This window comes from Pseudomonas sp. KCJK9000 (assembly GCF_046230725.1).
GTDB lineage: Bacteria > Pseudomonadota > Gammaproteobacteria > Pseudomonadales > Pseudomonadaceae > Aquipseudomonas > Aquipseudomonas promysalinigenes.
The window spans coordinates 1-94300 of record NZ_JBJJLN010000013.1; the positions used below are offsets into that span (position 1 = coordinate 1).

Annotated in this window: 90 protein-coding genes; 37 read left to right on the forward strand and 53 right to left on the reverse strand. The window is 62.2% G+C overall.

The annotated features are described in order from the left end of the window. Window positions 1-635: 635 nt before the first annotated feature. The 9 genes from ACK59H_RS08290 to ACK59H_RS08330 form a co-directional block, all read right to left on the reverse strand. Window positions 636-2585 carry a response regulator gene (locus ACK59H_RS08290; protein WP_060479432.1) on the reverse strand — a complete coding sequence of 650 codons (1950 nt, stop codon included), beginning with the start codon at window positions 2583-2585 and terminating at the stop codon, window positions 636-638. Next, window positions 2575-3438, reverse strand: a complete 864-nt coding sequence (locus ACK59H_RS08295) for a sensor histidine kinase KdpD (protein WP_060479433.1) — start codon at window positions 3436-3438, stop codon at window positions 2575-2577. Before ACK59H_RS08295 ends, ACK59H_RS08290 begins: the two co-directional genes overlap by 11 nt. Beyond that, window positions 3431-4447, reverse strand: coding sequence for an ATP-binding protein (locus ACK59H_RS08300; RefSeq protein ID WP_371326781.1), 1017 nt, complete (start codon window positions 4445-4447; stop codon window positions 3431-3433). Before ACK59H_RS08300 ends, ACK59H_RS08295 begins: the two co-directional genes overlap by 8 nt. Then, window positions 4438-4842 carry an anti-sigma regulatory factor gene (locus tag ACK59H_RS08305; RefSeq protein ID WP_060479434.1) on the reverse strand — a complete coding sequence of 135 codons (405 nt, stop codon included), beginning with the start codon at window positions 4840-4842 and terminating at the stop codon, window positions 4438-4440. Before ACK59H_RS08305 ends, ACK59H_RS08300 begins: the two co-directional genes overlap by 10 nt. Further along, window positions 4839-5201: an STAS domain-containing protein gene (locus tag ACK59H_RS08310; RefSeq protein ID WP_060479435.1), complete on the reverse strand. Its 363-nt coding sequence runs from the start codon at window positions 5199-5201 to the stop codon at window positions 4839-4841. Before ACK59H_RS08310 ends, ACK59H_RS08305 begins: the two co-directional genes overlap by 4 nt. A gap of 3 nt (window positions 5202-5204) precedes the next feature. Further along, a complete protein-coding gene (locus ACK59H_RS08315; protein WP_409264395.1) occupies window positions 5205-6056 on the reverse strand; it encodes an STAS domain-containing protein in 852 nt (283 codons plus the stop codon). Window positions 6057-6330: 274 nt separating this feature from the next. Beyond that, window positions 6331-7722, reverse strand: coding sequence for a GABA permease (gabP, locus tag ACK59H_RS08320; RefSeq protein ID WP_060479437.1), 1392 nt, complete (start codon window positions 7720-7722; stop codon window positions 6331-6333). 365 nt (window positions 7723-8087) lie between these two features. Then, complete coding sequence (locus tag ACK59H_RS08325) at window positions 8088-9431, reverse strand: MFS transporter (RefSeq protein WP_060479438.1); 1344 nt, start codon at window positions 9429-9431, stop codon at window positions 8088-8090. A 173-nt stretch (window positions 9432-9604) separates the two neighbouring features. Further along, the gene (locus tag ACK59H_RS08330; RefSeq protein WP_060479439.1) at window positions 9605-10555 is read right to left on the reverse strand and encodes a 2-hydroxyacid dehydrogenase; all 951 of its coding nucleotides are present in this window, start codon (window positions 10553-10555) and stop codon (window positions 9605-9607) included. Window positions 10556-10654: 99 nt separating this feature from the next. Here ACK59H_RS08330 and ACK59H_RS08335 point away from each other — a divergent pair, with 99 nt between their 5' ends. Continuing rightward, on the forward strand, window positions 10655-11542 hold the full coding sequence (locus ACK59H_RS08335; protein ID WP_060479440.1) for a LysR substrate-binding domain-containing protein: 888 nt from the start codon (window positions 10655-10657) through the stop codon (window positions 11540-11542). A 95-nt stretch (window positions 11543-11637) separates the two neighbouring features. Here ACK59H_RS08335 and gudD read toward each other — a convergent pair whose 3' ends face one another. Together gudD and ACK59H_RS08345 are read right to left on the reverse strand one after the other, a co-directional pair. Then, the gene (gene gudD / locus ACK59H_RS08340; RefSeq protein ID WP_261745584.1) at window positions 11638-12993 is read right to left on the reverse strand and encodes a glucarate dehydratase; all 1356 of its coding nucleotides are present in this window, start codon (window positions 12991-12993) and stop codon (window positions 11638-11640) included. A 19-nt stretch (window positions 12994-13012) separates the two neighbouring features. Next, on the reverse strand, window positions 13013-14365 hold the full coding sequence (locus ACK59H_RS08345) for an MFS transporter (RefSeq protein WP_060479442.1): 1353 nt from the start codon (window positions 14363-14365) through the stop codon (window positions 13013-13015). A 260-nt stretch (window positions 14366-14625) separates the two neighbouring features. Here ACK59H_RS08345 and ACK59H_RS08350 point away from each other — a divergent pair, with 260 nt between their 5' ends. Continuing rightward, window positions 14626-15318, forward strand: coding sequence for a FadR/GntR family transcriptional regulator (locus ACK59H_RS08350; protein ID WP_060479443.1), 693 nt, complete (start codon window positions 14626-14628; stop codon window positions 15316-15318). Between the two features lie 13 nt (window positions 15319-15331). On the opposite strand, the gene ACK59H_RS08355 is transcribed toward ACK59H_RS08350, so the two are convergent. From ACK59H_RS08355 to ACK59H_RS08385, 7 genes are all read right to left on the reverse strand, one after another. Next, window positions 15332-16093 (reverse strand): ABC transporter ATP-binding protein, encoded by a 762-nt coding sequence (locus tag ACK59H_RS08355; protein ID WP_060479444.1) that lies wholly within the window; start codon window positions 16091-16093, stop codon window positions 15332-15334. After that, the gene (locus tag ACK59H_RS08360) at window positions 16090-17151 is read right to left on the reverse strand and encodes an iron ABC transporter permease (protein WP_060479445.1); all 1062 of its coding nucleotides are present in this window, start codon (window positions 17149-17151) and stop codon (window positions 16090-16092) included. Before ACK59H_RS08360 ends, ACK59H_RS08355 begins: the two co-directional genes overlap by 4 nt. Then, window positions 17148-18263, reverse strand: coding sequence for an ABC transporter substrate-binding protein (locus tag ACK59H_RS08365; protein ID WP_060479446.1), 1116 nt, complete (start codon window positions 18261-18263; stop codon window positions 17148-17150). Before ACK59H_RS08365 ends, ACK59H_RS08360 begins: the two co-directional genes overlap by 4 nt. Before the next feature lie 114 nt (window positions 18264-18377). Then, window positions 18378-19388: an NAD(P)-dependent alcohol dehydrogenase gene (locus ACK59H_RS08370; protein WP_060479447.1), complete on the reverse strand. Its 1011-nt coding sequence runs from the start codon at window positions 19386-19388 to the stop codon at window positions 18378-18380. A gap of 140 nt (window positions 19389-19528) precedes the next feature. Next, window positions 19529-20119: an HAD family hydrolase gene (locus ACK59H_RS08375; protein WP_060479448.1), complete on the reverse strand. Its 591-nt coding sequence runs from the start codon at window positions 20117-20119 to the stop codon at window positions 19529-19531. Further along, window positions 20116-20985 (reverse strand): acyl-CoA thioesterase II, encoded by an 870-nt coding sequence (gene tesB, locus ACK59H_RS08380; protein ID WP_060479449.1) that lies wholly within the window; start codon window positions 20983-20985, stop codon window positions 20116-20118. Before tesB ends, ACK59H_RS08375 begins: the two co-directional genes overlap by 4 nt. A 129-nt stretch (window positions 20986-21114) precedes the next feature. Beyond that, window positions 21115-21687 (reverse strand): GNAT family N-acetyltransferase, encoded by a 573-nt coding sequence (locus ACK59H_RS08385; RefSeq protein WP_060479450.1) that lies wholly within the window; start codon window positions 21685-21687, stop codon window positions 21115-21117. Between the two features lie 179 nt (window positions 21688-21866). On the opposite strand from ACK59H_RS08385, the gene ACK59H_RS08390 reads away from it, so the two are divergent. Beyond that, on the forward strand, window positions 21867-22553 hold the full coding sequence (locus ACK59H_RS08390; RefSeq protein WP_060479451.1) for a histidine phosphatase family protein: 687 nt from the start codon (window positions 21867-21869) through the stop codon (window positions 22551-22553). Window positions 22554-22655: 102 nt separating this feature from the next. Here the strand turns inward: ACK59H_RS08390 and ACK59H_RS08395 are convergent, their stop codons facing one another. Continuing rightward, entirely contained in the window at window positions 22656-25589 is a 2934-nt protein-coding gene (locus ACK59H_RS08395) for a M66 family metalloprotease (protein WP_060479452.1), read from the reverse strand. A 306-nt stretch (window positions 25590-25895) separates the two neighbouring features. Between ACK59H_RS08395 and ACK59H_RS08400 the strand changes: the two genes are divergently transcribed. Next, a complete protein-coding gene (locus ACK59H_RS08400) occupies window positions 25896-26810 on the forward strand; it encodes a histone deacetylase (RefSeq protein WP_060479453.1) in 915 nt (304 codons plus the stop codon). 149 nt (window positions 26811-26959) lie between these two features. After that, complete coding sequence (locus tag ACK59H_RS08405) at window positions 26960-28201, forward strand: TIGR03862 family flavoprotein (RefSeq protein ID WP_060479454.1); 1242 nt, start codon at window positions 26960-26962, stop codon at window positions 28199-28201. Window positions 28202-28305: 104 nt separating this feature from the next. Here ACK59H_RS08405 and ACK59H_RS08410 read toward each other — a convergent pair whose 3' ends face one another. From ACK59H_RS08410 to ACK59H_RS08430, 5 genes are all read right to left on the reverse strand, one after another. Further along, window positions 28306-29637, reverse strand: coding sequence for a DEAD/DEAH box helicase (locus tag ACK59H_RS08410; protein ID WP_409264396.1), 1332 nt, complete (start codon window positions 29635-29637; stop codon window positions 28306-28308). A gap of 57 nt (window positions 29638-29694) precedes the next feature. Then, window positions 29695-30609 (reverse strand): drug/metabolite exporter YedA, encoded by a 915-nt coding sequence (yedA, locus tag ACK59H_RS08415; RefSeq protein WP_060479456.1) that lies wholly within the window; start codon window positions 30607-30609, stop codon window positions 29695-29697. Between the two features lie 109 nt (window positions 30610-30718). Continuing rightward, complete coding sequence (locus tag ACK59H_RS08420) at window positions 30719-31324, reverse strand: 3'-5' exonuclease (RefSeq protein WP_060479457.1); 606 nt, start codon at window positions 31322-31324, stop codon at window positions 30719-30721. 9 nt (window positions 31325-31333) lie between these two features. Further along, entirely contained in the window at window positions 31334-31813 is a 480-nt protein-coding gene (locus ACK59H_RS08425) for an NYN domain-containing protein (RefSeq protein WP_027917740.1), read from the reverse strand. 66 nt (window positions 31814-31879) lie between these two features. Beyond that, a complete protein-coding gene (locus tag ACK59H_RS08430; protein WP_060479458.1) occupies window positions 31880-32638 on the reverse strand; it encodes a DUF2076 domain-containing protein in 759 nt (252 codons plus the stop codon). A gap of 156 nt (window positions 32639-32794) precedes the next feature. Between ACK59H_RS08430 and ACK59H_RS08435 the strand changes: the two genes are divergently transcribed. Continuing rightward, window positions 32795-33451: a YciC family protein gene (locus tag ACK59H_RS08435; RefSeq protein ID WP_060479459.1), complete on the forward strand. Its 657-nt coding sequence runs from the start codon at window positions 32795-32797 to the stop codon at window positions 33449-33451. Between the two features lie 95 nt (window positions 33452-33546). Then, window positions 33547-34041 carry a hypothetical protein gene (locus ACK59H_RS08440; RefSeq protein WP_060479460.1) on the forward strand — a complete coding sequence of 165 codons (495 nt, stop codon included), beginning with the start codon at window positions 33547-33549 and terminating at the stop codon, window positions 34039-34041. 11 nt (window positions 34042-34052) lie between these two features. On the opposite strand, the gene hrpB is transcribed toward ACK59H_RS08440, so the two are convergent. Further along, a complete protein-coding gene (gene hrpB / locus ACK59H_RS08445; protein ID WP_060479461.1) occupies window positions 34053-36581 on the reverse strand; it encodes an ATP-dependent helicase HrpB in 2529 nt (842 codons plus the stop codon). 116 nt (window positions 36582-36697) lie between these two features. On the opposite strand from hrpB, the gene ACK59H_RS08450 reads away from it, so the two are divergent. Further along, the gene (locus ACK59H_RS08450; protein ID WP_060479469.1) at window positions 36698-37117 is read left to right on the forward strand and encodes a hypothetical protein; all 420 of its coding nucleotides are present in this window, start codon (window positions 36698-36700) and stop codon (window positions 37115-37117) included. A 24-nt stretch (window positions 37118-37141) separates the two neighbouring features. Further along, complete coding sequence (locus tag ACK59H_RS08455) at window positions 37142-38011, forward strand: cation diffusion facilitator family transporter (RefSeq protein ID WP_060479462.1); 870 nt, start codon at window positions 37142-37144, stop codon at window positions 38009-38011. 1 nt (window position 38012) lies between these two features. Here the strand turns inward: ACK59H_RS08455 and ACK59H_RS08460 are convergent, their stop codons facing one another. Further along, window positions 38013-38831 (reverse strand): DUF6515 family protein, encoded by an 819-nt coding sequence (locus ACK59H_RS08460; protein ID WP_060479463.1) that lies wholly within the window; start codon window positions 38829-38831, stop codon window positions 38013-38015. A gap of 391 nt (window positions 38832-39222) precedes the next feature. Here ACK59H_RS08460 and ACK59H_RS08465 point away from each other — a divergent pair, with 391 nt between their 5' ends. After that, a complete protein-coding gene (locus ACK59H_RS08465) occupies window positions 39223-39699 on the forward strand; it encodes an Lrp/AsnC family transcriptional regulator (protein ID WP_016712159.1) in 477 nt (158 codons plus the stop codon). A gap of 41 nt (window positions 39700-39740) precedes the next feature. Then, on the forward strand, window positions 39741-39944 hold the full coding sequence (locus tag ACK59H_RS08470) for a DUF2788 domain-containing protein (protein ID WP_060479464.1): 204 nt from the start codon (window positions 39741-39743) through the stop codon (window positions 39942-39944). Here the strand turns inward: ACK59H_RS08470 and ACK59H_RS08475 are convergent. The 4 genes from ACK59H_RS08475 to ACK59H_RS08490 all read right to left on the reverse strand — a co-directional run bounded on the left by ACK59H_RS08475 (window position 39941) and on the right by ACK59H_RS08490 (window position 46172). Beyond that, on the reverse strand, window positions 39941-40576 hold the full coding sequence (locus tag ACK59H_RS08475) for a pseudouridine synthase (RefSeq protein WP_060479465.1): 636 nt from the start codon (window positions 40574-40576) through the stop codon (window positions 39941-39943). The two genes, ACK59H_RS08470 and ACK59H_RS08475, sit on opposite strands and share 4 nt — an antisense overlap. A gap of 6 nt (window positions 40577-40582) precedes the next feature. Continuing rightward, a complete protein-coding gene (amn, locus tag ACK59H_RS08480; protein WP_060479466.1) occupies window positions 40583-42046 on the reverse strand; it encodes an AMP nucleosidase in 1464 nt (487 codons plus the stop codon). A gap of 84 nt (window positions 42047-42130) precedes the next feature. Continuing rightward, window positions 42131-43783 carry an acyl-CoA dehydrogenase family protein gene (locus ACK59H_RS08485; RefSeq protein ID WP_060479467.1) on the reverse strand — a complete coding sequence of 551 codons (1653 nt, stop codon included), beginning with the start codon at window positions 43781-43783 and terminating at the stop codon, window positions 42131-42133. Between the two features lie 397 nt (window positions 43784-44180). Then, entirely contained in the window at window positions 44181-46172 is a 1992-nt protein-coding gene (locus ACK59H_RS08490) for a sensor histidine kinase (protein WP_409264397.1), read from the reverse strand. Between the two features lie 265 nt (window positions 46173-46437). Here ACK59H_RS08490 and ACK59H_RS08495 point away from each other — a divergent pair, with 265 nt between their 5' ends. The 4 genes from ACK59H_RS08495 to ACK59H_RS08510 all read left to right on the forward strand — a co-directional run bounded on the left by ACK59H_RS08495 (window position 46438) and on the right by ACK59H_RS08510 (window position 49954). Then, window positions 46438-47235 (forward strand): hydroxymethylpyrimidine/phosphomethylpyrimidine kinase, encoded by a 798-nt coding sequence (locus ACK59H_RS08495; protein WP_060479240.1) that lies wholly within the window; start codon window positions 46438-46440, stop codon window positions 47233-47235. A gap of 13 nt (window positions 47236-47248) precedes the next feature. Continuing rightward, window positions 47249-47872 (forward strand): thiamine phosphate synthase, encoded by a 624-nt coding sequence (gene thiE / locus ACK59H_RS08500; RefSeq protein ID WP_060479196.1) that lies wholly within the window; start codon window positions 47249-47251, stop codon window positions 47870-47872. 18 nt (window positions 47873-47890) lie between these two features. Further along, the gene (hemL, locus tag ACK59H_RS08505) at window positions 47891-49174 is read left to right on the forward strand and encodes a glutamate-1-semialdehyde 2,1-aminomutase (RefSeq protein WP_409264398.1); all 1284 of its coding nucleotides are present in this window, start codon (window positions 47891-47893) and stop codon (window positions 49172-49174) included. Window positions 49175-49408: 234 nt separating this feature from the next. After that, window positions 49409-49954, forward strand: a complete 546-nt coding sequence (locus ACK59H_RS08510) for a tetratricopeptide repeat protein (RefSeq protein ID WP_060479198.1) — start codon at window positions 49409-49411, stop codon at window positions 49952-49954. A gap of 3 nt (window positions 49955-49957) precedes the next feature. On the opposite strand, the gene ACK59H_RS08515 is transcribed toward ACK59H_RS08510, so the two are convergent. After that, a complete protein-coding gene (locus tag ACK59H_RS08515; protein WP_060479241.1) occupies window positions 49958-50284 on the reverse strand; it encodes a DUF1820 family protein in 327 nt (108 codons plus the stop codon). Between the two features lie 174 nt (window positions 50285-50458). On the opposite strand from ACK59H_RS08515, the gene ACK59H_RS08520 reads away from it, so the two are divergent. From ACK59H_RS08520 to lnt, 4 genes are read left to right on the forward strand one after another with little or no spacing between them, the layout of a single operon-like run. Beyond that, complete coding sequence (locus ACK59H_RS08520; RefSeq protein WP_060479199.1) at window positions 50459-51457, forward strand: PhoH family protein; 999 nt, start codon at window positions 50459-50461, stop codon at window positions 51455-51457. Next, on the forward strand, window positions 51450-51923 hold the full coding sequence (gene ybeY / locus ACK59H_RS08525) for an rRNA maturation RNase YbeY (protein WP_060479200.1): 474 nt from the start codon (window positions 51450-51452) through the stop codon (window positions 51921-51923). Before ACK59H_RS08520 ends, ybeY begins: the two co-directional genes overlap by 8 nt. A gap of 25 nt (window positions 51924-51948) precedes the next feature. Then, the gene (locus ACK59H_RS08530; protein WP_060479201.1) at window positions 51949-52788 is read left to right on the forward strand and encodes an HlyC/CorC family transporter; all 840 of its coding nucleotides are present in this window, start codon (window positions 51949-51951) and stop codon (window positions 52786-52788) included. 8 nt (window positions 52789-52796) lie between these two features. Beyond that, on the forward strand, window positions 52797-54314 hold the full coding sequence (gene lnt / locus ACK59H_RS08535; protein WP_060479202.1) for an apolipoprotein N-acyltransferase: 1518 nt from the start codon (window positions 52797-52799) through the stop codon (window positions 54312-54314). Between the two features lie 114 nt (window positions 54315-54428). On the opposite strand, the gene ACK59H_RS08540 is transcribed toward lnt, so the two are convergent. Both ACK59H_RS08540 and ACK59H_RS08545 read right to left on the reverse strand, forming a co-directional pair. Further along, the gene (locus ACK59H_RS08540; RefSeq protein ID WP_060479203.1) at window positions 54429-55190 is read right to left on the reverse strand and encodes a YdcF family protein; all 762 of its coding nucleotides are present in this window, start codon (window positions 55188-55190) and stop codon (window positions 54429-54431) included. 128 nt (window positions 55191-55318) lie between these two features. After that, entirely contained in the window at window positions 55319-55633 is a 315-nt protein-coding gene (locus ACK59H_RS08545; RefSeq protein ID WP_060479204.1) for a hypothetical protein, read from the reverse strand. 229 nt (window positions 55634-55862) lie between these two features. Here ACK59H_RS08545 and leuS point away from each other — a divergent pair, with 229 nt between their 5' ends. The 5 genes from leuS to ACK59H_RS08570 all read left to right on the forward strand — a co-directional run bounded on the left by leuS (window position 55863) and on the right by ACK59H_RS08570 (window position 61901). After that, window positions 55863-58469, forward strand: coding sequence for a leucine--tRNA ligase (gene leuS, locus ACK59H_RS08550; protein WP_060479205.1), 2607 nt, complete (start codon window positions 55863-55865; stop codon window positions 58467-58469). A gap of 61 nt (window positions 58470-58530) precedes the next feature. Further along, complete coding sequence (gene lptE / locus ACK59H_RS08555; RefSeq protein ID WP_060479206.1) at window positions 58531-59136, forward strand: LPS assembly lipoprotein LptE; 606 nt, start codon at window positions 58531-58533, stop codon at window positions 59134-59136. Between the two features lie 36 nt (window positions 59137-59172). Beyond that, window positions 59173-60210: a DNA polymerase III subunit delta gene (gene holA / locus ACK59H_RS08560; protein WP_409264399.1), complete on the forward strand. Its 1038-nt coding sequence runs from the start codon at window positions 59173-59175 to the stop codon at window positions 60208-60210. 149 nt (window positions 60211-60359) lie between these two features. Further along, window positions 60360-60524 (forward strand): alternative ribosome rescue factor ArfA, encoded by a 165-nt coding sequence (gene arfA, locus ACK59H_RS08565; protein ID WP_027917766.1) that lies wholly within the window; start codon window positions 60360-60362, stop codon window positions 60522-60524. 60 nt (window positions 60525-60584) lie between these two features. Then, window positions 60585-61901, forward strand: a complete 1317-nt coding sequence (locus tag ACK59H_RS08570; RefSeq protein WP_186478766.1) for a lytic murein transglycosylase — start codon at window positions 60585-60587, stop codon at window positions 61899-61901. A gap of 32 nt (window positions 61902-61933) precedes the next feature. Here the strand turns inward: ACK59H_RS08570 and ACK59H_RS08575 are convergent, their stop codons facing one another. The 13 genes from ACK59H_RS08575 to ACK59H_RS08635 all read right to left on the reverse strand — a co-directional run bounded on the left by ACK59H_RS08575 (window position 61934) and on the right by ACK59H_RS08635 (window position 74424). After that, entirely contained in the window at window positions 61934-62872 is a 939-nt protein-coding gene (locus tag ACK59H_RS08575) for an LD-carboxypeptidase (protein ID WP_397468804.1), read from the reverse strand. 76 nt (window positions 62873-62948) lie between these two features. After that, window positions 62949-63965: a lipoyl synthase gene (gene lipA / locus ACK59H_RS08580; RefSeq protein WP_060479209.1), complete on the reverse strand. Its 1017-nt coding sequence runs from the start codon at window positions 63963-63965 to the stop codon at window positions 62949-62951. A gap of 2 nt (window positions 63966-63967) precedes the next feature. Beyond that, entirely contained in the window at window positions 63968-64615 is a 648-nt protein-coding gene (lipB, locus tag ACK59H_RS08585; RefSeq protein WP_060479210.1) for a lipoyl(octanoyl) transferase LipB, read from the reverse strand. Then, on the reverse strand, window positions 64615-64890 hold the full coding sequence (locus tag ACK59H_RS08590) for a DUF493 domain-containing protein (RefSeq protein WP_060479211.1): 276 nt from the start codon (window positions 64888-64890) through the stop codon (window positions 64615-64617). Before ACK59H_RS08590 ends, lipB begins: the two co-directional genes overlap by 1 nt. A gap of 72 nt (window positions 64891-64962) precedes the next feature. Further along, on the reverse strand, window positions 64963-66123 hold the full coding sequence (locus ACK59H_RS08595; protein ID WP_060479212.1) for a D-alanyl-D-alanine carboxypeptidase family protein: 1161 nt from the start codon (window positions 66121-66123) through the stop codon (window positions 64963-64965). A gap of 350 nt (window positions 66124-66473) precedes the next feature. Then, complete coding sequence (locus ACK59H_RS08600) at window positions 66474-67472, reverse strand: septal ring lytic transglycosylase RlpA family protein (protein WP_060479213.1); 999 nt, start codon at window positions 67470-67472, stop codon at window positions 66474-66476. Beyond that, window positions 67472-68494 carry a lytic murein transglycosylase B gene (gene mltB / locus ACK59H_RS08605; RefSeq protein WP_409264400.1) on the reverse strand — a complete coding sequence of 341 codons (1023 nt, stop codon included), beginning with the start codon at window positions 68492-68494 and terminating at the stop codon, window positions 67472-67474. The genes ACK59H_RS08600 and mltB overlap by 1 nt, the downstream gene beginning before the upstream one ends. Before the next feature lie 5 nt (window positions 68495-68499). Next, window positions 68500-69603: a rod shape-determining protein RodA gene (gene rodA / locus ACK59H_RS08610; protein WP_050437190.1), complete on the reverse strand. Its 1104-nt coding sequence runs from the start codon at window positions 69601-69603 to the stop codon at window positions 68500-68502. Window positions 69604-69641: 38 nt separating this feature from the next. Then, on the reverse strand, window positions 69642-71531 hold the full coding sequence (gene mrdA, locus ACK59H_RS08615) for a penicillin-binding protein 2 (protein WP_060479214.1): 1890 nt from the start codon (window positions 71529-71531) through the stop codon (window positions 69642-69644). Between the two features lie 16 nt (window positions 71532-71547). Continuing rightward, window positions 71548-72015, reverse strand: a complete 468-nt coding sequence (rlmH, locus tag ACK59H_RS08620; protein ID WP_060479215.1) for a 23S rRNA (pseudouridine(1915)-N(3))-methyltransferase RlmH — start codon at window positions 72013-72015, stop codon at window positions 71548-71550. Between the two features lie 9 nt (window positions 72016-72024). Next, window positions 72025-72447, reverse strand: coding sequence for a ribosome silencing factor (rsfS, locus tag ACK59H_RS08625; RefSeq protein ID WP_060479216.1), 423 nt, complete (start codon window positions 72445-72447; stop codon window positions 72025-72027). Between the two features lie 44 nt (window positions 72448-72491). Further along, a complete protein-coding gene (gene nadD, locus ACK59H_RS08630) occupies window positions 72492-73151 on the reverse strand; it encodes a nicotinate-nucleotide adenylyltransferase (protein ID WP_060479217.1) in 660 nt (219 codons plus the stop codon). A 1-nt stretch (window position 73152) separates the two neighbouring features. Continuing rightward, window positions 73153-74424 (reverse strand): glutamate-5-semialdehyde dehydrogenase, encoded by a 1272-nt coding sequence (locus ACK59H_RS08635; protein ID WP_060479218.1) that lies wholly within the window; start codon window positions 74422-74424, stop codon window positions 73153-73155. Between the two features lie 204 nt (window positions 74425-74628). On the opposite strand from ACK59H_RS08635, the gene ACK59H_RS08640 reads away from it, so the two are divergent. Further along, a complete protein-coding gene (locus tag ACK59H_RS08640) occupies window positions 74629-75321 on the forward strand; it encodes a DNA-3-methyladenine glycosylase (RefSeq protein ID WP_060479219.1) in 693 nt (230 codons plus the stop codon). A 3-nt stretch (window positions 75322-75324) separates the two neighbouring features. Continuing rightward, entirely contained in the window at window positions 75325-76641 is a 1317-nt protein-coding gene (locus tag ACK59H_RS08645) for a bifunctional DedA family/phosphatase PAP2 family protein (RefSeq protein WP_060479220.1), read from the forward strand. Window positions 76642-76666: 25 nt separating this feature from the next. Here the strand turns inward: ACK59H_RS08645 and ACK59H_RS08650 are convergent, their stop codons facing one another. Genes ACK59H_RS08650 through ACK59H_RS08660 form a run of 3 tightly spaced genes read right to left on the reverse strand, consistent with a single transcriptional unit; the run spans window position 76667 to window position 78345 of the window. Further along, window positions 76667-77257 (reverse strand): LON peptidase substrate-binding domain-containing protein, encoded by a 591-nt coding sequence (locus ACK59H_RS08650; protein WP_060479221.1) that lies wholly within the window; start codon window positions 77255-77257, stop codon window positions 76667-76669. 9 nt (window positions 77258-77266) lie between these two features. Beyond that, window positions 77267-77983, reverse strand: a complete 717-nt coding sequence (locus ACK59H_RS08655; RefSeq protein ID WP_060479222.1) for an LrgB family protein — start codon at window positions 77981-77983, stop codon at window positions 77267-77269. After that, entirely contained in the window at window positions 77980-78345 is a 366-nt protein-coding gene (locus ACK59H_RS08660; protein ID WP_060479223.1) for a CidA/LrgA family protein, read from the reverse strand. Before ACK59H_RS08660 ends, ACK59H_RS08655 begins: the two co-directional genes overlap by 4 nt. A gap of 142 nt (window positions 78346-78487) precedes the next feature. On the opposite strand from ACK59H_RS08660, the gene ACK59H_RS08665 reads away from it, so the two are divergent. The 3 genes from ACK59H_RS08665 to ACK59H_RS08675 all read left to right on the forward strand — a co-directional run bounded on the left by ACK59H_RS08665 (window position 78488) and on the right by ACK59H_RS08675 (window position 81422). After that, the gene (locus ACK59H_RS08665) at window positions 78488-78943 is read left to right on the forward strand and encodes a MaoC family dehydratase (protein ID WP_060479224.1); all 456 of its coding nucleotides are present in this window, start codon (window positions 78488-78490) and stop codon (window positions 78941-78943) included. A 73-nt stretch (window positions 78944-79016) separates the two neighbouring features. Then, window positions 79017-80750 carry a C13 family peptidase gene (locus ACK59H_RS08670; protein WP_060479225.1) on the forward strand — a complete coding sequence of 578 codons (1734 nt, stop codon included), beginning with the start codon at window positions 79017-79019 and terminating at the stop codon, window positions 80748-80750. 27 nt (window positions 80751-80777) lie between these two features. Beyond that, complete coding sequence (locus ACK59H_RS08675) at window positions 80778-81422, forward strand: oxidoreductase (RefSeq protein WP_060479226.1); 645 nt, start codon at window positions 80778-80780, stop codon at window positions 81420-81422. 1 nt (window position 81423) lies between these two features. On the opposite strand, the gene ACK59H_RS08680 is transcribed toward ACK59H_RS08675, so the two are convergent. From ACK59H_RS08680 to ACK59H_RS08695, 4 genes are all read right to left on the reverse strand, one after another. After that, window positions 81424-81711 carry a YceK/YidQ family lipoprotein gene (locus ACK59H_RS08680; RefSeq protein WP_060479227.1) on the reverse strand — a complete coding sequence of 96 codons (288 nt, stop codon included), beginning with the start codon at window positions 81709-81711 and terminating at the stop codon, window positions 81424-81426. Further along, window positions 81708-82337 (reverse strand): flavin prenyltransferase UbiX, encoded by a 630-nt coding sequence (ubiX, locus tag ACK59H_RS08685; protein ID WP_060479228.1) that lies wholly within the window; start codon window positions 82335-82337, stop codon window positions 81708-81710. Before ubiX ends, ACK59H_RS08680 begins: the two co-directional genes overlap by 4 nt. Continuing rightward, complete coding sequence (gene mpl, locus ACK59H_RS08690) at window positions 82334-83683, reverse strand: UDP-N-acetylmuramate:L-alanyl-gamma-D-glutamyl-meso-diaminopimelate ligase (RefSeq protein WP_060479229.1); 1350 nt, start codon at window positions 83681-83683, stop codon at window positions 82334-82336. Before mpl ends, ubiX begins: the two co-directional genes overlap by 4 nt. A 66-nt stretch (window positions 83684-83749) precedes the next feature. Then, window positions 83750-85687 (reverse strand): sigma-54-dependent Fis family transcriptional regulator, encoded by a 1938-nt coding sequence (locus ACK59H_RS08695; protein WP_060479230.1) that lies wholly within the window; start codon window positions 85685-85687, stop codon window positions 83750-83752. 253 nt (window positions 85688-85940) lie between these two features. Between ACK59H_RS08695 and ACK59H_RS08700 the strand changes: the two genes are divergently transcribed. From ACK59H_RS08700 to ppa, 8 genes are all read left to right on the forward strand, one after another. Continuing rightward, complete coding sequence (locus ACK59H_RS08700; protein ID WP_186478754.1) at window positions 85941-87461, forward strand: aldehyde dehydrogenase family protein; 1521 nt, start codon at window positions 85941-85943, stop codon at window positions 87459-87461. Window positions 87462-87579: 118 nt separating this feature from the next. After that, entirely contained in the window at window positions 87580-89028 is a 1449-nt protein-coding gene (eat, locus tag ACK59H_RS08705) for an ethanolamine permease (protein WP_060479232.1), read from the forward strand. Window positions 89029-89074: 46 nt separating this feature from the next. Further along, a complete protein-coding gene (locus ACK59H_RS08710) occupies window positions 89075-90469 on the forward strand; it encodes an ethanolamine ammonia-lyase subunit EutB (RefSeq protein ID WP_060479233.1) in 1395 nt (464 codons plus the stop codon). Window positions 90470-90479: 10 nt separating this feature from the next. Next, a complete protein-coding gene (gene eutC / locus ACK59H_RS08715; protein WP_060479234.1) occupies window positions 90480-91304 on the forward strand; it encodes an ethanolamine ammonia-lyase subunit EutC in 825 nt (274 codons plus the stop codon). Between the two features lie 109 nt (window positions 91305-91413). After that, window positions 91414-91872 carry a GNAT family N-acetyltransferase gene (locus ACK59H_RS08720; RefSeq protein ID WP_060479235.1) on the forward strand — a complete coding sequence of 153 codons (459 nt, stop codon included), beginning with the start codon at window positions 91414-91416 and terminating at the stop codon, window positions 91870-91872. Between the two features lie 223 nt (window positions 91873-92095). Further along, window positions 92096-92743, forward strand: coding sequence for a DedA family protein (locus ACK59H_RS08725; protein WP_060479237.1), 648 nt, complete (start codon window positions 92096-92098; stop codon window positions 92741-92743). An 8-nt stretch (window positions 92744-92751) separates the two neighbouring features. Beyond that, window positions 92752-93567: a zinc-dependent peptidase gene (locus ACK59H_RS08730; protein WP_060479238.1), complete on the forward strand. Its 816-nt coding sequence runs from the start codon at window positions 92752-92754 to the stop codon at window positions 93565-93567. Between the two features lie 92 nt (window positions 93568-93659). Beyond that, entirely contained in the window at window positions 93660-94187 is a 528-nt protein-coding gene (ppa, locus tag ACK59H_RS08735) for an inorganic diphosphatase (protein WP_003255365.1), read from the forward strand. The last annotated feature ends 113 nt before the right edge of the window (window positions 94188-94300 follow it).

The following is a 94300-nucleotide window of genomic DNA, read 5'->3' on the forward strand; positions in this document are numbered from 1 at the left end:
AGGGCAAAGTCGACGATACGAACGTGCATGGTAATGCTCCTGGTGAAATGAGGAATGCTGAAAACCGCATGCCAGGTCTGCCAGTTCGGCTTTTGCCTGAACGTGCTGGGGGCCATGCCGAAGTCTCTGCGAAAGGCGTAGTGCTGTTTACATGGGCCTAGAGGCTTGGCGTGAGCTCTTCGGTGGAGCGCAGATCGAGCGCCGCCCGCGCGGCGCATCGCGAGCTGCGCTCGCTCCTACGTTTGTTTCGGGCCAATTAGTCCTGTGGGATTTGCGCGCGGACGCCTTTGTGCATGGCGCGGTATCGCGTCGTATGACCCAGGCGGTCGCGCGCACCTGCCACAGGCGTTACTGGCCCGAAACAAACGTAGGAGCGAGCAAAGCTCGCGATGCGCCGCGCGGGCGGCGCTCGATCTCACAGGCGCCAAAAGGCTCAAATTGAACCCCAAAAAAACCCGACACTAGATCACCGGTATCGGATTTTTTCGACCCCAAGCCTGGACTCAAATGCTTAAGTGAACAGCATTACTGCGAAAGGCGGGGCTGTCGAAGCCGGCGTCCAGGAAGGCGTCCAGTACGGTGCACCCCCCACCCCGGGGCGGGAAAGCCTAGCCGGGCTTGCCCAGTTCCGGGGATTACTGGCGCTCAGCCCCAATCGCTCGGCGCACCGTGCCCAGCAATTCGCTCAGGCGGAAGGGTTTTACCAGCATATCCATGCCCTCGCCCAAGAAAGCCTGGCGGTCACGCGCTTCGTCGGCGTAGCCGGTCATGAACACCACCGGCAGCGCGGGCCGGCAAGCGCGGGCCAAGTCCGCCAGTTCGCGGCCGCTCAGGGTGGGCAAGCCTACGTCGGTCAGCAGCAGGTCTGGGCCAGGCTCCTGGCGCAGGTGCTGCAGTGCCTCATCCACAGTCGATGCCAGGGTGCAGCGGTAACCGGCATCGGTCAGGGCCTCGGCCACCGATACGCGCACCGAGGCCATGTCCTCGACGATCAGCACATGCTCGCCATTGCCTTGCGCGTCTTCTGTGGCTTCGCGGTGTGGGGCCGTGGCGGCGGATTGGGTGGCGGGCAGCATCAGGGTGACTTCGGTGCCCTCGCCCGGCACGCTGCGCAGCGCCACATGCCCACCCGACTGGCGGGCGAAGCCGTAGATGGTCGACAGGCCAAGCCCGGTGCCCTGCCCCACCGGCTTGGTGGTGAAGAATGGGTCGAAAACCTTTTCCAGCAGCTCAGGCTCGATGCCGCAGCCGTCGTCACGGACGGTGACCGCAATATAGGCCCCGTCGCGCAGGTTCAGGTCGCCGTAGACCTGTGCCATGCAGGTCGACACCCAGATATGCCCGCCCTTGGGCAAGGCATCGCGGGCGTTGATCACCAGGTTGAGTACGGCGCTTTCCAGTTGCACCGGGTCCACCAGGGCGATGGTGGACGAGCCGGAAAGCTCGAGAATCAGGGTGATGCGTTCGCCAATGGTGCGGGTCAGCAAGTCTTCCAGGGAGTGCACGTGCTGGTTGACGTCCACCGGGCGGGTGTCCAGCGGCTGCTTGCGGGCGAAGGCCAGCAGGCGATGGGTCAGCGCGGCAGCGCTGCTGGCTGAGCTCAGCGCCGCTTCGATGTACTTGGGGACCTTTTCCGTGCGGCCCTCGGTAACCCGTTTGCGAATCAGCTCCAGGCTGGTGATCACACCGGTCAGCAGGTTGTTGAAGTCATGGGCGATGCCGCCGGTAAGGCTGCCCAAGGCATCCATCTTCTGCAGTTGCAGCAGCAAGGCTTCGGTGCGGGCGTGTTCCGCCACCTCTTTGGCCAGCTGGTTGGTGGCGTCGTCCAGGCGGGCCAGGTGAAAGCGCTCGCGGTGGCGGTGCTCGGTCACATCTTCGACGAACACCAGGCACAGGCCGGGGGTGCGGTAAGGTGACAGTTGCCACTCGGTGTCGCGAGGCTGGCCGTTCACCAGCATGCCCAGTTGGCCTTTCCAGCGCGCACCTGCGCCGATGTGCTCGCGCAGTTCGCACAGTGCGGCATCCTGCTGCGGGGCAAAGCACTCGCGCAGGTAATCGGGCTGGTGGTTGTCTTGCACCAGTTGGGAAAAGGCATGATTGCACTCATGCACCCTGAGCTCGGCATCGAGCACGGCGATCGGCGCCGACACGCTGCGGAAAATTTCCTGGAAGCGCGCTTCGCTTTCACGCAGTGCCCGTTCGCTGTCACGCACCCGCAGCAAGGTACGCAGAGTGGCCAGCAATACGTCCGGGTCCACTGGGTGGATCAGGTAGGCATCGGCGCCGGCGTTCAGGCCGGTGATGATGTCGCCGCTCTGGATCGACGCCGCCGACACGTGAATCACTGGCAGCAAGGCGGTGCGTTCGTTGTCGCGCAGCAGGCGCACCACATCGAAGCCGCTCATGTCGGGCAGGTTGACGTCGAGGATCAGCGCGTCCAGGTGCTGCTCACCGATCAACGCCAGCCCCTCGCCGCCGGTGCCGGCTTCGAGCACTTGGTAACCCTGCGCAGTCAAGCGTCGGCGCAAGGCATAGCGGGTGGCTGCGTTGTCATCGACGATCAGCAGGCGCAGGTCAGCTCTCATCGGCATTCTCCTGGGCCAGTGCCAGCGGGATGGTCACATGGAAGCACGAGCCTACTCCGGGCTCGCTGGTCACGCCCACTTCACCGCCGAGCAAAATGGCGAAGCGTTTGCACAGTGACAGGCCCAGCCCGGTGCCGCGCAGGCGCTTCTGCAGCGGCGAATCGACCTGGGCGAAGTCCTCGAACAGGCTCCCGAGCAGCTCTTCAGGTATGCCGATGCCGGTGTCGCTGACGGCGAAGCGGATATTGTCTTCACCCTGCAACTGAGCCGACACGCGCACCTCGCCACGGGAGGTGAACTTCAACGCGTTGGAAATGAAATTGCGCAGTATCTGTGCCAGCTTCTTGTCGTCGGTGTAGAGCCTGGGCAGGCCTACCGGCTCTTCGAAAATCAGGTCCACCGCACCGCCTTCGACGATGGGGCGGAACATGCCGCGCAGGGCGGCGAACAGGTCGAGCATGTCGAACCAGGCTGGCGAGATGGAAATGCGCCCGGCCTCGATCTTGGCCAGGTCCAGCAGGTCATCGACCATGTCCGACAGCTCGCGGGTGGCAGTGCTGACGAATGCGACCTGGCGGTGCTGCTCTTCGGACAGCGGGCCGTCCAGCTCATCGGCCAGCAGGCTGGTGATGCTAAGGATCGAGCCCAGCGGCGTGCGGAATTCGTGGCTCATGTAAGACAAGAAGCGGCTCTTCAGGTCAGAGGCCTGGCGCAGTTGCTCGGCCTGGATGTCCAGCTCGGCATACAGCGCCAGCACGCCCTGGTTGGTCTCTTCCAGCTCGGCGCGCAGCGCTTCGTTTTCGGCTTGCAGGCTGGCAACCAATGCCGCCTGGTCGGTAGCGGGTTCAGCCATAAGTCGGCTCCAGGTCGACGACCAGCACTGCTACATCATCCCGCCCACGGCAGAAATCACGGTGCAGCACGGTCGCGATGACGGCCGGGTGGCGATGCACCAGGCCAGGGTAGTCGTCGAGTTTCCAGCGCGACTGCAAGCCGTCACTGTACATAACCAGCAAATTGCCGTTCACCTGAGCGTAGTCGAACGCCTGCGCCTTGCGGTACTGGTTACCGACAATGCCGGGGTGTGAGGCCAGGCCACGGGCGTGCACACCGCCCACCAAGCTGGCACCAATGTTGCCGATGCCGGTGAAGGTCAAGCGGCTATTGCTGGTGTCGTGCTGGGCAATGGCCACAGCGCCGCCGCGGGTGCCGGCCATGGCCTGGTGCAGGCGCTCGATCAGCAGCAACGGGGTTACGAACGGGTCGGCGGCGAAAGCCTGGGCGCCTGCGTGGGCTGCCGCTTCGGCGTCCGGGCCGTGACCCAGGCCGTCCACCATCAGGGCGCTGAGACGGTTGCCATCGATCGCCACGTGCCAGGTGTCACCGCAGGCCGGGTCATCGTGCAGGGCATGGTGACTGACGCCGATGCGCAGGTCAGCACAGGCGCTGTTGCGTGGGTAAACCCGCGCCAGAATCACCGAGCCGCGCTGGTCGGTATACACATCGAACACCTGGGCCAGGCGCGCGATGGCGCCAAGGCCGATGCCCTGGGTGCCGCCTGTGGAAAACCCGTCTGCCAGGCAAGCTGTGGCATCGAAACCCTGGGCGCGGTCCACGGCCAGCAGTTCGATACCAACCCCGTTGGCGACCGGCAGCGCGCGCAGGTGCAGCTCGCCGCGCTGGGCGTGCTTGAGCACGTTGCTGCACAGCTCTGTAGCCAGCAAGGCCACACGCCCAGCGTCTTCATCGTCGAAACCGTGATGCTGCGCCATTTTTTGCGCCGTGCGCCGGGCATGGCCAACCTGGCTGCTGTCTTCGAGGGGCAGCACTAGCGTACAGCTGCCTTGAATGCTTATGCCCATCGCGTGATCGTCACCCGTGTGCCTTGGCCGGGTGCGGTATCCAGTTCGAACTCATCCACCAGCCGCCGGGCGCCGGTCAGGCCAAGGCCCAGGCCGTTGCCGGAGGTCCAGCCATCGGTCAGGGCCAGCTTGATATCGGGAATGCCGGGGCCCTCATCGCGGAACACCAGGCGCAGGCCGGTGCGCCCCGGCTCTTGCAGTATTTGCCAGTCCATGTCGCCGCCGCCGCCATACACCACGGTGTTGCGCGCCAGTTCGCTGACGGCGGTGACCAGTTTGGTCAGGTCGACCAGGCGCATGCCGCACTCACCGGCAAGCTTGCGGGTGAGCTGGCGAGCCAGCACCACATCCTGCTCGATACGTACCGGCAAGGTGCCACTTTGCTCGGCGTTCATGTGCGCCTCACTGTCTGGCTCAAGCGCTGCATGCCGCGTTCGACGTTCAGTGCAGTGCTAACACCCGGCAAGGTCAGGCCCAGCTCGACCAGGGTGATGGCCACTGCCGGCTGCATGCCCACCAGCATCACCTGGGCATCCATCAGCCGCGACAGGCTGGCGATGTCGGCGATCATCCGGCCGATGAACGAGTCGACCATGTCCAGTGCAGAAATGTCGATCAACAGGCCACGGGCCGAGGTGCTGCTGATGCGGTCGGTCAAATCGTCCTGCAAGCGCATGGCCAGTTCGTCATACATGTCGACCTGGATGGTCACTAACAGGTATTCGCCCATTTGCAGAATCGGGATGCGTTCCATGGCTTATACCTGCTCGGCCAGGCTCACACCCATACGCGACAGGGCCAGCTTCAAGGCGTCGGCAAGGTTGGCCTTGGTGGTCAGGGTGCCAAGGTCCAGCCCCAGGTGCACGATGGTCTGGGCGATCTGTGGGCGTATGCCGCTGATGATGCAATCGGCGCCCATCAGGCGGATCGCGGTAACGGTTTTCAGCAGGTGCTGGGCCACCAGCGTGTCGACAGTGGGCACGCCGGTGATGTCGATGATGGCGATTTCCGAACCGGTATCGACGATGCGCTGCAGCAACGATTCCATCACGGTCTGGCTGCGTTGCGAATCCAGCGTGCCGATCAGCGGCAACGCCAGCACGCCGTCCCACAGTTTGACCACAGGTGTGGACAACTCCAGCAGCTCTTCCTGCTGGCGTTTGATCACGGCTTCGCGGGTTTTCTGGAAGGTACGCATGGTGTGCATGCCCATGCTGTCGATCAGCTCGGAAAGCACCCATTGCTGTTCGGCCAACTGCGCAGGGTTAGCGCTGTAGTGCGCCTGTAGCAAGCCGAACAGCGGCCCTTTGAGGGCGAAAATGAAGTAGACGGTTTGGTGGGAGTCATGGCCTAACTGGGCGCGGCTGGCGGACAGTTTCTCCAGGAACCGCCGGGCTTCGTCCCAACCGGCAGCGTTCAGGTCGTTGCCGGTTTGCGATTGCAGGCCATCGATCAGCGTCTGCAGAAATTCGCGGGTTTCCTGGGCGAGTAGCTGTTCCTTGATGTTACGGGTGGCGCCGCTGGCTTCGAGGCTTGCAGTCCACTCATTTAGCAGCTGTGCCTGATGGGTGGTGATCGCTTCCAACGTGCCGCCTTGCAGTGCTGCCATATGCTTCTCGCTCCTATGCGTTAAGGCCGGCATCCCCAGGTGTCCGCCGGCCTGCAGAAATGACATCTGCCCTTACAAATAGTTGTGGGGAATGGAAAAGATAGTTGCAATGAGCCACAACTGCGCGGCGTTTGCAATGAAGGCCCCATTGCGGGGCCCCAAAAACTGCAAAACACCTCAACAGGGCAGTGCCAGTTAGTTGCACCCGCAATTGGCTCGACTAACTGGCACCGCCCGTTCGAGTGCGTTTTTCGTTACTGCACGTTCACTTGCATCACCCCATCGACCGCACACCAACCGCCTGCGCATGGCCCCGCGAGGTGACGATGCCCAGGAAGGAAATCACAATCGCCAGGCCCAGGGTCGAACTCACTTCTGCGCGGTGCTCGGGCGTGAACATCATCACCGCCAATGCGCCAGCGATGAAAATGATCACCGCCCACGTCAGGTACGGGAACAGCCACATGCGGAACTTCAACTCGGTGTTCTCGCGCTCCAGGCGGCGGCGCATGCGTAACTGGGAGATGGCGATAACCATGTACACCAGCAGCGCAATGGCGCCGGAGCTGGCCAGCAGGAACTCGAACACGCCCTTGGGTGCGAAGTAGTTGAGGATGGCGATGGCGGCGCCGATCAGGGTGCTACCAAACACCGCTGCACGGGGCACACCCACTTTGGAGGTCTTGTTGAGAAACGCCGGTGCATCACCGCGCTTGGCCAGGGAGTACATCATGCGCGAGGCGATGTAGATCGACGAGTTCATGCAGCTGGTCACGGCCACCAGCACCACCAGGTCCACCATGAAGCCGGCGCTGGGGATGTTCATGATTTCCAGTGCACGCTGGTACGAACCCACCACTGCCAGTTGTGGGTCGTTCCATGGCACCACGGAAATGATCACGAAGATCGACAGAATATAGAAAGTGCTGATCCGCCAGATCACCGAACGGGTGGCCTTGGCGATGTTGCGCGAGGGGTCGCTGGATTCGGACGCCGCGATGGTCACCGCCTCGGTGCCGATAAAGCTGAACATCACGGTGATGAAGGCGCCGACCACCGCCGACCAGCCGTTGGGCGCGAAGCCGCCGTGCTCGGCCATCAGCGTGCTCAAACCGCTGACCTCACGGTTGGGCAGCCAGCCCATCAGCGCGGCAAAGCCCAGGCCGATGAAGCCGAGAATCGCCGTGACCTTCAGAATGGCGAACCAGAACTCGAACTCACCGTACTTGGCCACGCTGAACAGGTTGGTGCCTGCCAGCAGCAGCACCGAGGCCAGGGCGAAGATCCAGCTGGGGATATCGGGGAACCAGGCATTGAGCACATGCCCTGCCGCCAGCGCTTCGATGGGGATCACCAGTACCCAGAACCACCAGTACAGCCAGCCGATGGTATAGCCGGCCCAACGGCCGATGGCTTGGTCTGCGTAAGTGGAGAACGACCCAGTGTCTGGGTGTGCGACGGCCATTTCGCCGAGCATGCGCATCACCAGCACCACCAAGGTCCCGGCGACGAAATACGAAAGAATGGTAGCTGGCCCGGCCGCCGCGATGGCGTGCCCGGAACCTACGAAAAGTCCGGCACCGATAATGCCCGCAATGGACAGCATCGTTACATGACGTGGCTTGAAACCTTGCGCGAGGTTGCCATCGGATCCCACGGTGTTCATTGATCTTGTTCTCTTTTTGCTGACACAAGGAAGGGCGGGCAGAGGGAGGCGAAAATATCTCCTTTCAAATCAATAAGTCGACAGGATACAGGTGCTTGTTTGTTGGTATTGGGCACAGGTCACAGAGCAAGCTGCTGGTGAGGTTCGGGCTTCATTTAAGCCCCGCAAGGCTGTGGGAAATTACACGAGAACGCCTCAGAACTGTTCGATCACGACAGCGGATTTCCAGAAACGCCAAATGTCGCCCATGGCCTGTCCAATCGCGCCAACGCTGCCACCCGGGGCTTTCGGTTTTCATTTGGATGTGTGCGCCCAGGCAAAAAAAAGCCCCGGTATCCCGGGGCCTCTGTTGCTCAGGCGTCTGCCTACGCCTGCCCAGTACGCTCGAAGCGTTTGGCCAGCAACAGGTAAGCGAAGATCCCCAGCACGCCATGGGCGGCCACGAACCAGAGTGCGTTGTGGAACGAGCCAGTGCTGGCGACCACGTAGCCGATCACCAGCGGGGTGACGATACCGGCGATATTGCCAATGCCGTTGAAGACACCGCCGCACAGGCCGACCATCTTCTTCGGTGCCACATCCGACAGCACCGCCCAGCCCACGGCCGCCAGCCCTTTGCCGAAGAAGGCCAGGGTCATCAGGGCGATGACCGCGGCGTTGCCATCCACATAATTGGCCAGCACCAGCGTGGTGGACAGCGCCATACCGATCACGAAGGGCGTCTTGCGCGCTTTGGACGGGTGCACACCACGGCGAATCAGGTAGTCGGAGACGAAGCCACCGAGAATGCCGCCGGTAAAGCCGCAGATGGCTGGCAATGCGGCGACCCAGCCGGCCTCCATGATGGTCATGCCACGGCCTTTGATCAGGTAGATCGGGAACCAGGTGATGAAGAAGTAAGTGAGCGCGGTGATGCAGTACTGGCCCATGTACACCGCCCACAGGTTACGGCTGGTGAACAGCTGGGCGACTTCGGCGCGGGTCGGTTTGCTCTTGGCCGTCTTACGTTCCTTTTCAAGGTCCACCAGGGCCCCGCCTTCGCGCATGTAATCCAGCTCGTCACGGCTTAGCCCCGGTGCGCTGTGGGGCTCGTGATACAAGCGGAACCACACCACGCTGAGCACCAGCCCCAGTACGCCCATCCAGATGAACACCTGCTCCCAGCTCAGGGTATGGGTCATCCACGCCATCAACGGTGCGAACACCACTACGGCCATGTATTGCGCGGAATTGAACAAAGCCGAGGCAGTGCCGCGCTCACGGGTGGGGAACCAGCAACTGACGATGCGCGAATTGGCCGGGAACGCTGGCGACTCCACCAACCCGAGCATGAAGCGCATAGAAAACAGCGCCACAGCCGCCGACACGCCCGCCAGGCCCAGCCAGCCGACGGTGCCTTGCAGCAGGGTGAACAGGGACCAGAGGATCAGGCTGATGCCATACACCCGGCGCGCGCCGAAGCGGTCGAGTAGCCAGCCGCCCGGCACCTGGCCCAGGGCGTAGGCCCAAGCGAAGGCGGAGAACACCATGCCCAGCATCACCGGGTCGAGGCCAAGGTCTTTGAGCACCTCGGTGCCGGTGATCGACAACGTGGCGCGGTCGGCGTAGTTGATGACGGTGATGACGAAGATCAGCGCCAGGACCAGGAAGCGATGGCGACCGATCCCGGCCCCGGCCTGCGATGCGGCGACGGCGGATTTGCTGTTCATTTGGCCCCTCTTGCTTCTCGTGGGAAGCGTTTGTTCTTGTGTGAAGGTATGGCCCGTGGGCCTTGTGTTGCCTGTGCTGCCCGCTTCGCGGCTGAACCCGCGAAGCCCTATGGCCTGCGCAGTTTCCAGCACCTGCGCACTTACCGTGGAGCGGCTTTAACCACGAAGAGGCCCTAACGCCCGGTCACGCGGTTCGGCGGCGCCTCGCCACGGAAACAGGCTTCTAGGTTGTTCAACACCATGCGGCCCATTTCCAGCCGGGTCTGCAGCGTGGCACTGCCACGATGCGGCTGCAGCGCCACCTGATTGAGGTCACGTAGCGCCGGGGGCACGTTGGGTTCGTCGACGAATACGTCCAGCCCGGCCCCGGCGATGCGCTGTTCACGCAAGGCACCCACCAGCGCCTGCTCATCCACCAGCTTGCCGCGCGCCACATTGATCAGATAACCCTGCGGCCCCAGCGCATCGAGCACCTCGGCCGTCACCAGCACCTGCCCGCCATCGGCGGACGCCGCGACCACCAGCACATCCACCGAGCGGGCCAAGGCCACCAGGTCAGGCTCATAGCGGTAGCCGCTTTCTGGCTGCTCGCGCCGCCCGTTGTAGGCAATGGCCATGTCGAATGCCGCTGCGCGCCGTGCGATGGCCTTGCCAACCTCGCCCAGGCCGACGATGCCCAGTTCGATACCACTGACCTTGCGCGCCAGGGGCAAGTTGACCGTGCCCCACAGCCCGTCGCGTACCAGCCGCTCACCTTCGCCCAGGCGGCGCAAGCTACTGATGATCAGGCCCATGGCAAGGTCGGCTACATCGGCGGTCAGCACGCCCGGCGTGGTGGTGACCTGAACGCCGCGGCCAGCCGCGTGGTGCAGGTCTACGGCGTCGGTACCGATGCCGCTGATGGCAATGATTTCAAGAGCCGGCAATTGGTCCATCAACGCATTCGACAGGCCCTTGGCGCCACCTGTGACTACGCCGCGAATGCGCGGGCCAACCTCGGCGAGCAACTGTTGCGGTTGTTCGTACTGGTACAGGCGGTGCACGTTGTAGCGGCTGACCAGCTCGGCATCGATGGCCTCTGGCACAGGCTGGGTCAGCAGTATGTCGATGGGAGGGTTGTGCATGCTGGGCTTCCGGCAGTTCGAAGACATGACTCGATGCTAGGCCCGTATTTGATACAGGTCTAATATAGATACTGGATCGAATAATTCAGGAATTGAATCATGGAGCTGCACCAACTGCGCTGTTTCGTCGCTGTCGCTGAGGAGCTGCACTTCGGCCGCGCCGCCACACGCCTGCACATGACCCAGCCCCCGCTGAGCCGGCAGATCCAATTGCTGGAGCACTCTCTTGGCGTGCTGTTGCTTGAACGCAATAACCGCCAGGCGCGGCTGACCCTGGCAGGGCAAAGTTTTTTGCAGGATGCCCGGCGCATCCTGCAGGTAGCTGAATCGGCCAGCCAGTCGGCGCGGCGTATCGCCCATGGCGAAGCAGGCAGACTGACCTTGGGCTTCACTGCCGTGGGCGCCTACAGCATGATCCCGCGCTTGCTGGTGCATGCCGGGCACACCTTGCCTGACATCGAACTGGTGCTGCGCGAACGGGTGTCTGCCACCCAGGTGCATGACCTTGAAGCGGGCCTGATCGATGTCGGCCTGGTACGCCAGGTGTTGCCAAGCGCCCGCGTGCAATACCTGCCGATCCACCGCGAACCGTTTCTCGCTGCCCTGCCCGCCGGGCACCCATTGGCGGCGCGCAAGCAACTCAGGCCAAGCGATTTCGACGGCGAGGCATTCGTGATGTACAGCGCCAGCGAGGGGCGGTACTTCCATGACCGCATTGCCAACCTGTTTGCCCAGCATGGGGTGCAGCCGCACTACCTGCATCAGTTGGGGCAGACGCATTCGATTCTGGGCCTGGTCAACGTCGGGTTGGGGTGTGCTGTGGTACCGGCTTCGGCGCAGGCGCTGCGCCTTGAACAGGTGGTGTTCAAGCCGCTGGAGGGAATGGAGCAGCAGGCTGAGATCTTCCTGGCGTTTTGCCGGGATAATCCGAACCCCGTGCTTGAGGGTTTTGTGGAGATGGCGCGGGCATTTTTCGAAGCTGGGTAGATAGCGGTGGCTTGCTCGCTGGTAAGCCGCTCCCACAGGTATGAGCCTGCGCAAAACCCATGGGAGCGGGGCCACCGGCGAACAGGCCGGCAGCCTCAACGCACCATGCAAGGCCGCTTGTTATCGAAGCGCCAGCCTGGGATCAAAAACTGCATCGCCACGCTGTCATCGCGCGCGCCCAACCCCATGTTGCGGTAGCACTCGTGCGCCTTGGCCAGTTGGTCTTCGTCCAGCTCCACGCCAAGCCCCGGCCGCGCCGGTACCCGCACATGGCCATCGACGATGCGCAGGGGGTCGCGGGTCAGGCGCTGGCCGTCTTGCCAGATCCAGTGAGTGTCGATGGCGGTGATCTCACCCGGCGCCGCCGCAGCGACCTGGGTGAACATCGCCAGCGAAATATCGAAGTGGTTGTTCGAGTGCGAGCCCCAGGTCAGGCCCCAGTCGTTGCACATCTGCGCCACGCGCACCGAGCCCTGAAGGGTCCAGAAGTGCGGGTCGGCCAAGGGGATGTCCACCGACTGCAACTGGATGGCGTGGCCCATCTGCCGCCAATCGGTCGCGATCATATTGGTGGCCGTGGGCAGGCCAGTGGCGCGGCGGAACTCGGCCATCACCTCACGGCCTGAGTAACCATTTTCCGCACCGCACGGGTCTTCGGCGTAAGCCAGCACGTGGTGTTTGTCGCGGCACAAGGCGATGGCTTCCTTGAGCGACCAGGCGCCGTTGGGGTCAAGGGTGATACGCGCTTCGGGGAAGCGTTCGGCCAGGGCGGTGACCGCTTCCATTTCCTCCTCGCCCCGTAGCACCCCACCTTTGAGCTTGAAGTCGCTGAAGCCATAGCGCTGCTTGGCGGCTTCGGCCAGGCGCACGACGGCTTCCGGGCTCAGCGCCTTTTCATGGCGCAGGCGGAACCAGTCGTCGTCGGCATCGGCTTCGTTACGGTAGGCCAGGTCGGTCTGCTGGCGGTCACCGATATAGAACAGGTAGCCCAGCATCTTCACCGCATCGCGCTGCTGGCCTTCGCCAAGCAAAGCTGCAATTGGCACGTTCAGGTGCTGGCCGAGCAGGTCGAGCAATGCCGATTCGATGGCCGTCACCGCGTGCACCGTGATGCGCAGGTCGAACGTTTGTAGGCCGCGCCCGCCGGCATCGCGGCTGTCGAAGGTCTGACGCATGGCATTGAGCACGCGCTGGTAGTGCCCGATCGGCTGGCCGACCACCAGGCTGCGAGCGTCTTCCAGCGTTTGACGGATGGCCTCGCCACCGGGCACTTCGCCCAGGCCAGTGTTGCCGGCGCTGTCACGCAGCACCACGACATTACGGGTGAAGTAAGGGCCGTGGGCGCCACTGAGGTTGAGCAGCATGCTGTCGTGGCCTGCCACGGGGATCACGCGCAGCTCTGTGACCACAGGGGTTTGGGCATGAACGGCGGGGTTGGTCTGCATATTCATCATTGTTTTCTCGCAGTGATCAGTGGGTCTGGCCCAAGGCCGAAGGTGCCTTGAGCTCGTCAGCGGGGGCGCCCTTTGGGCGAATGCGCACGAAGAATACGGCGATGGCTGCCAGCACCGAGGTCACGGCCAGGCCATACAGGCCGCCCTGGATCGACCCGGTCTGCTGCTCCAGCAGGCCGAAGGTGGTAGGGGCAACGAAGCCGCCGAGATTGCCGACCGAGTTGATCAAGGCGATCACGGCCGCAGCGATGCGTGCGTCCAAGTAGCCCTGGGGGATCGGCCAGAACAGCGACGAGGCCGACTTGAAGCCAATGGCCGCGAAGCACACCGCAACGAAGGCGAACACCGGGCCGCCGGTGGTGGACATGAACATGCCGATGGCCGCGACCACCAAGGCACCTGCCACCCACGCCTGCTGGAATTTCCAGCGCGAGGAGCCAGCGGCGAACGCGTACATGGCGATGATCGAGATCAGCCACGGGATGGAATTGAAGAAGCCGACCTGCAGGTCACTGAGGTCGCCCATGCGTTTGATGATGCTGGGCAGCCAGAAGGTGGCGGCGTAGATGGTCAGCTGAATGCAGAAGTAGATCAGGCAGAACAGCAGGATCTGGCGGTCCTTGAGCAGGCTCCAGGCCGATGGCTTCACCGCGCCGACGGCTTCACGCTCGCGTTGTTCACGGTCGATGGTCGCTTCCAGCGCCTGCTGTTCGGCCGGGCTCAGCCATTTGGCATCCTTAGGCTTTGAGTCGAGCCAGAAGAACACGAAGAAGCACAGTGCTACCGAGGCCATCCCTTCGATGAACAGCATCCACTGCCAGCCATGCATGCCCAACCCTTGGATCTGCATCAGCGCGCCGGCCAAGGGGCCGGAAATCAGCGATGCCAGGGCCGAGCCGCTGAGGAAAATGGCGATGGCTTTGCCGCGCTCGGCGGCCGGCAACCAGCGCGTGAAGTAGTAGATCACCCCAGGGAAGAAGCCCGCTTCGGCGACCCCCAGCAGAAAGCGCAGCACGTAGAACTGGGTTTCGTTCTGCACGAAGGCCATGGCAGTGGCCACCAGGCCCCAGGTGAACATGATGCGGGTCAGCCACAGCCGTGCACCGACCTTTTGCAGCAGCATGTTGGACGGCACTTCGAATAATGCATAGCCGATGAAAAACAGCCCGGCGCCGAAACCAAAAGCAGCGGCGCTGATGCCCAGGTCGCTCTCCAGGTGGGGGCGGACGAAGCCGATGTTGACGCGGTCCAGGTAGTTGACGATGAACATGATGACGAACAGCGGCAGGACATGGCGTTTGACCTTGGCCACAGCACTGGCCAAAGCGTCGCCTTCATTCCGGGCAGACGGAGCGAGGGTGTCGTTCACAGGTAGATCTCCCACTAATTGTTTTTGTGCGGGTCGAGGTTGTCTGACATGACAGTGGAACGGAGCATATGCCTCGCGAGGTTGTACGACAAGATGCCAATCATCGCGAAAATCGCTTGATACAAGCAGCTAAAAAGGTAAATTGAGTCGATCTTGTCTATAAAGGCTTGTAACGGACCTACACGCAGATGAAAAAATCCTGCAAAAAAATTTTTGCCAGGCTAACTTGTCATACAAGTTCACCTACCCCGGAAATTGCCATGGACCACGCAAAACGTAGCCACAGTCGCACCCACGACTTGGTATCGAGCCTGACCCAGCAGATTCTGTTGGGTACCTTCAAACCAGGGGACAGGTTGCCCTCGGAGAACACCCTGGTGCGTGAGCACGGGGTCAGCCGCACGGTGGTACGCGAAGCGCTATCGAAACTGCAGGCCTCAGGCCTGGTAGAGCCGCGCCATGGCATCGGAACCTTCGTGATGGAGCGCCAGGGCCCTGCAGGTTTGCGGGTGGGCGCGGAGAATGCGGCGAGCGTGCGTGACCTGCTGGAGCTGCGCATCGGCCTGGAGGGCCAGGCAGCTGCGCTGGCTGCGGTGCGCCGCAGTGACGAACAGCTGGCACGCATGCGCAAGGCGCTGGATGACTACCAGGATCGAGCGGCGGCCGGGGACAGTTGCATCGAGGCAGATCGGCGCTTTCACCTGTTGATCGCCGAAGCCACCGGCAATCTGTATTTCAGCGAGATGATGGCGCAGTTGGGCAACGGCCTGATCCCGCGTAACCGTGTGGCCCTGGCCGAACGCGCCGGGGCCAACCTGGCGCGGCATGCGTACCTGGCCAACCTTGAGCACGAGGCCATTCTCAATGCCATCCGCCGGCAAGACCCGGATGCCGCACGGGCAGCGATCTGCCTGCACCTGTCCAACAGCCGGGACCGACTACTGCCAGATTGAGTGCTGCAGTGCATCAAGCCAGGGCCCGGTCCACCAGCACCTGCAAGCGCCCCTGCGAACAACGCTCGACCCGCGCCTGAACGCCATACACCTCGGCCAGTAGCGCAGGTTGCAGCACCTGCTGGGGTGCCCCACAGGCCACTACCCTACCCTCGCGCAATACCACCAGCCAGTCGGCATGGCTGGCAGCAAGGTTGATATCATGCAACACCGCCACGGCCAACGAGCCATGCGCAACCACCCGCTCGCGCACCGCCCCCATCACCCGCAATTGGTAATGTAGATCCAGCGCACTGGTCGGCTCGTCCAGTAGCAGCACCTGGGGGTTACGGGCCAACAACTGGGCCAGCGCCACCAGTTGCCGCTGGCCACCTGACAGGCTATCGAGGGAACGCTCGGCCAGCGCTTCGATCCCCAGGTGACGCAGCGCCGCGTAGGCGCTACCTAGCAAGTCGTCTTCACCCGCCACGCGCAGCGCCGCGACAATGCTTTCCAACACCCCCAGGGCAATCCCCGGCGGCAATTGCTGGGGCATATAGGCCAAGCGTCGCGCACGCTCGGCAAAGCTCAGCCGGTTCACGTCCTGCCCATCCAGATGCAGGCTGCCAGTCATGCGCTCAAGCCCGGCAAGCGCACGCAGCAAGGTCGACTTGCCCGCACCGTTCGGCCCGACCAGCGCCACCAGGCTACCGGCCGGCAGTGCCGGCAGGCTCACCCCGTGCAGGATCTGCCGCGCACCATAGGCGACCGCCACGTCCTCGATCAGCAAGCTCACAGTTTTCGCCCCCGACGGAACACCAGCAGCACGAACACCGGCACCCCGACCAGTGCCGTCACGATGCCTACCGGCACGATCACACCAGGCAGGATCAACTTGCTGGCAAGCGACGACAGCGACAGCATCAGCGCCCCTACCAGCGCACTGGCCGGCAGCAGAAACCGTTGATCCTCGCCCACCAACAGGCGCGCTATGTGTGGCCCGACCAGGCCGACAAAACCAATGGTGCCGACGAACGCCACCGCCGTGGCCGACAGCAGGCTGATACGCAGCAGCGAAGCAAAGCGCAGGCGCCGGGTATCCACGCCAAAGCTGCGCGCGCGGTCCTCACCCATGCGCAGCAAGGTCATGGCCGGGGCTGCACGCAGCGAGAACGGCAGTAGCACCGCCAGCACCAAGGCCAGAATGCCCAGTTTCTGCCAGTCGGCCCGGGCTACGCTGCCCAAGGTCCAGAACACCAGCTGCTGCAACACGTCTTCGGTGGCCAGCAACTGCAGCAGCGAAACCAGCGCATTGCAGCTGAATACCAGGGCGATACCGAACAGCACCAGGCTCTCTACACCGGCACCGCGCAAACGTGACATGGCCTGCAGCAGCACCACCGACAGGCAGGCGAAGGCGAAAGCCATCAGCGTCACCTGCGCGCTCGGCGCCAGCCAGGTGATAGCCAATGGATAGGCAATCGCCAACGATGCTCCAAGCGCTGCCGCCGACGACACGCCAAGGGTGAAGGGGCTGGCCAGCGGGTTATCGAGGATCGCCTGCATTTCGGCACCTGCCAGGGCCAAGGCTGCGCCCACCAGCACGGCCATCAGCGAGTACGGCAGGCGCACGTTCCAGATGATCACCCGTTCGGTTGCGCTCAGCGTGGCCGGGTCGAGCATGCCATGCAGCAGTTGCCCAAGGCCCATGCCCGACGCACCGCTGGCCAGATCGCACAGCACCGACAGCAGCAACAGCAGTGCCAACGCCAACACCAGCAAGGCCCGCCGCCACAGCAGACGACGGTAGTGCCAGGCGGCGCGCGCCGCACCGTCATGAGCCAACGCGGTCACTTGGCGTCGACCCAGTACTGGCCGTCCAGGCCTACTTTGAGCATTTGATTGATTTCGCCCAGGGTGGCCTGCGGGTCGATGTCTTTGAAGTGCTCAGGGTGCACCCACTTGGCCATGGCTTCGATCGCAAGGATGTTGAAGGGCGAGTTGTAAAAGTCATGCCAAAGGCCGTGAGCCTGCCCCGCCTGGATGGGCCGAAGCGGCGCGAACTCGGGCCGGGCAGTGATCTTCGCCAGGCTCTGGCGAGCGGTTTCAAGCGAGACACCTGCCCCAAGCAGCACGCCCGGTGCGCGGTTGCCGGTGGCGATGTAGACATCAGGGTCGGCCTGCAGCACATATTCGACGCTGACATCCCCAAGGGCCCCCGGCACTGCATCGGCACCGATGTTATGCCCGCCGACCGCTTCGATCACGCTACCCAAGCCGCTTTTGCCAGTGGTATGACCCGGCGCCTGCCAAACACCTGGCAGCAACTCCAGGAACACCTTCGGCCGCTGGTCAGCCGCCAGCGTCGCCACGCGCTCGTTGATGCGCGCAAGGTGGCGCTCATACAGGCTCAGGTAAGCCTGTGCCTGCTGTTCACGCCCCAACAATGTGCCTAGCGCTTGCATGCTGACCCGCGTGTTGCGGATCGGGTGCACGCGGAAGTCGATGAACAGCACCGGGATTCCAGCCTTCTCCAGCAAGTCGGCCACCGGGCTGTGCTGGGTCGGGCCTTCGCCGGCGATGCTGAAGATCGCAAGGTCCGGCTTGAGCGCAAGAATCTGCTCGGCGCTGACGCTCTGCTCAGAGGCCTGCCCGATCAAGGGCAGTTTGGCGACCTGGGGGTATTGCTTGGCGTAAACCTCATAGGTATGCGGGTCGAGCAGGCGCATATCGTTCTGCCAGCCCACCACCCGCTGGAACGGGTTGTCGCGGTCGAGCAGCGCCAAGGCGAAGAACAGCCGCCCTTCACCCAGCACGATGCGCTGCGGGCGGTGGTCGACTTCAACCTTGCGCCCAAGCACATCGGTGACCTCCAGCGCGTGGGCGGTGCGGGCGGTACCCGCTAGGGCAGCCAGCAACAACAGCGCCAGCAGCAGGCGCTGGGGTGATAGGCAAAGGCGGTACATCGGGGGAATCCTCTTGTGGAGAATCAGTCGCATCTGGTCCGGCGCATTCTAGCCAGCCGCCTTCCCCTGCCGATGTACGCAAATGTAGTGGCTTGTCCAAGCCTCGTTACAGTTCTACCAAGTCAGGCAAATCTTGCCGAAATGCCGGTTGCTCTCTTGGTAGCGAAACGCATCGACGATCTGTTCCAGCTCGAAGTGCTTGTCCACCACTGGTCGCAAACCATTGGCATCGATCGCCCGGATCATCGCCTGCTGCTGCGCGCGGCTGCCCACCAGCACACCTTGCAGGCGGATCTGCCGCACCAGCGCTTGTACCAGCGGCAGTTGCCCGGCCACGCCGGTAAGGATGCCGATCAGCGACACATGCCCGCCAATGCGCGCGGCGATCATCGACTGCTCGAGCGTTGCCGGGCCGCCTACTTCGATGACGTGATCGACCCCGCGATTGCCGGTGAGCGCACGGACTTTTTCGCCCCATTCTGGGGTACGTTGATAGTTGATCAGGTGGTCGGCGCCGAGGGCTTTGAGGCGTTCGAGCTTGGCGTCGCTGGATGATGTAGCGATGACCGTGGCACCTGCCAGCTTGGCAAACTGCAGGGCGAAGATCGAAACGCCCCCCGTGCCCTGCACCAGCACCGTATCGCCAGGCTTGAGGTGGTCATCGCCCATGAGCGCACGCCAGGCGGTAAGGCCGGCGGTGGTCAATGTTGCCGCCTCGGCATGGCTGAAACCCCGAGGCGCCAAGGTGAAAGAGGTTGCCGCAGCGGTGACCTGCTGCCGGGCATAGCCATCGATGCCGTCGCCGGGCACACGGGCAAAACCTTCGACATTGGCTTGGCCGTCGAGCCAGTCGGGGAAGAATGTACTGACGACGCTGTCGCCAACTTTGAACTCGCTTACACCCGCGCCAACCGCTACCACCTCGCCGGCCCCGTCGGCCATGGGGATACGCCGCTCGCTCGGGCCCCACATGCCGCTCACCACAGCGAAATCGTGGTAGTTGAGGGAACTGGCCTGCAGCCGCACGGTGATTTCACCGGTATTGGGCGCCGGGGCTTCGCAGGTGCCGACTTCGACCTTGTCGTAGCCGCCGCCGGGTTGCACAAAAATGGCTTTACTGGTCATGACCAAGGCTCCATTGCCAATAAGGATTGGCGTTCAGCATAGCCAGTGCAGACTTACCTGTGCCGGCCTCTTCGCAGGTGAACCCGGCCCCACAGGGCCAGCTCGAACCCGCGAAGAGCCCTGCACGAACAACAGACAGTTCAGCCCAGCATCATCCGCAGTGCCCGGCAATCGGCCGCGTGCCAATCCACCAGCTCAGGCCATGGGTTGTCTGGCAGGTTCACCAGCACCGTGCGCGCACCCGCAGCCCGCCCGCAGTCCAAATCGAAGCGGTAGTCGCCGACCATCACCATTTCCTGGGGCGCCACGCCCCAGCCCTTGGCAATTTTCAGCAGCCCATCGGGGCTCGGCTTGGGCTGTGCCTCATCGCGCCCGAGAATGTGCTCGACATCGAAGCAGTCAGCCAGGCCAATGGCCTGCAGCGTCACATGGGCCAGCTCCCTCGCATTGCGGGTCAGAATACCAAGGCGGCAGCCGCGTTCGGCCAGCTCGCGTACCAGCTCCACCGCCCCGGTAGCCGCTGTCGAATCGACCGCCAACTGCCGTTCGTGCTCCAGCAGCCACGCATGCTTTTGCGCCGCCTGCGCCGCTGGCAGCGCCGCCAGGTGGGTGAGGATGTCGTCCTCGGCCGGAATGTCCAGGGCTACACGGATCGCCGCGAAGTCGTGCACCGCTACGGTGAGGGTGCCGTCCATGTCGAACACCCAGTTGCGAATCTCGCTCAGGCTCATGCCCAGTCCTTCCGATGACGGATCAAGCCTTCCTGGGTGGACGACGCCACCAACTGGCCTGCGCGGTTGAAGATGCTACCGCGGCAGAAGCCACGGGCATTGCCGGCCCACGGGCTGTCTGTGGCATACAGCAGCCACTCGTCGGCACGCAGGTTGCGGTGGAACCACAGCGAGTGGTCGAGGCTGGCGATCTGCATGTCGCGCTGCCACACCGACTTGCCGTGGGGCAGCAGCGAGGTGGTCAACAGACCGAAGTCGGAGGCATACGCCAGCAGGTATTTATGCAGCGCGGGCACGTCAGGAAGGCTGCCGTCGGCGCGGAACCAGGCGTACTTGACCGGGTCGCCGGGTTTTGGGTTGAACGGGTCACGCTCGCTCACCGGGCGGATCTCGATCGGTTTGGCGCACAGCACCTTGTCGCGGATGCGCTCGGGCAGCTTGTCGGCATGGGCGCTGGCCAGCTCCACTTCGGTCGCGAGGTTTTCCGGGCCCACCACATCGGGCATCTGCACCTGATGCTCGAAGCCTTCTTCGTCATACTGGAACGACGCACTGCAGGTGAAAATCGGCTGGCCCTTCTGGATCGCCGTCACCCGCCGGGTGCTGAAACTGCCGCCATCGCGCACGCGGTCGACCGAGTACACCACAGGCAGGCTTGCATCGCCTGGGCGCAGGAAGTAACCGTGCAGCGAGTGCACATGGCGTGCATCCTCGACCGTCTGGCTGGCAGCCGACAGTGACTGGCCCAATACCTGGCCGCCGTACAGTTGGCGGAAGCCCAGGTCCTGGCTGCGGCCACGGAACAGGTTTTCCTCGATCGGCTCGAGGCTCAACAGGTCGACCAAGTCGTCCAACACGTGACTCATCGGGGGGTTCTCCTTGTAGGAACGAGCCTTGCTCGCGATGCTCGGTTTCACAGGCGCTGAACGTTTTCGGCGAGCACCTTACAGTCGGCAAATGATACAGGCTTTGCTATAGATACCGCGCATGGCCAGTCATTCCGTTCGCAGCGTCTGCTCCCAATGCGCACGGTCGATGCGGTACAGCACATGGGGGCGCAAAGGGTGGCCGATGGGCAACCGCGGGTGTTCGAAGCTGCCGTTGACATCTTCGATCATACCGATGGCCTGCATGACTTTCTGCGACGGCAAATTGCTCTTGCTGGTGAACGACACCACCTCTTCCACGCGCAACTGGGCGAAAGCGCAGCGCAGGCAGGTCCACGCAGCCTCGCTGGCAAACCCCAGCCCCCAGTGGCGCCGCGCCAGACGCCAGCCGATCTCCACAGCCGGGGCGAAGGGCGCATCGAAATTGACATTCAACAGCCCCGTCATGCCGATAAACGCGCCGCTGTCCTTGCGCTCCAAGGCCCACAGGCCAAAGCCGTATTCGTTGAAGTGCCCGCGAACCCTGCCGATCAACGCAGCAGCTTCCAGGCGCGTCATCGGCGCCGGGAAATAGCGCATCACCTGGGGGTCGGCACACATCGCGGCGAACTCGCGCAGGTCATCATCGTGCCATTGGCGCAACACCAGCCGTGCGCTTTCCAGTTCGAGAATGGGGGTCATCGGGGTTGCTCCGGTTTTGCCGTGCTGCAGTTTAGAGCGTAGGCGCCGACGCGGGTTTCACCCAGCCCTTAACGGCCAAATGCAATTTTCACACGCCCTTCACCGCCTCCCGACAGGGCGCTTGCCAGGATGCCGCCATCACTGCCGCGCAAGGTACGGCCCTATCAATGGAGCAGCACATGCTATCGAGCAATACCCTGGGGCATGCAGCCATCCATGCCCGGCGCCAACGGCGCCTGTCTCGCAAATCTCTCGGAGCCGCCCTTGGCCTGTGCATGTTCGTGGCGGCGTTGACCACCTGGCTGGCGACGAGGACGCACATCGTGGACCTTGGCAATGAGCAACACCTGACCGACAGTGGCCTGCTGCAGGACTGGGCCGAGGGCGCAGTGATCGTGATGATTCGCCACGCCGAACGCTGCGACAGCGCACCGGGCCCGTGCCTGGACGACCCTACCGGCATCACAGTGGCCGGCAGCCAGGCCGCTGGCCAAGTTGGCCTGGGGCTGCTGCAACTGGGCCTGAACGATGCCGACATGCTCAGCAGCCCAAAACTGCGCACTCGGCAAACCGCCCACTTCATCCTGGGCCAGGCGGTGGCCACCGAGGACTGGCTGGAACGGTGCGACAAGCAGTTCGCCAGCGAAGCGCTGGCCCGTAAACGCCCCGGTCATAACCTGGTACTGGTGACCCACAATGGCTGCATCGACCACTTCGCCCGTGATCAGGGGGTGCCCGGTGGCGAACGTGAAAGCGGCTACGCCACTGCCTTGTTCGTATCGGTGGATGGCAAGGGCAAAGCGCGCATACTCGGGCGCCTGAATCCGCCCGCCTGGCAACGGGTATTGGCCAGCGCAGGGCGATGACAGGTGAACCATGCGGGTGACCATCATGCGTTATTCAGCACCCAACAGTGCGGCAGGCCAGCCCACCGGCTGGCCACTGCGACACTTACAAGGAGCGGGCCGTCATTCACCATTGACGGTATAGGTGAGAGGACGCTCGGCAGGGCTGAGGTCGGCGCTTTTTATGATTCTCCCATCATAAATAATCGCCACCTGTAGTGGTTTGCTAGAAGCCCTGACGTTGACATGGAATTTATTCATCACCTTGGCACTTAGACGGTAGCTTGGCAACTCAAACGTCGAAACGCGCCCTTCTGAAGTTAATCGGAGCTGCCAGACCTTGACTCTACGCGTTGCCTCATCAGGTTCATAAACGTAACCGTAGGCGCCGTGCAGGGCCGGATAAATGTAGGCAGGCAATATATTTTCAGGGTCATAATAGCCAATAACTGTTGTTACCGGTACGCCATGAGCATGCGGCTTTTGCGCGACGGCTTTGTCCACAAACTGGGGACGCTCTCGCCACACGGAACCATCGGATTCATAATACTTCTTCATGCCCCTAGAAATTGGCACAATGAGTCCGTTGATATTCAAATTGGTCGGGTAACTGGCGGCATGATCTATCTGCAGTATGCGCCCCTTATTCGAGGCGGCCGCTGGCGGCACATAAATATTATCCGCCCAATCGCCGTCACGCATAGCGATACCAAGCACCCGGTACCTGTCCAGCAAGCTAGCCAGTCGCGCCTGGCCAAGGTCATCATTACTGGCAGTAACTCGGGACATACTTGCGTCCAGAAACTTTGCTTCAACCCAGCTAGCACCTTCGGCCACGTAGATCTTTGAAAATCCTCGCCCAATGGTCACGTTTTGGCCATTGATCCTTAACTCCGTGTCGTAGCCAGCATTGTGTTCGACACTGAATAGACTCCGCGAATGAGGAGTTGCAGGCGGCACCACGATACGCGGCGCCCAATCCCCGTCGCTCATACGAACTTTCACCATGAACCCCGGCCACAACCGCAGGGCAATATTGAGTTCACTGAGATCATCATTGCTCAGCACAACGTGGTCCATCACATCAACACTATTGACGTAAGCCTCCATACTGTGGGTAGCCGGGTCCCATTTACGGAAACCTGTCGGTGAGTCTTCCGAAAATACGGCTTTGCTTTCCATAAACTGCTGAATACGCGTCGCCACATAGGGCGTGTGCAATGTGAAGCGGTTCAGCGAGCCCATAGGGTACCCACCGGCCATCGCGTCGGACCCAAAGCGGCGACCAAAAAACGGCGCTTGACATTGGCCCTCCAGACAGTTTTCTTCATGGGTAACTTCGGGGGCAAAATTCGGTATGAATCGGTTAAGATCCATGTCCCAACCCCAGGTGGAATTCGGCGCATGCGCCGGCCGATGGATTGAGCCGTCGAACTCGCCTGGGTAGTGGCCGAGCGAATAGTTGTGCCCAAACTCATGGCTTAGTTCATTGCCTAACGACGCATCAAGCGTAACCATACTGCCACCGCCAGAGAGGCCATGCACTACAACACCATTGGCGTACTTACCGCGACTATTGTGCGCGGTGAGCTGAGCGGCGGTATAAGGCGACCATTGGTTGTCACCAGGTGAAGTGTGAATCCCGTAGTTGGCATGGTTCATACCCAGTGATACTAAAATCTTGCCAGTTTGTTCGCGCATGGTGCCGTTGTGGGCGTCTCCATGACTCGGGTCGAAATCGGTTAGCAACGTGCCATCAGGCAACATGACTTCCGTCAGATGCAACGCTTGGTAATCGCTGACGACCATTCGAGCCACTGGAATATTTTGATAATACTCCCGGTGAGCACCGGGGGTGGTCGCGAAAGCATATTGGTTTCTAGGCGGGGTGAGCATCCCAATGTCGATTGTATTGACCAACAGCTCCGAAGCCCCCCCGACCTTTATGTTATCTAGTACCCCAGAAACCCCACCGGCATAAAAATGGATGCTCATGCCTGGGCGAACCCATGACGCAGGCATGACTTCACTCCAAGCATCTTCGGAGTATGTTAACACCCGATTATCAAACGCTACTGAGTTAGCCCAGCGGCCCTCAACAGCACAAAACTTAACACATGCTCCCTTCAAAACAGGCAATGCCTCGCCATCGCAATACACGGTGATAGCATGCTGCGTTTTGTTATTCACAAGCACACTGCGTAATTTACCTGAGCCAACGGCCGGTAAGTGCATTTCAGGCAGCCATGCATGATCAGAAAGTTGAACCTCTACTCGTTCATAGCTGTCCGAAAGCGCGTGCCGTTCTGCAACTTGCACCTGACTGAACCCGTCCAGCTCCTCTTGGCTGTCGACGGTATGGACTGGCGAAGACAAGACCGCATCATCATCGTTTTCAAATACACCATCGCTGTGATAGATAGTGTTAGGTAGAAGGTTAGGTGCCCGCATGTGCAGAGTACCTACAGGCTTTGATTGCTCATCATACACATAGGCCAGCACTTCCTCGGCAGGGCGAAACAACTCAATCATCACAAGCGTCTTGCGGCGAGAAACCAAATGCGGTTGTTGATCACCTGATTTGGGGGTTACAGGAATCACTTGACTTTGCGCGAACCTGACACTGCCCTGCAGCGCTCCGCGCAGGTCATTGACACGTTCATCCGTATTGAATACCTGGCTTAGTTTCCGAAATACCACCGTATCATTCACATGTTCGACATAAAACCGTCGAGCTAAACTTCCTGTATTCACTGACTTTGGCACTACACCCAAGGTGGTGGCTTGAAGCTCCACAGGAATGTACATATTCATAATCGTGACCGAGCCGTCTACATGGCTATCCAGCACGAGGCTTTGCCACGTGTTCCCTTTGTACTCGGACAGCCAAACTCCCGTCTCTGACATTGTCACTGCAGTATTGTGATCAGCCGCTGTACGGATACCAATCGACCCATCGCCCTGATTTTGAATTCTAAATCGCTGGGAGAGGGATCCTATGTAAGGCCTAAGCACAAGCTCGCCGTTAACCACTGTCAACACTGACTCATCACTCATAGGACCCTCTCTCATTCAATGGTGAATGGGCGCCGATTTAATAACCTTACTCAAAAACAGGCATGCTGCTTTCTTTACAAGGCAGTTTCAATCGCCACCGGAACGCAATTTAATCAAAGTGACCGCATTTAAATCCCCGACTTCGGCCAGGCTGATCGTTGGCGTATTATCGAGGCGCAGGTATAAAAGCGATACTGACAAAATTGCTAGGCGCCTTCGTGCTTTTACCTGGACTCACCGCCAATCAAGCAGCACAAACGCCCCGCTCATGGCAACATAAGCGCTGACCCCAATCGCGAACTCCCCATGCCGTTGCCGCTGATCTACCACGAAGACTACAGCCCGGAATTCCCCGCCGAGCATCGCTTCCCCATGGACAAGTTCCGCCTGCTGCACGATCACCTGGTCGAAAGCGGGTTGACTACCGACCAAGCCCTGCTGCGCCCGGATATCTGCCCCAACGATATCCTTGCCCTGGCCCACGACCGCGGTTACATCGAGCGCTACATGAGCGGTGAGCTGTCGCGCGAAGACCAACGCCGCCTCGGCCTGCCCTGGAGCGAGGCACTGGCCCGGCGCACGGTGCGGGCGGTTGGCGGCTCGCTACTGACCGCCGAAATGGCGCTGCAGCACGGCATCGCCTGCCATCTGGCCGGTGGCACCCACCATGCGCACTACGACTACCCGGCGGGCTTCTGCATCTTCAATGACCTGGCGGTGATCAGCCGCTACCTGCTCGAGGCCGGCCGTGTACATCGGGTGCTGATCTTCGACTGCGATGTGCACCAAGGCGATGGCACTGCCCGCATCCTCCATGACACGCCTGAGGCCATTACCGTGTCACTGCACTGCGAGCAGAACTTTCCAGCACGCAAGGCCCACAGCGACTGGGACATTCCCTTGCCTAGGGGCATGGGCGACAACGCTTACCTGAACGTGGTGGAAGATGCGCTGAACTACCTCCTGCCGCTGTATCAGCCCGATCTGGTGCTGTATGACGCGGGTGTGGATGTGCACAAGGACGATGCGCTGGGTTACCTGCAACTGACCGACGCCGGCCTGGCCGCGCGGGACGAAAAGGTAATGCGCCACTGCCTGGGCCGCGATATTCCGGTGGTCGGCGTGATCGGTGGAGGCTACAGCAAGGACCGCGAAGCCCTGGCCAAGCGTCATGGCATTCTTCACCATAGCGCGGCGCGGGTGATGGGTTGTTCACAATGACTGTGGAACCGCTTGTGGATAACCTGCGGGAAAGGCGCTGCAGCCCTTTAGTGGCCTGGCCTGCAGAGCACTGATTATTTTTTGACCAGTGCTCAAGCGCCCCGTGCTGCGCTAAACTACGCGGCCTTTTCCACAAGCTGCTGCCCACCATGCCCGAATTGTCCCCTGCATCCCCTCCCCTGGCCGTTGTCATCGGTGGCGGCCCCGCTGGCCTGATGGCTGCAGAAGCCATGGCCCAGTCAGGCCTGGCAGTAGAGGTGTTCGATGCCATGCCTTCGGTGGGCCGCAAGTTCCTGCTGGCGGGTGTGGGAGGTATGAACATCACCCACTCGGAAGCTTATCCACAGTTCGTTTCGCGCTATGGCGAGCGTGAAGGCCAAATCGACGGGCTGCTGCGCGACTTCGATGCCGATGCCCTGTGCCGCTGGATTCACGGGCTAGGTGTCGACACCTTCGTCGGTACTTCGGGTCGGGTGTTCCCCACCGACATGAAGGCTGCCCCGCTGCTGCGCGCCTGGCTCAAGCGCCTGCGCGATCAGGGCGTGGTTATCCACACCCGCCACCGTTGGCTGGGTTGGAATTCGGACGGGAGCTTGCGGATCGCTTATCCACAGGGGGAATTGCGGGTCGAAGCCAACGTAGTTGTACTAGCCCTGGGTGGCGCCAGCTGGGCGAGGCTCGGTTCGGACGGCGCCTGGCAGCCGGTGTTGGCGGAGCGTGCTGTGGATATCTCGCCCTTGCGGCCTAGCAACTGTGGGTTCGAAGTGGCAGGCTGGAGCGCCGTGCTTGTGGATAAATTCGCAGGCGCGCCGCTCAAGAACGTCGCGTTGAGCGTGCCTGGCATGGCGCCGCGCAAAGGCGAGTTCATTCTCACTGCGCAAGGCGTTGAAGGCAGCCTGGTATACGCCTGGTCGGCACCGTTGCGCCAGGCGATCGAACAACAAGGCCAGGCTTGTCTGTTGCTTGACCTGCTACCGGACAAGCCTGTGGAAAAAATCGCCCAGGCGCTGGCCAAGCCTCGTGGCTCAAGGTCGATGGCCAAGCACCTGCACAGCCAGTTGGGAATCGACGGGGTAAAGGCTGGGCTGTTACGCGAGCTGACTGACCAGGCGACCTTCGCGCAGCCGCAGGCACTGGCACAAGCGATCAAGGCCTTGCCGATCACCCTGGTACGCACACGGCCGCTGGACGAAGCCATCAGCAGTGCCGGTGGTGTGCGTTTCGAGGGGCTGGACGAAGGGTTGATGGTGCGCGCACTGCCGGGTGTGTTCTGTGCCGGCGAGATGCTGGACTGGGAGGCACCGACCGGGGGGTATCTGCTGACGGCGTGTTTCGCCAGTGGGCTAAAGGCCGGACGCGCTGCTGCAAGCTGGCTGAAAGCCCAGAGTTGAACGCAGTTGACTTGCGGGAGGGGCTTAGCCGCGAACACGGGCGCAGCCCGTGCCATCCACCGCGGCGACTTTTTTGCGGATAAACCCGCTCCCAATGGGCCTGCTTAGGGTTTGCGCTTGCGTGGCCCGCTGTTGAAACTCGGTACCTTGCGCACTGCCTTCACCGAAGGCTCCGCCGGCCCCGACTCGGTACTGTCCGTCCAACGTCCCAACCCCCGTTTAGCGCTGTTCTCTTTCGGCTTCTTGGGTTTTTTCGGTTTCTTGATCACCTGGCCACTGGCATCGGTCATCGGTACCCGGTGCTCGGGGATGAAGTCAGGCTCCTCATGGCGCGGCAGGGTCTGCCGGGTCAGCACTTCGATGGCCGACAGCATCTGCACTTCATCGGCGCACACCAGGGAAATCGCCTCGCCTTTGTTACCGGCGCGGCCGGTACGGCCGATCCGGTGCACATAGTCCTCGGCCACAATGGGCAGGTCGAGGTTGACCACCAACGGCAGGTCGTCGATATCCAAGCCACGGGCGGCGACGTCGGTCGCCACCAGCACCTGCACCTCCCGCGCTTTGAAGCTGTCCAGCGCGCGCTGCCGGGTGGCCTGCGGGCGGTCGCCGTGGATACCGTCGGCATTCACGCCTTCGGCCAACAAGCGCTCGACCAGTTGATCGACACCGTTACGGGTTTTGGCGAACACCAGCACTTGCTTCCAGCGCTGCTTGCGCAGCAGGTGCATGAACAAATCCGCCTTGCGCTTCTTGTCCACCGGCACCAGCCACTGCTTGACCGTGGTTGCCGCAGCGTTGCGCGGGCTGACTTCGATACTCAGCGGGTCGTTCAAAGCCAGGCCCGCGAGCAGACGGATCTGCTCGGAGAAGGTGGCAGAGAACAACAGCGTCTGACGCTTGCGCGGCAAGGCGGCGTAGACCGATTGCAGCTCCTCGGCAAAGCCGAGGTCGAGCATGCGGTCGGCCTCGTCGAGCACCAGCGTTTGCACCTGGTTGAACTTCACCGCGTTCTGACGGAACAGGTCGAGCAAACGGCCGGGGGTAGCCACCAGCAGGTCGACGCCACGGCGCAGGCGCATCATCTGCGGGTTGATGCTCACCCCGCCATACACCGCATAGGTGCTCAGCGGCAGGTTTTCGGCATATTCGCGCACGTTGTTGTGCACCTGCTCGGCCAGCTCGCGGGTCGGCACCAGCACCAGGGCGCGGATCGAATTACTGGCGACCTTCTCACCTTCCAGGGCCAGGCGCTGCAGCACAGGCAACGCGAAGCCGGCTGTTTTGCCGGTGCCGGTCTGGGCTGCGGCCATCAGGTCACGGCCTGCCAGCACGGCAGGGATGGCCTTGGCCTGGACCGGGGTGGGCGTGGTGTAGTCGAGCTGCTGCAAGGTACGCAGCAAGGGTTCGATCAGGCCGAGTTTGGCGAAATTCATGGCAATACCGTCAGAGGGGGTTCAGCGAAGGCGGCAAGTTTACCGCATCCCCTCGGGCTACTTGCAGATTTCGCCTTTTAACGGCGGCTGCGGTGCCTTGCGCCATTGCGGCAGGCCAATCAGCACCACAGCGCCGATGATCACCGCCATGGCCAGGCATTCCTCGGTGCCGATCTGTTCACCGGCAAACACGATGCCCAACAACACGGCTACTGCAGGGTTGACGTAGGCATAGCTGGTGGCAGCTGCTGGGCGCACGTTCTTGAGCAGGTACATGTAGGCACTGAAGGCAAGAATCGAACCGAACAGCACCAGGTAGGCCAGCGCAGCCCAACCGGCCGCAGTGGGCATGTGCGTCATGCGCTCACCGGACAGCACGCTGCCGATCAACAACACCGCGCCACCCACCAACATCTCGGCGGCACTGGCCATGGGGCCCTGAGGTAAGGGCAGGCTTTTGCTCCACACCGAACCGAACGCCCAGGACGCTGCTGCGAACAGCACCAGCGCCGCACCCACCGGGCTGGCTTGCAGGTTCGAGCCCAGGTTGAGCAGAGCGATGCCCAGCAGCCCGAGCATGATCCCGGCCCATTCCAACCGCGAGTTGCGATGGCCGAACAGCAAGCCGAAAAGCAAGGTGAACAGCGGCACAGTAGCCACCGCCAACGCCGCTACGCCCGAGGCCACACCGGCATGCTCGGCCACGGTCACCCCGCCGTTGCCACAACTGAGCAGCAGAAACCCGATGGCACCTGCCGCTCGCCATTGCGGCCAAGTCGGCGCCGGCACCCCGCGCCAACGCAAAAAGCCATACAGCAGGCTGCCCGCGATCAAAAAGCGCACCCCCGCCATCAGCATCGGTGGCCATGACTCGACACCAATGCGGATGAACAAATAGGTGGAACCCCAGACCAGGTAAAGGGCCAGAAAGGCCCCAACGAGCAATAGTGGAAAGCGACGGGAGGCAGGCATGGCAGACAACTCAGAAATCCGTTTTCGGGCGACCGAGTTTAGGGCTGCGTGCAATGGAAGATAAGTTACAAATCAGTGCGAAATTAGCGGCACACTTTCGTACCGCCAGTCACACAAGCTTGGCCAACGCTTCACGCATTTTCGCTGCGGGTGTCTTCTGCAACCGGCACAGCAGCTGGTGGGAAAGCTGCTGGACCCCATGGGCCTGACGCAACACACCTGCCAGATGTTGCAGCAGGTTGGCCGCCATCTCGGCATCGGCCATGGCCCGGTGCGCAGTACCGGTGTTCGGCAGCCCAGCCCAACGGGTCAGGGTACCCAGCTTGTGGTTGGGCGCCGCCGGCAGCAGGCGCCGCGAGAGCAGCAGGGAACAGGCGAAGGGCTGCTGACGGCTGCGGCCAATGCGGCCCAGTTCGTAGTCCCAGAACTTCTGGTCGAAAGCGGCGTTGTGGGCCAACAGCGGCGTTTCCCCAACGAATTCGGCGACCTCGTTCATCACCTGGTCCACAGGTGGCGCACTGCGCAGCATGCTAGTGGTGATGCCGGTCAGCCCGGCGACGAAGGCCGGCACCGGTACGCCAGCGTTCATCAGGCTCTGATAACGCTCGACGATCCGCCCGCGTTCGAGCATCACCACCGCCACTTCAGTGGCACGGCAGCCGGCACCGGGGGAGATGCCCGTTGTTTCAAAGTCGATGACCGCAATACGTTCCATAAAAAAACCTTAGTGCTTGAGCAACAGCGCGCCCTCGATAGGCACATAGCGGGTGGCAGCGCGAATCAGCGACAACGCCGTGAGGCCAGGCACGCCATACACCACTGCCTCGGTACCATGGCGCTGGATGACCCGTTCCAGCAACAGGTCGAAATCACCATCCCCCGAGGCCAATACCACTTGGTCGACCCGGCTGGCCGCATCGATCACATCCAGGGTGATGCCCACGTCCCAATCGCCTTTGGCAGAGCCATCACTGCGTTGGATGAACGGTTTCAGGCGTACGTCGAACCCCAGGTTGCGCAGGATCTGCTGAAATTGCTGCTGCTTGCTGTCACCCCGGTCGATGGCATAAGCCACGGCCTCGACGATCTCGCCTTCACGGCTGACGTCCTTCCACAGTGCGGTGTAGTTGAAGTGGCAGCCATGGGCCTGGCGCACGGTGTAGTAGAGGTTCTGCACATCGGCGAACAGCGCGATCTTTTTCACCACATACCCTCGACATGAAAAGGGGCGCAGAGCGCCCCTCGAATTGCCGCCAGTATGCCAGAGCGATCAGACGAAGGTATCGTCGTCCGAGAAGAAGCCACCGTCATCGTTGCCGTAGTCACTATCGGCCCAACCGCCTTGGTCGTTGTTCCAGTCACTGTTGTCGGCGACCTGCTGTTGCCCGCCCTGGTCGTTCCAGCCGCCGCTGTCGCTGGCCGGGGTCGGCTCTTCTTTGATCACCTCGACCACTTCCTCAGGCTGCGAGTGGTGGTTGAACAGGCTGCTGATGCCTTGTGCCAGCAACACGCCACCGGCAACCCCAGCAGCGGTCTGCATCGCGCCACCCAGGAAGCTACTGGCGCCACTACGGGCCGGCGCCGCGCCGAAGCCTGGAGGTTGCGCCTGAGCCTGTGGTTGCTGTTGCGCCGCAGAGAAGCCTGGCGCACTTGGCTCGCGCCAACCGCCGCCGGAGGCGACCGGCGTGCTAGGGCGCTGCGGCTGATTCGGCTCTGGCGTGCGCGCGCCAGCACCGAAGATGCTGGAAAGGAAACCGCCGCCATTGCCGCTACTCGCCCGCGTGGCCTCAAGCTGTGCCCGGGCCTGCTTGAGCTCGGCTTCCAGTTGTTTGTTCTGCTCGTCCAGGCGCTTGAGCGCCGCCTCCTGAACCAGAATCGCCTGGGCCATGTAGTAAGGCGCCGCCGGCTGCTGGCGCACATGCTCCTCGATCCGCGCCTGCGCCTGGGCATCACGCGGCTGGCTGGGGTCTTCGGCTTGCTTGATGCGGCCGAACAAGCCGTCGATCAGAGTTTGTTCATCAGTGTTCATTGGGCTACCTCGTGGGGTGAGCAGGACATCGGACATGCCAAAGATGGGGCGCACGGGCCGCAGATTCAATCATCGTACGGGTGAAACTTTTTTCAGCCAACGACCGCTCTAGGCTAAAGTTAGGCCCCAGCTTTTACTGCCGTGCGATGTTGACTGATGAATCCGCTGAGCGTTCTACGCGACTCCCTGTACTTCTTCCGCCGTCACCTGGCCAGCATCATCCCGCTGTGCCTGCCGCTGGTGGTGCTCGAGGCCTTGGCCACCGAACTGCTGTATCGCCAGTTGGGTGATCAGGCCTCTGCCGCCTACGGCATGCTGATCAGCCTGTTGTTCTACCCGCTCTACAGCGCGGCGCTGATCCTTTACCTGGATACCCGCAGCAACGGCCAGCCAATCCCCAAACGCGACCTGTTCGCCCGCGCCGTGCAACTGTGGCCGCAACTGGCGTTGTTGGTATTGATCAGTTCGCTGCTGATCATGGCCGGCCTGGCCCTGCTGGTGTTCCCCGGCGTATGGATCATGATCAACCTGGTGTTCGCCGAATACCTGCTGGTGCTGCGTGGCCTACCGGTGGTGCAATCGATGCGCGAAAGCGCACGCATGACCACTGGGCATTTCATGCGCATCATGATTTGCGTACTGGGGGTGCTGGCCCCGATCTGGCTGATCGACGGGCTGCTGATGATGGCCTTCCCCGAGCCTGCGCCAGCTGTGCAGTTGGCCCTGGACAGCCTTAGCGGCTTCCTGCAGCTGTTCAGTACCGTAGTGCTGTACCGCCTGTTCATGTTGCTCGAAGGTCAAGCAAGCGCCTGAGCGGTGCATGGACCACGGCCTAGAGGAAGACATTCTGCCTCCCAGGCACCGCGTACAAGCCATAGGGTGGACTCTTCATCAAACGGAGACTCCCTATGGACACGCAAATCCAGAACGCTTACGCCAGGTCGTTCAGCGGCCGCTTGCATGCCATCGCCACCGGCGGCTACGTGCCGTTGCGCTTGAGTAGAACCCACGATAAATGGAACTGGGGAATCGCCCCCCAATACGACTGGCTGATGGCCGGCGGCACTGAAAAATCCATCGCGATGGATTTTGCCTTCGACTCGCAGACAGACGATCGCCTGCACTACCACATAAGCCTGGCAAGCAAGACTCAACCACCCAAGAAACTGGGCCTGAGCCATAACAGCTACTTAGGATTCTACCAGCGAACCAACGTTACTGATTATTGGAAGATCGAGCCACTTCAACTGACCGAACACGGTTTGGTCTGCTACCTGCGCGATCATCAAGGCTACCGTGTGGGTGCCATCAAGGACACGCCGCATCGCAGCGGCCAGACCATGTATCTACTCAATACCAAAGAGGGTGAAATCATCACTTTCCTGCTTCAACAGCGCACGTAAAGATATTCGGCTCAGGTACCGCGCGGCTTGGCCCGCGCGGTAGCTTCGGCCACCAGCGGGTCGTCGGGCCAATAATGTTTCGGGTAACGCCCCTTCAAGTCCTTCTTCACCTCTGCATAGGTGGTACGCCAAAAGCTGGCCAGGTCCTGGGTCACTTGCACTGGCCGCCGCGCTGGGGATAACAGGTGCAGTTTTACCTGCTGACGGCCCTGGGCAATGCGTGGGGTATCGGCCAGGCCAAACAGCTCTTGCAGGCGCACGGCCAAGATCGGCGGGTGTTCACTGTAGTCCAGGCGGATGTTCGAACCGGAAGGCACGGTCAGATGGGCCGGTGCCCATTCGTCCAGGCGCTGGGGCAACGGCCAGGGCAGCAGATTGCGCAAGATCGAGGGCAGGTCCAGGGCAGCGAAGTGGCTCAGGCGCGACACTTTGCCGAGGTAGGGCTGCAGCCACTGGTCCAGACTCGCCAGCAAGGCTTCGTCACTCAGATCAGGCCATTGGCTCCGTCCTTCGCTGTTGAGGTCCAGCTGCCGCAACAGCGCGACCCGTGCTTGCCACTGGCGCAGCTCCGGTGTCCAGGTCAGCAGGTTCAGGCCTTTGCGTCGCACCAGGCCAATCAGCGCTCGGGCGCGGGCGTCGTCGTCCAGGCCGGGCAAAGGTTCACGGCTCAGTACCAGTTCCCCGACCTTAGTCTGGCGTTCGGCACGCAGTACTTGTTCACGCTCGTCCCAATCAAGGATATCGATGCGCTCGACTTGTTCTGCCAGCACATCATCGAACAGCGCCGGGTCGAATTCGGCCGCCAGATAGATACGTTCTTCGCGTTGGCCCTGGCGGCTACCAAGGTCAGCGATTACCAACCATGGGCATTTCATCAGCGCGTCCACTTCCGCGAACAGGGCGGCACGGCCGTTGGCCAGTCGGTACTCGGCGCTGCCCTGGCGGCGCTGCTGCGCCACGCGGTCAGGATAGGCCAGCGCCAGCAAGCCACCGAGCCAGCGTGGGTGCTCAGGGTCGGCGACCGTGGCCGTGGCCTTGCCGCGCAACAGGTTGCGATACTGGCGCGCAAGCTGCCGGGCGCGCTGCACACCGCCCAGGGCGCCACGACTGGTCTTGCCTTCACCACCGACCAATGCCAAGCGGCTGTGCAGATCGGCACCACCGCCACGCTGTATATCTCGTTCACCGAGCAAGGCCGCAACCTCGCAAGCCATGCTCGCCAGGCCCAAGTCCTGGCCACGCAGCAGCAGGTGGGCAATGCGCGGGTGTGCCGGCAGTTCGGCCATTGCCTGGCCATGTTCGCTCAAGTGGCCATGGCTACCCGGTTTGAATGCACCTAGGCGCGCCAGCAAGTCTTGGGCTTGGGAGAACGCCGCCGCTGGCGGTTGGTCGAGCCAGCGCAGTTGGTCTGGGGTGACGCCCCAACGCGCCAGTTGCAGAGCCAGGCCTGCTAGGTCGGCCTGGAGAATCTCGGCGCTGGCGTGGGCAGCCAATTGATCATGCTGGGCCTCGGACCACAGGCGGTAGCACACGCCAGGTTCCAGGCGCCCGGCACGGCCGGCACGCTGGGTGGCGCTGGCGCGGGAGATGCGCTGGGTGTCCAGGCGGGTCATGCCGCTACCCGGGTCGAAACGCGGCACGCGCGCAAAGCCGGCATCGATGACCACCCGCACCCCGTCGATGGTCAGGCTGGTTTCGGCGATGTTGGTGGCCAGCACCACCTTGCGCAGGCCTTTGCCTGGCGAATCGATGGCCGCGCGCTGCTCGCTGAGCTCCAGCTCCCCGTGCAACGGGCACAGCAGAATGTCGGGGCGCTGGCCCAGGGCCTCCTGCAAGCTCTGGTGCACACGGCGGATTTCGGCCTGGCCGGGCAAAAACACCAGCACACTGCCAGGCTGTTCAGCCAAGGCCAGCAGCACGTTATCCACAACCCGTGGTTCGATGAATTCGCCCGGCTGGAACGGCCGCCCCCAGCGGATATCCACTGGGTGCATGCGCCCTTGGCTACTGACCACAGGGGCATCGTCGAGCAAACGCGACAGGCGCTCGCCCTCCAGGGTCGCCGACATCAGCAGGATTTTAAGCGGGGGATCATCACGTAGCAGTTCCCGGCCGTTGAGGCTCAGCGCCAGCGCAAGGTCTGCATCCAGGCTGCGCTCGTGAAACTCGTCGAATATCAGCAGACCAACCCCTTCGAGTGCCGGGTCAGCCTGCAACCGCCGAGTCAGGATGCCCTCGGTGACTACCTCAATGCGCGTCTTTGGCCCCACCTTGCTGTCCAGGCGAATGCGATAGCCCACCGTCTCGCCGACCTTTTCTCCCAGTTCGCTGGCCAGGCGTTCGGCCGCAGCCCGCGCGGCCAAACGGCGTGGTTCGAGCATGAGGATGGTCTGCCCCGCTAGCCACGGCGCATCGAGCAGCGCCAGGGGAACCCGAGTGGTCTTGCCGGCCCCCGGAGGCGCTTCGAGCACGGCTTCGTCGCGGTTTTCCAAGGTTTCGCGCAGGGCGGGCAACACGGCATCGATCGGTAATGAAATCATGGTGGTCCTCGAACAGTGTGGCGAGTATAACGGCGAACCCAGCCTGCTCTATCATGGTCTTAGCAGCAGGTGCTGGCGCATCGCTTGCCCTGCTGAACACCTTTTCGGAGATTTACATGCGCATCCCATCCCGCGTCATTGGTGGCGCCCTGATCGTCACCCTGCTGACCCAGCTGACGGCCTGCGGCACTATCTTCTATCCAGATCGCCGTGGCCAGATCGGCGGCAAGATCGACCCTGTGGTCGCCGCCATGGATGCTATCGGCATCCTGTTTTACGTAATTCCCGGCCTGATTGCCTTCGGCATCGATTTCGCCACGGGCGCCATCTACTACCCCGGCGGCCGGACGGCCCAGATCGACCCGGTCAAACTGCGTGATGCCGTAAGCCCTGATGGCAAGGTCGACAACCTCAAGCTGCAGTCCATCGTGCAAAGCGAGCTGGGCCAGCGCCTGCCGCTGGATGACCCACGGCTGATCCAGCACCGCGGCAGCTTAGAGCAGCTGGCGGCCTTGGGCCTGGTACCTGCGGCCTAAGTCGCACAAGGACATCACCTGAACATGATTACCGCCGCCGAACACCAGCGCCTGCTGCGCCTGGCAACACGTGCCTCACTGGCCGTGGCCAGCATCTTGGTAGTCAGCAAGGCCGTGGCCTGGTGGCTGAGCGGCTCGGTCAGCCTATTGGCGGGGCTGACCGACTCGGCACTGGATGCCGTCGCCTCGTTCCTCAACCTGCTTGCCGTGCATTACGCCCTGCGCCCAGCCGATGACGATCACCGCTTCGGTCATGGCAAGGCCGAGGCCCTGGCCGGCATGGCCCAGGCGCTGTTCATCGGGGTCAGCGCGGTGCTGATCGGGGTGCAGGCGGTCGAACGCCTGCAAGACCCGACCCCGCTGGGCAATACCAGCATCGGCATCGCTGTGATGCTGCTATCGCTGGTGCTCACCGTCGCCCTGCTGGCACTGCAGCGCAAAGTCATCCGCTTGACCGGCTCCACCGCCGTGCGTGCGGACTCGCTGCATTACCGCTCTGACCTGTTGCTCAACGGCAGCATTCTGCTTGCCCTGCTGCTGGCCCGTTTCGGCTGGCCGCAACTGGACGCACTATTCGGGCTGGGCATCGCGCTTTACATCCTCTGGAGTGCGCTGCAGATCGCCCGCGAAAGTACGGCGATTCTCATGGACAAGGAGTTGCCCACCGACATCGGCGAAGGGATGGTCGATCTGGTAATGGGCATCGCTGGGGTCAAAGGTGTGCACGACCTGCGTACACGAATGTCCGGCAACCAGTGGTTCGTGCAACTGCACCTGGAGCTGCCAGGGCAGCTGCCACTGCATGAAGCCCATGAACTGTGCGTGCAAGCTTCAGAGGTGATCCGCCAGCGTTATCCGAAGGCGGATGTAATGGTGCACGCCGACCCGGTATGAGTCAGTTGACGCTGTAGCCTCTGCCGCTGAAGCAGGCGCTCAATGCCCGACGGTAGTTGCTGGCCACCTCTACAGGCGGGGCATAGGGTGCTGTGGCTGGATCGAACCCGGACTGGCTTACGGCCCAGCGGTGGCACTGATAGCGGTCCTGGTCTTGTTGTTCCTGCCCCTGCCCATACATCGGATAAGCGACTACATCGTAACCGTTGCCGGCCACAGGCGTTGCGGGCAGCGGCGCGGGCGCGGCAGCGGGCGGGTTGACCACCACATACTCTTGGCTATCGGCCAGGTACTGGTAATAGGTATCGGCGACCAGGAAGAACAGCGCGCCCCCCAGCCACACCTCCCGCGCATAGGCCGGCAGGTAATTGACCCTTACGCCGTAGGGTGGCCTGACCACCACATAACTGCCGCCGTGGGGGCGATACCAGTAGCCACCGGAGTAGAAGTAGTCGTTGCCGCGGTACGGCACCTTCCAGTAGCGATCCGGAAAATGATCCACAGTGTGCCCTGGACGATACTGCGGGCCGGGGCCCCAGCCATTGCCGTGGCCATCCGGGCGCCCGTGCCAGTCACCGCCCGGACGTTGGCCAGGGCCGCCGGCTTGCCAGTGGCGATTGTCACCGTTGCGCCGCGGGATGTCCTGATAGTAGCCCTGGCGCGGGGGCTGAGTCTGCTCTACGGCATCACGCGAATTCAGCGGCCGGCCAGGGCCGCCCTCGCCGTCATGCCACTGGCCAGGGCCTTCGGCCAAGGCCGCACAGCTGATGCTCAACCCCAGCAACCCAACACCTGCCAACTGCCAGATGCGCGACTTCATGTAGTTCCTCACGGTATTCAAAGCGCCATGCTGCCAGTCTACCGCGCTGGTGCCACAGGCAGATGAAATCGCGGCCATGAAAAAAGGGAGACCGATGGCCTCCCTTTGGGAATTGTTGTCCGTGCTCGGCACTTGTGGTGCCGGCTCACCTCACAGCGTCTTCTGAACGCTGCGTAGCCCGGGGGCCTGCTGATCCTGTTGGATGGCTGGCCGCGACCGCCCGCCTAGGGCGCGTCGCCGTGGACTGATGTCCGGGCAGTGATTCTGTAGGTAACTATAGGGGAGCCGGCCAAGCAGAGGATTGCGAAGATTGCTCAGATAAATAGCACTTGCGCAATTTTTAACCCTGGATTGATAATTCACCGCAATCCGAACAGAAAAGGGCTTTTTCATGAGCAAACTTGACCGGTACGACCTGAGCATTCTCGCTGAACTGCAGCGCGACGCGCGCATCTCCAACCAGGAGCTGGCCGAGCGCATCGGCCTGTCGCCATCGCCATGCTCGCGTCGGGTCAAGCAACTGGAAGACGACGGCTACATCTCACGCCAGGTCGCACTGCTTGACCGCAAGAAGCTCGGCCTGAGCCTCACTGCCTATGTGCTGATCGGCATGGACCGGCACACCCCAGAACGCTTCGAGACGTTCGAAGCCGCCATCCGTAACTTGCCCCAAGTGCTCGAATGCAGCCTGGTAACTGGCATGGATGCCGACTATCAGCTCAAAGTGGTGGTCCCCGACATGGACCACTACCAGAAACTGCTGCTCGGTAGCCTAACCCGCATCGAAGGCGTGACCAGCGTGCGTTCGAGCTTCGTACTCAATCAGGTACTGGCCAGCACCGAGATGCCGTTGACCCACCTTCGCTGATCGCCCCTATAACTGACGCCCCGCCTGCCTGGAGAACACCGATGGATCCCGCCGTATTCGAAGAGTGGATGATGATCGTACTGGTCACCGTGCTGATCGGTTTCATGGGTTTCATCGTCTGGGACTTGGCAAAAAAGTCCAAGGCAGGGCGCTTCGGCACCCTCATCCTGTTCTTCGTGCTTGGGCTGGGGGTGCTGGCGTTCATTATCAAAAGTGTGGTGGTGGCGTTTATCGAGGGGGTCTAGCGCGTAAGCTTAGGCGCCACTTCTCGCCAGCAGCCCTGCTCGAGCCCATCCAGTGCCCAGTCACCGATACGCACTCGCACCAGGCGCAAGGTAGGCAACCCCACCGCCGCCGTCATGCGTCGCACCTGGCGGTTACGCCCTTCGCGGATCACCAACTCCAACCAGCAGGTCGGCACGCTTTTACGAAAACGCACCGGCGGATTGCGCGGCCACAGCTCGGGCTCGCCCAGCCGGCGCGCTTGGGCGGGCAACGTCGGGCCGTCATTGAGCTGTACGCCATCACGTAGACGCTGGATCTGCTCTTCGCTCGGCTCGCCTTCAACCTGCACCCAGTATGTCTTGGGCAGCTTGTGCTTAGGGTCGGCAATGCGCGCCTGCAGCCCGCCATCGTTGGTCAGCAGCAGCAACCCTTCGCTGTCGCGGTCCAGGCGACCGGCGGGGTAGACGCCAGGGATGTCGATGAAATCCTTGAGCGTCGCCCGCCCCTCACCGTCGCTGAACTGGGTTAGTACGTCAAAGGGCTTGTTGAACAGTATCAGGCGTGGCTCGGCCGGTGGCGCCTTGGCCTGGCGGCGGGGGCCAGCAGGCCGCGCCGGGGGGCGGCGCGGCTTGGAACGGGGTGGCAGTGGCATGGATCCTCAGCGGAACGGCGGCTCATCGAAGCTGCGCAGTTTACGCGAGTGCAACGAATTGAGCTCGGTGCGCAGCAAGTCCAGCGCGGCGATGCCGATCTTCAGATGCTGGCTGACGGCACGGTTATAGAAGGCGTTGGCCGAGCCTGGCAGCTTGATTTCGCTGTGCAAGGGCTTGTCGGAAACACACAGCAACGTGCCGTACGGCACGCGCAGCCGATAGCCCTGGGCCGCGATGGTGCCACTTTCCATATCCACCGCCACCGCGCGGGAGAGGTTGATCAGCGGGCGTTCCTGAGCCCAGCGCAGCTCCCAGTTGCGGTCGTCGTAGGTGAGCACGGTGCCGGTACGCAGGCGCTTTTTGAGCTCTTCGCCACGCTCGCCGGTTACCTGTGCAGCAGCCTCCTGCAGGGCCAATTGCACCTCTGCCAATGCCGGGATGGGGATATTGGGCGGCACCACGCGATCGAGGATACCGTCACGGCGCATGTAGGCGTGGGCCAGTACGTAGTCGCCAATGGTTTGCGACTGGCGCAGGCCGCCGCAGTGGCCGATCATCAGCCAGCAATGCGGGCGCAGCACCGCCAGGTGGTCGGTGATGTTCTTGGCGTTGGATGGGCCAACGCCGATGTTGACCAGAGTCACCCCATCACCGTCACCGGCGATCAGGTGATAGGCCGGCATCTGGTAGCGGTGCCAGACCACGCTGGCCACCAGGGCCTGCGCTTCACCGTGGTCCATGCCCTTCTCGATCACTACGTTGCCCGGCAAGACCATGCGCACGAAGCGCGGATCATCGCGCAGTTGATCAAGCCCATGGCTGATGAACTGGTCAACGTAGCGGTGGTAGTTGGTCAGCAGAATCCATGGCTGCACGTGACGCCAGTCGCTGCCGGTGTAATGCACCAGGCGGCGCAGCGAGAAGTCCACACGTGCGGCATCGAACAACGCCAGCGGCAGGGTGTCGGCACTGTCCCAGTCGTACAGGCCATCGGCAATATTGTCGGTGGCTGCCGACAGGTCGGTGCTGGGGAATACCCGCGCAAGTTCGGCGGCGGTGATGCCACTGCCGGCCAGCTCATCGCCCTGGTCCACCACGTAGGGGTAAGGAATGTTCTGCTCGCTGACGCCGACTTCCACGGTCACCGTGTAGTCATGCATCAGCGGGCGTAGTTGCTCCAGCAGGTAACCGCGGAACGCTGCTGGCTGGGTGACGGTGACACTGTAAGTGCCAGCGACCTGTACCTTGGCATAGGCGCGGGTGGTGGCGGCTACCTCGCCGTGGCTGTAATAGGTCAGGCGCAGTGCCGGGTAACGATAGAGGGCGCGCTCATCGGCGTCGGGCTCGGTACGGTCCTTCAGGTAACGCTTGAGGGCCTGGCTCAGGGCCCCGGTGGCCTGTTCATGCAAGGCCGCCAGACGATCGACGGCCTGTTCGGGGGTATCTACGACTACAAAAGCTTGGCTCACACTGGGCTTCCTGTCTGGACATGCATGTCAGCCATCTTGCCTGCCTTTGTGTCTAAATACACCCCCGATGCTCAAGCGCGGTAATCAACTCGGCCAGGCGGGCGTCGACCGTGCCAACAGGGCCTGCACATCGATGCCACGGGGCAGTGCGCCGTACACCCGCCCGCCCCCGCTCAGACGGCTGGCGATGAAGGCATCGCTGACGGCGGCGTTGCCGGCTTCCAGAAGCAACTTAGCCTGCACTGCCAAGGCAATATCCTCGGTAAGCTGCCGCGCCCTGTACTGGATATCGCCGGTATCGGCGAACGCTCCCTTGAGGTTGCCAATATGCGCGGCCAGGCGGGGGTCACCATGCCCGTCCCCAAGTTCAGCGAACAACGCATCAAGCACACCGGGTTCTTTGGACAACGCGCGCAGCACATCCAAGCATTGCACATTGCCAGAGCCTTCCCAGGTCGAGTTGACCGGCGCTTCGCGGTACAGCCGTGGCAGAATGCTGTCCTCGACATAACCGGCACCGCCCAGGCACTCAGCGGCCTCGTTGATCATCGCCGGCGCCCGCTTGCAGATCCAGTATTTGCCAACTGCCGTGACCAGCCGGGCGAAGTGCGCCTGCTGGGGGTCATCGAGCTGCTCCAAGGCCTGCCCCATGCGCAAGCTCAGCGCCAAGGCCGCCTCGCTTTCCAGCGCCAGGTCAGCCAGCACGTTCTGCATCAGGGGCTGCTCGCTGAGCACTCGGCCACCGACCTTGCGATGGGCGCAATGATGTGCGGCCTGGGTCAGGGCCTGACGCATCAGGGCGCTGGAGCCGACCATGCAATCGAAGCGGGTCATCGCGACCATTTCGATGATGGTCGGCACCCCGCGCCCCTCCTCGCCCACCATCCACGCCAGGGCGCCGCGAAACTCGACTTCGCTGGAAGCATTCGAGCTGTTGCCCAGCTTGTTTTTCAGGCGCTGGATATAGAACTGGTTGCGGCTGTCGTCAGGGCGATGGCGTGGCAACAGGAAGCAGCTCAGGCCCTTGTCGGTTTGCGCCAAGGTGAGAAAGGCATCGCACATCGGCGCCGAACAGAACCACTTGTGCCCCACCAGTTCGTAAGGCTGGCCGGGGCCAGGGCTGCCCACCGGGTATGCGCGGGTGGTATTGGCGCGCACGTCGGTGCCGCCCTGCTTCTCGGTCATGGCCATGCCGAGGGTGACCCCGGCCTTGTGCCGGTCACCGACATTGCGCGGGTCGTACTCGCAGGCGAGGATCTTTGGCAGCCAGTATTCGGCCAATTCCGGCTGTAGCCTGAGGGCGGGCACGGCAGCGAAGGTCATGGTCAGCGGGCAACCGGTGCCGGCCTCGGCCTGGCTGTGCAGGTAAGTCATCGACGCACGCGCTACATGGGCGCCTGGCCGGGGTTCAGCCCAGGGCAAGGAAGGCAGGCCATGCTCGACGGCAGTGCGCATCAGTTCGTGATAGGCAGGGTGGAACTCCACAAGATCGATGCGGTGGCCGTAGCGGTCGTGGCTCTGAAATTGCGGTTTGTGCGCATTGGCCAGGAACCCCGCAGCCATCAGCGGCCCGCCCGCCAAGGCACCATAGGCATCGATCCGCGATTCGGCCCAACCGGCCCCAAAGCGCCGCGACCACTCTTGCAGCGGCAGGTCGAGGCGGTACAGGTTGGCACCGTCGAGTGACGGCGGTTGATTGGTGACTTCGTGGGTTTCAGCGTACTGGTGCAGGTTCATCGGGAGCTCCTGGATCCGGGCATGCCTGAAAGGCCCAGTGAAGCACTCCCTGCAGGGCAGTCAAAGTGGCAATTATGACTAAACAGGTGGCAGGGTGAATGAAGGGCTCCGGGGGCTTGCCGCAAAATCTTTGGCGCCTGCGGGATCGAGCGCCGCCCGCGCGGCGCATCGCGAGCTGCGCTCGCTCCTACGTTTGTTTCGGGCCAGTAACGCCTGTGGCAAGCGCGCGCGACCGCCTGGTTCATACAACGCGATATCGCGCCAGGCCCCAAAGCGTCCGCGCGCAAATCCCACAGGATCAACTGGCCCGAAACAAACGTAGGAGCGAGCGCAGCTCGCGATGCGCCGCGCGGGCGGCGCTCGGTCTCACAGGCGCCAAACTTCTCAAGGCATGCACCTACAGCCGCGTAGCCCCCGAAAAAGCCCTGCCCGGCGGCACCTGCACCTGGGCGATGGCCACATTCAAGGCCAGCTCGAAGCGGCTGCCCACGCCCCGCGTCGATTCATGGGACAGCTTGGCGCCCAGCAACTCGGTCAACTGCCGACAGATCGACAAGCCAATCCCCAGGCCGCCGTAACGCCGGGTCATGGAGCCATCAACCTGGTAGAAACGCTGGTAGAGAATGGCTTGGTCCAGGTCGTCGAAACCAATTCCGCTGTCGCTGACCGCGAAGGTCAGTACCAGGCTGTCCGGGCCAAGGCGACGGCCGCGGACCTGCACCATCACGCCCCCCTGATGGGTGAATTTCAGACCGTTGTCCACCAGACAACCCAGGCAGCGGGCTATTTTCTGGGCATCGCCGAGGAGCTCGTCCGGCAGATCGGCAGGAATATCCAGGCTCAGATACAAGCCCTTGCCCAAGGCCGTACCGGCATAGCCAGCGCGCAGCTCATGCAGCGTATGCCGCAGGCTGAACGGCTGGGTTTGCGGGCGCATGCGGCCAGCCTGTAGCTCGCTCAAGGTGAGAATGTCATCGACCATGTCCATCATGTCCTGGGCAGAACCGACCGCCGTACGCTGGTACTGAGCCATCTCGGCACTCATCGGCAATGTCTGCATCAGCTCCAGCGAGCCAATTACCCCATTCATCGGTGTGCGCAGTTCATGGGTGATGGTGGCGAGGAACTCGTCCTTGATGTGGTTGCTTCTTGCCAGTTGCTGGTTCAAGTGCTCCAGGGCCTGGCCGGCGTCACGCAAGTTCTGCGCCTGCTGCTCACGCATGCTGTTGATACGGTCGGCCAGGGCCAGCGACAGCAGTGCCACTTCCAGCGCTGAACCCAACTGGCTGGCGTACATGGTAATGAACAGGTTTGGCAGATATCCCAGCACCATGAGGGTGTTGACTAGCCCACCGATCAGAAACGCCGTCCAGGCGATGATGAACCAGCGTGCAACGCGCATGCCGCGAAGCCAAGCGTATAAACCGGCAGCGAAGATACTCACGGTGAACAGCAGCGCCAGCACCGTGGCCATACGCAGGGCGATGCCATACGGCATGCTCACCGACAGCACCATCACCAGCACACCACCGAGCATCAACACTTGCAGCCACCGGTCCAGGCTGCGGCTGACCTTGCCCAGCTGCAGGAAGTGACGCGCGAACTGGCAACCGAACAGCCCCGCAGCACCAATGAACAAGGGTGTTGCGGCATTCGCCCACCAAGGGCTGCCTGGCCACAGATAGGCAACCCCTGCACCGTTGACCGACACTTGATACAAGCCGAACGCGGCAATGTAGAGGATGTAATACAGGTAACTGACGTCGCGCACGCTGAGGTAGATGAACAGGTTATACACCGCCATCACCAGCAGCACGCCGTAGATCATGCCAAGCACATAGAACCGCGTCGGCTGGTCTTCCATATAGGCTTCGGCGGACCATAATGTCAGGGGTACCTGTACCGAGCCCTGGCTATGCACACGCAAGTAGGCTGTGGTCGACTGCCCTGGCTGCAGTGGCAGCTCGAACAGGTAGTTGTTCTGGCGTATCTGCCGGCTGGCGTAGGGTAAGCCATCGCCCGTGTGCTGGGCCAGGCGGAACTGGCCATCGCTGTCAGGCAGATACAGCTCGATGTGGTCCATGGGGGGATAGGCCAGCTCCAGCAGCCATTGCCGCGGCTGGGCAGTGGCAGAGGCCAGGTAATGCAGGTCGACCTTGAGCCAGAACACTGAAGTCGAATAGCCGGCGTTCAGCACGTCCTGGTGGTGGGTGCGAAAACGGCTGGCGAACAGGGGGGCGCTGACCTGGGCGATGCTGGCGCTGCCATCAGGGTCTTCGTAGACCTGCATGACCTTGCCCAACGGGAGGTAACGAGTCGCCTCGTCGAATTCGACGCCTGCGGCCAGAGCGGGCAACAAGCCCAGCAGCATAATCAGCAAATAGCGCATACAGCCCCAGCTTCGCCTGCACGGTCGCGTCGCGGTGGCCTCCGATCCCTTTGAGACGACGAAATCCGGCAGAGCCCGTTTATCGAATTATTCGAGCACTCTAGCATAGCTTTCAACCCAGGCAACCGACCGTACCAATTTTCACTAAAAAGGCTCTAAATCAATACTTTGAGGGGCATTCGACGAGAGAATTTGACTGCACGGTCAGCAAATCTGACTGGGCGGGCGATTCGCACAAATGGGTTTGGTGGTAAGCTCGCCGACCATGAATACCTACAGCTCCCGCCCCGTTGTCCTCTGTCTCTCCGGCCACGACCCAAGTGGCGGCGCCGGCTTGCAGGCAGATATCGAAGCCCTGATCGCTCAAGGCTGTCACGCAGCACCTACCGTGACCGCCCTGACCGTGCAGGATACCGTCAACGTTTCCGACTTCCGTGTGCTCGACCGTGAATGGGTGCTGGCCCAGGCCAACGCCGTCCTGGCCGACTCCACGGTGGCCGCCGTCAAGCTGGGTATGCTCGGCTCGATCGGCATGGTCGACACCGTCGCCGAACTGCTCAGTGCTCACCCGCACCTGCCGATGGTCTGTGACCCGGTGCTGCGTGCCGGTGGTGGTGGCCGTCTGGGTAAGGACGAAGTCGGCTATGCCCTGCGCGAGCGTTTGCTGCCGCTTGCGACCATCGCCACGCCAAACCTGCCTGAAGCACGCATCCTGGCCGAACTGCCCGAGGGCACTGCCGACGAATGCGCCGAAAAGCTGTTGCCGTTTTGCAAGCACCTGCTGATCACCGGCGGCCACGGCGACGAAGACGAAATCCATAACCGCCTGTACAGCCGCGACGGCCAAAGCCACACCTGGACCTGCCAACGCTTGCCCGGCAGCTACCATGGCTCTGGCTGCACCCTGGCCAGCGCCCTGGCCGGTCGCCTTGCCCTTGGCGAGCACCTGCAAAGCGCGGTGAAAAGCGCGCTGGATTACACCTGGCGCACCCTGCGCGACGCCGAGCAATTGGGCAGGGGCCAGTACGTACCGCGCCGCCTGCCCCTGGATTTCTGCAGCTGAGAAGAGGCTAACAATGAAACTACGCGGCCTGTACGCCATCACCGACAGCCAGCTGCTCGCCGGCCGTTTCCTGTCTCATGTCGAAGCCGCGCTGGAAGGCGGCGTGTGCCTGCTGCAGTACCGCGACAAGAGTGACGACGCCGCGCGCCGCTTGCGCGAGGCCGAGGCACTGATGAAACTGTGCGAGCGCTACGGCACTGGGCTTGTAATCAACGACGATGCCGAACTGGCCGCGCGCCTGGGCGTCGGTGTGCACCTGGGCCAGACCGACGGCCCACTGACCCCGGCCCGTGCCTTGCTGGGGCGCCAGGCCATCATCGGGTCCACCTGCCACGCCAGCCTCGAGCTGGCCGCACAAGCGGCCCAGGAAGGTGCCAGCTATGTCGCCTTCGGCCGTTTCTTCAATTCCGTCACCAAGCCCGGCGCGCCGGCTGCCAACCTTGAACTGCTGGAGCAGGCCCGCGCCCAGGTGAAACTGCCGATCGCCGTGATCGGTGGCGTCACCCTCGACAATGCCGCCCCGCTGATCGCCCACGGTGCCGATCTGCTGGCGGTGATCCACGGCCTGTTCGGCGCCGACAGCGCGCAGGAAGTCACCCGCCGCGCCCGCGCCTTCAACGCCCTGTTCGCTTCCTGATTTCGAGAGAAGACCCCTATGTCCCGTTCCGAAGCCCTGTTCGCCCAAGCCCAGAAGCACATCCCTGGCGGCGTAAACTCGCCAGTCCGCGCCTTCAAGAGCGTCGGAGGCACCCCACTGTTCTTCAAGCACGCTGAGGGCGCTTATGTCGTCGATGAAGATGACAAGCGCTATGTCGACTACGTCGGCTCCTGGGGCCCGATGATCCTTGGCCACGGCCACCCAGACGTGCTCGACGCAGTGCGCCGCCAGCTCGAACACGGCCTGTCCTACGGGGCGCCGACCGCGATGGAAACCGAGATGGCCGACCTGGTCTGCTCGCTGGTGCCGTCGATGGAAATGGTGCGCATGGTCAGCTCCGGCACCGAGGCGACCATGAGCGCCATACGCCTGGCCCGTGGCTACACCGGCCGTGACGCCATCATCAAGTTCGAAGGCTGCTACCACGGCCACTCCGACAGCTTGCTGGTCAAGGCAGGTTCCGGCCTGCTGACCCAAGGCGTGCCAAGCTCGGCAGGCGTCCCAGCGGACTTCGCCAAGCACACCCTGACCCTGCCGTTCAACGACATTGCAGCCGTGGAAAAGACCCTGGCCGAAGTGGGCCAGACCGTCGCCTGCATCATCGTTGAACCGGTCGCCGGCAACATGAACTGCGTACCACCAGCACCTGGCTTCCTCGAAGGGCTGCGCGAGCAGTGCGACAAGCACGGCGTGGTGCTGATCTTCGACGAAGTGATGACCGGTTTTCGCGTTTCGCTGGGCGGCGCCCAAGGTCACTACGGGATCAAGCCGGACCTGTCGACCTTCGGCAAGATCGTCGGCGGTGGCATGCCGGTGGGCTGCTTCGGTGGCAAACGCGAGATCATGGGCTGCATCGCGCCGCTGGGGCCGGTCTACCAAGCCGGTACGCTGTCGGGTAACCCCCTGGCCATGGCTGCCGGCCTGATAACCTTGAAACTGATCAGCCGCCCCGGCTTCCACGACGAACTCAGCGCATTCACCAGCCGCATGCTCGACGGCCTGCAACAACGCGCCGACGCTGCTGGCGTACCGTTCGTGACCACCCAGGCAGGCGCCATGTTCGGCCTGTACTTCAGTGGCGCCGACGACATCGTCACCTTCGACGATGTGATGGCCAGCGACGCCGAACGGTTCAAGCGCTTCTTCCACCTGATGCTCGACGGCGGCGTGTACCTGGCGCCGAGCGCGTTCGAAGCAGGCTTCACCTCGATCGTTCATGGGGAAAAAGAGCTGCAAATTACCCTGGACGCTGCTGAAAAAGCCTTTGCCGCGCTGAAGTAAAGGTTGGCCTGCAGGGGCCTCTTCGCCGGTGTTCCCGCTCCTACAGTAATGCGTTTACTGATGGGAGTGGACTGGCTGGTCAAGAGGCCCATGCACGGAATAAATGCGCTGTCGAATCAGCAAAGCTTTATCAATAGAGAAATTCGCGTAAAACTTTGTACGGTTGGCGCTGCTTATCCCATAATGTGCCACCAGAGACATTGGCCGCAGCTTTGCAGAGGTAAGTCGATCCCCATGAACCGCACCGGCCGCGCCCTGACCCTGGGCTGCCTGTTGCTTCTTCAGCCCCTGCTGGCCTTGGCGGAGGGCGGTAACTCGTTGCTGATTCCGGCAACGGGGCGCTGCACGCTCAATGTTCAGCCAGAAGACCTGCAGAACGCGCTCAAAACCTGCGAGCAGGCAGCGGCGACCGGGGACGCCCAGGCGCAGTTCGAGCTTGGCGAGTATTACTACACGCTAACGCCCCAAAACCTCAAAAAGGCCCTGGACTGGTACCAAAAGGCATCTTTGCAAGGCCATGCCCAAGCGCAGTACCGCCTTGGCGCCATGTTCTTCCATGGCGAAGGGGTCAAGGCCAACAATGTGCAAGCTTACATCCTGCTGAAAATGGCTGCGGTCAACGGCGCAGAAGACGCCCTGGACATGGCCGACGAAGTGACCGAGCAGATGCCGCGCGACGAGCTGGAGCACGCTACCCAGGTACTTGGGCAGATCTTCCGCAAATACCTGTTGGAACTGCAGAACGCCGAAGGGCGCACACCGTTCTCGCCACTTCCCTGAGGCTCAGCGCTCCGGCATGGGCATCGGGAACGGCATGACGTTGCCGCCGGCCTTGGCTTCGCTGATCTTGGCAGTGCCAAGCCGCTCCACTTCGTCGATACGCACGATCGAGTGCATGGGCACGAAGCTGCGGATCACTCCTTCGAACTGGTTCTTGAGCTTCTCTTCGCTGGGGTCGACCACCACTTGGGTGCGCTCGCCGAACACGAACTCCTCGATTTCTAGAAAGCCCCACAGGTCGCTCTGATAGATCTGTTTGGCATACATTTCGAAGACCTGCCCCTGATTGAGGAAGATCACTTTATAGATGGCAGGTTCACGTTTGCTCATGATCGGCGCGATAGCACATGCGTAAGAAAAGGCGCGCATCATAGCAGAGCAGCCTCCGGCAAACGCAGCCTGGCGGCCCATACCTACCCTTGATCGTTTCAGTGCTTTCGCCACTGCCGCTCAAGGGTTATTCTTGAGTTCAATTCCATCGCCGACGAGCGGCTAAAAACGACCTTGAACGCACCCATACAACCTCATCGTTTCATCCTCGAACCTTTCGAGGCCCACCGTTTCGCCAATTTGTGCGGCCAGTTCGACGAGCACCTGCGCCTGATCGAACAACGCCTGGCTATCGAAATCCGCAACCGCGGCAACCAATTCGAGCTGATCGGCGAACCCAAGACCACCTCCGCTGCCGAGCAACTGCTGCGCCGTCTCTACCGTGAGGCCAAGGCCACCGAGTTGTCGCCGGAAACCGTGCACCTGTACCTGCAGGAGTCGACGGTCGAGAACATCGACAACCCGGCGGTGAATGAAGTGAGCGTTTCGTTGCGCACGCGCAAGGGCAACATCCGCCCGCGCGGCGTCAACCAGCAGCGTTACGTCAAGGAAATCCTGGGCAACGACATCAACTTCGGCATTGGCCCTGCGGGTACCGGCAAGACGTATCTCGCCGTGGCCTGCGCCGTCGATGCCCTGGAACGCGAGCAGGTGCGCCGCATCCTGCTGGTGCGCCCAGCTGTTGAAGCGGGTGAAAAGCTCGGCTTCCTGCCCGGCGACCTGGCTCAGAAGATCGACCCGTATCTGCGCCCGCTGTACGACGCGCTGTACGAGATGCTCGGCTTCGAGCACGTGGCCAAGCTGATCGAGCGCCAGGTGATCGAGATCGCCCCGCTGGCCTACATGCGCGGCCGCACACTGAACAACAGCTTCATCATCCTTGACGAGAGCCAGAACACCACCCTCGAGCAGATGAAGATGTTCCTCACCCGCATCGGCTTCGGCTCCACGGCGGTGATCACCGGTGACATCACCCAGGTCGACCTGCCGCGTGGCACCAAGTCGGGCCTGGCCCATGTGATCGAGGTGCTCAAGGACGTGCCGGGCATCAGCTTCACCCACTTCCAACCCAAGGATGTGGTTCGTCACCCACTGGTACAGCGTATCGTCGAAGCCTATGACCGCTTCGATGCCCGTCAGGCCAAGCCCGAGGCGCCCGGCAAAGATGCTTGAGCTCGATTTGCAAAGGGCTACGGACGCTGCCGCCCCGGATGACGCTGCTTTCCGCCGCTGGTGCGAGCTGGCCTTGCGCCAGCGCAGCGCCGATTCCGAGATGACCATTCGTCTGGTCGACGAAGCCGAAGGCCGCGAACTAAATCACACCTATCGGCACAAAGATTACGCGACCAACGTCCTGTCGTTCCCGGCGGACGTACCCGACGATCTGCTGGATATCCCACTGTTGGGTGATCTGGTGATTTGCGTGCCAGTGGTCGAGCGCGAGGCTGCCGAACAGGGCAAAGCCTTGCAAGCCCACTGGGCACACCTGGTAATTCACGGCTGCCTGCACCTACTCGGCTACGACCACATCGAGGACGATGAGGCCGAGGAAATGGAAGCGCTGGAACGGGAATTGCTGGCAGAACTGGGTCACCCCGACCCCTATGCCGACGATGAAAACGAACCTCTCACACACTGATACACCAAGGATCACGAGAAACGCCATGAGCGAAGATCGATCGAGCAACGGGCAAAAGTCCTGGCTGGGTAAACTGACCCAGGCTTTTGCCCATGAGCCGAAAAACCGCCAGGAGCTCCTTGAGCTGCTGCGCGAAGCCCATCAGAACAAGCTGCTCGACAGCGAAGCGCTGACCATCGTCGAGGGTGCCATCCAGGTTGCAGACCTGCAGGTTCGCGACATCATGGTTCCGCGTTCGCAAATGATCAGCATCAAGGCGACCCAATCGCCGCGCGAATTCCTGCCGGCGGTCATCGACGCCGCCCACTCGCGCTACCCGGTGATCGGCGAAAGCCATGACGATGTGCTCGGGATCCTGCTGGCCAAGGACCTGCTGCCGCTGATCCTCAAGGAGAACGGCGACAGCTTCAACATCAAGGACTTGCTGCGCCCGGCCACCTTCGTGCCGGAGTCCAAACGCCTGAACGTGCTGCTGCGCGAATTTCGCGCCAACCACAACCACATGGCCATCGTCATCGACGAATACGGCGGCGTGGCCGGGCTGGTGACCATCGAGGACGTGCTGGAGCAGATCGTCGGCGATATCGAAGACGAGCATGACGTCGAAGAAGACAGCTACATCAAGCCGCTGCCAAGTGGCGACTTCCTGGTCAAGGCGTTGACCCCGATCGACAACTTCAATGAGTTCTTCGATAGCGGGTTCTCCGATGACGAGTTCGACACCGTTGGCGGCTTGGTGATGAGCGCCTTCGGCCACCTGCCCAAGCGTAACGAAACCACCGAGATTGGCGCCTACAAGTTCCGTATTCTCAATGCCGACAGCCGGCGGATACACTTGCTGCGACTGACCCCGATCACCCGTTAAGGACTCACATGCGTTGGATCACCCGCCCCGGCTGGCCCGGTAACCTGCTGGCCTTGGCGGCCGGCGCATCGACGCTCCTGGCCCTGGCACCGTTCGATATCTGGCCGGTGGCTTTGTTGTCCATTGCCCTGCTGTACCTGGGCCTACGAGAACTCAACCCACGCCAGGCCATGTGGCGCGGGTGGTGGTTCGGTTTCGGCCTGTATGGTGCCGGCACCTGGTGGATCTATGTCAGCATGAACACCTACGGCGGCGCTTCGCCTTTGTTGGCGATCGCACTGCTGTTGGCATTCTTCGCCGCCCTCGCCTGGTTCTTCGCCTTGCCCACTTGGTTATGGGCGCGCTGGTTGCGACGCAACGAGGCGCCGCTGGCAGATGCCTTGTGCTTTGCCGCGCTGTGGCTGTTGCAGGAGGCGTTCCGGGGCTGGTTCCTCACCGGTTTCCCCTGGCTCTACGCCGGCTACAGCCAGCTCGATGGCCCCCTTGCCGGCCTGGCACCGTTGGGCGGGGTGTGGCTGGTGTCCTTCACCTTGGCATTGACCGCTGCGCTGCTGTGCAACCTGCACCGTCTGCGCCAACGCCCGTCGTTCCTGGCTGTGGGTGTGGTGCTGCTGTTAGCGCCTTGGGTGATCGGCATGGCCCTTAAGGGCCACGCCTGGACCACGCCTGCGGGCGACCCCTTGAAGGTCGCGGCCCTGCAGGGCAATGTCGAGCAGGATCTGAAATGGGACCCAGCCCACATCGATGCGCAACTGGCGCTGTACCGCGACATGAGCTTCAGGTCAAAGCCGGTCGACCTGCTGGTGTGGCCGGAAACCGCCGTGCCGGTACTCAAGGACCAGGCCCAGGGCTATATCGACGTGATGGGGCGTTTTGCCGCCGACCGGCATTCGGCGCTGATCACCGGCGTGCCCGTACGTGAGATCGTGCATCGCCAGCGCCGCTTCTACAACGGCGTAACGGTGACCGGCGAAGGCGACGGCACCTACCTCAAGCAAAAGCTGGTGCCTTTCGGCGAGTATGTACCGCTGCAGGACATGCTGCGCGGCGCGATCGAGTTCTTCAACCTGCCGATGTCCGACTTTGCCCGTGGCCCTGAAGACCAGCCCTTGCTGCAAGCCAAGGGTTACCAGGTTGCACCATTCATCTGCTACGAAGTGGTCTACCCAGAATTCGCAGCGAGCCTGGCGGCGCGCAGCGATCTGCTGCTGACCATCAGCAACGATACCTGGTTCGGCACTTCGATCGGCCCGCTGCAACACTTGCAGATGGCACAGATGCGCGCACTGGAGGCTGGCCGTTGGATGATCCGAGCCACCAACAACGGCGTAACCGCGCTGATCGACCCGTTTGGCAAGATCACCGCGCAAGTGCCGCAGTTCCAGCGGGCGGTGTTGTATGGAGACGTGGTGCCGATGCAGCAACTGACGCCCTACCTGCAATGGCGCTCCTGGCCGCTGGCGATCCTGTGCGGACTCTTGCTGGGCTGGGCGCTGCTGGCAGGCCGTATCGCCAAGACCGTCTGAATGGGCCGCGCCGGAATCTTCGCGGCTGCAGCCGCTCCCACAGGTGGAGTTCATCACGCGTGATGGGCGGACCACAGTGGGAGCGGGGTTGCCTGCGAAAAGGCCGCGCAGGTTTCAATAGAACAACCGATACCCCACCAACCCTGCCGCTTCGTTGAGCAACTGCCCGCTCTGCCACATAGCCCGGCTTTCTGGCAGCAACCCGGCAAACGGCCGGGCATGATCGCGCCCCAGGAACCCGACCGGCGCCGGGACCACCTCGAAGCCGGCACGCTCGAAGCACCAGCGCGAGCGCTGCATGTGCCAGGCCTGGGTCACCACCACCACACGACGGATGCCGAGCGGTTGCAACAGCTTTGCGCTGAACTGGGCATTCTCCCACGTGGTACGGCTGGCCTGCTCCTGCCACTTCACCGGCACCGCGAAATCCTCACGCAGCCGATCAGCCATCAGCCGCGCTTCACTGGGCGGCGTGCCGTAGTGCAGGCCGCCGCTGGTCAATACCGGTAAGCCCGAGGCCTTCGCCAGTTGCGCCGCAAAACGTATGCGCTCGAACGCCGTGGCAGTGGGCTGGTCACCCCCACCCCAGGCAGGGTCGCCACGTTCGCGCCCAGCACCGAGCACCACGATGGCGTCAGCCTTGCTCGCCAGCCCGGCCCAGTCTGCGGTAGCTAACGGCGGTTCGCTTTCCAACAGGCGGGCAGCCTGCTGCACCACCAGCGGCAAACTCATCAGCCACAGCCCGCCCAAGCCTGCGGCAAAGCACAGTGCCGCCAGACGAGGCCGTCGCCTGCGCAACCACCAGGCAGCGAGCAGCAGTACGAACAGCACGCCAGGCGGCATAAGCCATTGCTTGATGAAAAACCGAATTGGCATCGACACACCTCCGTGGAAGGCGTGCAGCCTATAAAGGAACGGCGCCGGTCAACAAGCCTGAACCGGCGCCGATTCGAGAAGTGTGTTGTAAACGCGCCGCGCCATGTCTGCGCCTGGCGCCAGAACCACTAGCGATTGAGCAGCGTCCTGGTGCGTGCCGTACTAGGCGGGCGTCTCTTGTCCTTGAGCCAGATAATCTTTGCCGTTGTCGGTTCCGCTTGCGGGAATGTACCGGCGCAGGCATTGCGGCGTTCCGGGAGGCGTTCCAGGTAGGCCTTGATCACTTCGAACTCTGCATGGCTCAGGCCACGCAACTCCAGCTCGGCTGGCATCTCGTCGCGCAATCGCACCGATGTTCTGGCGGTTTCCAATGCCAGGCCAAGGCGGTCGATCAGGCGTTCGTAAAGCTCCGGTTTGACTGCGGGTAGCTGCGTCTCTCCCATCCGTTCACCTCATTGAAGATAAATAACATCTCCCCCCACACCTGAGCTTAGCGTTGCTGCGAAAAGCAGCTGGATGCCGCGACCAGCGGGCATTCGCAATCAAGGTTTCCCACGATGCGCGGCGCTGCTGTATGCTACGGCGTTCACTCTATTACGACACCGGAGTGCCGGACGCAGCGAGGTTCCGCTGCCTGGAACAAGGTCTCTTCCCTCTCAGCAAAAAGTAGCCATGCACGAACAATACACGCCCCGTGATATCGAAGCCGCCGCCCAGAACTTCTGGGACGAGCAACAATCGTTCGCTGTTACCGAACAGCCTGGCAAGGACACCTACTACTGCCTGTCGATGTTCCCGTACCCGAGCGGCAAGCTACACATGGGCCACGTGCGCAACTACACCATCGGTGACGTGATTGCCCGCTACCAGCGCATGCTGGGCAAGAACGTCCTGCAACCGATGGGCTGGGACGCTTTTGGCATGCCGGCAGAAAACGCGGCAATGAAGAACAATGTCGCCCCGGCCAAGTGGACGTACGAAAACATCGAGTACATGAAGACCCAGCTCAAGAGCCTGGGCCTGGCCATCGATTGGGCGCGTGAAGTCACCACCTGCAAGCCGGACTACTACCGCTGGGAGCAGTGGCTGTTCACCCGCCTGTTCGAAAAAGGCATCATCTATCGCAAGAACGGGACCGTGAACTGGGACCCCGCCGACCAGACCGTACTGGCCAACGAGCAGGTCATCGATGGCCGCGGCTGGCGCTCGGGCGCGCTGATCGAAAAGCGCGAAATCCCGATGTATTACTTCCGCATCACCGACTACGCCGACGAGCTGCTGGAAAGCCTCGACGAATTGCCGGGCTGGCCTGAGCAGGTCAAGACCATGCAGCGCAACTGGATCGGCAAGTCGCGCGGCATGGAAGTGCAGTTCCCGTACGACCAGGCCAGCATTGGCCACGAAGGCACCCTGAAGGTGTTCACCACCCGGCCTGACACCCTGATGGGTGCAACCTACGTCGCCGTGGCTGCCGAGCACCCACTGGCCACTCAGGCCGCCCAGGGCAACCCGGCGCTGCAGGCATTCATCGACGAATGCAAGAGCGGCAGCGTGGCCGAGGCCGACATGGCCACCCAGGAGAAGAAGGGCATGCCCACTTCCCTGTTCGTCCAGCATCCACTCACTGGCCAGAAGCTGCCGGTGTGGGTCGCCAACTATGTGCTGATGCACTACGGCGACGGCGCGGTGATGGCTGTGCCAGCCCACGATGAGCGCGACTTCGAGTTCGCTCGCAAGTACGACCTGCCGGTCAAGGCCGTAGTGCGCACCAGTGCGGGCGATGAAGTGGGCCAGGAGTGGCAGGCCGCCTATGGCGAGCATGGCCAACTGATCAATTCCGCCGAATTCGACGGCCTGGACTTCGCCGGCGCCTTCGACGCCATCGAAGCCGCGCTTATCCGCAAGGACCTGGGCAAGTCGCGCACCCAGTTCCGCCTGCGTGACTGGGGCATCAGCCGCCAGCGTTACTGGGGCTGCCCGATTCCGATCATCCACTGCCCGTCGTGCGGTGATGTGCCAGTGCCGCAAGAGCAACTGCCGGTCACCCTGCCGGAAAACGTGGTGCCGGACGGCGCTGGTTCGCCACTGGCGCGCATGCCTGAATTCTACGAGTGCACCTGCCCGAAATGCGGCGCTGCGGCCAAACGCGAAACCGACACCATGGACACCTTCGTGGAATCGTCCTGGTACTTCGCCCGCTACGCGTCGCCTAACTACGAAGGTGGCATGGTCGACCCGAAAGCGGCCAACCACTGGTTGCCGGTCGATCAGTACATCGGTGGTATCGAGCATGCGATCCTGCACCTGCTGTACGCGCGCTTCTTCCACAAGCTGATGCGCGACGAAGGCCTGGTCACTTCCAACGAGCCGTTCAAGAACCTGCTGACCCAAGGCATGGTAGTGGCCGAGACCTACTACCGTGTGGCTGCCAACGGCGGCAAGGACTGGTTCAACCCGGCCGACGTCGAGATCGAGCGCGATGCCAAGGCCAAGATCATCGGCGCACGCCTGAAGACCGACGGCCTGCCGGTGGAAATCGGTGGCACCGAGAAGATGTCCAAGTCCAAGAACAACGGCGTCGACCCCCAGTCGATGATCGACCAGTACGGCGCCGACACCTGCCGCCTGTTCATGATGTTCGCCTCGCCGCCTGACGCAAGCCTGGAGTGGTCCGACTCCGGCGTTGAAGGCGCAAGCCGCTTCCTGCGCCGCGTATGGCGCCTGGCCCAGGCACACGTGGCCCAAGGCCTGCCGGGCAAGCTGGATGTCGCTGCCCTGGACGATGCGCAGAAGGTCATCCGCCGCGCCATCCACGCGGCGATCAAGCAGGCCAGCACCGACGTGGGTCAGTTCCACAAGTTCAACACCGCCATCGCCCAGGTGATGACCGTGATGAACGTGCTGGAAAAGGCTCCGCAGGCCACCGAACAAGACCGTGCCTTGCTGCAAGAAGGCCTGGAAGCAGTAACCCTGCTGCTGGCACCGATCACCCCGCACATCTCCCATGAGCTGTGGAAGCAACTGGGCCACGATCAGGCTGTGATCGACGCCAACTGGCCTGCGGTGGACGAAAGCGCCCTGGTTCAGGACAGCATCACCCTGGTGGTGCAGGTCAACGGCAAGCTGCGCGGCCAGGTAGAGATGCCTGCCGCCGCAAGCCGCGAAGAAGTCGAAGCCGCTGCCCGCAGCAATGAAAATGTCCTGCGCTTCATCGATGGCCTGACCATCCGCAAGGTCATCGTGGTACCGGGCAAACTGGTCAACATCGTAGCCAACTGATGGCAACGCTCACCCGTACCACGTGCGGGTGAGCGGTATCGGCCCACAAGGGAGCAACAACATGATCAAACGCAATCTGCTGGTAATGGGCCTGGCCGTGCTGCTCAGCGCCTGCGGTTTCCAGCTGCGCGGCACCGGCACCAACGAGCTGAGTGTCAAGGAAATGGACGTGAGCGCACGTAACGCCTACGGCCCGACGCTGGTGCAACTGCGCGAAGTACTCCAGCGCAGCGGCGTCAATGTGCATACCGGCGCGCCTTATCGCCTGGTGCTGACCAACGAACAGGAAAACTCGCGCTCGGCAAGCTACGCCGGCGGCAACGCCACGGCCGAGTACGAGCTCACCACCACCCTCAACTACAGCATCCAGGGCCTGAACAACCTCGAATTGCTGAGCGACAAGGTGGAAGTGCGCAAGACCTATGTTCGTGACGGTGGCAACATTACCGGCTCCGATCAGGAAGCCCAGCGTGCACGCGAAGAAATGCGCCGCAATCTGGTGCAAGCGATGGTCTCGCGTCTGCAGATGCTGACGCCTTCGCAGCTCGACGAACTGCAGGCCAAGGCCGATGCCCGTGCCAAGGCTGAGGCCGAGGCGCTCGAAGCAGCACGCCGGCAGCAGGCGGAAACGCCGCAGCAGTCGCCGATGGAAATCCCGGGCAAATAAGCCCGCGCGGGGCGCTTCGGCGCCCCTCCTGCTCCCATGAAGCTCTCCCCCGCCCAACTCGGCAAACACTTGCAAGGTAGCCTGGCCCCGGTTTACGTGGTCAGTGGCGATGACCCGCTGCTGTGCCAGGAGGCTGCCGACGCCATCCGTACCGCCGCGCGCGCGCAAGGTTTTGACGAGCGCCAGGTGTTCAGCGCCGACGCCAACTTCGACTGGGGCACTCTGTTACAAGCAGGGGCCAGCTTGTCGCTGTTCGCCCAACGCCGCCTGCTGGAGCTGCGCCTGCCCTCGGGCAAGCCAGGTGACAAAGGGGCTGCGGCGCTGATCGAGTACTGCGCCAAACCGGCCGAGGATACGTTGCTGCTGGTCAGCCTGCCCAAGCTCGATGGCAGTGCGCAAAAGACCAAGTGGGGCAAGGCGCTGATCGAAGGTGCCCACTGTCAGTTCATCCAGATCTGGCCGGTGGATGCCCAGCAGTTGCCGCAATGGATCAACCAACGCCTGGCGCAGGCCGGGCTGTCGGCCCAGCGCGATGCCGTCGACCTGATCGCCGCGCGGGTCGAAGGCAACTTGCTGGCAGCCGCTCAGGAAATCGAAAAGCTCAAACTGCTGGTAGACGGCAACCAAGTCACCGTCGAGACGGTGCAGGCTGCGGTCGCCGACAGCGCGCGCTTCGACGTTTTCGGGCTGGTTGATGCCATTCTCAATGGCGAAGCCGCTCACGCCCTGCGCATGCTCGAAGGCTTGCGTGGCGAGGGTGTCGAGCCACCGGTGATTCTCTGGGCACTGGCCCGTGAGCTGCGCCTTCTGGCGGGGCTGGCGCAACAATTCAGCCAAGGCGTGCCACTGGACAAAGCCTTCAGCCAGGCGCGCCCGCCTGTGTGGGACAAGCGCCGCCCGCTGGTCAGCAAAGCCCTGCAGCGGCTCTCGGCGCAGCGCTGGGCGCAATTACTGCAGGATGCCCAGCACATCGATGCACAAATCAAAGGCCAAGCCGAAGGCTCGCCTTGGACAACGCTGTCACGCCTGACGCTATTAATGGCCGGGCAGCGCTTGGTACTCCCTGCGCAATAACAGGGCTGCGTTGTGGGCGGGACCACGTACAAATATGGACGACCCCGTGCCATCCATCGCTGGGTTAGCTCATATACACAATCAATTGGCCCCGCCCCCCTCTGCGGCCTAAAGTTCGCCCCGCAAAGCTACCAACCGGGACCTCGATCATGAGCAAAAAACCCAAAAAACATGGCCCCAACAAAGCCAAGTCGATTATCGCCCAACCGCTGTTTCGCTGCCGCCAGGAGCGACCGGACAAGGGCAAAGGCAGCTACCGCCGCGAAGCCTTCCAATCGAGAGATTGGGAGGCTTCTTACTTTTTGGCCGCATGAAAGCATCCAGCGCGCAGGCATGATATGGTCGGCACCTGACCTGCAATTCTGGATCTGTGCATGCTCTTGAGTCCTCTGCCCCGTTGGAAATCCCGCCAGTTACTCGCGGCCTCCAGCTTCATCCTGCTCGTCGCCTGCGCGGAAAAACCCACCGCCGCAGACGCCCTGCCGCTGGCCCCCGCTCAGCCAGCGCCGGTAGTCACCCTGCCCAGCGCCACGCCTGACATCAGCACCGAAGTCCAGCCGCTGCAAACCTTTGCCCAGTGGCAGGCCAACTTCCGCCAGCAGGCACTGCAGGCCGGGATCGCGCCAAGCACCTTCGACCGAGCGTTTCTCGGCATCACCCCCGATATGGACGTGATCAAGGCCGACCGCAGCCAGCCCGAATTCACCCGCCCGGTCTGGGAATACCTGGAAGGCGCACTGTCCCCGCTGCGCGTGCGCAACGGTAAGAGGCTGCTGGAACAAAATGCCGAATTGCTGGGCCGTATCGAGCAACGTTATGGCGTAGATCGCCAGGTGCTGGTCGCTGTATGGGGCATGGAAAGCAACTTCGGCCAGTTCCAGGGCAATAAGTCGGTGATCCGCTCACTGGCGACCCTGGCCTACGAAGGCCGCCGCCCACAGTTCGCTCAGGATCAACTGATCGCCGCTCTGCAGATCATCCAACACGGCGATATCCAGCCTGAGACCATGCGTGGCTCGTGGGCTGGCGCCATGGGCCAGACCCAGTTCATTCCCACCACCTATAACACCCATGCAGTGGATTTCGACGGCGATGGCCGCCGGGATATCTGGAACAGCACACCAGACGCCCTGGCCTCGACGGCGCATTACCTGCAGAGCTCTGGCTGGAAGCAGGGCCAGCCGTGGGGCTTCGAAGTGCAGGTTCCGGCAGGGTTCGACTTCTGGCAGGCAGACGGCGCCCTGCGCAAGCCCGTATACGAATGGTTGCAGATGGGTGTCAGGCTGCCGGCCGGGACTCAGCTGCCAGCGGGTAGCAACCAGTTGTCGGCGGCTTTACTGCTGCCAGCCGGCGCTCGTGGGCCAGCGTTTTTGGTGCTGGACAACTTCCGCGCCATTCTCAAGTACAACAATTCGTCGGCCTACGCCCTGGCCGTCAGCCTGTTGGGTGATCGTTTCTCGGGCTGGGGCTTCATCAGCGGGAGCTGGCCGAAGGAAGATTTGCCATTGAGCCGCAGCGAGCGGATGGAGTTGCAGAATCTGCTCAACGCCAGCGGGCACGAAGCCGGCAATCCGGATGGCATCATCGGAGCCAATACCCGCAAAGCAATCCGTAATGCCCAGCAGCAACTGGGGTGGCCTGCCGATGGCTACCCAACTCATAAACTGCTCGATAGCTTGCGCCAACGCTGATGCATCGGGGGCCGCACTGCGGCCCCGCCCTCTCAAGCCTGGAACAGATCCTGCTCCAGCACCAAGCTCTGCTGCTGGCTGTCCAGCCTCACCTGCGCCCCCAGCGGCAAACAGACATTCGGGTCGCAATGCCCGCTGCGCCACCCTGCCAATACTGGCACGCCCAGCGGCCCGAACGTCTGCTCGAGCAACGGCGTCAACGCGGCAACGGTTATCCCGGCAAAATCCCCCACCAACACGCCCTTGATGCCTGCCAGCTTACCGGCAAGGCGCAGCTGGGTGAGCAGCCTGTCCACCCGGTACAGCGGCTCGTTGACATCTTCGATGAACAAAATGCAGCCTTGGGTTTCGATTTCGGCCGTTGTGCCCAGCGTCGCACCTAGCATCGACAGATTCCCACCCAGCAATCGCCCACTGGCAACGCCAGGGGTCACGCTATGCAAGGCGATCTCGGCTGGATGAACGATCGCATCGCCCTTGCCCAGCAAACCACCCAATTGCGCCAATAGCGACGACTCGGTCGGCTGCAGCTTGGCGCCCAACAGGTCGGCATTGAGCATCGCGCCGTGGAAGGTGAGCAGCCCTGTGTGCCGATAGATGGCCGTGTGCAGTGCGGTGATGTCGCTGTAGCCCACCAGAGGTTTAGGGTTGCGGCCAATCAGCTGGAAATCCAGCCGGTCGAGCAGCCGCATGCTGCCATACCCGCCACGCATGCACAGGATGGCGTGGATATCCGGGTCGGCAAAAGCCTCATGCAAATCGGCCAGGCGCTGCTCATCGCTACCTGCCAGGTAACCCGCGGCCTGCATAGCCCCTGGGTAGATCCGGCAACGCAGGCCCCGCTCGGCAAACCACTGGGTAGCCTTTTGCGTATCCAGGCGAGCCGGCCCGGCGGGCGCAACGATGGCGAAACAGGCGTCGGCACCCAGCGCTTTGGGCAAACGAGATTCGGGGGATTCAGCGCGATGCATCGCAGCTCCTTAGGCAAAAACAAAAATGCCGATGCCGCCTTTCAGCGAACATCGGCATGTTCAGCACAGGCTCGGATCAGAGCTTGATCTTGGCTTCGTGCGCCTGCTGGTCGGCATGGTACGACGAACGCACCAACGGGCCGGACGCTACGTTCTTGAAGCCCATCTTGTAGCCTTCTTCGGCGAACCAGGCAAAGGTGTCCGGGTGAACGAAACGCTGTACTGGCAAGTGGCTGCGCGAAGGCTGCAGGTACTGGCCGAGGGTCAGCATGTCGATGTCATGCTCACGCATACGGTGCATCACCTCGATCACTTCCTCGTCGGTTTCGCCCAAACCAAGCATCAGGCCCGATTTGGTCGGCACGTGCGGCACCATCTGCTTGAATTTCTGCAGCAGGTCCAAGGACCAGTCGTAGTCCGAACCAGGGCGTGCAGCTTTGTAAAGGCGCGGCACTGTTTCCAGGTTGTGGTTGAACACATCTGGCGGTGTTTGCGCGGTGATTTCCAGGGCGACGTCCATGCGGCCACGGTAGTCCGGCACCAGGGTTTCCAGCTGTACGCCCGGCGACAAGGCGCGGATCTCGCGAATGCAGTCGGCAAAGTGCTGCGCACCACCGTCACGCAGGTCGTCGCGGTCAACCGAAGTGATCACCACATATTTGAGGCGCAGATCGGCGATGGCTACGGCCAGGTTCTTTGGCTCGTCCAGGTCCAGCGGCTTCGGCCGGCCGTGGCCGACGTCACAGAACGGGCAACGACGGGTGCAGATATCACCCATGATCATGAAGGTCGCAGTACCACCGGAGAAGCACTCGCCCAAGTTCGGGCAGGACGCCTCTTCGCACACACTGTGCAGCTTGTGCTTGCGCAGCAGTTGCTTGATACGGTCGACCTCTGGCGAAACCGGGATGCGCACGCGGATCCAGTCAGGCTTTTTCGGCAGCTCGTCGGTGGGAATGATCTTCACCGGGATGCGCGCGACTTTCTCAGCACCACGCAGCTTAACTCCAGCTTCCACTTTCTTCGGCGCTGGGCGCGCGGTGGCATCCTGGGTGGGGGTCAGGTTAGGCACGGCTTCTTGCACAGTTGTCATATTCAGTCGATTCCGCCCGTCAGGGTCGTCTGCTCAGCGTAGTCGAGGTGCTTGACCAGCTGTCCGCGCAGCCTTGTCCTGACCTCGTCGAGTTCGATCGGGCCTGCCAGGTCGCGCAGCTGGGTCATTGCCAGCCCCGCATACCCGCAGGGGTTGATTCGGCGGAATGGCGCAAGGTCCATGTCCACGTTCAGGGCAAGGCCGTGAAACGAACGGCCATTGCGGATTCGCAGGCCGAGGGAGGCGATTTTCGCTCCGTCGACATAGACACCTGGCGCATCGGGCTTGGCCATGGCGCTGACGCCGTAGCTGGCCAGCAGGTCGATCAGGGTCTGCTCGATACGGCTGACCAGGTCGCGCACGCCAAAACCCAGGCGACGCACGTCCAGCAGCAGGTAAGCCACGAGCTGCCCGGGGCCGTGATAGGTCACCTGGCCGCCGCGGTCAGTTTGCACCACCGGAATATCGCCCGGCACCAGCAGGTGCTCGGCCTTGCCGGCCTGCCCCTGGGTGAAGACTGCGGGATGCTCGACCAGCCAGATTTCGTCCTGGCTGTGCGGGCCGCGCTGCTCGGTGAAGCGGCGCATAGCCTCCAGTACCGGTTCATACGGTTGCAGGCCAAGCTCGCGCACCCCGAGGCAAAGCGGCATCAGAGCACCATTTTCACGATGCCGGTGGCACGCAGGGCACTGTTGATGTCATGCAGCTGGTTTTCGCTTTCAGCGACGATGTGCAGCTGCACGGTGGTGTACTTACCTTCCTTGCTCTGGCGTTCGGCCAAAGTGGAAAGGTCGACCTTGGCATGCTTGCTCAGGATCTCGATCACCGTGTCCCGGAAGCCGACAACGGTGTCGCCGATGACCTTGATCGGGTAATCGGCGCAGGGGAATTCGATTTTGTGCGACTTGACGTCAGGTTCGCTCATGGCGGAAACGGCCTCGTAAGCCGTGGCAACAACAACGCCCCCGCAGATGCGCGGGGGCTTGCAGGTCACGTATCAGTTGAACAACCCGTAGAAGAATAGACGGATGCTATCCCACATACGGCGGAAGAAACCACCTTCCTCGACGCCATCGAGGGCGATCAGGTCGGCGCTGTGAACCACGTTCTCGTCCAGTTTGACTTCCACTTTACCGATCACGTCACCTTTGGCGATCGGTGCGGTGAGCTGCGGGTTCATGGTCATCGAAGCCTGCAGGCGCTTGAGCTGCCCTTTAGGCATGGTCATGGTCAGGTCTTCGGCCAGGCCGGCTTTGACTTCGCTGGTGGCGCCCTTCCACACCGGTGCTTTGGTCAGCTCGGTGCCCTTCTGGTAGAAGGTCTGGGTTTCGAAGAAGCGGAAGCCGTAAGTCAGCAGCTTCTGGGTTTCGGCGGCGCGGGCTTGTTCGCTGTTGGTGCCGAACACCACGGCGATCAGACGCTGACCGTCACGCACGGCCGATGCCACCATGCAGTAGCCGGCTTCTTCGGTGTGGCCGGTTTTCAGACCATCGACGGTCTTGTCACGCCACAGCAGCAGGTTGCGGTTAGGCTGCTTGATGTTGTTCCAGAAGAACTCTTTCTGCGAGTAGATCGCGTAGTGAGCCGGGTCGATGTTGATGATCGCGCGGGCCAACACGGCCATGTCGTGCGCCGAGGAGTAGTGCTCCGGGTTCGGCAGGCCGGTGGGGTTCATGAAGTGGCTGTTGGACATGCCCAGTTCGGCAGCGGTCTTGTTCATCATGTCGGCGAAAGCGTCTTCGCTGCCAGCGATGTGCTCGGACAAAGCGACCGAGGCATCGTTGCCGGACTGGATGATGATGCCGTGCAGCAGGTCGCTGACGGTGACCTGGCTGCCGACCTTGATGAACATACGCGAACCACCGGTGCGCCAGGCGTTCTCGCTGACGGTGACCGGGTCGTTTTCGCCGATCTGGCCACGACGGATATCGACGGTGGCGATGTAGGCGGTCATCAGTTTGGTCAGGCTGGCCGGTGGCAGGCGCTCGTCACCGTTGTTCTCGACCAGCACGTTGCCGCTGGACGCGTCCATGAGTACGTAGGACTTGGCAGCCAACTGCGGTGGGGCAGGCATCATCTGCTCTGCTGCGAAGGCAGCAGGCGTGAGCATCAGCAGTACGGGCAGGCAAAGTCGTTTGGCAAGGTTGGTGATGTTCATCCGTCTCTCGTAAATCGCTAATGGTCTGATGTTCCCTGGGCCACATCGTGTGCCCAGCGCCAGTCAGTCTAGTTTTGATGGCCATCGGGCCGGCCCACAAAGTGCGGCTTTATGCCGCTGCGGGCAAAAGCCGACATTGTACATGCCCAGGCCCGGCAATTCATGACAAAACCGACAGTTTGGTGTGATGCCAGCCAGTCAAGGTTTCAGACTCATTCAATGGCGCCGCCGAAGGCTGCAAAACAGCCCCGATCGGCTCAACTGACTGGCATTACACGTTGGCGTTTGTTTTCCGCGCAAGGTACATGCCCACTAGGATTTACACCCCAGCAGCCGCGCGACCCGCCCGGTCAGTCAGCTGTGACCAGCTTGGCCTGGCCAAGGTTCGCCATGCGAATGCTGTTCTGTGCCTGTTGGATCTCGCCCGGGCTGCTGAATGGCCCAAGGCGCACACGGTGCAGGGTTTGCTGATTACGCACGATAGAGCTGATGAACACCGGAGCACTGACCATGGTGCTCAGCTTGGAGCGCAACAGTTCGGCGGCATCGGGGTTGGCGAAGGCCCCTACCTGAAGGACGTTGCCGCTGCCCGCCGGGATGCTGTTACCGCCCACCTGCACAGGCACGACTGGCGCCGCGTGCTGCTGGGGTGGCGGGGTCCATTGCTCGACCCGGCCGGTGCTGGCGGCAATGGCCTGGGTTTGCGCGACCTGTGGCTCTTTGAGCATCAGCGGCGGCTGCTGCCCCTTCTGCGCCCACCACTGCTGCGGGTCGATACCCTCGACTCGCACATGGGCGGTGCCGATCTCGGCATAACCGAGTTTCTTCGCCGCGGCATAGGACAGGTCGATGATGCGATCCGAGTAGAACGGCCCACGGTCATTGACCCGCAGGATCACACTGCGGCCATTGGCCAGGTTGGTAACCCGCACATAGGCCGGCAAGGGCAGGGTCTTGTGCGCCGCACTCATGCCGTACAGGTCGTAGAGTTCGCCGTTGGCGGTGTTCTGGCCGTGGAACTTGGTGCCATACCAGGAAGCCGTACCTTCGGCGCGGTAGTTGCGCGCGTCCTGCATCGGGTAGTAGGTCTTGCCCAGTACCGTGTAGGGGTTGGCCTTGTAGGCCCCCGTGTGAACGGTTGGTGTGGCATCGGGGATCTTGTTGACATCCACATCCCACCAGGGTGCACCGTCTTTGTGGGCTCGGTTGATGTCCAGGCCAGGCTGGGCACGGACGACGTTGCCCTTGCTCTGGGAAGTCGGCCGGCTAGAGGAGCAACTGACCAGCAGCATGCCGACGGCCATGCAGGTCAGCAGCTTGAAGGTGTTGGCTGAGAAGATTGCGCGCATTACTTGACGCCCCGTACTTGGACCAGCTGTTGAGCTAGCTGATGCACCGCCATGGCATACATCACGCTGCGGTTGTAGCGAGTGATCGCGTAGAAGTTTTTCAGGCCCATCCAGTATTCAGGGCCGTTCTCGCCATCCAGGCGGAACGCGGTTACCGGCAGATCATCGCGCAACGCATCATGGCTCGACCAGCCCAAGGCCTGCAACTGCCCGACGGTTTTAACAGGTTCGATGCCGGTAGTCAGGCCAAGGTCTGCCTGCGAGCCACTGACCTGGGCACGGCTGACCACACCCTCGCCTGCCACCCAGCCATGGCGCTTGAAGTAGTTGGCTACGCTGCCGATGGCATCGTCGGGGTTGTTCCAGATATTGATGTGGCCATCGCCGTCGAAGTCCACAGCGTAGTTGCGAAAGCTGCTGGGCATGAACTGCGGCAGGCCCATGGCGCCGGCGTAGGAACCTTTGAGCGTCAGCGGGTCGAGTTGCTCGTCGCGAGCCAATAGCAGGTACTCGCGCAGTTCCTTGCGGAAGAATTTGGCACGGGGCGGGTAGTCGAAGCCCAGGGTCGACAGGGCATCGATCACGCGGAAGTTGCCGGTGTTGCGGCCGAAGAAGGTTTCGACACCAATGATGGCGACGATGTATTGCGCAGGTACGCCATATTCCTGCTCGGCGCGGGCAAGAACTGCCTCATGCTGGCGCCAGAAGTCGACACCGCGGGCGATGCGGGCGTCGGTGATGAACATGGGCCGGTAGTCCTTCCACGGCTTGACCCGCTCGGCAGGGCGGGAGATGGCATCGAGGATCGACTGCTTGCGCTGCACTTCCTTGAACACGCCCATCAATTGCTCGGGGGCAAAACCGTAGTCACGGCTCATCTGGCCCACGAACTCGGCCACCTGCGGCGAGTTGTCGTAGTCGCCGGCATGGGCCAGTTGTACAGCGCCGAACAGGCCCACCGCACCGAACCACGGCACACAACGGGCAGCCCAGTTACGCACTGTTTGCATCAAATTCTTCACCTTTTTCAAACCTGGGCGATCCATTTGCGGTGCGTGTGGATCGACATCAAAACGCCAAACGCTGACAGCAGCGTCACCAACGAAGTTCCGCCATAGCTAATGAAGGGCAGCGGCACGCCCACCACGGGCAGCAGGCCACTGACCATGCCGATATTGACGAACACATAAACGAAGAAGGTCATGGTCAAGCTGCCAGCCAGCAACTTACCGAACAGCGTTTGCGCCTGGGCAGTGATCATCAGCCCACGGCCGATCAGCAGCAGGTAGACGATCAACAGCAGACAGATACCCACCAGACCGAACTCTTCACCGAGCACCGCGATGATGAAGTCGGTGTGGCTTTCGGGAAGAAAGTCCAGGTGTGACTGGGTACCCAGCAGCCACCCCTTGCCAAACACGCCACCGGAGCCAATCGCCGCCTTGGACTGGATGATGTTCCAGCCGGTACCCAGGGGGTCGCTCTCGGGGTCCAGGAAGGTCAGAACGCGCTGTTTCTGGTAGTCGTGCATCACGAAGAACCACATCGCCACCGCTACAGGCACCGTTGCTGCCAACACGCTCAGAATCCAGCGCCAGCGCAGGCCACCCATGAACAGCACGAAAGCGCCGGAGGCGAGAATCAGCAGCGCCGTGCCCAGGTCAGGTTGGCGGACGATAAGAATGAATGGCACTCCGATCAACACCAGGCTTATTGCCACGTGTTTCAGGTGCGGCGGCAAGGTACGTTTGGAGAGGTACCAGGCGATGGTCGCCGGCATGATGATCTTGAGAAATTCCGAAGGCTGGAAGCGGATCACCCCGGGGATGTTGATCCAGCGCGTGGCACCCATGGCGTTGTGGCCCATGACATCCACCACCACCAGCAGGAACACCCCCACCAGGTACGCCAACGGCACCCAGCGCGCCATGAAGCGCGGCTCCAACTGGGCGATGACGAACATCGAAACCAGCCCGATGCCGAACGAAGTCGCCTGCTTGAGCAGCAGGTCCCAGTTCTTGCCACTGGCTGAATAGAGCACGAACAGGCTGCCGGCCGCGAGGGTCAGCAGGATGATGAGCAAGGGGCCGTCGATGTGGATGCGCTGCAGGAAGCTGGCGCGTCGACGCATCACGTCCTCGCTTGAGAGCATGCGATCGAAATTGTTCTTCACTGGGCCGTTTCCTGGGCGACGGTGGCAGGCGCGAATTCGCTCTTGAGCCGGCCGCTTTCATCGAGCAGCCAGGCATCCATGATCTGCCGCACCACAGGGGCGGCAACGCCAGAGCCCGACTCGCCGTTCTCGACCATCACCGAGACCACGATCTTCGGATCGTCAGCCGGGGCGAAGGCCACGAACAGCGCGTGGTCGCGGTGGCGTTCCTGGAGTTTGTTACGGTCATACTTCTCGCCCTGCTTGATCGCCACCACCTGGGCGGTGCCGCTCTTGCCGGCAATGCGGTACTGGGCGCCGACCGCTGCCTTGCGCGCAGTACCTCGGGCGTTGTGCATGACCTGTTCCATACCGTGGGTGACCTTGGCCCAGTCGGACTTGTCACGCAGGACGATGTCCTGCATAGGGTTGGGGTCCAGCGGCGCCTGGCCTTCGATGGTCTTGGCCAGGTGTGGGCGGTTCCACACGCCTTTGTTGGCGATCAACGCGGTGGCTTGGGCCAGTTGCAGTGGGGTTGCCTGCATGTAGCCCTGGCCGATCCCGAGGATCAAGGTTTCACCCGGGAACCAGGCCTGACGGCGCGTTGCCCGCTTCCACTCACGCGATGGCATCAGGCCCGGCGACTCCTCGAACATATCCAGGGCAACCTTCTGGCCGATGCCGAATTTGTTCATGTAGCTGGAGAGCCGGTCGATGCCCATCTTGTGGGCAAGGTCGTAGAAGTAGGTGTCGTTGGAGCGCATGATTGCGGTATCCAGGTCTACCCAGCCGTCACCGGTACGGTTCCAGTTACGGTATTTGTGATCGTAGTTGGGCAGCTGGTAATAACCAGGGTCGAACACCCGGCTGCTGGCGTTGACCACGCCACTGTCGAGGCCGGCGATGGCCACCGCAGGCTTGATGGTCGAGCCTGGGGGGTAAAGCCCGCGCAACACACGGTTGAACAGCGGCCGGTCGATCGAGTCGCGCAGCTCGGCGTAGGCTTTGAAACTGATGCCCGTGACGAACAGGTTGGGGTCGAAGCTGGGCTGGCTGACCATGGCCAGTACTTCGCCGGTGCGCGGGTCGAGCGCCACCACGGCGCCACGCCGGCCACCCAGGGCGGCCTCGGCGGCTTCCTGCAGCTTGATGTCCAGGCTCAGCACGATGTCCTTGCCAGGCTTGGGGTCGGTACGCTTGAGCACGCGCAGCACACGGCCGCGGGCATTGGTTTCGACTTCCTCGTAACCCACCTGGCCGTGCAGCTCTGCCTCGTAGAAGCGCTCGATGCCGGTCTTGCCGATATGGTGGGTGCCGCTGTAATTCACAGGGTCGAGCGATTTGAGCTCTTTTTCGTTGATCCGCCCGACGTAACCCACCGAATGGGCGAAATGCGCACCCTGAGGATAATGACGCACCAGTTGGGCGACCACTTCTACCCCTGGGAGGCGGAACTGGTTGACCGCCACCCGAGCGATCTGCTCTTCGTTGAGCTCGAACAGGATAGGCACAGGCTCGAATGGCCGACGCCCCTGCTTCATGCGCTTTTCGAACAGCGCTCGGTCATCTGGGGTCAGCTCCAGCACTTGGACGATGGTGTCCAGCACTTCCTGCCAGTTGCCTGCACGTTCGCGGGTCATCGACAGGCTGAAGCTTGGCCGGTTGTCAGCGATGATCACGCCATTGCGGTCGAAGATCAGCCCACGGGTAGGCGGAATGGGCTGCACATGCACCCGATTGTTTTCCGATAGCGTGGAGTGATAGTCGTACTGGATGATCTGCAGGTAATACAACCGCGCAATCAGCACGCAGATGAGCAGCATCACCGCCACCGCGCCGACCACGACGCGGTTACGCACCAGGCGGGCGTCTTTCTCGTGGTCCTTGAGACGGATCGGCTGCGACATCGGACTGCTTACAGGCTCATTTGTGGTAAGGGTGCCCGGACAAGACTGTCCAGGCGCGGTAGATCTGCTCGCCGATCAGTATCCTTACCAACGGGTGCGGTAGGGTCAGCGGCGATAGCGACCAGCGCTGCTCGGCGCGTGCACAGACCTCAGGCGCCAGCCCCTCCGGGCCGCCCACCATCAAATTCACCGTGCGTGAGTCCAGGCGCCAGCGGTCCAGCTCGCTCGCCAACTGCTCGGTACTCCAGGGCTTGCCATGGACCTCGAGGGTTACGATGCGTTCCCCTGGCTGAACCTTGCTCAGCATGGCCTCGCCCTCCTGACGGATCAGGCGGGCGACATCGGCATTCTTGCCACGGGTATTGAGCGGGATTTCCACCAGCTCCAACGACAGCTCCTGGGGCAGGCGCTTGGCATATTCATGCCAGCCTTCCTCGACCCATTTGGGCATGCGCGAGCCGACCGCGATCAGGCGAAGACGCACGACGCTTCCTTATTCCCGGTCTTTGAGCTTGTCGGTGAAATAGTCGCTGGCGTTTTCCGGGCTGTGGTGCTTGGCATCGGCGGCACGGCTTTGCTCGGCACCCATCCACAGGCGCTCCAGATCATAGAACTGGCGAGCTGCAGCGGTCATCATGTGAACGATGACGTCGTTCAGGTCCAGCAGTACCCAATCACTGTCGCCCTTGCCTTCTTCACCCAGAGGCTGCGCGCCCTGTTTTTTGACCGACTCACGGACCTTTTCCAGCATCGCGTTGATCTGGCGGTTGGAGGTACCGGTGGCAATGATCATGTAATCGGTCAGGCTGTGCTTTTCGCGCACGTCAATGACCTGGATGTCCTGGGCCTTGACGTCTTCCAGGGCGCTGATGGTCAGCTTGACCAGTTCTTCGCCATTGATTTTCTGCTTGCTCATAAAAAACTCTTCAACTCGTTTGGATGAGGCGCCCTCGGGCACCGTCAGTTAGGGGCACGATACAGTTCGTGCGCCTCGATGTAGGCCAGTACGGCGTCCGGCACCAGGAACCTCACCGATTTGCCGCTGGCCAGCAGCTGTCGGATCTGTGTAGCGGACACCGCAAGCGGCGTCTGCCAGATGAACGAAATATTCCCCGCCGGGCCGGACATGGCGGTGGGATCGCTCTCCGAGCGCGCAGCCAGCAGGTTGCGCAACTCGTCAGGGGGTTCAACGTCGGCATCCGGGCGTTGCAGCACCAGGATATGACAGTGTTGCAGCAATTCGTCCCAGCGGTGCCAGGTGGGCAGGCCGCAGAAGGCATCCCAGCCCAACAGCAAGAACAGTTGGTCGTCGGGACCGAGCTCCAGGCGCACCGACTCCAGCGTGTCGATGGTGTACGACGGCTTGTCGCGTTCCAGTTCACGAGCATCGACACTCAGGCAGCTGACGCCCTGCACCGCTTCGCGAACCATTGCCAGGCGGTCTTGTGCCGCTACCTGGGGGGTATCACGGTGCGGCGGGCGGGCGTTGGGCAACAGGCGCAGCTCATCGAGCGCCATGAACTCGGCCACTTCCAGCGCGCTGCGCAGGTGGCCGATGTGCACGGGGTCGAAAGTACCGCCAAGAATGCCGATGCGCCGGACTGCCTGGGCCTTGCTCAACTCAGCAGGACTCCTGGCCGCGCAATTGGCCGTCGCCGATCACCACGTACTTCTCGCAGGTCAAGCCTTCCAGGCCGACAGGGCCGCGGGCGTGCAGCTTGTCGGTGGAAATGCCGATTTCCGCGCCCAGGCCATATTCGAAGCCATCGGCGAAGCAGGTCGGCGTGTTGAGCATCACCGATGCCGAGTCGACCTCAGCCATGAACTGACGGGCCTGGCCCTGGTGCTCGGTGATGATCGAATCGGTGTGGTGAGAGCCGTAGTGGTTGATATGTTCGATGGCCTGGTCCAAACCCTCGACGACACGGATCGAGAGGATCGCGTCGAGGTATTCGGTGTGCCAGTCGTCTTCGCTGGCTGGCTTGGCCTCGATCAATGCGCAGGTCAGCTTGCAGCCACGCAACTCGACACCTTTGTCCTGGAAGCGGCGAGCCATTTCCGGCAGAAAGGCTTCGGCCACGCGCTGGTCGACCAGCAGGGTCTCCATCGCGCCACAGATGCCGTAGCGGTAGGTCTTGGCGTTGAATGCCACGCGCCAGGCCTTGTCCAGCTCGGCGTGCTCAGCCACATAGACGTGGCAGATGCCGTCCAGGTGTTTGATGACCGGCACGCGAGCATCGCGGCTGATGCGCTCGATCAGGCCCCTGCCACCACGCGGCACGATCACATCGACGAACTCGGGCATGCTGATCAGCGCGCCAACCGCCTCGCGGTCGGTGGTCTCAACCACTTGCACCACGGCAGCAGGCAGGCCTGCAGCAGCCAAGCCACGCTGGATACACACTGCGATGGCGCGGTTGGAGTGGATGGCCTCGGAGCCGCCACGCAGGATGGTGGCATTGCCGGACTTCAGGCACAGACTGGCTGCATCGATGGTGACGTTGGGGCGCGACTCGTAGATGATCCCGATCACCCCCAGCGGTACACGCATCTTGCCAACCTGGATGCCCGACGGGCGGTAGCTCATATCGCGGATGGCGCCCACCGGGTCTGGCAAGCTGGCCACCTGGCGCAGGCCGGTGATCATGCCGTCGATCCGAGCCGAAGTCAGCGCAAGACGGTCCAGCAGCGCAGGCTCCAGGCCATTGGCACGGCCTGCGGCCAGGTCCAGTTCGTTGGCTTCAGCGAGCTCGGCGCGCGCGGCGTCCAACGCATCGGCGGCAGCTTGCAAAGCGCGGTTCTTCTGCGCGGTGCTGGCACGTGCGATAACGCGAGAGGCCTGGCGGGCGGCGCGACCCAGGCGGGTCATGTAGTCAAGAACGGACTCAGTCATCGGTTCGGTGTCTTGGCAAAGGGGAAATCGGCTGATTATAACTGCCGCGCAGGTATACGCCCAGCGGCGGGTGGCGGATGGTAGAAAATGGCGTGCAAGTTTCCATAGGAAAGATGTAACTGCACGTCTCGAACCGTCTCGGTTCAGCCTCGATTAAGCCAATCATTGCTATCATCACAGCCTTCATAGTCACGACTCGCCAGCATGTCAGCACCAGCCCCCTGCCCTGCCCGCGCCTTACCGGACAGTTTCTTCGACCGCGACGCCCAGACCTTGGCCAAGGCGTTGCTAGGCAAAGTCATCCGTCATCGCCATGGCAACCTGTGGCTGGCTGCACGCATCATCGAAACCGAAGCTTATTACCTGACCGACAAAGGCAGCCACGCGTCGCTGGGTTACACCGAAAAGCGCAAGGCGCTATTCCTCGATGGCGGGCACATCTACATGTATTACGCCCGCGGCGGCGACTCGCTCAACTTCAGCGCCCACGGCCCAGGCAACGCGGTACTGATCAAATCTGCCTACCCCTGGGTCGATGCCATCTCGGGCGCCGACAGCCTGGCGCAGATGCAACTGAACAACCCCGATGCCAGCGGCAACCTGCGCCCAGCCGAGCGCCTTTGCAGCGGGCAGACCCTGCTGTGCAAGGCCTTGGGCCTGAAAGTCCCGCACTGGGACGGACAACGCTTTGACCCTCAACGCCTTTACGTCGAAGACTGCGCGCTCCCCGTGCCGCAGATCATCCAGGCGCCACGCCTGGGCATCCCCCAGGGGCGCGACGAGCACCTGCCGTATCGCTTCATCGACGCCGCTTTCGCCCGCTTCTGCACGCGGAACCCGCTGCGCCGGGGCCAGCTCGAAGGGCAAGACTTTTTCATCCTCGAACAAGGAAGCTGAAACATGGGCCAATGGCTCGACAGCATCACTGGCTGGCTCAGCGCCAACCCTCAGTGGCTCGGTCTGGCGATCTTTCTGGTGGCGTGCGTGGAATGCCTGGCCATCGCCGGCATCATCGTGCCGGGCACGGTGCTGCTGTTCGCGGTGGCCGTGCTGGCAGGCAGTGGCGCACTGAGCCTGGGGGAAACCTTGCTATTGGGGTTCCTCGGCGGCTTGCTGGGTGATGCGCTGTCTTACACCATCGGCAAGTGCTTTCATCAGAACATCCGCCGCCTGCCGGTGCTGCGCCATCACCCGGAGTGGATCGGCAGTGCCGAGAGCTACTTTCAGCGCTATGGCATCGCAAGCCTACTGGTAGGCCGCTTCATCGGCCCGCTGCGGCCAATGCTGCCGATGGTCGCCGGGATGTTCGACATGCCGCTGCCGCGCTTCATCGCGGTGAGCCTGGTGGCCGGCGCTGGCTGGTCGGTCGCTTACCTGCTGCCAGGCTGGGCGACCGGCGCGGCCATGCGCCTGCCACTGCCAGAAGGCTTCTGGCTGGACGCCGGCATCATCGCGGGGACCTTGGCGGCCTTGATCGGGCTGAGCCTCAACAGCAGCATGCGCGATCAGCGCCACGGTACTCGGCTGATCGCGGGGCTTAGTTTCATTGCGCTGACCGGGGTTTTCCTTGGCTGGCCTTATCTGCACGAATTTGACCAAGGTGTAATGACCCTGGTGCAAGAGCATCGCAGCAAGGCCATCGACGGCGCGGTGGTCATCGTGACCCGCCTGGGCGACTTCAAGACTCAATTCTTCCTGGGCGGCCTGCTGACGGGTCTGCTGTTACTGGCGCGGCAGTGGCGCCATGCGCTTTTTGCAGGCGGCACGCTGATCGGCACGGCGCTGGCCAATGGCACGCTGAAGTGGTTGTTCGCCCGGGCCAGGCCAGAAGTGCTGAGCGAGCCGCTGACCACTTACAGCATGCCCAGCGGCCACAGCTCGGCGTCGTTCGCATTCTTCCTGACCCTGGCGGTGCTGGCAGGGCGCGGCATGCCTGCGCGTTTGCGCCTGACCTGGGTAATGATGGGCTGCATCCCGGCACTGGCGATTGCCTTGTCGCGGGTCTACCTGGGGGTGCATTGGCCAACCGACATCCTGGCAGGGGCTTTGCTGGCTTGCTGCGTGTGTGCGTTGAGCCTGACGCTGGTGCAATACCGCCAACCACTGACGGCAATGCCTTTGCGGGTGTGGTGGTTAGTGCTGCCGGCGTGCATCGCGTTGCTGGCGTTTTTCGCCATGCATTCGCTGCCTCACGCCTTACTCCGTTACCAATATTGAGGCCAGTGCAGCGCACCGCCCCCATTCAGGCGAACAGTTCACCCTGGATCCGCTCAAGCAGCTTCTGGATTTCTTCCAGTCGCTGCCCAGGCGAGCCGATCGCCAACAGGTCGAGCTTGTCTTCTTCAACGAACGGCAGCAAGTACGCCAGCTGGTTGGCCAAGGCTTGGCGACCATCGACGTCCCGCGGCATGTCCAGCGACTCGACCATCGGGTGCTCACCCAGCGCCACCAACAGCGCCAGCAAGTCATCGTCATGCTCGGTGAGCGGACTGTCTGGGTGCTCTGTCAGCCAGTTCACTTCGCCGACCAGCAACTGGTCTTTCTGCACCTCGGTCTGGCTCAGTTCGAAACGCCGCACACCTTCCACACGAATGCCAAGCAGGCCGTTTTCCTGCTGGACGAAATCGCGGATCAATGCCTCGCAGCCAATCGAAGCCACCACCGGTGGGGCTTTACCGACCTGCTCGCCTTCGACGATGCAGACCACGCCAAAGCCGGTACCTTGCTTCATGCAGCGGCCGATCATGTCCAGATAGCGCGCCTCGAAGATCTGCAGGTCCAGCAGGCAACCTGGAAACAACACGGTATTGAGCGGAAACAGCGGTAGCGTCATCACAACTCCTCAAGCCACCAGGCTGACTGCCAACGGCAGGAACACCGCCGTGGCCACCCCCATCAGGCTCATCGCCAACGCGGCAAAGGCGCCGCACTCATCACTTTCCTGCAAGGCCACCGAAGTGCCTACGGCATGGGCCGTCACGCCCAGCGACATGCCACGCGCCTCCGGGCTGTGCACGCCCAACCGGGTCAGCAGCGCCGGGCCGAAGATCGCCCCGATTACGCCGGTGATCAACACGAACACAGCTGCCAGCGCCGCCACACCACCAATTTGTTCGGCCACCAACATGGCGATCGGCGAAGTGACCGACTTGGGTGCCATGGTCATCAGGATCATGTGCTCGGCACCGAACCACCAGCCCAGCAGCAGGCAACAGACCGTGGCGAACAGGCCTCCGATTACCAGCGTAGTAAAGGTCGGCCAAAACAGCTGCCGGATGCGTTTCAGGTTCAGGTACAGCGGCACCGCCAAAGCTACTGTCGCAGGCCCGAGCAGGATATTCATGATCTCGGTGCTCTTGCGATACTCGGCGTAGCTGATGCCGCAGCTCAACAGCACGCCAATCACCAGCAACATTGAAACCAGCACCGGCTGCAGAAAGATCCAACGGGTTTTCTCGAACGCCGCCAGCACGATCTGATAGGCGCCCAGGGTGATACCGATACCGAACAAGGGATGGTGGATGACGGCGTTAACCGCGCCCTGCCAGTCGAGCATCATGACTGCTCCTTATGCCTGCCATGCTGGCGATTGATGAGTTTCTGCATCAGCAGGCCGACGAACGTCAACGTCGCAAGGCAGGAAATCAACAGCGCACCGGCGATTGCCCAAAAGTCTGCGGCGATGTCCTTGGCATACACCATCACCCCCACCGCCGGCGGCACCAGCAGCAGCGGCAAATAGCGCAGCAGGCTACCGGCAGCTTCGTTGAGGGGCTTGCCGACCTCGCCGCGTGCCATGAGAAATACCAGCAGCAGCAACAGGCCGATGATCGGGCCAGGCAGAATCGGCACGCACAAATGATTGAGTGCAGTACCCAGCAATTGAAAAAACACCAGCCAGGTCAAACCACGCAACAGCATAACCATCTCCTTCAAGCATGCCGGCCATTATAAGCACGCACTGCCTGTAAGCCGACATTCGCCAAATCGGGGTTCCTTGACTGAAACGATTCGCCGTGCTCATCTTGTACGCGCGTACCAAATGACAACCTGGAGAGTCGCGATGCCCTATGTACCGGTAACCGAACTTGCAAAGTACGTTGGAAAAGAGCTGGGACGCTCCGACTGGTTGATCATCGACCAGCAGCGCATCAATCTTTTCGCTGAGGCCACTGGTGATTTCCAGTTCATCCATGTCGATCCGCAGAAGGCCGCAAACACCCCGTTCGGCACAACCATTGCTCACGGTTTTCTGACGTTGTCGCTGATTCCCAAGTTGATGGAAGACATCTTGGTGCTTCCTGAGGGGCTGAAGATGGTGGTCAACTACGGGCTCGACAGCGTGCGCTTCATCCAGCCAGTTAAGGTCAACAGTAAGGTGCGGCTGAAGGTCGACCTGGGGCAAGTGACCGAAAAAAAACCAGGGCAATGGCTGCTCAAAGCCACCGCTACCCTGGAGATCGAAGGCGAAGACAAGCCCGCCTACATCGCTGAACCGCTCTCGCTCTGTTTCGTCTGACCAAGGCCAGTCACCGATACCTGCGCCCCAAAATCTGCGGCATACTCGGCAGATCTTTTGCCCGGATTACGCCATGCGTCCCTTGCTCCCCATCGCCCTGACCTTGATGCTCACTGCCTGTGGCGATGGAGAGTCGTTGACCCCACCAGACGCCCGCCTGCCCGATGGCGGGCGGTATCGGGGCCAGGTGATCGATGGTTTGCTCCAGGGGGCTGGGCGAATCGACTACCCCAACGGCAGTTGGTACGCGGGCAATTTCAAGGATGGCCAGTGGCATGGCCAGGGCGAGTGGCACGGCAGCAATGGTGAGGTCTACCGGGGTCAGTTCGATAAAGGGCTGTTCCACGGCCTGGGTGAACTCACTACCCCCGGCAGCCATTATGCGGGTACCTTCAGCCACGGTCGGCGTGACGGTGAAGGTACTCTCAAACAGGTGGATCAGAGCTACCGCGGCCAGTTCAAGGACGACCAGTACGACGGCGCAGGCGAGTTGGAACTGGCCGACGGCAGCCGCTACCAAGGCCTGTTCGCCCGAGGCAAGCCCAATGGCGCGGGCGTGCGCAGCGATGCCAGCGGCAACCGGTTCAGCGGCCGCTTCGTCGATGGCCAATTGCAAGGCAGTGGCACCTACGACAGTGTCGAAGGCGAGCAGTACATCGGTGAATTCAAGGACAACCGCCTCGAAGGTCGAGGCCGCTACGAGAACGCTGACGGCGACGTATGGATTGGTGACTTCAAGGATGGATCCCTGGTCGGCGAAGGCGAATTACTCGGCAGCGACGGCAGCCACTACAAAGGCAGCTTCGTCGACTGGCGCCTGTCTGGCCAAGGCAGCCTGCAGATGCCCGACGGCAGCCAGTATGTCGGGGGTTTCGACAGCGACGCCTACCAGGGCCATGGCAAGCTGACCCTGCCCAATGGGCAAGTCCAGAGCGGCTTTTGGGTCAATGGCGTGCGTGTACGTGATCAAAACGGCAACCTGCTGCCCGACCCGCTGGACTTGGCCCTGCTCAACCAGGGCCGCCTACTGAATGAAGCGATGGCCCAGGTGCCGCGCTCGGCACCCCCAGTGCAGTTGTACAGCCTGGTGCTGGCTGGCGATGGCCAGCAAAGCGTGTTCCTGCGCGAAGCCGACTATGTCAGCAACCTGCTCAAAGTGCGGTTCGGTGCTCGCGGGCAGATCACCCTGGTCAATCATCGCGACCAGATGGCTACTCGCCCCATGGCGACCCGTGAGAACCTGACCCGTGCTGCCCGTACCTTGGCCGAGCGCAGCAGCCCGCAAGACCTGATCTTCATCTACCTGACCAGCCACGGCAGCCAGGACCACCAGCTGGTGCTCGACCAGCCGCGTCTGCAACTGGCTGACCTGTCCGCTGACGAATTGGCCAGTGCCCTAGCTCCGCTTAAAGACCGCGACAAGATAATCGTCATCTCCGCCTGCTATTCAGGTGGCTATATCGCCCCGTTGAAGGATGAGCGCACCCTGATCATGACCGCCGCTCGTGCTGATCGGGTTTCGTTCGGCTGCTCGGAAGAGGCTGATTTCACCTACTTCGGCGATGCCTTGTTCGCCCAGGCGCTGAACCAGACCGACGACCTCAAACAAGCGTTCGAACTCGCGCGTACCAGTGTTGCCGAACGGGAAAGACGGGAAGGTTTCGAAGCCTCCGAACCTCAGATATGGGCACCGCCCGCAGTACTGGCGCACTGGCAGCAACTTCGTCAGCACCAGGCCGAGGAAGCGTTGCGTAATGCAGCACAGGCCAAAGCGCCGCCACAGGAAAAAAAACCTGCCAGGCGCTAAGCTTGTGTGTAACAAGGGAGAGACATCATGTATTTGACGCCTCAGCATGTCCTGCTTGCCGGAGCCACCGGCCTCACCGGTGAGCATCTGCTCGACCGCCTGCTCAACGAGCCCACCATCAGCCGCGTTTTGGCCCCGACCCGCCGGCCGTTGGCCGAGCACCCGCACCTTGAAAACCCAGTAGGTGACCCAGCGGTTTTCCTTCCACAACTGGGCGGCCGTGTCGATATTGCTTATTGCTGCCTGGGCACCACCCTGAAGCAGGCAGGCTCAGAACAGGCATTTCGCGCGGTGGACCTGGACATGGTGGTGGCGTTCAGCAAGCGCGCCCGGGAGATGGGCGCGCGGCATCTGCTGGTGGTCAGTGCGCTTGGGGCCGACCCTAAATCCTCTGTGTTCTACAACCGGGTCAAGGGCGAAATGGAAGAAGCGCTCAAAGCGCAGGACTGGCCCCAACTGACCATCGCGCGGCCGTCGCTGTTGTTGGGCGAACGGATACAACCTCGGCTGGGCGAGCGACTGGCGTCACCCTTGGCCAGGCTGATGCCAGGTAAATATCGCGGCATCGAAGCCTGCACGCTGGCGCGAGCCCTCTGGCGCCTGGCGCTGGAAGAAGAAGACGGTATCCGGATTGTGGAGTCCGACGAACTGCGCAAGCTAGGCAAGCAATAGCCTACAACCCCCCTGTAGCCTGAACCCCCACCCCTGCCGCTGTCAGCAATGACAGGGGCAGGAACAGTGTGTCCAGCAACATGCTGCCGGGCAGATCGAGCTGTGGATAACCTGGAGCATCGGCCCCGAAGCGGTCCTTGGGGCAGCAACCGCCGTTGATGACATACAGGTCCAGTCGGGTGCCGGCATAAACCAACGGAGCTCCAGGCTTGTTGGCATTGAGCGTGCGCACCGTGGCGCAGCCCCCAAGCAAACCGACCGCCAGCGCCGCCACTACCAAGCGCCTCAATCATCCGCCCCGAAATGATGCTCACCCCAGCGCGGCAGCATGTCCTGCGGGATGCTCAGCAAGTTGAGAATGCGCGCCACCACAAAGTCGACCAGGTCATCGATGGTCTGCGGCTGGTGATAGAAGCCCGGCGCTGCCGGCAAAATAACAGCGCCCATCTGTGACAACTTGAGCATGTTTTCCAAGTGAATGGTCGAGAACGGCGCCTCGCGCGGCACGAGGATCAACTGTCGACGCTCCTTGAGCGTAACGTCCGCGGCACGTTCGATCAGGTTGTTGCAGGCCCCGGTGGCGATTGCCGACAACGTGCCGGTAGAGCACGGCACCACCACCATCGCTGCCGGCGCGCCCGAACCCGAAGCCACCGGCGCCATCCAGTCCTCCTTGCCGTAAACGCGGATCTGCCCATCGGCAGCACCCGTGTACTCGGTCAGAAACGCCTGCATGGCCTGTGGCTTGGCTGGCAGCAAAACGTCGGTTTCGGTGGCCATTACCAGTTGCGCGGCTTTGGAGATGAGAAAGTGCACCTCCCGGTCTTCGCGCACCAGGCAATCGAGCAGGCGCAGACCATACTGCGCCCCCGAGGCCCCGGTCATGGCCAAGGTGATGCGTTCCGGCCCGCTCACTTCAGCGCCTCGGCCAGTTTGCCGTGCAGACCACCGAAACCGCCATTGCTCATGATTACTACATGGGTGCCTGGGCGGGCCTGGCCCTTGACCCGCTCGATGATCGCCTCGAGGCTGTCGGCGACCACACTTGGCACCTTGCACTGCGCTGCGGTGCCGGCCAGGTCCCAACCCAGATTGGCCGGCGCGTACCAAATCACCTGGTCGGCATCGTTGACACTCTCTGGCAGGCCGTCACGGTGCGCGCCCAGTTTCATGGAGTTGGAGCGCGGCTCGATGATGGCGATAACCGGTGCCTCGCCAACGCGCTTGCGCAGGCCGTCGAGGGTGGTGGCAATGGCAGTTGGGTGATGGGCGAAATCGTCGTAGATGGTCACGCCCTGCACTTGCGCAACCATCTCCATGCGCCGCTTGACGCTTTTGAAGGCACTCAGCCCGTCGATGCCCAGCGCTGGCGCGACCCCTACGTGGCGAGCGGCGGCCAGCGTGGCCAGGGCGTTGGCGACGTTGTGCTGGCCGGTCAGCGCCCAGTCCACTACACCCTGGACTTGACCGTCGAACAGCACCTCGAAACGCGAACCGTCTGCACTGAGCAGGCGTGCCTGCCATTGCCCCCCTTCCCCGGTGGTTTGCACAGGCGTCCAGCAGCCCATGCCGATCACCCGCTCCAGGGCCTGCTCGGCGGTGGGGTGAATGACCAGACCTTCGCTGGGAATGGTACGCACCAGATGGTGGAACTGTCGCTCGATGGACGCAAGATCCGGGAAGATATCGGCGTGGTCGAACTCAAGGTTGTTGAGGATTGCGGTACGCGGGTGGTAGTGCACGAACTTCGAGCGCTTGTCGAAGAAGGCACTGTCGTATTCATCGGCTTCGACCACGAAAAATGGCGTGTCGCCCAGGCGCGCCGACACCGAGAAGTTTTGCGGCACACCGCCGATCAAAAAGCCTGGGCTCATGCCGGCATGCTCCAACACCCAGGCCAGCATGCTGCTGGTGGTGGTCTTGCCGTGAGTGCCCGCTACAGCCAGCACCCAGCGGCCCTGCAGCACATGGTCGGCCAGCCACTGAGGGCCGGACACATAGGGCAAGCCCTTGTTCAGTACATACTCAACTGCCGGGTTGCCCCGGGACATGGCGTTGCCAATGACCACCAGATCTGGCGCCGGGTCCAGCTGAGCGGGGTCATAGCCCTGGGTCAGCTCGATCCCCTGGGCCTGGAGCTGGGTGCTCATGGGCGGATAGACGTTGGCGTCAGAGCCGGTGACACGGTGGCCGAGCTCTTTGGCCAGCACCGCCAGCGAACCCATGAAAGTGCCGCAAATACCGAGAATGTGAATATGCATGATCGACCTCGCAAAACATCGAGGCAGGGTAGCCCAGGGCGCGAGAATTCGCACCCGGTGTTTTGCTCAGGCGCCCCGGTTGATGCCGTGCTTGCGCAGCTTTCGATACAAGGTGTTGCGGCTGATGCCCAGGTGCTCGGCGACCCGGGTCAGGTGCCAGTGCTTTGCCTCCAAGGTAGCCATAAGGGCTTCACGCTCAGCGTCCTGCAGCACCTCAGTGCCACTACCTGTGGATCGATACCCAGGCCGGGGCGTTTCGCAAGGCAAGGCCGCTTTTTCAGTGGCCTGATTGGCACGAATGATGGCAGGCAGGTCCGAGAACCTGACACAGCTGCCGTCACACAGCGCGACCAAGGTTCGCAATACATTGCGCAACTGCCGCACATTCCCCGGCCAAGCGAAGTCCAGCAGGGCCCGACGCGCATCAGCTGCCAGGTTCACTACCTGCCCGTGCGCCTCCTGGCGTAGCAGCACATCCAGCAACGCCTCCTTGTCAGTACGCTCACGCACTGCAGGCAGGGTTAATTCCAGCCCATTGAGCCGGTAATAAAGGTCTTCGCGAAAACTGCCCTGCGCTACCCGCTCCAGCAAATCACGGTGGGTGGCGCTGATGATGCGCACATCTACAGCGTGCGGCTCGCCGCCGATCGGTACCACCTGGCGTTCTTCCAGCACCCGTAACAAGCGGGTTTGCAAGGCAAGGGGCATGTCGCCGATTTCGTCCAGCAACAACGTGCCGCCATCGGCCTGCAACAACTTGCCACGCATGCCCTCCTTGCGCGCCCCAGTGAAGCTGCCACCGCGATAACCGAACAGCTCACTCTCGATCAAGCTCTCAGGGATCGACGCACAGTTAACCGCCACGAACGGCTTGCTACGGCGCTGACTGGCCTGGTGCACCGCCTGGGCGAAAGCCTCCTTACCGCAACCGGTTTCGCCGCGCAGCAGCAGCGGCACATCGCGTTCGAACACCCGTACTGCGCGCTGAAAGTCGTTTTGCAAGGCCGGGTCCAGCAGGCAGATAGCCGGCTGCGCGGCAGGCCTGGGCTCGGGCAGGCTGGCCGGCACCGCCCACTGCGGCGCACGGGGTTGACCGCGCAAGCTCGCGAACACCTGCCGCCCGTCACGGGTCTGCAACGGCCAGACGGTACTGGCACCGGGTGTGACACGGCTGAACAGCTCGTCGTGGCTGCATGCGAAAAACCTGTCCAGCCCTTTGCCCAGTAAACCGCCGCGCACGCTGCCCAGCAAATTCAAGGCACTTTGATTGGCCGCGCAGATGCGACCATCACCGTCCAATGCCAGCAGCCCTTCGCTGAACTGGCCGACCGACTCGGCCTGCAGGTGAAAGCGCAGCAACCACTGCTGCTCGAAATGGCGCAGGAAGTAACAGCTCTCGATCATCTTCGCCGAAAGGTTGACCAGCGCCATGGTGTGAAATTGGCTTTGGCGCGATACATCCGGCCGCGCCGAAGACACATCGAGCACCGCCAGCAACTCGCCGTGAGGGTCGAAGACCGGGCTCGCCGAACAGGTCAGCCCGGTGTGGCGGCCGCGAAAGTGTTCATTCTGGTGAATGGTCAAGGCCTGGCGCTCGACCAGGCAGGTGCCGATGCCGTTCGTGCCTTCGCGCGCCTCGCTCCAATCTGCGCCAAGCCACAGCCCTGCGCGTTCGAAATCGCGGCGTTCGCCAGGCGCTGTGACACAGTTGAGGATCACCCCGCGGGCATCGGTCAACAACACCGCGTGGCCGGCGCCGGACAGCTGCTGATGCAGGCTGTTCATCTCGCTACCGGCGATGCTCAGTACCTGACGCATGCGTTCGCGGCTCTCGAGCAGGCGGCCATGTTCGAGCACCACCGGCGCCTCGATCACCGACGGGTCGAGGTGATAGTCCTCCAGGCAACGCAGCCATGAGCGCGCAATGGAGGGGTCACTGCCTGCTTCGCCACGGGCAACGGTATGCACCTGCTGGGCATGAAGGCTGAATGCATTGCTCTGCATTTGTTGTTCTCCGCAGATAGAGACTCACTCCAGCATCCTCCACCCGCGCAGGCTTTGCAACGTGCCTGCCCACAACGTGTCGCAAACGGCACAAAGTGTCACGCCAGGGCGTGCCAAGCCTGGTACAGCGTACTGCGGCGCGAGGCCAGAACATGATCCAAGTCATTGATTACACAGGCACGGACCACACTGGCCCAACCTTTGCTCTACGCTTTTCAACTCCTCAACAAACATAACAGCCAGGAGACACACCATGCGTTACGCACATCCCGGTACCGAAGGCGCGAAGATTTCCTTCAAGAGCCGCTACGGCAACTTCATCGGTGGTGAGTTCGTTCCTCCGGTAAAGGGTGAGTACTTCACCAATACTTCCCCGGTCAATGGCCAGCCGATCGCAGAGTTCCCTCGCTCCACTGCCGAAGACATCGATAAAGCGCTGGATGCCGCCCATGCCGCCGCCGACGCCTGGGGCCGCACGTCGGTGCAGGACCGCTCCAATGTTCTGCTGAAAATCGCCGACCGTATCGAACAGAACCTGGAAGCCCTGGCCATTACCGAAACCTGGGACAACGGCAAGCCCATCCGCGAAACTCTCAATGCCGATATCCCGCTAGCGGTGGACCACTTCCGCTACTTCGCCGGCTGCATCCGTGCCCAGGAAGGCGGCGCTGCCGAAATCAACGAAAGCACCGTGGCCTACCATATTCACGAGCCACTGGGCGTGGTCGGGCAGATCATCCCGTGGAACTTCCCGATCCTGATGGCCGCCTGGAAACTTGCGCCGGCACTGGCCGCCGGCAACTGCGTGGTGCTCAAACCGGCCGAGCAGACGCCGCTGGGCATCACCGTACTGGTCGAGCTGATTGGTGACCTGCTGCCCAAGGGCGTGCTCAATGTGGTGCAGGGCTATGGCCGCGAGGCCGGTGAAGCGCTGGCCACCAGCAAACGCATTGCCAAGATCGCATTCACAGGCTCCACGCCGGTCGGCTCGCACATCATGAAATGCGCTGCCGAAAACATCATCCCATCCACCGTCGAACTGGGCGGCAAATCGCCCAACGTGTATTTCGAAGACATCATGCAGGCCGAGCCCAGCTTCATCGACAAAGCCGCCGAGGGCATGGTGCTGGCGTTCTTCAACCAAGGCGAGGTTTGCACCTGCCCATCGCGGGCGCTGGTGCAGGAGTCGATCTACCCGCAGTTCATGGAAGTGGTGATGAAAAAGGTGCTGCAGATCAAGCGCGGCGACCCACTGGACACCGACACCATGGTCGGCGCCCAGGCTTCGCAGCAGCAGTTCGAGAAAATCCTCTCGTACCTCGACATCGCCCAGCAGGAAGGCGCCGAGCTGCTCACTGGCGGCAAGGTGGAAAAACTCGAAGGCTCGCTGGCCACCGGTTACTACATCCAGCCGACCTTGCTCAAAGGCAACAACCGGATGCGCGTGTTCCAGGAAGAAATCTTCGGCCCGGTGGTCAGCGTCACCACCTTCAAAGACGAAGCCGAAGCCCTGGCAATTGCCAACGACACCGAATTCGGCCTCGGTGCTGGCGTATGGACCCGCGACATCAACCGGGCCTACCGCATGGGCCGCGGCATCAAGGCTGGCCGCGTATGGACCAACTGCTATCACCTGTACCCGGCGCACGCCGCGTTCGGTGGTTACAAAAAATCCGGTGTCGGCCGTGAAACCCACAAGATGATGCTCGACCACTACCAGCAGACCAAGAACCTGCTGGTGAGCTACGACATCAACCCGTTGGGCTTCTTCTAAAATCGAGCAGAGGGGCCGCCGAAATGGCGGCCTCGACCGCTCTGGCTCGCTTCCTGCAGTACCCATCACCATCGGCTCGGACACCTTCGGGCCACCAAGAAAAAAAACAGGTGAAACTATGCCAAGCGATCAATCCGCCGGTGTGCCGGCAGGGTCTTCCGTCGACTTCGAGAAGGTCGGGTCAGACTATTTCCAGCAACGTGAACTGAAAAAAGGCGCCGCCGGCTGGGTACTGCTGGTAGGCCTGGGCGTTGCTTATGTGATTTCCGGCGACTATGCCGGCTGGAACTTCGGCCTCGCCCAGGGCGGTTGGGGCGGTATGTTCCTCGCCACATTGCTGATGGCAACCATGTACCTGTGCATGTGTTTCTCGTTGGCCGAACTGTCCTCGATGATCCCCACCGCAGGCGGTGGCTATGGCTTTGCCCGCAGCGCCTTCGGCCCTTGGGGTGGCTTTCTGACCGGCACGGCGATCCTCATCGAATACGCCATCGCACCCGCTGCCATCGCCGTGTTCATCGGCGCTTACTGCCAATCGCTGTTCGGCATCGGCGGTTGGATGATCTACTTGGCGTTTTACATCGTGTTCATCGGCATCCACATCTTCGGCGTGGGCGAAGCCCTGAAGCTGATGTTCATCATCACCGCCGTTGCCGCCATTGCACTGGCAGTGTTCCTGATCAGCATGGTGCCCCATTTTGATGCAGCCAACCTGTTCGACATCGCCCAGACGGGCGCCGTGGGCGCCAGCAGCTTCCTGCCGTTCGGTTATGTCGGCGTATGGGCGGCCATCCCCTATGCCATTTGGTTCTTCCTTGCCGTCGAGGGTGTGCCACTGGCTGCCGAAGAAACCAAGAACCCCAAGCGCGACCTGCCTCGAGGCCTGATTGGCGCCATGCTGGTGTTGCTGGCCTTTGCCCTGCTGATCCTGGTGATCGGCCCAGGCGCGGCAGGCTCCGAAGCCCTCAAGGCCTCCGGCAACCCGCTGGTCGAAGCGCTGGCCAAAGCCTATGGCGGCTCCACCTGGATGGGCAGCTTCGTCAACCTGGTCGGCCTGGCCGGCTTGATCGCCAGCTTCTTCTCGATCATCTATGCGTATTCGCGGCAGATCTTCGCTTTGTCACGTGCCGGCTACCTGCCCCGCAAACTGTCGGAAACCAACAAGAGCAAGGCCCCGGTAATGGCCCTGGTGATTCCGGGCATCATCGGCTTTGCGCTGTCGCTAACCGGCCAGGGTGATCTGCTGATCCTGGTGGCGGTATTCGGTGCCACACTGTCCTATGTACTGATGATGGCTGCGCACATCACCCTGCGCATCCGCCGGCCGAAAATGGAACGCCCCTATCGCACCCCCGGCGGCATCTTCACCTCGGGCCTGGCCTTGGTGCTGGCCTGCATCGCTGTGGTCGCGGGCTTCCTGGTGGACCCACGGGTGGTGATTGGCGCGGCGGTGATCTATGCAGTACTGATTGCCTATTTTGCGTTCTACAGCCGCCACCACCTGGTTGCGGGCACACCGGAAGAGGAATTCGCAGCGATCCAAAAGGCCGAAGAGGCACTGCACTGATCGCTGCTACCTGCCGCGGGCAAGCCCGCGGCTCTGGAGATTCTGTATGGCAAGTTTCGTACACACGGTAGGCAACCTGGTCTACCGCTTCGATAGCCTCAAGGACGTGATGGCCAAGGCCAGCCCGGCTCGCTCGGGCGACTTTCTGGCTGGCGTCGCCGCTACCAACGACGGCGAGCGGGTGGCCGCGCAAATGGCCTTGGCGAACATTCCACTGACGCATTTTCTCAACGAGGCGCTGATCCCCTACGAACAGGACGAGATCACCCGGCTGATACTCGACACCCACGACGCCCAGGCTTTTGCCCCCGTCAGCCACCTCACCGTGGGCGGCCTACGTGACTGGCTGCTCAGCGACGAAGCCAACGAGCAAAGCCTACGTGCGTTGGCGCCAGGCCTGACCCCGGAAATGGCTGCAGCGGTATCGAAGATCATGCGCGTCCAGGACCTGGTGCTGGTAGCGCAGAAAATCCGCGTGGTCACCCAGTTCCGCGGCACCATGGGCCTGCGCGGGCGCCTGTCGACCCGCCTGCAGCCCAACCACCCGACCGACGAGCCGGCAGGGATTGCCGCCAGCATCCTTGACGGCCTGCTCTACGGCAACGGCGATGCCATGATCGGCATCAACCCGGCCACCGACAGCATCGCCTCGATCTGCGCCCTGTTGGAAATGCTCGACGCCATCATCCAGCGCTACGACATTCCCACCCAGGCCTGCGTGCTCACCCACGTCACCACTTCGATCGAGGCAATCAACCGAGGGGTGCCGCTGGATTTGGTGTTCCAGTCGATTGCCGGCACCGAGGCGGCCAACGCCGGCTTTGGCATCAACCTCAACGTATTGCAGGAAGGGTACGAAGCGGGGTTGTCGCTCAAACGCGGCACCCTGGGGCAGAACCTCATGTACTTCGAAACCGGCCAGGGCAGCGCCCTGTCGGCCAACGCTCACCATGGGGTCGACCAACAGACCTGCGAAACCCGCGCCTACGCCGTGGCCCGCCACTTCAAGCCGTTTTTGGTCAACACCGTGGTCGGCTTCATCGGGCCTGAATACCTTTACAACGGTAAGCAGATCATCCGCGCCGGGCTCGAAGACCATTTCTGCGGCAAGCTGCTGGGCGTGCCCATGGGCTGCGACATCTGCTACACCAACCACGCCGAAGCCGACCAGGACGACATGGATACCCTGCTGACCCTGCTGGGCGTGGCTGGGATCAACTTCATCATGGGCATCCCCGGCTCCGACGACATCATGCTCAACTACCAGACCACCTCATTTCACGACGCGCTGTACGCGCGCCAGACCTTGGGCCTGAAGCCTGGGCCGGAATTCGAAGCCTGGCTGCAACGCACCGGCATCTTCACCCAGGCCGATGGCCGCGTGCGGTTTGGCGACAACCTGCCGCCGGCATTCCGCCAGGCCTTGGCACAGCTGGCATAGGAGTTTAACCATGGCAGACCCGACTCCCTCCACGACCCCACCAAGCCCCTGGCTGGCCCTGCGCGAGCTGACGCCCGCACGCATCGCCCTGGGCCGCAGCGGCACCAGCCTGCCCACAGGGGCACAACTGGACTTCCAGTTCGCCCACGCTCAAGCCCGCGACGCGGTACACCTGCCGTTCGACCACGCCGCCCTGAGCGAACAGCTCAGAGATCGAGGCCGCGACAGCCTGGTGCTGCACAGCGCCGCCGCCGACCGCCACCAGTACCTGCAACGGCCAGACCTGGGGCGGCGCCTGAACGATGAATCGGCCGAACGCCTGCGCCAACACGCCATGGCCCATTCAGGCGGCGTCGACTTGGCAATCGTGGTTGCCGATGGCCTCTCGGCGCTGGCCGTACACCGCCACACCCTGCCCTTTCTAACGCGTTTCGAGGAGCAGGCCGCAGCCGATGGCTGGAGCAGCGCCCCTGTGGTGCTGGTGCAGCAAGGGCGGGTTGCGGTGGCCGACGAAGTCGGTCAATTGCTCGGCGCACGCATGACGGTGATGCTCATTGGCGAGCGCCCAGGGCTCAGCTCGCCTGACAGCCTCGGGCTTTACTTCACCTATGGGCCTAAAGTCGGCCTGACAGATGCCTACCGCAACTGCATCTCCAATATCCGCCTGGAGGGCCTGAGTTACGGCATGGCAGCCCACCGCTTGCTATACCTGATGCGCGAAGCGTGCCGGCGCCAGCTTTCCGGAGTGAATCTGAAGGATGAAGCCGAGGTCCATAGCATCGACAGCGAACACGCAACTACTGCGCGGGGTAACTTCCTGCTCGGTGAGCGTTAACGGATCTGTCACGCAAGGCCGATTGCACTGACGGCCAGCAATGGGGCAGCATCCCCATGAACGCTGCGGGCATTCCGCTGTTTCCCCAAATGGACTCTGAGGGCCGCACATGCGCATCATCAAGGCAACCCTGCAACACCTCGATCTGCTGACTCCACTGTTCGTCAGGTACCGCGAGTTCTATGGGCAGCTTCCGTATCCTGACAGCTCACGTGCGTTCCTGGAAAAACGCATCGAACGCGACGAGTCGGTCATTTATCTTGCGCTGGCGGATGACGACGACAACAAGTTGCTTGGCTTCTGCCAGCTGTACCCCAGTTACTCATCGCTGTCGCTCAAACGCGTGTGGATCCTCAACGATATCTTCGTTGCCGAAGACTCTCGGCGCATGCTGGTCGCCGACCACCTGATGCGCGAGGCCAAGAAAATGGCCAAAGATACCCAGGCTGTGCGCATGCGGGTCTCGACCAGTGCCGACAACGAGGCGGCTCGCAAGACCTATGAGTCCATTGGCTTTCGCAAGGACACCGAGTTCGAGAGCTACGTGTTGCCGATCAGTCAGGATTGACCTGTAACCGAGCTGTTCGCGGGTTCACCCGCGAAAGGATCGCAGCGGGTTCGCGCAGTAACCCCCCGCTACAAACTCAACAGGCAGATTTGCAACTTCGCCGTATAATGCCCCGACCTGTCGTGTATGAAATATTACCTGCCGACAGGTCATCATGCCGTCGCCCAGGGCATTGTCCGTCATCGCATGCCCGTCAAGCGGGTCAAGAACACAGGTGTTGTACATGGAATTCAACCCGCTGGACTTAATCCTGCATCTCGATGCCTACCTCGATCTGCTGGTCACCAACTACGGCCCGTGGATCTACGCCATCCTGTTCGCCGTCATCTTCTGCGAGACTGGCTTGGTAGTGATGCCATTCCTGCCGGGCGACTCGCTACTGTTCATCGCTGGCGCCGTCGCCGCCGGCGGGGGCATGGACCCAGTCCTGCTGGCGGGGCTGCTGATGGCCGCAGCCATTCTGGGCGACAGCACCAATTACATCATCGGCCGTACCACGGGCGAAAAGCTGTTCAGCAACCCCAATTCGAAGATCTTCCGCCGCGACTACCTGCAGCGCACCCACGACTTCTATGAACGCCATGGCGGCAAGACCGTGACCATGGCGCGCTTCCTGCCCATCCTGCGCACCTTCGCCCCGTTCGTGGCCGGTATCGCGCACATGCACTACCCGCGTTTCCTGGGCTTCAGCGTGGCTGGCTCGCTACTGTGGGTCGGCGGCCTGGTAACCCTGGGCTACTTCTTCGGCAATGTGCCGTTCATCAAACAACACCTGTCGCTGATGGTGGTTGGCATCATCGTGCTTTCGCTGGTACCGATGATCCTCGGGTTGCTGCGTGGCCGCCTGGGTCGCACCGCCAAGGCTCACTGATAGCAACCATGTGGTCTTTCAGCGCCTGGCGGCGTAAGCGCACCCTGGCACGCTACCCGATCGAACCACGGCAATGGCAGGCGATCCGCGATCGCTTGCCGATCCTCGATGGAATCAGCGAGGCCGAAGACCAGTGGCTGCGCGAGGCCTGCATCCTGTTCCTGCTCGACAAGCATTTGACCACCCTGCCTGGGGTCGAGCTCGACGATGAACAACGCCTGTTTCTTGCCGCCCAAGCCCAGTTGCCGCTGCTGCATCTGGGTGAGCTGAACTGGTATCAAGGCTTTCACGAAATCGTACTGTACCCCGATGACTTCAAAAGCCCGCAGCGCCACCGGGACGCCAGTGGCGTGGAGCATGTGTGGGATGCCGAACACAGTGGTGAAGCCTGGCAGCAGGGGCCAATCATCCTGGCCTGGGCCGGTGTGCTGGCCAGTGGTGGCTGGGAAGCCTACAACCTGGTGATCCACGAGCTGGCGCACAAGCTCGACATGCTCAATGGCGATGCCAACGGCCTGCCGCCACTGCACCCGGATATGCACGTGCAGGACTGGGCAGCCGCCATGCAGCAGGCCTACGACGACCTCAATCGCCAGCTGGACGCTGACCCCAATGCGCAAACGGCCATCGACCCTTATGCGGCAGAAAACCCCGCAGAATTCTTTGCCGTTACCAGCGAATACTTCTTCACTGCACCCGACCTGCTGCATCAGGCTTATCCACAGGTGTATCGGCAACTGTCGCAATTCTACCGGCAGGATCCACTGGCCCGCCTGACCCGGTTGCAAGCCGAGCACCCCGAGTACCGCGAACACCACGGGTGATGGGCCCGCACATCAGGCCAGGCGTGGCATGGCGGTGTGGAATATGCCTATAATCGCCGCCACTTTTTGAGCAAACACGGGGGCACTGCCCAATGAGCTACAGCAAGATTCCGGCTGGTAAAGACCTGCCGAACGACATCTACGTCGCCATCGAAATCCCGGCCAACCACGCGCCGATCAAATACGAAATCGACAAGGACAGCGATACCCTGTTCGTCGATCGTTTCATGGCCACCCCGATGTTCTACCCGGCCAACTACGGGTTCATTCCGAACACTCTGGCCGATGACGGTGATCCGCTGGACGTGCTGGTTGTCACTCCTTACCCAGTAGCCCCAGGCTCGGTCATCCGCGCCCGCCCGGTCGGCGTGCTGAACATGACCGACGACGGCGGCGGCGACGCCAAGGTCATCGCTGTGCCTCACGACAAGCTGAGCCAGCTGTACGTAGACGTCAAGGAATACACCGACCTGCCAGCCCTGCTGATCCAGCAGATCGAGCACTTCTTCGCGAACTACAAAGACCTGGAGAAGGGCAAGTGGGTCAAGATCGAAGGCTGGGAAGGCGCCGACGCCGCCCGCGCTGCGATCACCAAATCGGTCGCTGCCTACAAAGGCTGATACCGTTGTGCTGAAAAAACCTCGCTTAGGCGTAGTGCTGTTCACTTAAGCATTTGAGTCTAGGCTTGGGGTCGAAAAATCCGATACCAGCGATCTGGTGTCGGATTTTTTTT

Coding starts and splice junctions, on each gene's coding strand:
- ACK59H_RS08545 (WP_060479204.1), bottom strand. CDS start 55,633: ATGGGAGAGACGCAGCTACCCGCAGTCAAACCGGAGCTTTACGAACGC.
- ACK59H_RS08405 (WP_060479454.1), top strand. CDS start 26,960: ATGCCCGAATTGTCCCCTGCATCCCCTCCCCTGGCCGTTGTCATCGGT.
- ACK59H_RS08675 (WP_060479226.1), top strand. CDS start 80,778: ATGTATTTGACGCCTCAGCATGTCCTGCTTGCCGGAGCCACCGGCCTC.
- ACK59H_RS08430 (WP_060479458.1), bottom strand. CDS start 32,638: ATGAACACTGATGAACAAACTCTGATCGACGGCTTGTTCGGCCGCATC.
- ACK59H_RS08325 (WP_060479438.1), bottom strand. CDS start 9,431: ATGAACAGCAAATCCGCCGTCGCCGCATCGCAGGCCGGGGCCGGGATC.
- lptE (WP_060479206.1), top strand. CDS start 58,531: ATGATCAAACGCAATCTGCTGGTAATGGGCCTGGCCGTGCTGCTCAGC.
- ACK59H_RS08375 (WP_060479448.1), bottom strand. CDS start 20,119: ATGAGCCTGAGCGAGATTCGCAACTGGGTGTTCGACATGGACGGCACC.
- ACK59H_RS08460 (WP_060479463.1), bottom strand. CDS start 38,831: ATGAAGTCGCGCATCTGGCAGTTGGCAGGTGTTGGGTTGCTGGGGTTG.
- ACK59H_RS08385 (WP_060479450.1), bottom strand. CDS start 21,687: ATGACCCCCATTCTCGAACTGGAAAGCGCACGGCTGGTGTTGCGCCAA.
- ACK59H_RS08515 (WP_060479241.1), bottom strand. CDS start 50,284: ATGAGCAAACGTGAACCTGCCATCTATAAAGTGATCTTCCTCAATCAG.
- ACK59H_RS08695 (WP_060479230.1), bottom strand. CDS start 85,687: ATGCAGAGCAATGCATTCAGCCTTCATGCCCAGCAGGTGCATACCGTT.
- ACK59H_RS08725 (WP_060479237.1), top strand. CDS start 92,096: ATGGAATTCAACCCGCTGGACTTAATCCTGCATCTCGATGCCTACCTC.
- ACK59H_RS08470 (WP_060479464.1), top strand. CDS start 39,741: ATGGATCCCGCCGTATTCGAAGAGTGGATGATGATCGTACTGGTCACC.
- ACK59H_RS08635 (WP_060479218.1), bottom strand. CDS start 74,424: ATGACTGAGTCCGTTCTTGACTACATGACCCGCCTGGGTCGCGCCGCC.
- ACK59H_RS08465 (WP_016712159.1), top strand. CDS start 39,223: ATGAGCAAACTTGACCGGTACGACCTGAGCATTCTCGCTGAACTGCAG.
- ACK59H_RS08595 (WP_060479212.1), bottom strand. CDS start 66,123: ATGAACATCACCAACCTTGCCAAACGACTTTGCCTGCCCGTACTGCTG.
- yedA (WP_060479456.1), bottom strand. CDS start 30,609: ATGCCTGCCTCCCGTCGCTTTCCACTATTGCTCGTTGGGGCCTTTCTG.
- ACK59H_RS08305 (WP_060479434.1), bottom strand. CDS start 4,842: ATGAACGCCGAGCAAAGTGGCACCTTGCCGGTACGTATCGAGCAGGAT.
- ACK59H_RS08295 (WP_060479433.1), bottom strand. CDS start 3,438: ATGGCTGAACCCGCTACCGACCAGGCGGCATTGGTTGCCAGCCTGCAA.
- ppa (WP_003255365.1), top strand. CDS start 93,660: ATGAGCTACAGCAAGATTCCGGCTGGTAAAGACCTGCCGAACGACATC.
- rsfS (WP_060479216.1), bottom strand. CDS start 72,447: ATGAGCAAGCAGAAAATCAATGGCGAAGAACTGGTCAAGCTGACCATC.
- ACK59H_RS08670 (WP_060479225.1), top strand. CDS start 79,017: ATGCGTCCCTTGCTCCCCATCGCCCTGACCTTGATGCTCACTGCCTGT.
- ACK59H_RS08475 (WP_060479465.1), bottom strand. CDS start 40,576: ATGCCACTGCCACCCCGTTCCAAGCCGCGCCGCCCCCCGGCGCGGCCT.
- lipB (WP_060479210.1), bottom strand. CDS start 64,615: ATGCCGCTTTGCCTCGGGGTGCGCGAGCTTGGCCTGCAACCGTATGAA.
- ACK59H_RS08300 (WP_371326781.1), bottom strand. CDS start 4,447: ATGGGCATAAGCATTCAAGGCAGCTGTACGCTAGTGCTGCCCCTCGAA.
- ACK59H_RS08510 (WP_060479198.1), top strand. CDS start 49,409: ATGAACCGCACCGGCCGCGCCCTGACCCTGGGCTGCCTGTTGCTTCTT.
- ACK59H_RS08365 (WP_060479446.1), bottom strand. CDS start 18,263: ATGTACCGCCTTTGCCTATCACCCCAGCGCCTGCTGCTGGCGCTGTTG.
- ACK59H_RS08370 (WP_060479447.1), bottom strand. CDS start 19,388: ATGACCAGTAAAGCCATTTTTGTGCAACCCGGCGGCGGCTACGACAAG.
- ACK59H_RS08575 (WP_397468804.1), bottom strand. CDS start 62,872: ATGCATCGCGCTGAATCCCCCGAATCTCGTTTGCCCAAAGCGCTGGGT.
- ACK59H_RS08570 (WP_186478766.1), top strand. CDS start 60,585: ATGCTCTTGAGTCCTCTGCCCCGTTGGAAATCCCGCCAGTTACTCGCG.
- mrdA (WP_060479214.1), bottom strand. CDS start 71,531: ATGTCGCAGCCGATCCGTCTCAAGGACCACGAGAAAGACGCCCGCCTG.
- ACK59H_RS08395 (WP_060479452.1), bottom strand. CDS start 25,589: ATGAGTGATGAGTCAGTGTTGACAGTGGTTAACGGCGAGCTTGTGCTT.
- gabP (WP_060479437.1), bottom strand. CDS start 7,722: ATGAACACCGTGGGATCCGATGGCAACCTCGCGCAAGGTTTCAAGCCA.
- ACK59H_RS08600 (WP_060479213.1), bottom strand. CDS start 67,472: ATGCGCGCAATCTTCTCAGCCAACACCTTCAAGCTGCTGACCTGCATG.
- ACK59H_RS08435 (WP_060479459.1), top strand. CDS start 32,795: ATGAATCCGCTGAGCGTTCTACGCGACTCCCTGTACTTCTTCCGCCGT.
- hemL (WP_409264398.1), top strand. CDS start 47,891: ATGTCCCGTTCCGAAGCCCTGTTCGCCCAAGCCCAGAAGCACATCCCT.
- ACK59H_RS08390 (WP_060479451.1), top strand. CDS start 21,867: ATGCTATCGAGCAATACCCTGGGGCATGCAGCCATCCATGCCCGGCGC.
- ACK59H_RS08455 (WP_060479462.1), top strand. CDS start 37,142: ATGATTACCGCCGCCGAACACCAGCGCCTGCTGCGCCTGGCAACACGT.
- ACK59H_RS08645 (WP_060479220.1), top strand. CDS start 75,325: ATGGGCCAATGGCTCGACAGCATCACTGGCTGGCTCAGCGCCAACCCT.
- lnt (WP_060479202.1), top strand. CDS start 52,797: ATGCGTTGGATCACCCGCCCCGGCTGGCCCGGTAACCTGCTGGCCTTG.
- holA (WP_409264399.1), top strand. CDS start 59,173: ATGAAGCTCTCCCCCGCCCAACTCGGCAAACACTTGCAAGGTAGCCTG.
- ACK59H_RS08590 (WP_060479211.1), bottom strand. CDS start 64,890: ATGAGCGAACCTGACGTCAAGTCGCACAAAATCGAATTCCCCTGCGCC.
- ACK59H_RS08440 (WP_060479460.1), top strand. CDS start 33,547: ATGGACACGCAAATCCAGAACGCTTACGCCAGGTCGTTCAGCGGCCGC.
- ACK59H_RS08710 (WP_060479233.1), top strand. CDS start 89,075: ATGGCAAGTTTCGTACACACGGTAGGCAACCTGGTCTACCGCTTCGAT.
- eutC (WP_060479234.1), top strand. CDS start 90,480: ATGGCAGACCCGACTCCCTCCACGACCCCACCAAGCCCCTGGCTGGCC.
- ACK59H_RS08315 (WP_409264395.1), bottom strand. CDS start 6,056: ATGGCAGCACTGCAAGGCGGCACGTTGGAAGCGATCACCACCCATCAG.
- hrpB (WP_060479461.1), bottom strand. CDS start 36,581: ATGATTTCATTACCGATCGATGCCGTGTTGCCCGCCCTGCGCGAAACC.
- mpl (WP_060479229.1), bottom strand. CDS start 83,683: ATGCATATTCACATTCTCGGTATTTGCGGCACTTTCATGGGTTCGCTG.
- ACK59H_RS08350 (WP_060479443.1), top strand. CDS start 14,626: ATGGACCACGCAAAACGTAGCCACAGTCGCACCCACGACTTGGTATCG.
- ACK59H_RS08290 (WP_060479432.1), bottom strand. CDS start 2,585: ATGAGAGCTGACCTGCGCCTGCTGATCGTCGATGACAACGCAGCCACC.
- ACK59H_RS08650 (WP_060479221.1), bottom strand. CDS start 77,257: ATGACGCTACCGCTGTTTCCGCTCAATACCGTGTTGTTTCCAGGTTGC.
- arfA (WP_027917766.1), top strand. CDS start 60,360: ATGAGCAAAAAACCCAAAAAACATGGCCCCAACAAAGCCAAGTCGATT.
- ACK59H_RS08660 (WP_060479223.1), bottom strand. CDS start 78,345: ATGCTGTTGCGTGGTTTGACCTGGCTGGTGTTTTTTCAATTGCTGGGT.
- ACK59H_RS08720 (WP_060479235.1), top strand. CDS start 91,414: ATGCGCATCATCAAGGCAACCCTGCAACACCTCGATCTGCTGACTCCA.
- leuS (WP_060479205.1), top strand. CDS start 55,863: ATGCACGAACAATACACGCCCCGTGATATCGAAGCCGCCGCCCAGAAC.
- ACK59H_RS08700 (WP_186478754.1), top strand. CDS start 85,941: ATGCGTTACGCACATCCCGGTACCGAAGGCGCGAAGATTTCCTTCAAG.
- ACK59H_RS08655 (WP_060479222.1), bottom strand. CDS start 77,983: ATGATGCTCGACTGGCAGGGCGCGGTTAACGCCGTCATCCACCATCCC.
- rodA (WP_050437190.1), bottom strand. CDS start 69,603: ATGCGTCGACGCGCCAGCTTCCTGCAGCGCATCCACATCGACGGCCCC.
- ACK59H_RS08410 (WP_409264396.1), bottom strand. CDS start 29,637: ATGAATTTCGCCAAACTCGGCCTGATCGAACCCTTGCTGCGTACCTTG.
- ACK59H_RS08540 (WP_060479203.1), bottom strand. CDS start 55,190: ATGCCAATTCGGTTTTTCATCAAGCAATGGCTTATGCCGCCTGGCGTG.
- lipA (WP_060479209.1), bottom strand. CDS start 63,965: ATGACAACTGTGCAAGAAGCCGTGCCTAACCTGACCCCCACCCAGGAT.
- ACK59H_RS08400 (WP_060479453.1), top strand. CDS start 25,896: ATGCCGTTGCCGCTGATCTACCACGAAGACTACAGCCCGGAATTCCCC.
- ACK59H_RS08420 (WP_060479457.1), bottom strand. CDS start 31,324: ATGGAACGTATTGCGGTCATCGACTTTGAAACAACGGGCATCTCCCCC.
- ACK59H_RS08335 (WP_060479440.1), top strand. CDS start 10,655: ATGGAGCTGCACCAACTGCGCTGTTTCGTCGCTGTCGCTGAGGAGCTG.
- ACK59H_RS08450 (WP_060479469.1), top strand. CDS start 36,698: ATGCGCATCCCATCCCGCGTCATTGGTGGCGCCCTGATCGTCACCCTG.
- ACK59H_RS08330 (WP_060479439.1), bottom strand. CDS start 10,555: ATGCACAACCCTCCCATCGACATACTGCTGACCCAGCCTGTGCCAGAG.
- ACK59H_RS08495 (WP_060479240.1), top strand. CDS start 46,438: ATGAATACCTACAGCTCCCGCCCCGTTGTCCTCTGTCTCTCCGGCCAC.
- tesB (WP_060479449.1), bottom strand. CDS start 20,985: ATGAGTCACGTGTTGGACGACTTGGTCGACCTGTTGAGCCTCGAGCCG.
- ybeY (WP_060479200.1), top strand. CDS start 51,450: ATGCTTGAGCTCGATTTGCAAAGGGCTACGGACGCTGCCGCCCCGGAT.
- ACK59H_RS08485 (WP_060479467.1), bottom strand. CDS start 43,783: ATGAACCTGCACCAGTACGCTGAAACCCACGAAGTCACCAATCAACCG.
- ACK59H_RS08310 (WP_060479435.1), bottom strand. CDS start 5,201: ATGGAACGCATCCCGATTCTGCAAATGGGCGAATACCTGTTAGTGACC.
- ACK59H_RS08490 (WP_409264397.1), bottom strand. CDS start 46,172: ATGCGCTATTTGCTGATTATGCTGCTGGGCTTGTTGCCCGCTCTGGCC.
- ACK59H_RS08640 (WP_060479219.1), top strand. CDS start 74,629: ATGTCAGCACCAGCCCCCTGCCCTGCCCGCGCCTTACCGGACAGTTTC.
- ACK59H_RS08730 (WP_060479238.1), top strand. CDS start 92,752: ATGTGGTCTTTCAGCGCCTGGCGGCGTAAGCGCACCCTGGCACGCTAC.
- thiE (WP_060479196.1), top strand. CDS start 47,249: ATGAAACTACGCGGCCTGTACGCCATCACCGACAGCCAGCTGCTCGCC.
- eat (WP_060479232.1), top strand. CDS start 87,580: ATGCCAAGCGATCAATCCGCCGGTGTGCCGGCAGGGTCTTCCGTCGAC.
- ACK59H_RS08665 (WP_060479224.1), top strand. CDS start 78,488: ATGCCCTATGTACCGGTAACCGAACTTGCAAAGTACGTTGGAAAAGAG.
- gudD (WP_261745584.1), bottom strand. CDS start 12,993: ATGAATATGCAGACCAACCCCGCCGTTCATGCCCAAACCCCTGTGGTC.
- ACK59H_RS08530 (WP_060479201.1), top strand. CDS start 51,949: ATGAGCGAAGATCGATCGAGCAACGGGCAAAAGTCCTGGCTGGGTAAA.